Origin of the sequence: Alloalcanivorax venustensis ISO4 (assembly GCF_015356855.1) — a bacterium.
Taxonomy (GTDB): domain Bacteria; phylum Pseudomonadota; class Gammaproteobacteria; order Pseudomonadales; family Alcanivoracaceae; genus Alloalcanivorax; species Alloalcanivorax venustensis.
Window position 1 is genome coordinate 56131 of the sequence record NZ_ARXR01000004.1, and the last position, 112291, is coordinate 168421.

The following is a 112291-nucleotide window of genomic DNA, read 5'->3' on the forward strand; positions in this document are numbered from 1 at the left end:
CGGCGGCTCGCCTTCGATGGCGTCCACCGCGTGGTCGGTGAGGCTGTAGATGTCGGCCTGCTCGGCGAAGCGGGCCGCCTTTTCCCACCAGGCGGGCCGGTCCAGGGCCAGCAATTCCCGCGCGGCGGCGGCCAGCGACTCCGGGGTGGGATCGTCGAGCACCCGGCCCAGGTCCGCGTCGCGGATGTAGTCGGCGTAGCCGCAGGCGCGGGTGGTCAGCACCGGCAGGCCGGCGATGGCCGCTTCCAGCAGCACGGTGCCGGTGTTCTCGGCGTAGGCCGGGTGCACCAGCAGGTCCGCCGCCCACAGCCAGGCCGGCACGTCGTCGCGGCCGCCCATGAAGTGCACCCGCCCTTCCAGGCCCAGGCGCCGCGCCTGGCGCTGGTAAGGCGCCGCCTTGTCCTCGCCGACCACGAACAGGCGGGCGTCGCCGGGCAGCCCGGCCAGGGCCTGCAGGGCCCGGTCCAGGCCCTTGGTGCGAAAACCGGAGCCCACGAACAGCAGCATCGGCGTCACTTCGCTGATGCCCAGTTCGGCGCGCAGAACGGTGCGGCGGTGCAGATGGTCGGCGGGCTGAACGCGGTCCCGCCGGATGCCCGGCGGCAGCGACACGAAGCGGGCGTCCGGGGTGCCGTAGTGGTGCTGGTAAAGCGCCTTCTGCGGCGGCGAGATGGAGAGCACCCCGGTGGTGGCGTCCGCCCCGAACACGGCGGCTTCCATGGCCAGCTTGCTGCGGTAGCGCGGCAGTAATGTCTTCAGGCCCTGGTAGCGGTCCGCCAGACAGCCGTCGGCGGCGTAGTACCAGTCCAGCCCCGGCATCTTGTTGAACCCCACCACCCGGTCGAAACCGTCCAGCAGCGCGGTCACGCGGCGCGCGAAATCCGCGTCGCTGGCGTGGTTGCTGCGGGCGGCGGACGGCAGCGTGCGCACTTCCAGGCCTTCGACGGGGGCCGGGTCGCCGTGCCAGGCGCGGGTGAACACCGTCACTTGATGACCGCGCTCCAACGCCTTGGTGGCGATCGCCACCATGTCCCGTTGCAGGCCGCCGTAGGGAAAGTATTCGAACAGCAGGAACGCCAGCTTCATCGGCCGCCCCCCGTGGCCGGCACCCGGTCGGCGGCTCCGTCCGCTGTGACTTCCATCAACGCCTGCCAGACGCGGTGCGGCTTGAGGCTGCTGAAACAGGGCGGGTTCACCCCCTGGCCCAGGTTGCCTTGATAGGTGCACTTTTCCTGCACGCAGGGGGCGCAGGGAAACTCGGCCGCCAGGGAGCGGGCGCGCGGCCCCCAGACGCCGGTCAGGCGCGGGTCGGTGGGGCCGTACAGCGCCACGCCCGGCAGCCCGGCGGCGGCGGCCAGGTGGGCCAGGCCGGTGTCGACGGCGACGAAGCCGTCCCAGGCCAGCATCCGGTCGGTGAGCGTGGACAGGGACAGGCGCGGCAGCACCTCGACGCCGGCCAGCCCTTGCGCGATGCGCTCGGCGCGGGCGCGCTCGGTGTCGTTGCCCCACGGCAGCCACACCCGCTGGCCGGCGCCGGCGGCCCGTTCCGCCAGGGCGCGCCAATAGGCTTCCGGGTAGTGTTTGGTGGGCCAGGTGGTGCCGTGGCAGAACACCAGCTCGGCGCCGGGCCCGGCCAGCGGGCGCGGCGCGCGGGTGCGGCGCAGGCCGTAATCGGGGGCGCTGTCCGGGGCGGTGTAGCCGAGGGCGGCGGCGAACAGTTGCCGCACCCGGGTCACCGCATGGCCGTCGCGGGGCACCGGCAGCGGCCGGTCCAGCGCCAACGCCGACCAGGGCTCGCGGGCGGAGGCTTTATCCAGGCCGAACTTGGGGCCCCGCGCCAGGCGGGTGATAAAGGCACTTTTGATCAGGCCCTGGGCGTCGATCACGGCGTCGTACTCCCGTTCGCGCAGGGCGTTCTTGAAGGTGGCCCACTCGCCGCTGCGCCGGGCGCGCCACGGGTGCCGGCGCCAGCGACGCAGGGCGCAGGGCAGCACCCGCTCCACCGCCGGGTGGCGGCCGGCCAGGTCGGCGAAGCCCTCTTCCACCACCCAGTCCAGTCGCAGGCCGGGGATCGCCCGCGCCGCGTCGGTGATCGCCGGCAGGCTGTGGATCACATCGCCCATGGAGGAGGTTTTGATCAGCAGAACACGCATACCGCCCGTCCGTCGTGGTTCATCGCGGCACGCCCGGCAACCTTGCCAGGGCCTGAATCACCCGGTCCGGCTCCAGTTGGCGAAGACAATTGAGGTGGCCCAGCGGGCATTCGCGCTGGAAACAGGGGCTGCATTCCAGCCCCAGCCGCTCAATCGCCACCGCTTCGCCCAGCGGCGGCGTAAAGCCGGGTGAAGTGGAACCGTACACCGCCACCAGCGGCCGGCCCAGGGCGGCGGCGATGTGCATCAGCCCGGAATCGTTGCTGACCACCGCGTCGGTGACCGACAGCAGGTCCACCGCCTGCTCCAGGCTGGTGGCGCCGGCCAGGATCGCCGCCTCGCCGCGCTGGGCCTCGGGCAGCGCTTCAACAATCTGCTCGGCCACCGGCCGGTCCTTGCCGGAGCCGAACAGCCACACCCGGCCGCCCTGCCCGATCCAGTGGCGGGCCACGGCGGCGTAGTGGTATTCCGGCCAGCGTTTGGACGGGCCGAATTCGGCGCCGGGGCACAGCCCCAGCACCGGGCGGTCGTCGGCGAGCCGCTGGTCGGCGCGGGCGGCGGCCACGGCGTCACTGTCCACGCGCAGCCGGGGCGGCTGAATCGTTTCCAGGGGCGGCGGCGGCGCGTCCGCGTCCAGGGCCAGCGCCACGAAGCGCTGCACCATCAGCGGATAACGCTCTTTGTCCAGCTTGCGCACGTCGTTGAGCAGGCCGTAGCGCATTTCGCCACGCCAGCCGGTGCGCACCGGAACGCCGGCCCAGAACGGGATCAGGGCGGACTTGAGGGAATTGGGGAGCACGAAGGCGCGGTCGTAGCCGCCGCGCAGGGCACGGCCTTCGGCGCGCCGCTGGCGCAGCTTCAGTTCGCCGTGGCCGAACGGCAGATCCAGTGCCTGGCGCACTTCCGGCATGCGCGACAGCAGCGGCCGGCACCAGGCCGGCGCCAGCACATCAATGTCGCAGGGCCGCTGCCGCTGCAGTTCGGCGAACAGCGTCTGGGCCATGACCATGTCGCCGACCCAGGACGGGCCGACGACCAGGATGCGTGGGCGCCGCGGTTCAGACACTCAGGAAACGTGGGTCAGCCATTCCTGGTGGCGGTCGTGCTTGTCGCGCACCAGATCGAAATAGACGGTCTGCAGCTCTTCGGTGATCGGCCCGCGCTTGCCTTCACCGATGATGCGGCCGTCCAGTTCGCGGATCGGCGTCACTTCCGCGGCGGTGCCGGTGAAGAAGGCCTCGTCGGCGATGTAGAACTCATCGCGGGTGAGGCGCTTCTCGCGCACCGTGTAGCCGTGTTCCTCGGCCAGCTGGATGATGGTCTTGCGGGTGATGCCGTCCAGGCAGGAGGTCAGCTCCGGGGTGTACAGCACCTTGTCGCGGATCAGGAACACGTTTTCGCCGGAACCTTCCGCCACATAGCCTTCGTTATCCAGCAGCAGCGCTTCGTCGGCGCCGCCGGACAGGGCTTCGTTCAGGGCCAGCATGGAGTTGATGTAATTGCCGTTGGCCTTGGCCTTGCACATGGTGATGTTGACGTGGTGCCGGGTGTAGCTGGAGGTGCGCACCTTGATGCCCAGCTCCAGGGCTTCCGGGCTCATGTAGGCGGGCCATTCCCAGGCGGCGACCATGACGTGCACTTTCAGGTTGTGCGCGCGCAGGCCCATGCCTTCGCTGCCGTAGAACACCATCGGCCGCAGGTAGGCGTGCGGCAGTTTGTTCTCGCGCACCGCGTCGATCTGCGCCTGGTTGATCTGCTCCTTGGTGTAAGGAATCTTCATGTTCAGGATGTGGGCGCTGTTGAACAACCGGTCGGTGTGTTCCTTGAGCCGGAAAATGGCCGGGCCCCGCGCGGTCTCGTAGGCCCGCACGCCTTCGAACACGCCCATGCCGTAGTGCAGGGTGTGGGTCAGCACATGGGTCTTGGCTTCGCGCCAAGGCACCATTTCATTGTCCAGCCAGATAAAACCGTCTCGTTGAGCCATCGACATGGCGGTCACACTCCCAATCCACAGGTAGAGCTGTTATTTCGAAAGATCGAACCAGTGTTGCCAGATCGTCCGCACGCCGTCCCGCAATTCGCGGAACTCACCGTCGCCGACGATGGACTTTTCCTTGCGCAGTGACGCGCGATGGGCCGCGGACCGGTAGGCCAGGTAGGCTTCCCGAAGCAGGCCGGCATCCTGGGCCGGCATCAATTCCAGAGCGGCGAGGGTTTCAAGCAGCCGCACATTGTCGGTGAAACGGGTCAGTTCACCGTGGCGGGAGGCCCATCGTAGAACCCCGTATTGGACCATAAATTCGATATCGACGATACCACCCGGATCCTGCTTGAGATGGAAGCAGCCGGGCTGGTTGGAGGCCAGGTGATCGACCATCTTGTCGCGCATGGCGAGCACGTCCACGCGCAGGGCCTCCTGGTCCCGCTCTCGGCACAGCACCTCGTCGCGGATCGCCTCGAAACGCTGGCGGGCACGGTTGCAGCCGGCCACCACCCGGGCGCGCACCAGCGCCTGATGCTCCCAGGTCCAGGCGTCCTGCAGCTGGTATTTGCGGAACGCCTCCATGGACGACACCAGCAGCCCGGCGCTGCCGCTGGGCCGCAGCCGGGTGTCCACTTCATAGAGCTGGCCGCTCATGGTGCGGGTGGAAAGAATGTGCACGATGCGCTGGCCCAGGCGGGCGTAGAACTGCTCGTTGGAGACCGGCTTGTCGCCGTCGGTGCTGCCGCCGCTGGCGGCGTCGTGCAGGAACACCAGATCCAGGTCGGAGTTGTGGCCCAGCTCGATGCCGCCGAGCTTGCCGTAGCCCACCACCACGAAGTCCGGGCTGCACGGCTGGCCGTCGTCGCGCAGCGGGCGCCCGTGGCGCTCCACCATGGGTTCCCAGGCCAGCATCACCACCTGGTTGAGAATGCTTTCCGCCAGCCAGGTCAGGTAGTCGCTGACCTTCATCAGCGGCAGCACCTCGGTGACTTCGGAGGCCGCCACGCGCAGCAGGTGGGCCTGCTTGAAGTTACGCAGCACCTCCATCTGCTGTTCCAGGTCGTCCTCGGCCACGCGCAGCAGTTGCTGGCGCAGCTCGTCGTCCAATTGCGAGCGGGCCGGCGGTGAATACAGGGTGCTGACGTCGAGCAGCTCGTCGAGCAGCACCGGGTGGCGGGCCAGGCGCTCGGCGATCCAGGGGCTGGCGCCGGACAGTTTCACCAGCTGCGTCAGCGCGCCCGGGTTCTCCACCAGCAGGGCGATATAGGCACTGCGACGCAGCACCGATTCCACGAACGAGATCAGCCGCGCGGCGGTGACCGCGCCGTGGCCCTGATAGCCGAGCGCTTCCAGCAACAGCGGCATCAGCTTGTCGAGCCGGTCGCGGCCGATGCGCTGCATGTTCTCGACGCTGCGGGAATGGCGCAGATTCTCCAACTGATCCAACACCTCGCCGGCCTGCTGGACGCCGATCGCCTCCAGGTGGGCCACCGCGGCGTCACGGTCCACGTCGCCCCGCCACAGGTCGAGCAACTCCTGGTCGCCCTCGGACACTTCCGCCTCCTGCTGGGGGTCGGCGATCACCTGGCTGAAGTGGTAGCGCACCTGCTCCCGGTGGCGGCGCAGCGCCCGTTCGAACGGCGCGCGGGCGGAGAAATCCATGGCGAAGGTGAGGCGCTGCCAGCCCAGTTCGTCGTCGGGCAGGCGCTGGGTCTGGCGGTCGTTGACCGCCTGCAGGCGGTGCTCCACATCGCGCAGAAAGACATAGGCGTCGGCCAGTTCGGCGACCACGTCCTCGGGCAGCATGCCCTCCTCCACCAGCATCGGCAGCACTTTCATCAGGTTCGGGTCGCGCAGGCTGGGCAGCTGGCCGCCGCGGATCAGCTGGAACGCCTGGACGATGAACTCCACTTCGCGGATGCCGCCGGCGCCCAGTTTGACGTCCGCCTGCATGCCCTTGCGGTTCACCTCACGCTCGATCAGGCCCTTCATTTCGCGCAGCGATTCGAACGCGCCGTAATCGATATAGCGGCGGTAGACGAAAGGGTTGAGCCGCTCGATCAGGCGCGCGCCGGCGTCCAGGTCGCCGGCCACCGGGCGCATCTTGATCAGCGCGTAGCGCTCCCATTCGCGGCCCTGGTTTTCGTAGTAGCTTTCCATGGCGTCGAAGCCCACCGCCAGGGCGCCGCTCTTACCCCAGGGGCGCAGACGCATGTCGACCCGGAATACGAAACCGTCGCCGGTGGTCTGGTCGAGGGCCTTGATCAGCTGCTGGCCCAGGCGCAGGAAAAACTGGTGGTGGGTGAGGTTGCGGCGCTCGCCTTCGATCTCCCCTTCGTCTTCGTAGGCGAAGATCAGGTCGATGTCCGAGGACAGGTTCAGCTCGCGGGCGCCCAGCTTGCCCATCGCCAGCACCACCAGCTTGACCGGCCGGCCCTGCTCGTCGCGGGGCGTGCCGTTGCGCTCGCAGGCCCACTGGTAGAGCTTTTCCAGGGCGGTGGCGATCAGGGTGTCGGCGAGCAACGACAGGTCCGCCACGGTGGCGTGGTAGTCCGCCAGCCCGGTGAGGTCCCGCCAGATCAGGCGCACCATATGGCGGTGGCGAAGGCGGCGCAGCGTGGCCTTGAGGGCGTCCTCGTCGTCACAGGCCATCACCGCCTGGCTGATCTCCTCGCCCAGCCGCCCGGGCTCGAGACGCGCCTTGAGCGCGCAGCCGGCCAGCCAGTCCCCCAGGTCCGCGTCGCGAATGAATTGCTCCGCCACGTAATCGGAGCCCGCCCAGACACGGGGCAGGTCTTTGAGAAGGGCGTCGGGGAGAACATGGCCCACTTCCTGGAACCGCTGCCAGTGCCGGGTCACCAACACGGAGAGTTCGTCGGGCAGGCCGGAATAGTCCGGATCAGTCATGGCCGGTATTGTCCACGGGCAAAGCGGAAAACGCCAATGTTAACGCAGTGCGCCACTCGCCGCCCCCTAGAGCAGGACGTCCTGGGAGGGGGTGACGCGCAGCACCTCTTCGATGGTGGTCAGACCCTTGGCCACTTTCTGGGCGCCGCTGATGCGCAGCGGCTTCATGCCGCCCTTGATGGCCTGCCGGGTGATCGCCTCGAGATCCGCGTTGCGCCCCACCATGCCCTTCAGGGTGCCGTGCAGCGGCATGGTCTCGTAGACGCCCATACGGCCCAGGTAGCCGGTGCCGCGACACTCCAGGCAGCCCACCGGCTGGCAGACGGTGTCCGGCACGCTCATCTTGAAGGGGCGCACCAGCTCCTGCCAGGCCGCCTCGTCGGGGCGGGTCTCGGTCTTGCAGTGCGGGCACAGGGTGCGCACCAGGCGCTGGGCCATGACGCCGATCACGGTGGCGGAGATCAAATAGGACGGCACGCCCAGATCCGCCAGCCGGGTGATCGACGAGGGGGCGTCGTTGGTGTGCAGGGTGGAGAGCACCAGGTGACCAGTGAGCGCCGCCTGAATCGCCATGTCCGCGGTGGCCAGGTCGCGGATCTCACCGATCATGATGATGTCCGGGTCCTGGCGCAGCATCGCCTTGACGCCCTGGGAGAAGCCCACCTCGATGTTGGACTGCACCTGCATCTGGTTGAAGCTGGGCTCCACCATTTCGATCGGATCCTCGATGGTGCAGACGTTCACTTCGCTGGTGGCCAGCTGCTTGAGGGTGGAATAGAGCGTGGTGGTCTTGCCCGAGCCGGTGGGGCCGGTGACGAACACGATGCCGTGGGTGTGGGCGGTCATCGCCTGCCAGTGCTGGTAGTCCTCCTTACTGAAGCCGAGCTGCGAGAAGCTGCGCACCAGCACGTCCGGGTCGAACACCCGCATCACCATTTTTTCGCCGAAGGCGGTGGGCAGCGTGGAAATCCGCAGCTCCACTTCGTCGCCGTCCGGGGACTTGGTCTTCAGGCGGCCGTCCTGGGGTTTGCGCTTCTCGGCCACGTTCAGCCGCGAGAGAATCTTCAGCCGGCTGGTGACCGCCGCCATGATGGTGGCCGGCAGCTCATAGACGTCGTGCAACACGCCGTCGATGCGGAAGCGCATCTTGCCCAGGTCCCGGCGCGGCTCCAGGTGGATGTCACTGGCGCGCTGGGAAAACGCGTACTGCAGGATCCAGTCGACGATATTGACGATGTGCTGGTCGTCCGCGTCCGGGTGGCCCTTGCCCACTTCCAGCAGCTGCTCGAAGTTGGTGATGCCGGAGAGCTCCTGGCCGCCGGCGCGGGCGGCGCCGGCGATCGAGCGGCTCAGGTTGTAGAACTCGATGCGGTAGCGGCGCAGTTGCTCCGGGTTGGCGAACACCACTTCCAGGGAGCGGTCGCCCAGCACCTGCTTGAGATGCTCCTGCCAGTCCGGCTTGAAGGGCTGGTCGCAGGCCACCACCACCCGGTCGCGGTGGCTCTCCACGGCGACGATGCCGTGCCGTTCGGCGAACGCGTAGCTCATCACCCGGGTGATCTGGTCCACGTCCACCTTGAGCGGGTCGATGTGGTACAGGGTCAGGCCGCTTTTCGCCGCCAGCCAGTCGCTGAGGAATTCCATATCCATGATGCGCTGGCCGTGGGCGCGGTCCACCAGGCGGTACTTGGCCACCACCTGCAACGGGTGCCAGTTGAGTTCCTTGTTTTCCCTGGGCGTGGTGGAAATAACGTTGAACTCTTCCCGGGTCACGCGCTGCTCGTCGAGCAATTCGCGCATTACCCAGCGAACGTCCACTTCCTGGCCGCGCAGATGCGCGGGAACGGCGCTGGCATTCACGGTGGTGCTCCCCCGTCTTTTGATTGTCTGTATCCGTTTGCCGATTACTGTAGACCGAGCCGGCACTTGCCGCCATCCCCGTTCCGGAGGAACCTGAACCAGGCCCGCCCAGGCGGGCTCCGGGCGGGGCGTTGGAATTGACGGAAGCTTCCCTCTATACTCGCGCCCCATCATTATGACCGTTCCGTTACAGGGTAGTCCCATGTCCTTCGGAAGCTCGATCGCCGGCCTGTTCGGCCGCTCACCGATCAAACCGCTGCAACAGCACTACGACACCGTGCACGAATGCGCACTGGGCCTGGGCGAGTTCTTCGCCGGGGTCAGCAGTAACGACTGGGAAAAGGCCAAGGCCGCCCGTCAGCGCATCGCCGACCTGGAAAACCAGGCGGACACCCTGAAAAAAGAATTCCGCCTCAATCTGCCGAAAAGCCTGTTCCTGCCGGTGTCCCGCACCGACCTGCTGGAGCTGGTGAGCGTCCAGGACAAGGTGGCCAACAAGGCCAAGGACATCGCCGGCCTGATGCTGGGCCGGCAAATGACCATTCCGCAGCCCATCGCCGAGGCCATGAACGTCTATCTGCAAGGCGCCATCGAGACCTCGGCCCAGGCCCAGAAAGCGATCAACGAACTCGACGAACTGGTGGAAACCGGCTTCAGCGGCCGCGAGATCCAGCTGGTCGAGGAGCTGATCGAGGACCTGGACCGGCTGGAACGGGCCAACGACGAGCAGCAGATTCAGATCCGTTCGCAGCTGTTCAAGCTGGAATCCGAGCTGCCGCCGGTGGACGTGATCTTCCTGTACAAAATCATCGAGTGGATCGGCGATCTGGCCGACCGCGCCCAAAAAGTGGGCGGCCGCCTGCAACTACTGCTGGCCCGCTAAAGCCTGACCCAAGCACCCTGACCAGAGGTTCGCTATGGAGTGGATGCTCGAACACAGCATGCTGATGCTGATCATCGCCGGCGCGGTCGGCTTTCTTATGGCGTGGGGCGTGGGCGCCAACGACGTGGCCAACGCCATGGGCACCTCGGTGGGGGCGGGCGCCCTCACCGTCGGACAGGCGGTGATGATCGCCATCGTCTTCGAGTTCGCCGGCGCCTATCTGGCCGGCGGCGAGGTGACCGCCACGGTGCGCAAGGGCATCGTCGACGCCAGCGTCTTCAGCGAGACACCGCACTATCTGGTCTACGGCATGCTGTCGGCGCTGCTGGCGGCGGGCATCTGGCTGGTGGTGGCGTCCTGGTTCGGCTGGCCGGTGTCCACCACCCACTCCATCGTCGGCGCCATCGTCGGCTTCGCCGCCGTCGGCGTGGGCATGGACTCGGTGCACTGGGACAAGGTCGGCTCCATCGTCGCCAGCTGGGTGACCTCGCCGCTGCTGGCCGGCTTCATCTCCTTCTTTCTGATCAAGAGCGTGCAGCGCCTGGTGCTCAACCAGGACGACCCCTTCCAGCGCGCCAAAAAAGTGGTGCCCTTCTATATGTTCATGGTCGGTTACGTGATGACCGCCGTGACCCTGGTCAAGGGCCTCAAGCACATCGGTCTGGACATCAGCTTCGCCGCCAGCCTGGGCTGGGCGTTGATCGGCGGCCTGATCGTGGCGGTGATCGGCGCCAGCATTCTCAGCCGCATCCAGCCTGACCCGGAAGCCGACAAGGACTTCCGCTTCCACTCCGTGGAGCGCATCTTCGCGGTGCTGATGATCTTCACCGCCTGCGCCATGGCCTTCGCCCACGGCTCCAACGACGTGGCCAACGCGGTGGGCCCGCTGGCCGCCATCAACAGTGTGATCGCCAGCGGCGGCCAGATCGGCGAAGAAGCCGCCATGCCCAGCTGGATCCTGCTGGTGGGCGCCATGGGCATTGTGTTCGGCCTGGCGATTCTCGGTGCCCGGGTGATGGCCACCGTGGGCACCAAGATCACCGCCCTGACCCCCAGCCGCGGCTTCGCCGCCGAGCTGGGCGCCGCCACCACCGTGGTGCTGGCCTCCGGCACCGGCCTGCCGATCTCCACCACCCACACCCTGGTGGGCGCGGTGCTCGGCGTCGGCATGGCGCGCGGCATCGGCTCGCTGAACCTGCGCACCGTGGGCACCATCTTTACCTCCTGGGTGGTGACACTGCCGGCCGGCGCCCTGCTTTCGATTCTGTTCTTCTTTTTCTTCAAGGGTCTGTTCGGGGCCTGAACAGCCTCAAGCTACAAGCCTCAAGCCGCAAGAAACCCCGAGTGGCTTGCAGCTTGTAGCCTGTAGCTTGCAGCCTCCCTGGCGAGGGCAGCCCTACGCTGACTATACTGCCGCCATGTCCACCGATATCGAGAATCCCGTGCCCAGCACCCCCAGCGCCAGCGACCAGGTCAACTGGTTCCGTAATTCGTCGCCGTACATCAACGCCCATCGCGGCCGCACCTTCGTGGTGCTGCTCGGCGGCGAGGTGCTGGACACGCCGCGCCTGCCCACCCTGGTGCACGACCTGGCGCTGCTCAACGCCCTGGGCGTGAAACTGGTGCTGGTGCACGGCGCCCGGCCGCAGATCAGCCAGCGGCTGGAAGCCGCCGGCCTGGAAAGCCGCTTCGAGCACCACACCCGCATCACCGACAGCAACGCCCTGGAGGCGGTGATGGCGGCGGTGGGCGCCCTGCGCTTGAAGCTGGAAGGCCTGTTCTCCATGGGGCTGGCCAACTCGCCGATGCACAACGCCGCGATCCAGCTGATCAGCGGCAACTTCGTGATCGCCAAACCGGTGGGCGTGCGCAACGGCTTTGACTACCAGCACACCGGCGAGGTGCGGCGCATCGAAGTGGACGCCATCCGCCAGCAGATGGACGCCGGCAATGTAGTGCTGCTGTCGCCGCTGGGCAGCTCGCCCACCGGCGAGCTGTTCAACCTGAACGCCGAGGACGTGGCCTCCACCGCCGCCATCGCCCTGGGCGCCGACAAGATGATCGTGCTCGGCGACGGCATCCGCGTCGAGGACAGCGAACAGCGCCTGCTGCGCGAGCTGTCGCCCCAGGAAGCCGGCCGGCTGCTGGGCGAGGAACGCTTCACCGACAGCGCCGTGGAACGCCAGCTCACCGCCGCCTACCACGCCGCCAGCAACGGCGTGGCGCGGGCCCACCTGCTCGACGCCAGCGAAGACGGCGCCCTGCTCAAGGAGCTGTTCACCCGCGACGGCTGCGGCACCATGGTCACCCGGGAAACCTACGAAACCCTGCGCGGCGCCCGCATCGACGACGTCGGCGGCATCCTCGAGCTGCTCGAACCCCTGGAGCAGAACGGCGTTCTGGTGCGCCGCTCACGGGAACTGCTGGAAAACGAAATCCAGCGTTTCGTGATCATCGAACGGGACGGCATGGTGATCGCCTGCGCGGCGCTCTACCCGTTCGCCGCCGACCACACCGGCGAGCTGGCCTGCGTGGCCGTGCACCCGCACTACCGCAACAGCGAGCGCGGCCTGCAGATGCTGCGCTACCTGGAACGGCGCGCCCGGGAGCAGGGCCTGAAAACCCTGTTCGTGCTCACCACCCACACCGCCCACTGGTTCCGCGAGCAGGGTTTCGACCCGGCCGGCGTGGAAGCCCTGCCCGAGCAACGGCAGCAGCTCTACAACTGGCAGCGCAATTCCAAGGTGTTCGTGAAGCGTCTCTAGCAGATAGCGCACGCATATCGGCCTTTAGCCCGGGGTGCGCTACAATCCTCGCTTTCCGATCCGAAAGCGAAGAGACCACCATGCCCCAGTACCGCTCCCGCACCACCACCCACGGCCGCAACATGGCCGGCGCCCGGGCGCTTTGGCGCGCCACCGGCATGAAGGACGATGACTTCGGCAAGCCGATCATCGCCATCGCCAACTCCTTCACCCAGTTCGTGCCCGGGCACGTGCATCTGAAGGACATGGGCCAGCTGGTGGCCGGGGAAGTGGAAAAGGCCGGCGGCATCGCCAAGGAATTCAACACCATCGCGGTGGACGACGGCATCGCCATGGGCCACGACGGCATGCTCTATTCGCTGCCCAGCCGCGACATCATCGCCGACTCGGTGGAGTACATGGTCAACGCCCACTGCGCCGACGCGCTGGTGTGCATTTCCAACTGCGACAAGATCACCCCTGGGATGCTGATGGCCGCCATGCGCCTGAATATCCCGGTGATCTTCGTCTCCGGCGGCCCCATGGAAGCGGGCAAGACCAAGCTGGGCGAGCATAAGCTGGATCTGGTGGACGCCATGGTGATGGCCGCCGACGACAAGGTGGACGACGCCACCGTGGCCGAGGTGGAACGCTCCGCCTGCCCCACCTGCGGCTCCTGCTCCGGCATGTTCACCGCCAACTCGATGAACTGCCTGACCGAGGCGCTGGGCCTGTCGCTGCCCGGCAACGGCTCGCTGCTGGCCACCCACGCCGACCGCCGCGAGCTGTTCCTGGAAGCCGGCCGCCGCATCGTCGATCTGGCCAAGCTCTATTACGAGCAGGACATGGAGAGCGTGCTGCCGCGCAACATCGCCTCTTACAAGGCGTTCGAGAACGCCATGAGCCTGGACATCGCCATGGGCGGCTCCACCAACACTGTGCTGCACCTGCTGGCGGCGGCCCAGGAAGGCGGCGTGGACTTCACCATGGAGCACATCGATCGGCTCAGCCGCAAGGTGCCGTGCCTGTGCAAGGTGGCGCCGGCCACCCAGAAATACCATATGGAAGACGTGCACCGCGCCGGCGGCGTGATGGGCATTCTCGGCGAACTGGACCGGGCCGGCCTGCTGCACCGCGACCTGCCCATGGTGCATTCCGCCACCGTGGCCGAGGCGCTGGAACACTATGACGTAATGCGGACCGGCGACGCCGGGGTGAAGAAGATGTTCACCGCCGGGCCGGCGGGCATCCCCACCCAGACCGCGTTCAGCCAGGACACCCGCTGGGAAAGCCTGGACACCGACCGCGCCGAGGGCTGCATCCGCGATCTGGAGCACGCCTACAGCCGCGACGGCGGCCTGGCGGTGCTGTACGGCAACATCGCCGAGCGCGGCTGCATCGTCAAAACCGCCGGCGTGGACGATTCCATCCTCACCTTCAGCGGCCGGGCGCGGGTGTTCGAGTCACAGGATTCGGCGGTGCGCGCCATCCTCGGTGACGAAATCGTCGCCGGCGACGTGGTGGTGATCCGCTACGAGGGTCCGAAAGGCGGCCCGGGCATGCAGGAAATGCTCTACCCCACCAGCTACCTGAAATCCAAGGGTCTGGGCAAAAGCTGCGCGTTGCTCACCGACGGCCGCTTCTCCGGCGGCACCTCCGGGCTGTCCATCGGCCACGCCTCTCCGGAAGCCGCCGAGCAGGGCGCCATCGGCCTGGTCCGCGAGGGCGATATGATTGACATCGACATCCCCAACCGCACCATCCAGTTGCGCGTGGACGGCGCCGAGCTGGCCCAGCGCCGGGAAAAAATGGACGCCAGCGGCAAGCTCGCCTGGCGCCCCCGCGAGATGCGCCAACGCAAGGTGTCCACGGCCCTGAAGGCCTACGCCGCCCTGACCACCAGCGCCGACCGCGGCGCGGTGCGCGATCTCAGCCAGATCGGCGAGTAAACCCAGATACAGCGACCACAGGGAAGGAACCGCCATGAGCCGCCTACAGCGCAAATTGATGCCGGTCGCGGCCGGCCTGATCACCGGCGCCGGCACCCAACGCTGGCGCCACCGGCTGGCGGAGTGGCGGCGGCGCCTGCGCGGCCGCCCCCACGAGGCGACCTTTTACTTCCGCATCGACGACCCCTACTCCTGGCTGCTGGCCCAGGTGCTGCCGCGCTTCGCCGAGCACTTCGGCGTGCGCGTCACCCCCCGGGTGATGCTCTACCTGGACCGCTCCATGTACCCGGAGCCGGACATGCTGCGCGAGCTGGCGCCCCGGGACGCCGCCGCCCTGGCCGGGCTGCACGATCTGAGCTTCCCGGCGGACTGGCGCATCCCCGACCGGGAGACCGCCCTGGCGGCCACCCGCTGCCTGCTCAAACACGAACACGACGAGCGCTTCTGGAGCCTGGCCCACGCGCTGTCCGACGCGCTCTGGCGCGGCGACCAGGAGGACCTGCAACGGCTGGTAAAAGACCACGGCCAGCAGCCCGAGGACCAGGCCCAGCTGGCCCTGGAAGCGCGCCGCGACCAGTTCCTCAAGGACGGCCACTACCTCACCGGCACCCTGCACTACGGCGGCGAGTGGTACTGGAGCCTGGAGCGCCTGGACCACCTGGCCCGCCGCCTGGAGACCCTGGGCCAGGGCGGCGGGCCCTGGCCGCTGGATTACGGTCGCGCCAAACAGGCGCTGCTGCCCGGCGCCCCGGCGGCCCCGGCCGACGACGGTGAAACGCGGCCGGAGCTGGAGATGTTCTTCTCGTTCCGCAGCCCCTACTCCTATATCGCCCTGCCCCGCGCCTACGCTCTGGCCGACCACTACGGCCTGACGCTGCGGCTGCGCCCGGTGCTGCCGATGGTGATGCGCGGGCTGAGCGTGCCGCGCGCCAAGCGCTTCTACATCCTCACCGACGCCGCCCGCGAGGCGCGTCTGCACGAAGTGCCATTCGGCCGCGCCTGCGACCCGCTGGGCAAGGGCGTGGAGCGTTGCATGGCACTGTGGCCGTTCGCGGAGAAAGAGGGCCGTCTGCGCGAATGGCTGCTGCACGCCGGCGAAGGCATCTGGAGCCAGGGCGTGGACGCGGCCAGCGACGCCGGCCTGCGCAAGCTGGTCACGGCGGCGGGCATGAACTGGAACCGGGCGCGGCGCTGGCTGGACGACGATCAGTGGCAGCGCGACGCCGAGGCCAACCGGGAAGCCATGGTGGCCGCCGGCAGCTGGGGCGTGCCCAGCTTCCGCGTCAACGGCCGCCTGGTGTGGGGCCAGGACCGCTTTGCCCTGATTGAACAGACATTACAATCCGGTCATTGATCGCGGCCCGGAATATAGCGACTGTAGGCGCGGGCAAAGCCCGCACCCACAAACAAAGAAGAGGCGGATAACAATGACGTTAGCGTATTGGTGTGTTCTGGCGGCGATTCTGCTGCCCTATGCCTTCACCGGCTTCGCCAAGTTCCAGGGCGGCTTCGGTCTCAACGAGAACAAGAACCCCCGTGAGTTTCTGGAAAAACTGAGCGGCGCCCGCAAGCGCGCCCACTGGGCGCAGCAGAACAGCTTCGAGATTCTGCCCGGCTTCGCCGCGGCGGTGATCATCGCGCACCTGGCCGGCACCGCGCCGCAGGCCACCATCGACGGCATCGCGCTGGCGTTCGTGCTGAGCCGTGTGCTGTTCGGCATCTGCTACATCGGCGACTGGGCCAGCGCCCGCTCCCTGGTGTGGTTCTTCGGCATGGGCTGCATCGTCGCCCTGTTCGTGGGCGTGGCCGGCTGAGCCGACCCCCGCTTATGACCTTCCGCGTGGGGATCAACCGCCGTCATGTCTTGAACTGCGCGCCGGATGTCCCCATCCTCACCGCGGCCCGTGAAGCGGGCTTCGGTTTTCCACACGCCTGCCGCAACGGCGTCTGCCTGCGCTGCCAGGGCCGCCTGACGGCCGGGGCGGTACGCCACGGCGGCAGCGGCGACATCATCCACGCCCACGAACCCGGTGCCGACCGGGTGCTATACTGCGTGGCCATTCCGATCAGCGATTGCGAGATCGACGTGCCAGAAACGACCGCACCGGGCGAACTGCCCGTGCACCAAGTGCAATGCCAGATTATCGAGCGCGAGCCGCTCAACCACGACGTGACCCGCGTATGGCTGCGCCTGCCCGCCGGTAAGGCAATACGCTGGCACGCCGGCCAGTACCTGACGCTGGTGCTGCCCCACGGCGAGTATCCGTTCTCCATCGCCAACCCGCCCGGCGGCCGGGATCTGGAGTTGCACGTCCGCCACGGCGACGACAACAGCGCCGCCCACGCCATCATGGCGGACCTGAACGACCGGGCCACGGTGACCGTGAGCCTGCCCGGCGGCCGCCGCTTTATCGACCGGGCCCTGGACCGGCCGCTGTGGTTCATCTGCGGCTCCACCGGGTTCGCGCCGGTGAAGGCGATGATCGAGCGGCTGATCGAGCTGGACTATCCGCACCCGGTGCGCCTGTTCTGGGGCGCCCGCGTGGAGGAAGATCTCTACCTGCCGGACCTGCCCGCGCAGTGGCGCCGCCAACTGGCGGACTTCCACGCGGTCACCGCGCTGTCGGACATGAGCCGCCCTGGCCACGCCCAGGGGCTGGTCCACGAAGCCGCCCTGGAAGCCCTGGCCGAGCCGCTGGCGCCGCTGTTCTATGTGGGCGGCTCCCCGGCCATGGCCTGGTCGGTCTTCGACGACCTGGTAGCCGAAGGCGTACCGGCCAAAAACATCCACTCCGACGTCTTCGACTACGCCCCGCGTTAGGACAGCTGCAAGCGGCAAGCAGGCCGTGCCGTCGGGCCGTGCCATGAGCTGCGATACAGGATGCAGGATTCAGGATACAGCGCGTAGTTGGGCTGAGAGTGCGGACAGACTGTTGCCCCGCGCTTATTGCGTATTGACAACAATATCCATGCTAATGCGCAATCCTCTCCGCCCACTCCGGATCCGCCCCTGTATCCTGAATCCTGCACCCTGTATCGGGCGGCTAGAGCCGCCCTCTCGCCCCGCCGCCGGCACGGCCTGCTTGCAGCTTGAGGCGTGTAGCTTGCGGCTGATCCCCCCCGGTCGGCACAATGAGCCATCGTTCCTCGACGGTTACCCCATGGAAGAAGCCCGCCGACAGTCGTCCGACACCCTGGTGCCGTGCCCGCAGTGCGACCTGATCCTGTCGGTGGCGCCGCCGGCGCCGGGGGAATGGGTACGCTGCCCGCGCTGCCGCCACCCGCTGGCGCGGCACACCGTCAACGACCAGACCAGCCCGGCCCTGGCCGCCAGCGCCCTGATCCTGCTGGCCGTGGCGCTGGCGTTCCCCTATATCCGTTTCGAGAAGAACGGCGTCAGTGATCAGATGGGCTTGCTGGACGCCGCCACCCAGCTGGCCGCGTTTCATCACCCGGCCCTGGCGGTGGTGGTGTTCGCCACCATCGTGGTGGTGCCGGCCTGTTTTCTGGTGGCGCTGCTGTGGGTGCACGCCAGCCTGGCGCGCGCCACGCCGCTGGCCGGCACGGCGATGCTGGTGCGCGCGCTGCCGCGCTGGCGCCCCTGGATGATGGCCGATGTGTTCGCCATCGCCGCCCTGGTCAGCCTGATCAAGATCGCCGGCATGGCCCAGGTGACCCTGAAACCGGGCTTCTGGGCGTTCTCCGGCTTCGCGCTGGCGCTGCTGGTGACCGTGCAGCGTTTGCATCCGCTGGCGCTGTGGGTGCGCCTTACCGGGCCGCCGCAGGCGCCGCCGGGCACCCGGCCCGGCCTCACCGCCGGCGAACAGGGGCTGATCGGCTGCGAGCAGTGCGGCCAGCTGCAACCGGTCGACGGCCACAGCCATTGCCGGCGCTGCGGCGGCGCCCTGCACCCGCGCCGGCCGGCCAGCCTGCAACGCACCTGGGCGCTGCTGATCGCCGCCACCCTGTGCTGCTTCCCGGCGCACCTGTATCCGATCATGACCACCACCAGCCTGGGCAACACCCAGCCGGCCACGATCATTTCCGGGGTGCTGCAATTCCTCTCCCACGGCGACTGGCCGATCGCCTTGATCATCTTCTCCGCCAGCGTTCTGGTACCCTTTGGCAAGATCATGGCGCTCGCCTGGCTGTGCCTGGCGGTGCGCCGCGAGGCTCCCGTGGACATGCACGCGCAGATGCGCCTTTACAGAATCACTGAATGGGTGGGCCGCTGGTCGATGATCGACGTGTTCGTGGTCGCCATCGTGGTGGCCCTGGTGCGCCTGGGTAACCTGATGTCGATTACCCCGGGCCCCGGCGGCGTCGCCTTCGCCGCCGTGGTGGTGCTGACCATGCTGGCCGCGTTCAGTTTCGACCCGAGGCTGCTGTGGGACCGCCAGCCGCCCAGTGACGCGCCGTCCGACCCGGCGCGACCCGCAACCCCGACCCTGGCAGAACGATGACCTCCAAGCCTTCCCGCGCCATCGCCGAAACCTTGCCCCGCCTGTCACCGGTGTGGCTGATCCCGCTGGCCGCCCTGTTGATCGGCCTATGGCTGGCGTTCGACCACCTGTCCGGACAGGGCCCCACCATTACCCTGAAGATGGAGGACGCGGAAGGCATCGAAGCCGGCAAAACCGCGATCAAGACCCGCAGCGTGCAGGTGGGCACGGTGGAGTCCGTGTCCCTCTCCGAAGACCTGCGGCACACCCTGGTCACCGCCCGCATGCAGGACGGCAGCGACCGCATGCTCAACGAGGACACCCGCTTCTGGGTGGTCAAACCGCGCATCGGCCGCGAAGGCATCAGCGGGCTGGGCACGGTGTTGTCCGGCGCTTACATCGAGCTGCTGCCCGGCGACAGCGAGGAGAAGAAACGCCGCTTCACCGTGGAAGACCAGCCGCCGGTCACCGAGGCCGGCGCCGAAGGGCTCTACCTGACCCTGTTCAGCGAACCCGGCAACAGCGTCACCACCGGCGACCCCATCACCTTCCGCAGCCTGACCGTGGGCCGGGTGGTGGAAACCGAATTCCTGGCCGACGAAAAGCGCATCCGCCACCGCATTTTCGTCGAGCAGCCCTACGACGTGCTGGTCACCGACACCACCCGTTTCTGGAGCGTGTCCGGGGTCGGCTTCCAGCTCGACACCCAGGGCTTCCGGGTCAACCTGCAGTCGCTGGAGACCCTGCTCGGCGGCGGCGTCTCCTTCGGCGTGCCCGACGACACCATGCCCGCCGGCACGCCGGTGGAAGACGGCCGCGAGTACACCCTCTACCCGGACCAGGAAGCGGCCCGGCGCGGCCTGTTCGACCAGTACCTGGAGTACGTGCTGCTGGTGGAGGACACCGTGCGCGGCCTGCGCCGGGGCGCGCCGGTGGAGTACCGGGGCGTACGGGTGGGCACCGTGGAACAGGTGCCCTGGCGGTTCACCGCGGAACAACCGGATTCGCTCAACCGCTTCTCCATTCCGGTGCTGATCCGCATCGAACCGCAGCGCATCGCCGGCGACGGCGACGTGCTGCTGGACGACTGGCGCCGGCGCATGGAGCGCATGTTCCAGCGCGGTATGCGCGCCAGCCTGAAATCCGGCAACCTGCTCACCGGCGCCCTGTTCGTGGACGTGCAGGTGCACCAGGATGCCCCGGATTATCGCGACGAACGCTTCGAGAACGTACCCGTCTTCCCCACCGTATCCGGCGGGCTGGCGCAGATCGAAGGGCAGATCGCCCAGCTTCTGGAGACCCTCAACGGCCTGCCGCTGCAGGACATCGCCGAAGGCCTGGACCGCAACCTGGCGGCCTCGGAAGGCGCCCTGCGGGAAATCGCCGCCACCGCCGACCGGCTCGAAAAACTGCTCGGCGGACCGGACATGCAGCGCCTGCCCGGCCGCCTCAACGACACGCTGTCCACCCTGGAAGACACCCTGGACGGCCTGTCCGCCGGCGGCGACGGCCGCCAGATCGGCGACACCCTGCAGCGCCTGGAAAAAGTACTGCGCGACGTGGAGCCGGTGCTGCGCACCCTGCGCCAGCAACCCAATGCTCTGATCTTCCAACACGATCCGCCGGCGGATCCCGTGCCCAAGGCCCAGCCCCATGACTAACCGCTTACCGCTTCCCCTCGCCGCGCTGCTGCTGGCCATCAGCGCCCTGCTCGGCGCCTGCGCCAGCGGCGGCCCGGCCAGCGAACACAGCTACCTGCTGCCCGCCGCCGGCGAGCCCGCCGCCAGCGACCGGCTCCCCCGGGTACGGGTGGACGTGGCCGGCTACCTGGACCAGGCCGGCGTGGTGGTGGAAACCGCGCCCACCTCGGTGCACGCCGCCCGCCGGCACCTCTGGGCGGAACCCCTGCCCAGCCAGCTCGCCCGCGCCCTGCGCCACCACCTGGCCGCCGCCGGCGCGCCCGAGCAGGGCCGCCTCAGCGTCAGCGTAACCCGCTTCCAGGGCACCGCCGACGGCAACGCTCGCGTCAGCGGCCAGTGGCACTACCGGGCCGAGCCCTCGGAGCAGCAGGAAGATCTGCAGCGAAGCGGCCGCTTCGACCTCACCCGCCCCCTCAGCCGGGACGGCTACCCGGAGCTCGTCACCCGCCTCGACGCCGCCTGGCGGGCGGTCGCCCAGCAGATCGCCGCCGCACTCCGGTAGCTAAATTTGTAGGAGCGGGCCCCGCCCGCGAAAGGGTGGCGCTAGCCACCCGGCAGGATTCCAGAGACCCTTCTCTGGAAGCTCGCGCCCTCCATCCGGGGTCGCGTGTCTGTGTTCTGCCCTTCCGGGAACGCTGTGAATACGTCCCTGTACGCTCCCTGTCGAACTTCCTGTTCTCCAGGGTCCCGGGTTATCGCTGGCGCCGAACCTTTCTATAGAATGGGGTTTTGTGGGAGCTTGCCTTGCAAGCGAAAGGCCGGCAAAGCCGGCCGGCGGGATTCCAGAGACGCTGTTTGTGCCGCCGTTAGCAATCTCTCTGGCATCCTGCCGGGAGCTTCGCTCCCTTTCGCGGGCCGGGCCCGCTCCCACAAACCCAGCTTCGTAGAATGGTCCGGGCGGCTTTTGTGACCCGGGGCGGTTCCGCAGCAAAGTGAGCGGGGCAATGGTGGTGCCTGGAGGGAGCTGTTTGGCCAGGGAGGGCCAAGCTAACAGCGGCCATGGATAGCTTGAGCGGTCCCGGAAGGCACCACCATTGCACCGCGTCTCGGATACGGAGCACCGGACACCTCAAGAACCAGGTCTCTGGAATCCTGCCGGCCGGCTTTGCCGGCCTTTCGCGGGCTGGGCCCGCTCCCACAAGCCCACCAACCCGGTCAGGGCAGTGGGAGATCGGGGAGCTGGCCGTCGAGTTCGGCGACGCGGCGTTCCAGGACCTTGGCGGCTTTGACCTGATCGCCCAGCGCCAGGTAGAGCCGCGACAGCTCCGCCAGGGCGGTGGCGCTCTGGCTGGAATTGGCCGCCGCCTCGAAGAAGTTCTGCGCCTTGCCCCACAGCCGCGCCTTGAGCGCCACCCGCCCGGCGGTGACCAGCACCGCCGCGTTGCCGGGGCGGTCCACCAGCCACTTTTCCAGGTTCTGCAGCAGTTCGTCCGGGGAGACGTCGTCGATGGCTTCCAACACCGGCGGCAGGCGGTCGTCCCAGTCCCGCTCCAGCTGCTCCTTGACCAGCGACAGGGCGCGGCTGCCTTCACCGAGCTGCGCCAGGAAGCCGGCGTAACGGGCCACCATGGCCGGATCCTGCTTGAGCGCGCTGGGCACCTGCTTCCACAGGTCGCGCAGCTCCCGGGCGCGGCTGTCGCCGTCGTTGAAGCCCGGCTTCTGCGCCAGTTGCTGCACCCGGGCCAGCCAGGCGCGGCGCTCGCGGCGGGCCGCGTAGGCGTCGCCGAGGGCGCGGCGCAGACGCGGCGCCAGGGCGCACAGCGCCGGCCAGTCGCGCTCGCGTTCCAGCACGTCGGCGTATAGCGCCAGAATACGTTTGTTGCCGGGCGCCTTTTCCACCAGACCTTTCAGCTCCCGGTGGGCGGCGGCCGGGCGGCCGTCGTCGAGGGCAAAGCGGGCCCGCATCAGGCCACTGAAGCTGTCGCCCCGGCGGCTCTTGGCGGCGTTTTGCAGGTACTCTTCCAGGGCCTCGCCGTCGCCGCGCTGGCGGGCGCATTCCGCCGCCAGCAACCAGGCCACCAGGGGCCAGTCCCCGTCGCGCCCGGCGGCGGTGAGCAGCCGTTCGGCCTTATCCAGTTCGCCGTCCATCAGCAGAATAAAGCCGCTTTTCAGGCGGCGGCGGGCCACGCCGCGGCGGAAACGCCGGGTGGCGCGCACCGGCTCCGCCAGGTTCCAGGCCAGGTTGCCCAGCAGGGTCAGAATAATCAGAGCCACCGCGCCCAGGATCAGCGCCAGCAGCGCGAAGCCGAGCGTGGACTCCAGACGCCATTGGTCGCGGATCACCAGCAGGTAGCCGGAATCGGCGGCCATCCAGCGGCCCAGGAAGGTGGCCGCCAGCAGTACGACGACAATCAGCAGCAGCGCTTTTTTCATCGGCCGGCCTCCCCGGCCGCGCCGTCACCGCCGCTTTTCAGCAGGTCGCGCTTGAGGCCGCGCACCGCGTCCAGGCCGGCGCCGATTTCCGGCAACGCCTGCTCCACCTGCTGGCCGCCCAGTTCCTCCAGGGCGGCGCGCATCTGGCGCACCCGGCCCTGATCTTCCTGGAACCACTGGTTGAGCATGGCGGCGGCGTTATCCAGCGCCTGCCGGTAGGCCTGCACGCGCCGCTGCATCAGCGCCAGCTGCGCCTGCTGCAGGCTGGCGTCCAGGGTCAGGCGCACGGTGGACGCCTGGGTTTCGGTGAGCGGCAGCGGCACCTCGCCTTCGTGGCGGCGCACCGTCACCGGCAGATGGTTGAGCAGCCGCTGCCACCAGCCGGCGTCCTGCTCGGTGTCCTCGGCGGGCGGCGCCTGGCGCTCCGGCACCGCCAGCTCCGGGATCAGCGCCTGCAGCGCGCCGAGGCGCAGCACCATGGCCTCGACGTCCACCTGGCGGGCGCCGTTGAGTTTTTCGATGTCCACCGCCAGCGCCTTGCGGGCCGGCAGCGCCTGGGGGTCGTCGAGACGCGCCAGGGTCTGGTCGGCGGCCTGCAGCAGGCGGCGTGCGGCCTCGGCGTCGCCGGTGAGCATCAGGCGCTGGCCGGCCAGCGCGGCCAGGGATTCCGCTTCGTTGATCAGCCACAGACGCTGCCCGCCCTGGCGCACATCGGCCAGGGCCTCCCGGTCGCGGGCGCGGGCCGCTTCGATGCGGTCCTGGGATTCGCGTATTTCCTGAAGCGCCCGGTCGCGGCGCTGGGATTCCCGGTTCAGTTCACTGCGCAGGTCGCTGATCTCGCCCTGGCTGGCCCGGCGGTCCTGCTCCAGCACCCGCCATTGTTGCCAGCCCCACCAGCCGGCGGCGGCCAGAGCGGCGAGGACAATAAGCACGATAAGCAGCGGCCAGAGGCTCAAGCCCTGCTGGCGGTGAAAAGCGCGGTGCGTCATGGGGTCTCCCTTTTGTTGTTGCCGCCGGCGGCGGACGATCCCGGTCGTTCCCTAGAAAAGCTGGTGGCGGAATGGGTAAACGATAAAGAGACCGACCGGCGCCGTCCAACCTCTTATGGTCACACGTTCGCGCCGGAAGGCCCCGTCAAGACGGCGGCACGGCCGCCAGCATGTCGCTGTCATGGGCGCTGGCGGCCACCTCCAGCGGCCCCGGATGCTGCTCGGCCACGGCGGCGGCCACCCGCTCGCCGGCGGCGATCACCGTGGCACCGGCGGGCACCAGCGCGGCCATCGCCCGCCAGCCCTCGACGCTGGTGATCATCACCGTATCGGCGCCTTCGGGCCAGTGGCGGCCGGGGGCGGGCAGGCGCCGGTAGAACGGCACCACGTCCACGCCGGCGCCTTTTTCCCGCAGCCGCGCCGCCAGCCAGTCGCGGCCGCTGTCGCCCCGGCAGATCAGAATACGTTTTTCCGCCACCGAGGCCAGGCAGGGCAACGCCAGCACCGCCTCGGAATTAAAGCCGCTGCGCGGGTATTCCGGAGTCAGCCCGGCGTCGCGGATCACCGCGGCGGTGGACTCCCCCACCGCCAGCCAGTGCACCCCCACCGGCCACTGCGGCCAGAGGTCGGCGAAGGCGTTCAGGGCATGGTGAGCGGCGTTGGCGCTGACGAAAAACACCGCGTGGTAGAGGTCCAGATCGAACAGCAGCCGGCGGTGGGCGTCGGCCAGCGGCAGCGGCTCGATGGCCAGCGCCGGCACCGCCCAGGCCCGATGGCCGGCGTCCACCAGCCGCGCCGCCAGGGGCTCGCCCTGGCCGGCGGGCCGGGTTACCACCACGGCACGGCTCATGCCCGGTCGTACAGCTCGCGCAGGATCCGGTCGGCGCCCTGCTCCAGCAGCGATTCGGCGATGCCGATGCCCAGCTCCCGGGCGTCGGCGCGCGGGGCCCGGGCCTCGGCGCGCAGCACCGTGGTGCCGTCCTCACTGGCCACCAGGCCGCGCAGCCACAGCCGGCCGTCATCCTCGAGCAGCGCGAAGCCGGCGATCGGCACCTGGCAGCCGCCTTCCAGGCGGCGGTTCATGGCCCGCTCGGCGGTGACCCGGTCCCAGGTCAGGGCGTCGCTGAGCGGCGCCAGCAGGGCCCGGGTGTCGGCGTCGTCCGCGCGGCACTCAATGCCCACGGCGCCCTGGCCCACCGCCGGCAGGGATTCCTCCGGCGGCATGTCGTAACGGATGCGCTCGTGCATTTCCAGACGCTTGAGGCCGGCGGAGGCGAGAATTATGGCGTCGAACTCACCGGCGTCCAGCTTGCCGAGGCGGGTCTGCACGTTGCCGCGCAGGCTGGACACTTTCAGGTCCGGCCGGTTGGCCATCGCCTGGGACTGGCGGCGCAGGCTGGAGGTGCCCAGCCGGGCGCCCTCGGGCAGGCCCATCAGGCTGTCGTAGTGGTTGGAGACAAAGGCGTCGCGGGGGTCTTCGCGCTCGCAGATCACCGGCAGCGCCATGCCCTCGGGCAGCTCCATGGGCACGTCCTTCATGGAGTGCACGGCGATGTCCGCGCGCCCGTCCATCATCGCCTCTTCCAGCTCCTTGACGAACAGCCCCTTGCCGCCGATTTTCGCCAGCGGCGTATCCAGAATCTTGTCGCCCTGGGTCTTGATCCGCACCAGCTCCACGCGCAACCCCGGATGCAGCGCCTCAAGCCGTTTCTGAACGTACTCGGCCTGCCAGATGGCCAGCGGGCTGGAACGGGTGGCGATGCGCAAAATCTCGCGAGACATGGAAGCTCCTGGGCGGGGAATAGATGGAGCGTAGTGTAACGGAAAGAGCCGGGCGGCGCCGAACACAGCGGCGCCAGTTAAGAGTTAATAGTTAACAGTGAATAGTTAATAGCGAAAACACCGGTAGAGGTGTTGGGGAGCAGCGGCGGGCGCCGTGGCGGCGTCGCGGGCACCCACCGAGCAGCCAGCAAGGCGCCCCCTCGCGAACTATTAACTATTCACTGTTAACTCTTAACTGTTTTTCATCCGCGTTTGACGAGGGCGCGGCGGAGGCCGGGCATGTGGCGGCGGCTGACGTTGAGCGGTTCGTCGACGCCGCGCAGGCGGACTTCGAAGCGGCCCTGGCTGGAGCATTCCAGGCTTTCGATGAAATGCAGCGAGGCCAGGGTGCTGCGGTGGATGCGCACGAACAGGTCGCCGAATTCGTCTTCCAGGGCCTTGAGCGGTTCGTCGATCAGCACGTAGCCGCCGGCATGGTGCACCGCCACGTATTTCTGGTCGGCCTGGAAGTAGCGCACTTCCTCCACCGGCACCAGCTCCAGGCCGCGGTGGGTGCGGGCGCTGAGGTGGCGGCGGCGGCCGCTCTGGTTGGCGGCCATCTTGTGGCTGAGTTCGGCGATCTGCACCCGGTTGAGGGCGCGGGCCTTATCCAGCGCGCGCTTGAGGTCCTGGGCGCCCACCGGCTTGAGCAGATAATCCACCGCGTGCACACGGAAGGCCTGCAGGGCGTGTTCTTCGTAGGCGGTGCAGAAGATCACCGCCGGCGGGTTCTCCATCTTGTCCAGGTGGGCGGCGGCTTCCAGGCCGTCCATGTCGGGCATGCGAATGTCCATCAGCACCACGTCCGGGCGCAGCCGCCCGGCGCTCTCCACCGCTTCGCGGCCGCTGGCGGCTTCCGCGCTGACTTCCATGTTGGCCATCTCCACCAGACGTTTCAGGCGCATTCGGGCCAGGGCCTCGTCGTCGCAGACCAGGACCTTCATTTTCGCGATGTCGTCCATGGGTTCCCCTTCTTCTTATTCACCCGGTTCTTTTATTGGAGCGGGTAGCTGATTTCAATCTCGTAGTGTTGTTGTTGCGAACGGGCCGACACCGACACGCTGGGGCCGTGCAGGGCCTCCAGCCGGTGGCGGATGTTGTCCAGCGCCATGCGGTTGCCCTGGTGCTCGCTGGCGCCCTCCTGCTTGGGGTTGCCGACGCGCAGCACCACCCGGCCCTGTTCGATGGCGGCGGCGATGCGCACCACCCCGCCGCCGGTGAGCGGCTGGATGCCATGATAGATGGCATTTTCCAGCAGCGGTTGCAACGTCAAAAGCGGCAAGGCCACGGATTCGGGCTCCAGTTCAATGCGCCATTCCACGCCCAGACGCTCGCCCAGGCGCAGCTGCTCGATGCGGATATAGCGCTCGCACAGGGCCAGTTCCTCGGCCAGGGTGACCTCGCTGCCACTGTCCTTGAGGCTGGCGCGGAACAGGGAGGACAGATCTTCCACCGCCTGCTCGGCGGCGTCCGGGTCGATGCGGATCAGGGTGGCGATGATGTTCATGGAGTTGAACAGGAAATGCGGTCGGATGCGCGACTGCAGCGCTTGGATACGGGACTTCAGCTCCGCCCGGTCCTTGACCCGCAGCTGCTCCTGCACATAGAAGTAGCGCATCACCAGCCCGGAGATGATCGCCGCGATCAGCACGTTGGCGAGAATATCCCAGTGCCACAACGGCGGCATGGCGGCGGCGGACACCCAGGACATCAGCGCCCGCGCCAGCAGGCTGAACACCAGGGTGTCGAAGGCCACAAGGGCCACCACCGACAACGCCGCCCAGGCCTGCGGCAAACGGTTGAGCCGGCCGCGCAGCTGGCACACCAGCGCCGCCGAGGTGAGCGCGATCCACTGAATAAACAGCGACGTCAGCGCCAGCCGCTCGAACCCGAACGGCTCGAAGTAGCCGGCCACCAGGCTGATCACGATGGCCATCAATTCCGACGCCACCACCACCACCAGCACGGCGCGGGTGGTACACAGGTCGGGCAGAAAGACGTTGTTTTGCGGTTCGGACATGGGCGCTCTTGTTGTCGGAAGGGGCTCGACGCTTTCGGGTACGATACCACCGTCCGGCGATGCTATACTGCGCGCCCTGTCAATTCCCGTATTCCCGCAAGCCGGACGTGAGCAGCAAGATGAGCGACAACCAGCAAAACCAACTCTGGGGCGGCCGCTTCAGCGAGTCCACCGACGCCTTCGTGCAGGCGTTCACCGCCAGCGTCGGCTTTGACCGCCGCATGTACCGCCAGGACATCCAGGGCTCCCAGGCCCACGCCACCATGCTCGCGGAAGCCGGCGTGCTCACCGGCGAGGAGCGCGACGCCATCATCCAGGGCCTGGATGAGATCCGCGCCGAGATCGAGGCCGGTGAATTCGAATGGTCGGTGGCGCTGGAAGACGTGCACATGAACATCGAGGCGCGCCTCACCGACAAGATCGGCATCACCGGCAAGAAGCTGCACACCGGCCGCTCCCGCAACGACCAGGTGGCCACCGACATCCGTCTGTGGCTGCGCGACGAGATCGACCTGATCGACGGCGAAATGGAGCGGCTGATGACCGGCCTGCTGGACCAGGCGGAGCGCGAGGCGGCCACCATCATGCCCGGCTTCACCCACCTGCAGACCGCCCAGCCGGTGACCTTCGGCCACCATCTGCTGGCCTGGTTCGAGATGCTCAAGCGCGACCGGGAACGGCTCGCCGACTGCCGCAAGCGGGTCAACCGCATGCCGCTGGGCGCCGCGGCGCTGGCCGGCACCACCTACCCGATCATCCGCGAGCGCACCCGCGGGCTGCTGGGCTTCGACGAGGTCTGCGAAAACTCCCTGGACGCGGTCAGCGACCGGGATTTCGCGATTGAATTCTGCGCCCTGGCGGCGCTGTGCGTGACCCACCTGTCGCGCATCAGCGAGGAACTGGTGCTGTGGACCAGCGCCCAGTTCAACTTCATCGACCTGCCCGACCGCTTCTGCACCGGCAGCTCGATCATGCCGCAGAAGAAAAACCCGGACGTGCCGGAGCTGGTGCGCGGCAAGACCGGCCGCCTCAACGGCCACCTGATCGCCCTGCTCACCCTGATGAAGAGCCAGCCGCTGGCCTACAACAAGGACAACCAGGAAGACAAGGAACCGCTGTTCGACGCGGTGGACACCCTGGCCGGCTGCCTGCGCGCCTTCGCCGATATGATTCCGGCCATCGAGCCCAACCGGGAAGTGATGCGCGAAGCAGCCCGCCGCGGCTTCGCCACCGCCACCGATCTGGCCGATTATTTGGTGCGCAAGGGCGTGGCCTTCCGCGACGCCCACGAGATCGTCGGCAAGGCGGTGGCGCTGGGCCTTGAGAAAAAGAAGGACCTGAGCGACATGAGCCTGGCCGAGCTGCGCCAGTTCAGCTATCAGATCGACGACGACGTGTTCGAGGTGCTGACCCTGGAAGGCTCGGTGAGCGCCCGCGATCACATCGGCGGCACCGCCCCGGACCAGGTGCGCGCCGCCGTCAAACGCGGCCGCGACGCGCTGCGCTGAGCGCGGCCTGGGCGTGGCCGCCGCATCGTGTCACCGTGTAGAAGCGGCTATACTGCACGCCATTGCACCCATGACGCCGGAGTAGATCGCATGCGCGCGGTTTTTCTGTTGATAGTGATGACGGCCCTGCTCGCCGGCTGCGGCCAGAAAGGCCCGCTCTACAAGGCGGAAGACCGCCCCGAGTCGGCCCAGCCGCTGGGCGGCGACCGCCTGGACGGCGACACCGAAAACGACGACTCATCCAAGGACGACGACCAGGAATGACCATGGATCCCTTCTCCTACCGCGACGGCGAACTGTTCGCCGAAGAGCTGCCCGTGGCCCAGCTGGCGGAACGCTTCGGCACGCCGCTGTACCTGTATTCCCGGGACGCCCTGGAGACCCATTACCACGCCTTCGATGACGCCTTCGGCGAGCATCCGCACCGGGTCTGCTACGCGGTCAAGGCGAACAGCAACTTGGCAGTGCTGCAGGTGCTGGCCCAGGCCGGCGCCGGCTTCGATATCGTCTCCGGCGGCGAGCTGGAGCGGGTGCTGCGCGCCGGCGGCGAGCCGCGCAACATCGTCTTTTCCGGGGTCGGCAAAACCGCCGGGGAAATGGCCGATGCGCTGAAAGTGGGCATCCACTGTTTCAACGTGGAGTCCGCCGCCGAGCTGGAACTGCTCAACCTGGTGGCCGGCGAGCTGGACCGGGTGGCGCCGATCGCGATCCGCGTGAACCCGGACGTGGACGCCCAGACCCACCCCTATATTTCCACCGGCCTGAAAGAGAACAAATTCGGCGTCGACATTCAGAAAGCGCCGGCGCTCTACCAGCGCGCCGCCGAGCTGCCGCACATCAAGGTGCTGGGCATCGACTGCCACATCGGCAGCCAGCTGACCCGCCTGGCGCCGTTCGAGGACGCCCTGGAGCGGGTGCTGAAACTGCTCGGCGACCTGCAGGCCCTGGGCATCGAGATTCACCATCTGGATCTGGGCGGCGGCCTGGGCGTCACCTACCAGGACGAGGCCCCGCCGGCCCGCTCCGACTACGTGCAGGCGCTGCTCAAGCACATCCCCGGCGACCTGCCGGTGCACATCGAGCCGGGCCGCTCGATCGCCGCCAACGCCGGTCTGTTCATCACCCAGGTGCTGTTCCTCAAGCCCACCGAGCACCGCAACTTCGCGGTGGTGGACGGCGCCATGAACGATCTGATCCGCCCCAGCCTGTATTCCGCCTGGCAGGAGATCGTGCCGGTGACCCCCCACGACGCCGACTGCCGCGACTGGGACATCGTCGGCCCGGTGTGCGAAACCGGCGACTTCCTGGGCAAGGACCGGGCACTGGCGCTGGAGGCCGGCGACTACCTGGCGGTGCGCTCCGCCGGCGCCTACGGCTTCGTGATGGCGAGCAACTACAACAGCCGCAACCGGCCCGCGGAAGTGATGGTGGACGGCGACCAGGCGTTCCTGGTGCGCGCCCGCGAAACCGTGGACGAGCAGCTGCGGCTGGAAACCCTGCTGCCCTGAGCCGTTAGCGGGCGGCGTGCTCCAGCAGCACGCCGGCATCGCTCTCCAACCGATAACCCCCGCCACCCTGGCTCAGCTTGCCGTGCAGGAACGGCAACGCTTCCTCCATTTGCCCGGCCAGGGTCCAGGGCGGATTGAGCACCACCAGCCCGGAGCCGGTCATGCCCCGGGCGGCGCCGTCATTGAGCACATTCAATTCCACCCGCAGGTGCTTGTCCGCCAGCCCCATCAGGCCGCGCGCCAGATAATCCGCCCGGCGCCGCTGCAGCATCGGGTACCAGACCACGAAACAACCGGTGTTGAACCGTTTCACCGCCTCGCGCACGCCGGCCACGGTGGCGCGGTCGTCGCCGCTCAGCTCATAGGACGGGTCCACCAGCACCAGGCCGCGCTTGTGCGCCGCCGGCAGCAGCGCCTTGACCCCCGCCCAGGCGTCCTGCTTGTAGACCCGCACCCGGCGGTCGCCGCGAAAATGGGCCTCCAGCAGGGCCGCGTCGGTGCTGTGCAGCTCGGTGACCTGCAGCCGGTCCTGGTCGCGCAGCAGCGCCGCGCTGATCGCCGGCGAGCCCGGGTAATGGCTGAGCCCGCCGGGCCGGCTGAAGCGGCCGACCAGATTCAGATAGCGGTTGATCGCCGGCAGGCCGGTGCTGGCGCCGTACAGACGCGCGATGCCCTCCTGGTATTCGCCGGTCTTCTGCATGTGCTCGGACGCCACCTCATAGACCCCGGCACCACCGTGGGTGTCGTGCACCACGAACGGCTTGTCCTTGAGCAGCAGATGGTCGAGCACCGACACCTGCACCAGGTGCTTGAGCACATCGGCGAAATTACCGGCGTGGTAGCTGTGACGATAGGAAAGCATGAGGCATCCGAAAGATTGGGGGCTGTATTGTAGCGTCTCCTTCACCGCTGTTCCTAACCGGCCCGCGGCCTTACAATGACGCTTTCCCGTAACCCGACTCCGGACGCCGCCATGCGACTGCGCTTTACCAAAATGCACGGCCTGGGCAACGACTTTCTGGTACTCAACGGCTGCGACCAGCCGCTGCCCGAGGACGGCCCGCCGCTGTCGGTGGCGGAGCTGCGCCGCCTGGGTGACCGGCACTTCGGGGTCGGCTTCGACCAGATGCTGGTGGTGCAACCGCCGCGCCACGAGGGCGTGGATTTCCGCTACCGGATCTTCAATGCCGACGGCTCGGAAGTGAGCCAGTGCGGCAACGGCGCGCGCTGCTTCGCGCGCTTCGTGCGCGACGAAGGGCTCACCGACAAGCACCGCATCCGGGTGGAAACCGCCGCCGGCGAGATGACCCTGAACGTCACCGACGACGGCCTGGTCACCGTGGACATGGGCGCGCCGCTGTGGGCGCCGGAAGCGATCCCGTTCCTCGCCAAACAGGAAGCGGACACCTACGTGCTGGTGTCGGGCAACAACGCCTACGAGATCTCGGCGGTGGGCCTGGGCAACCCGCATCTGGTGATGCTCACCGAGAACGTGGACAACGCCCCGGTGGCCACCCTGGGCCCGGAGCTGGAACACCACGAGCAGTTCCCCGAGCGGGTCAACGTGGGCTTCATGCAGATCGTCAGCCGCCGCGAGATCCGCCTGCGGGTGTTCGAGCGCGGCGCCGGCGAGACCCTGGCCTGCGGCTCCGGCGCCTGCGCCGCGGTGGTGTGCGGCCAGCGCCGCGGTCTGCTCGACGACACCGTCACCGTGCATCTGGCCGGCGGCGACCTGCAGGTCCACTACAACGGCAGCGGCGGCATCCGGATGACAGGCCCCGCCAGCCGTGTCTATGATGGCGAAATCGACGTAGCGGGCCCGCCCTCGGACCAGGGCCCCACCACGGAGCCTTCGGCATGACCGACGACACCAAGCTGAGCGCCGACAAGGTGGCCGCCTTTCTGCGCCAGAACCCGGAATTCTTCCAGCAGCGCTCCGACCTGCTGGAACTGATGCGCCTGCCGGACCCGCGCGGCCCGGCGGTTTCGCTGCTGGAGCGCCAGGCGGCGATCCTGCGCGAGCGCAACCAGGAGCTGCGTGAGCGGCTCAACGGCCTGATCGACGTGGCCCGGGAAAACGACCAGCTGTTCGAGCACACCCGCCGCCTGACCCTGGCGCTGCTGGAAGCGCGCAGCACCGACAAGCTGCTGCGCCAGCTGCTGCGCAGCCTGGAAGAGGAATTCCGCTGCGACACCGTGGCGCTGCTGCTGCACGACCGGGAAGCCAAGCTGCTCGGCGAAGTGCGCAAACAGGTGCGCTTCGTCGACCCGGACGACCTGCCGCAGCCGCTGGCGCCGCTGCTGCGTACCGGCAAGGCGGTGTGCGGCGTGCTGCGCGGCGAGGAGCTGAAAGCACTGTTTCAGGACCAGGCCGAGCAGGTGCGCTCCGCCGCCGTGGTGCCGCTGGAGCACAACGGCCGGCTCGGCATTCTCGCCATCGGCAGCCGCGACGCCATGCATTTCCGCAGCTCCATGGGCACCCTGTTCATCACCCATATCGGTCAGGTGCTCAGCCGCCGGCTGGTGGACGTCAGCCGGCCGGCCTCGCCGCGCCAGGCGCAACGTGCCTGAGCGCGGCGACGACACCCTCACCGCCTTCGTGCGCCACCTGGCCAGCGAACGGCGGCTGTCCCCGCATACCGTCAAACACTACCGGCGCGACCTGGAACGGGCGGCGCCCCATCTGCCGCCCTGGACCCAAGTCACGGTGCACGACGTGCGCGCCCTGGTGGCGCGGTTGCACCGCCAGGGTCTGGGCGGGCGCAGCCTGCAGCGTCTGCTCTCCACCCTGCGCACCTTCTATACCTGGATGAATCGCGAAGGGCTGGCCCGGGACAACCCGGCGCTGGACGTGCGCGCGCCGAAAAGCGGCCGGCGCCTGCCCAAGGCCCTGGACGCGGACCAGACCCGCCAGCTGCTCGACGCGGAAGGCGGCGAAGGCCCCCTGGGGCTGCGCGACCAGGCAATGCTGGAACTGCTGTACGCCTGCGGCCTGCGCCTGGCGGAGCTGATCAGCCTCAACCTGGACAGCATCGACCTGGCCGGCGCCCAGCTGGTGGTCACCGGCAAGGGCAACAAGACCCGCTGGCTGCCGGTGGGCACCTCGGCGCTGAACGCGGTGCGCGCCTGGCTGAAAGCCCGCCCCCTGTTCACCGCCGACGCCGACGAGCCGGCCCTGTTCCTGAGCCGGCGCGGGCGGCGCATCAGCCCCTCCAGCGTGCAGCAGCGGCTGCGCCGGGCGGCGCTGGCCCGGGGCCTGGACGACAACCTGCATCCGCACAAGCTGCGCCACTCTTTCGCCACCCATGTGCTGGAGTCCTCCGGCGACCTGCGCGCGGTGCAGGAGCTGCTCGGCCACGCCAACCTGAGCACCACCCAGGTCTATACCCACCTGGATTTCCAGCACCTGGCCAGGATCTACGACGGCGCCCACCCCCGTGCCCAGCGGCGCGAGGAAGACGACTGACCCGCAACCCCTTATTATTGAGCCCATGACCGGACTGAAACTGATCACCTTCGACCTGGACAACACCCTGTGGCCGGTGGACGAGGTGATACGGCAGGCGGAAAAGACCTGCAGCGACTGGATCGCCGAGCACCACCCCTCGGCCGCCGCCGCGCTCACCGCGGAGCGGGTGCGCACGGTGCGCGACGAGCTGGTGCGCGCGCATCCGGATTACCTCAACAACCTGACCCGCCTGCGCCGCGACGCCATGGCCCGGGCCTTCATCGACGCCGGTTTCAAGGAAAAGGAAGCGCGCCACATCGCCGCCGACGCCTTTCAGGTGTTCCACGACGCCCGCAACCGGGTGACGTTCTTTCCCGGCGCCCTGGAGGTGCTGGAAACCCTGGCGGACAGCTACACCCTGGGGGCGCTCAGCAACGGCAACGCCGACCTCAAGCGGATCGGCATCCGCGAGCTGTTCGGCTTCCACCACTCCGCCGAGAGCATCGGCCGGCGCAAGCCGGACCCGGACATGTTCCAGGCCGCCCTGCAGAGCGCCGGCGTGCGGCCCGAGCAGGCGTTGCACGTGGGCGACCACCCGGTGGAAGACGTGGACGCGGCCCGCCAGCACGGCTTCCACGCGGTGTGGGCCAACCTGATCGACCTGCGCTGGCCCGGCGACCTGGACAAACCCGAGCACCATATTCACCATCTGCGCGAACTGACCGACCTGCTGCCCCTGTTCGATGACTGACGCCAACAACTGAAGCCGAGACCCATGACCGATACCCGCGGCCAACTGAAGACCCTGCTAGACGACATGCAGAGCGAACTGCAAACCCTGGGACTGTGGGAAGGCCACCCCCCGGAACCGGAAGCGTTCGAAAGCAGCACGCCGTTCTTCGCCGACCGCATGGATTTCAGCCAGTGGCTGCAGTGGGTGTTCATCGCCCGCTTCCGCGCCCTGCTCGCCGAGCAGCATCCGCTACCGGCGCAGTGCGACGTGGCCCCCATGGCCGAGGAAGCCCTCAAGGAGTTCCCCCAGGACACCGATAACCTGGTGGCCCTGCTGGCCGAGTTCGACGACCACTTCTAAGCCATCCGCTGACCAGGGGCGCCTTCGCGGATCAGGCTGTCGGCGAGCAGCGCCAGCCAGGCGTCTTCGTCGTCGCCGGCGGACAGGGTCCACAGCCAGCGGCCCTGGGCGTCGAGCCCTTCCAGGGCGGTGACCACGCGGCCGGGCCCGGGCCGGCGCAGCCGCCAGACACTGGCCACCCGGCCCATATCCAGCGACACCAGCACACCGTTGTGGGCCAGATGGCAGTGGCCCTTCTGCCAGCGCGGCGGCGACCAGGGCGCGCTCAGACACAGGCGCACGCCGTTGTTGCCGGTGCATACGGTGAAGGCGCGCCGGCGCTGGCCGGCCAGCGCCAGCAGCGCCGGCACCGTTTCCATGCGCACCGGGCAGGCGAACTTATCGCGCACCGCCTGGTAAAGCACCTGGCGGCGGTCGCCGAGGCCGGCCATCAGGTCGCGGAAGCCGTCGTCATCCAGTTGCGACCACTGCCGCTCCAGCTCGGCCACCGCCGGCGAGGCGGCCCGACGGTCGCGGCGCGGCGGCGGCGCGCCCAGCTGGCGCTGGTCCGGATGCAGCATCGCGCAGACCAGTTCCTCGAACGCCAGCCCGCCGGTTTCCGGCGCCACCGCCATCTGCTGCACCGGTGCTCTGTAGCGGTCGAAGAACAGCAGGCTGCGCGCCGGCAGGTCGGCCACCGGCGCCAGCACCGCCATCACCGAATGCCACAGGGGCAGGTTCAACTGCTGGCTGAGCCGGCACTGCTCGCCGCGGGATTCCAGGCAGGCCTCCTCGTCCAGCAGGGTGGGATAGCGCATCGACTGGGACACCCGCGCCCCGTCGGCGAAGGTGGTGACCACCAGCGCGCCGAGCCGGTAGAGCCCCTTGAGGATGGCCAGCGGCTCGTCCTGCAGACGCAGCACCCGGTCGCCAAGGGCGGCGCGGCAGTGATGAAAAGTGGTGGAAACGTCGTTGGCGGACGCCAGAGTGGTGACCGTCACAGCGGACCTCCTGGGGTAACAGGGTGTGGGCAGCTGGCGTCGGCTGGCGTTCCACAGTCAGGGAGAACGGGGGAGCCTTCTGCTATTTGGTGAGGATCAACCGGTTGTTGGCGGTGCGGCGCAGCAAATAGCGTTCGCCGCCGTGCTCGATCCACAGCTTGCCGTCACGGTTGAGCAGCGCCACGCTGGTCGCCACGCTGTCGTCACTGATGGCGATGCTGCGGCCTTGCTTGGCCACGGTGGGGGCGCTCGCTTGGCGGGGGGCAACGGTTCCTTGAGTCATGACGCTTCTCCTTGAGTTTCGTGGCTCGAAAGAATATGAGAATGATTATCATTAATTAATCCGATACCGTCAAGCACCCTGGCACGGTGAGCAAACAATTTTTAACAGCGGGCGACTCAAAGGCCCCGCTTTGGCGACCGGCGGCTATGGAGCTTGTCGCTCCAAGCGCCTAGACTGGCCCTATGAATACAGCTATCGCCTCAAAAGCCATCGAAACGCCCCAGGAAAAGCTGGCGGCGATCCTCGACAGCCATCAGCCGCGCAGTCTGCTGACCGTCAGTCTCAACCCCGTGCCCGTCGCCCAACACTGGTGCGACGATCACGATTGCGAGTTGATCAGCATTCAGGAGCTGGACCCGTTCAAACAGTTGGAAGCCGTGCGCCGGGTGGATATGGCGGTGGTCGCCGACCAGCTTGAATACATGAACCAGAAGGACGGCGAAGCCCTGCTCGGCCTGCTGCGCAACCTGCACACCGATTCCATGGTGGCGGTGTACCAGCCGCGCCTGGCGCCGGAAAAACTGCGCTGGCCGCACAACGGTTTCCTGGCTCTGGGCTGCCGCGAGGAAGGTCACTTCGCCCAGGACGGCCGCGAGCTGGATATCTACAGCTACGATCTGGACGACTATAATTTCCGCCGCCAATGGAATAACCCGCGCTTCTGGGCCAACCCGGAGCACTGGGGAAAATACTGGTGGTAAGCCGCTCTTGATCCTTCAGCGCCTCAAAGAATCACTCTATTTCTGGCGCCGCCATCTGGCGGCGCTGTTCGTTATCAGCGCGCCCTTCGCGCTGATCGGCGAGGCGTTTCAATGGCTGGTGGGGCCGGTGATCGTCAACGACGCCGGCGGCCAGGTGGTGGGCTTCAACGCGGCCAGCATGCTGTTTCTGATGATGCTGCGGCCGCTCGCCGAGGGCGCGCTGATCTTTCAGTTGTCGATCATTCAGCGCGGTGACGGCCAGGGCCCCTGGCACAGTATTCTTGCCGCCTTTCTGCGCTTTCCCTATCTGCTGGGCACCTACTTCCTGATGGCCCTGGCGGTGTCGGTGGGCTGGATGCTGCTGTTCTTCCCGGCGTTCTGGATCTACGCCCGGCTGTGCTTCGCGCCATTCCGGGTGATGCTGCGCGGTGACACACCCCTCAACGCCCTGCGCACCGCCTTTACCCGCAGCGGGCCCTGCCAATGGCACCTGCTGGCGGCGATCCTGCTGGCCGGCACCCTGGTGTTCGCCGTGGCCGGCTTCACCAACAGCCTGTTGGTGGGTGTGCTCGGCGACCATCCCGGTGTGCTGCTGGTGGCCAGCCTGGTGGTGAGCCTGGCCGCCACCCTGGTCAACGTGGTGGCGTTTCGCTTCTGGACCCTGCACGACCAGGACTGACCAGCCGCCAGGCCCGAAACCCTTCCTCACTGCCCAACGCCTCGGCCGCCCGGCGCAGCCGCTCGCGGGTGATGTCGGCGATGGTCGGCCAGCGCGGCTCGCCGGTGGCGTCGCCGCGCTGCACCAGCAGGAAGCGGCGGCCGCCGCCGTCGGCGAGATTCTCGGCGAGCACCGCATGGCCGGTGCTGCCGCTGCCGGCGAAAAAATCCAGCACCAGATCACCGGGACCGGTGGCCAGCCGCAACAGAAAGCGCAGCAAGGCGGTGGGTTTCGGGTAGGTGAACGGCACCCGGGCGCCGAACAACGCCTGCAGTTCCCGGGTGCCGCTGCGCGCGGTGCCGAAGGCGGCGCCGTCCAGCCAGGTGGTGGCCACCTCGCCGTAGGGCTGCTTTTCCTTCAGGAACACCTTGAGCTGCGGCCGGGCGCGCCCGCTCCGACCGAACAGAATGCGGCCGTCGGCCTGCAGCTCGGCGAAGCGCTCCGGCCCGGTCCGCCAGCACCGTCCGGGCGGCGGCTGGAACACCTCGCCGGTGAGCGGATTGGTGATCGGATAGGTCAGCGCCGGACGCACGTTGGGGGCGTCGAACGGATCCGCCTTCCAGGGCCCGCGCGGGTCGTTATCCGGATTGTGGTAGCGCCCCGCCCGCACCGCCACCGGGTAGGCGGCGAAGCCCGGCAGGGAACGCCACAGCGCCTCGTTGGCGGCGGTGAGCCGGCGCTGGGCCTGACGCCGCCGCCGTGCGTAGGCGACCACGTATTCGTGCTGCACGCAGAGGTCGGTGTCGTTCTGGCGCGAGGTGCGCGACTGCCAGGCGAACATGGCGACGAAATTGGCGGCGCCGAAGATTTCGTCGAGCACCAGCCGCAGGGTGTGCACCTCGTGGTCGTCGATGCTGACGAACAGCACCCCGTCGTCGCGCAGCAGCTCCCGGGCCAGCACCAGGCGCGGATAGATCATGTTCAGCCAGGGCCCGTGCCGGCGCCCTTCGTCGTCGGCGGCGCCGGGGCCGTCACCGCGACGGGCGCGGAAATTATCCTCGTACAGGAAGTCGCCGCCGGTGTTGTAGGGCGGGTCGATGTAGATCATCTTCACCCGCTTCAGATAGCGTTTTCGCAAACGCTTGAGCACCGGCAGGTTGTCGCCCTCGATCACGCCGTGGGGCATCCGGGCGGCCTCCAGGCTCGCTTCCGGGCAGGGTTTGAGCACCGCCGCCGCCGGGCTTCGCAGCGCCGCCAGCATCGCCGCTTTGCCCGGCCAGCTGAGCTGGTAGGCCTCCACGGCCCCCGCATCCCAGCGGCCGGTCTCTTCGGGGTCCCGCAATGCCAGCGTTTCCATGGCATCCCGCCGTTGTTGCTCGTCCATTCCCTATTCATGCCCTTGCAGAACCCCTCTGCGCAAAGTATAAACATAGGGATTAGCGCATAAGCAATGGATATATATTGCTTATGCGCAAACCGCAAAGTATAAAAACCCGCAAGCGCAGAGGGAATTGCAATGATGGATGTAGGCAGCATTCTTAGAGAGCAGCGCCGGAACCGTAACGAAACGCTGCAAGTGGTAGCGGCCCGTGCCCACACCGACGCCGGCAACCTGTCGCGTATCGAACGCAACAAGCAGCAACTGACCGTGGTGCAGCTGGTGCGGCTTTGCGACGCCCTGGGGCTGCCGCTGGACGAATTCGCCCGGCGGCTGGACGCGGTGCGGATCAAACCGCGCCGGGTTCGCGACCCCGGCGGTCAGTACGAAACCGCCCGGCGGCGCCTGGCCCTGGGCCTGCCGGTGCTGACCGGCGGTCGCCGGCAAGCCTGACGCCGGCGGGCCGCCGGCCCGGCGTTTCGACAACGCCACAACGGCATTACGACTTGCGCCGATTCAACCTCAACGCCCCGCTATTTGCTAATACGCAATACCGGTAATTTGCGCTATTGCAATTAACACATTGAGGAGGCAAGAGCGCATTCCGAATACTGGGCGGCATGGATATCGGCGGCATTCTCAAAGCAAGGCGCGTGCGCAGGGACGAAACCCTCGAGGACGTGGCGTTTCGGGCGGGCACCGACGCGGGCAATCTGTCGCGCATCGAACGCAACCGGCAGGATGTGTCGGTGCAGCGTCTCGGGCGTCTTTGCGATGCCCTGGAGATGTCGCTCACCGAACTGTTCGAGGAACTGGAAGGCAAGGCCAAGACGCCGCATCTGCGCGATCCGGCCAGCGCCTTCGACAAGGACACCCGCCAACTGATCGAGCTGTCCGACAAACTCAACACTAACGGGCGCCGTCTACTGGTGGACCTGGCCGCCCGCCTCGCCGAGACCAAAGGGCTCTACTGAACCCGCCCCCTAAGCCCGGTCGTAAACGATAAACGAGTAATCGTAGGGGTTGGGGCCTTCCGCCGCGTAATCCTCCCGCGCCACCTCGCGCCATTCGCCGGCGTCGAAATCCGGGAAGCGGGTGTCGCCGTCCACGTCCGCGTGCACCTGGGTGAGATAGAGACGGTCCGCGCGCGGCAGCGCCAGCCGGTAGATCTGGGCGCCGCCGATCACCACCACTTCGTCGTGCCCTTCCACCACCACCAGATGCCCGGCCAGTTCCAGAGCCTGGTCCAGATCCGCCACCACCTTGGCGCCCGGCGCCGAATAGTCCGGCTGGCGGGTAATCACGATGTTGGTGCGCCCGGGCAGCGGCCCCTTGAGGGACTCCCAGGTATTGCGCCCCATGATGATCGGCTTGCCGAACGTGACCTTCTTGAAGTACTTCAGGTCGTTGGGCAGGTACCAGGGCAAGGCGTTGTTGCGCCCGATCACATTGTTGGCGGCCTTGGCGGCCATCATCGCCAGACGAAACGTCATGGTGGTTCCTTATTGCACGGCGGCGGAGGTTACACCGCGATCGGCGCCTTGATGCCGGGATGCGGGTCGTAGCCCTCGAGGGTGAAGTCCTCGAACCGGAACGTATAGAGATCACGGACCGCCGGATTCAGGGTCATGGTCGGCAGAGGGCGCGGCGCGCGGGCCAGCTGTTTGTCCGCCTGTTCCACATGGTTGCTGTAAAGGTGGGCGTCGCCCAGGGTGTGCACGAACTCGCCCGGTTGCAGATCGCAGACCTGGGCGATCATCAGGGTCAGCAGCGCGTAGGAGGCGATATTGAACGGCACGCCCAGGAAGATATCGCCGCTGCGCTGGTAGAGCTGGCAGCTCAGCTTGCCGTCGGCCACGTAGAACTGGAACAGGCAATGGCACGGCGGCAGCGCCTGGCGGCCGTTGGCCGCGTTCTGCTGCGGCGACAGGCGCGGGTCCGGCAGCACCGCCGGGTTCCAGGCGCTCACCACCAGCCGGCGGGAATCCGGGTTGCGGCGGATCTCCGCCACCACCTCGTCGATCTGGTCGATCACGCCGCCGTCCACGGTGGGCCAGCAGCGCCACTGCTCGCCGTAGACCGGGCCCAGATCACCGTCCGGGGTGGCCCATTCGTCCCAGATGCTGACGCCGTTTTCCTTCAGATAGCGGATGTTGGTGTCGCCGGCCAGAAACCAGAGCAGCTCATGGATGATCGATTTCAGGTGCACCTTCTTGGTGGTCACCAGGGGAAAGCCCTCGGCCAGGTCGAACCGCATCTGGTGGCCGAACAACGAATAGGTGCCGGTGCCGGTGCGGTCGCCCTTATAGGTGCCTTCGTGCCGGGCCCGGTGCAGCAGTTCCAGATATTGCTTCATGGCGTCAGCCTCTCTTCAGCGGACGGTCGTCGTGCTTGTAGGCCCAGGCGATCATGGCGGCGCCGATCACGATCATCGGAATGCTCAGCAGCATGCCCATGGTCAGCCAGCCGCCGGCCAGATAACCCAGGTGCGCGTCGGGCTCGCGGAAGAACTCCACGAAGGTCCGCGACAGGCCATAGCCGACCCCGAACAGGCCGGTCACCGCCCCGGCCGGGCGCGGCCGCGCCGAGTACAGCCACAGCACCAGGAACAGCACGATGCCTTCCAGGAAGAATTCATAGAGTTGCGAGGGATGGCGCGCCACGCCCATGGGATCGGACGGAAACACCATGGCCCAGGGCGCGTCCGAGGGCCGGCCCCACAGTTCGCCGTTGATGAAATTACCGAAGCGACCAGCGCCCAGGCCGATGGGCACCACCGGCACGGCGAAATCCGCCACCGAGAAGTAGCGCTTGCCGAATTTACGGGCCAGCAGCCAGAACGCGAACAGCACGCCCAGGGCGCCGCCGTGGAAGCTCATGCCGCCGGTCCAGATGGCGAACAGCCAGAGCGGGTCGTCCAGGAACTTGCCGAAGTTATAGAACAGCACATAGCCGACCCGGCCACCCAGGATCACGCCCAGCGCCACATAGAACACCAGGTCGCTGACCTGGTCGCGGGTCCAGCCGCTGTCCGGCCGCCCGGCGCGCCAGATCAGCAGGCACCAGCCGCCGACGAAGCCGATCAGGTACATCAGGCCGTACCAGTGAACCTGCAAGGGACCCAGCGCTATCGCCACCGGGTCGATCTGGGGAAACTCCATGCGAATACTCCGTCAGCGCAGCCCCGGAACGGGCCGCGTCAGTTCAGTATCAATTCCACGCCGATCACGATCAGCACGGCGGCGAAAATGCGCCTCAGGGTCGCCGAAGGCAAGCGGTGGCTGAGCCGCGCGCCCACCCGCGCCATGGGAAAACTGGTGACCACGATGGCCAGGGCCGCGGGCAGGTACACATAACCCAGACTCCAGGGCGGCAATTCGGTTCGCCCCCAGCCGGTGGCCACGAAGCCGGCGCTGCCGGCCAGCGCGATGGGCAGGCCGCAGGCAGCGGAGATCGCCACCGCGTTCTGCATCGGCAGCCGGCACCAGGACAGAAAGGGTACCGTGAGTGAGCCGCCGCCGATACCGAACAGGCTGGAGATGCCGCCGATCACCGAGCCCACCCCGGCCAGGCCGACGCCGCCGGGCACCCGCTCGGGCAGGCCGTCCCCGGCGCTCACCGCGCGCCGCCGGCTGAGCAGCATTTGCGCCGCGATCAGCACCGCGAACACGCCGAACAGGCGGGTCAGCGCGGCGCCGGACAGCCGGTCGGCGACCACCGCGCCGAGCAAGGCGCCCACCACGATGCCCCCCGCCAGCCGCCAGGCCAGCGGCCAGCGCACGAAACCGGCCACATGGTGGGCGCGCACCGAACTGCCGGCGGTGACGATGATGGTGGCCAACGAGGTACCCACCGCCATCTGCGCCACCACCGCGTCATCGAACCCCATCGCGTGGAACAGATAGATCAGCGGCGGCACGATCACCACGCCCCCGCCCAGGCCCAGGGCACCACCCAGCAAACCGGCGAACACGCCGATCAGGGCGCAGATCAACACAAGCGTCATTCATGTCCCCTGCTGGAAATGGCGGTTATGCTAGCAGCCCCGTTTTGTTATGTCCCAGGGAACCGGTTACCCATGTGCATTGTGCTATTCGACTGGCGGCCCGGCGCGGCCACGCCGCTCTCCGTGGCCGCCAACCGCGACGAGTTCCACGCCCGCCCCACCGAGGCGGCGCGCTGGCGCGGCGACGTCTTCTGCGGCCTGGATATCCGCGCCGGCGGCACCTGGCTGGGCATCCACCGCGACGGCCGCTTCGCGGTGATCACCAATTTCCGCGAGCCGATCGCCGAACCGGGCGGCGGCGAACGCTCCCGGGGGCTGCTGCCCCAGGCCTTTCTGGAAAGCCGCGACACCCCGGAAGCCTTTTGCGCCGCCCTGGCCGATGAACAGCACCACTATGCCGGGTTTAATTTACTGGTCGGTGACCGCCGCACGCTCTGGTATCTGAGCAACCGGGGCGCCGCGCCCCGGCCGGTGGACCCCGGCCTGCACGGCCTCTCCAACGGCCTGCTCGACGAGCCCTGGCCCAAGGTGGCGCGCGGCAAGGCCAACCTGGACCGCGCCCTGGGCCGGGAAGCCGGTCTCGAAGGGTTGTTGGACGTGGTCAACGACCGCCACCAGCCGGCGGACTCGGAACTGCCCGACACCGGCGTCAGCCGGGAACTGGAACGCCTGGTGGCGCCGGTGTTCATCCAATCCGACCAATACGGCACCCGCGCCAGCTCGGCGGTGCAGCTGCACCAAGACGGCCACATCGAAATGGCCGAACAGAACTGGCGCCCCGACGGCCAACCCGACGGCCCGGTCCGCTACAGCCAGGCGCTCTAAGACCCATGAGCGTCTCTGGTATCCCGCCGGGTGGCTAAAAGCCACCCTTTCGCGGGCAAGGCCCGCTCCCACAAATCTTGCTTCGTAGCGCCGCTTTGCGGCTGGCCGCCAAGGAGGTTCGGGCTACAGAGCACCAACCCGCTCGAGCTCAGCCGCTTTTGCGGTGACGGATCAGCTCGCCGAGGCCGGCCTTGGTGAGCTGCAGGTCCACGTAGGAGGCGATCACCTCGCCGTTGTCCATCGCCAGCACCTCGTTGAGCAGGCGGCGCAGGAAGCCCATGTTGACCTGGCGCACGGCGGCTTTGACGCGCAGCAGGTTGGAGGCGTTCATCGACAGGGCGTCGTAGCCCATCGCCATAATCAGCAACGCCGAGGCCGGGTCGCCGGCCATCTCGCCGCACACCGACACCGGCTTGCCTTCCTCGTGGGCCTGCTCCACCACGTGCAGCAGCGCGTGCAGCACCGCCGGGTGGAAGGAGTTGTACAGGTCGGAGACCTGGCGGTTGTTACGGTCCACCGCCAGCAGATACTGGGTCAGGTCGTTGGTGCCCACGGACAGGAAATCGACCCGCTGGGCCAGCGCCCGGGCCTGGTACACCGAGGCGGGCACCTCGATCATCACGCCCACCGGCGGCATCGCCACGTCCACGCCCTCTTCGCGGACTTCCAGCCAGGCCCGGTGAATCAGGTGCTGCGCTTCCTCGGCCTCGAACACACTGGTGATCATCGGCAGCATGATGCGCAGGTTGTCGAAGCCCTCCGAGGCCTTGAGCATGGCGCGCACCTGGACGATGAAAATCTCCGGGTGGTCCAGGGTCACGCGGATACCGCGCCAGCCCAGGAAGGGGTTTTCCTCTTCGATGGGGAAATAGCTGAGCGCCTTGTCGCCGCCGATGTCCAGGGTGCGCATGGTCACCGAATGGGGCGCGAACGGAGACAGCTGCTCGCGGTAAATCAGCCGCTGCTCCTCTTCCGACGGGAAGCGGTCGCGCACCATGAACGGAATTTCCGTGCGGTACAGCCCCACCCCTTCGGCGCCGCGCTCGATGGAGCGGTTGATGTCGGTCATCAGGCCGGTGTTCACCTGCAGACAGATGCGTTGGCCGTCCTCGGTCTGCGCCGGCAGGTCGCGCAGTTTTTCCAGGCCCGCCAGCAGATGTTTCTCTTCGGCGATGATGTCCTGGAACTGTTCCTTCAGTTCGGCGGTGGCGTTGGCGATCACCCGGCCGCGGAAGCCGTCGATGATCAGCTCCTTGCCGTCGAGCTTCTTCAGCGGCAGGTTCTGGCAGCCCACCACCGTGGGAATGCCCATGGCGCGGGCGACGATGGCCATGTGCGAGTTGCGCGAGCCGCGCGTGGTGACAATGCCGGCGAGGCGCTCCTGGGGCATCTCCATCAGCATCGGCGCGGAGATGTCCTCGCCCATCAGGATGCAGGCGTCCGGAAACTCGATCTGCCGCCGGTTGCGGCTCTGCAGCTGGCCCAGCACCCGGCGGCCCAGGTCGCGCACGTCGGCGGCCCGCTCCCGCAGATAGGGGTCATCCATCATCTCGAAGTTATGCACATGGGCGTCCACCACCATGCGCAGGGCGCCCTGGGCCCAGTGCCCCTCGCGGATCTTCGCGACCACCTCGGCGGGCAGGGCGTGGCGGTCGAGCATGCGCAGGTAGACGTCGAACAGCGCCTGTTCCTCGGCGCCCAGGCTCTTCTTGGCGCGCTCGGCCAGATCGCGGATTTCCTGGCGCACCCGCACCAGGGCCTCGTCGAGCAGGGCGATCTCCGCGTTGACGTCCTCCACTTCCCGGTCCGGCACCGAGGACAGGTCGGTTTCCGGGAACAGCAGCACCGCCTGGCCGATGGCCGCGCCGGAGGCGCCGGACTGGCCGTCATAGATGGTGGGCAGTTTCTCGTGGGCGTCGAGCTGTTCGAACAGCGCGCCGGAGGCGTGGGCGTGGGCGATCACCGCCGACAGCTGCGCCGAGATGGTGACCAGGAAGGCTTCCTCGCTCTGGTCGAAACGGCGCGCGTCGCGCTGCTGCACCACCAGGATGCCGAGCACGTCACCGTGGTGCATCACCGGCACGCCGAGGAAGGCGTGGAAGGGGTCCTCGCCGGTTTCCGCCAGGTAGTGGAATTTCGGGTGCGAGAAGGCGTCTTCCAGGTTGATGGGCTCCTCGCGCAGGCCCACCTGCCCCACCAGACCCTCGGAAAGCCCCAGGCTGACCCGGCCTATCGCCTCGCGCTTGAGGCCCTCGGAGGCCATCAGCACGTAACGCTCTTCGCTGTTGTTGCGAAGGTAGATGGAACACACCTCGGTGCCCATGGCATCGCGCACGCGCTTGGCCATCAAATCCAGAGCGGACGGGATGTCAGGCGCGTTGTTCACTTCCTGCACGATGCGGCGCAGGGTATCGAGCATGCGGATTCCTCTTAGGCTTCTAGTGCTTCTGCAAGGCACGCAAGGCCGGTGCCAGCTCGCGCAGGGCCCGGGCGTACACCCCGCGCTTAAAGTGCACCACTTTGCGAATCGGGTACCAGTAGTTCACCCAGCGCCAGTCCTGGAACTCCGGCACCGGTGAGCGGGCCAGGTCGATGGCCGCTTCGCCCGCCTCCAGACGCAGCAGATACCACTTCTGCCGCTGGCCGATGCAGGTGGGGCGGTTGCGCGGCGGACGCAGAAAGCGGCGCGGCAGGCGGTAGGTCAGCCAGCCTTCGGTGGTGGCGAGAATGCGCACATGCTCGCGCAACAGGCCGGTTTCCTCTTCCAGCTCCCGGAACAGGGTCTCTTCCGGGCTTTCACCGGGCATCATGCCGCCCTGGGGAAACTGCCAGGCATCGCGGTTGCCCACCCGGCGACCCCAGAACACCCGGCCGTCCGGGCCGGCGATCACAATGCCGACGTTCAGCCGGTATCCTTTGTCGTCAATAATGCCTGTCATTGTCTTCAATCCCGTGGAAACGACGAGAGCCCGCCGTCCCCCAATTACTGCCATTAAACCTTGCCGGGCCCGGGGCAATCAATCGGCACCCTGAATCAGGCGGATCGCCGGCACCGGTTCACGGTGCGCCCATCGCCTCTGCTAAGCTAGCGACCCTGACAGGGGAGGGCCCATGACACTGGCTATTTTCGACTTGGACAACACTTTGATCGCCGGAGATTCCGACCATCTCTGGGGGGAATTCCTGATCGACCAGGGTATCGTTGATGCTGATGGCTTCAAAGCCGCCAATGACGGTTTCTTCCAGGACTATCAGGACGGCCGGCTGGACATCTTCGCGTACCAGGAATTCGTGCTCGGCGTGCTCAAGGGGCGGCCGCTGGAAGAACTCGACCGCCTGCGCCAGCGCTACATGGACACGGTGATCGACAGCATCTGGCTGCCCGCCGCCGAGCAGCTGATCGCCGACCACCGCGAGCGCGGCCACACCCTGATGATCATCACCGCCACCAATGACTTCATCACCGCGCCCATCGCCGCCCGCCTGGGCGTGCCGTGGCTGATCGCCACCCAGGCGGCCACCGACGCCGACGGCCTCTACACCGGCCGCGTCAAAGGCATCCCCAGTTATCAGTACGGCAAGGTGGAGCGGCTCTCCGAATGGCTCGTCGAACACCAGGAAACGCTCGACGGCAGCTACTTCTACAGCGATTCCCACAACGATCTGCCCTTGCTGCGCAAGGTGGACCACCCGGTGGCCGTGGACCCGGACCCGACCCTGGAACGCCACGCCCGGGAACTGGGCTGGCCGATCCTGTCGCTGAGGGCGCCGTCGTGATCCGCCGTTTCCGCCTCGCCGCCGTCCTGATCGCCACCACCGCGGTCGCCCTGCCCGGCTGCGACCGGCCGCCCGAAGAGGACACCGCCGCGCGCCCGCCGGCGCCGACGCAAAACGCCGACCAGCCCCTCGAACTGACCACCGACAGCGGCGCCCCCCTGGAAAGCCGGCGCGGCGAGTGGCGCGACGCGCTGCGTGCCCTGCTGGCGGCGCCGGACGCGGACACGCTGGCCACCGCCGACCGCCGCTGGCGCGACCTGTACGACGCCTTCAACCGCCACTACCTGAGCCTGGCCGCGCAGGCCTGCGCCGGCGACCGCCAGGCGCCGCTGCAGCGCCTGGACGCCTGGCCGCTCTACCCGGCCTATGTGGACGCCCTGCCCGCCTGGCCGGACTCCGGCATCGTCAACGACCCGGCCCTGGAGCTCAGCGCCGCCAGCCTGCGCCGCCAGCAAGGCGCCACCGCCGACGGCGAAGTGGCCCTGGGGTTCCAGCCGATCCGCTTGCTGATCGCCGGCGCCAAAGGCGCGCCCCGCCAGGCCAAGGACCTGCGCGCGGAAGGGGATGAGCCGGCGGCGGCCCTGCGCGAACGGCGCCGCACCTACCTGAAACTGGCCGCCGACCAGCTGCAGGCGGACCTCAACGCCCTCGATCGGGACGACGGCCTCAGCCTGACATCGCTGCGGTGCGCCCTGGAAACCCTGGACGACCGCCTCGCCGCGCTCCAGACCCACCGCCAGGCCACCGCGCCCGAGGAAGGCCTGTACATTCCCTCAGTGAGCGTGGAGATCCTCGAGGAAACCCAGCCGAAGGCGGCCCTGACACAACTGAGCGCCGACGCCAACCGCGACGCCCGCGCCGCCCTGGAAAGCGGCTACCCCGGCTTCCAAACGGCCCTCGACCAGGCTGTGGAAGAAGACAGCTGGGCCCCGCTCGGTGAATGGCTGCACGCCCACGGGGACTAGGTTGGGCTGTGGCCCACCCCACAAACAAAAAAAGCGCGGCCGTAGCCGCGCTGGTCCGCCTTCCTTGGCGGGAGTCTTCGTCCTGAAGCAGGATCGGGTCCGGGCTTAGAAGTTGTAGCGCCCGAACACACCGATGTTGTCGGAATCGTCGGTGAAGGCCACCCGGGCGCCCACGTCCCAGGCGCGGTTCAGATTGACCAGGCCCTGGCCGTAGACACCGAAGTTACCGTCATAGATATCTTCGTAGAGCACGCCGCCGGACAGCTCCAGCACCTCGGTGGTCTGATGACGCAGGCCGCCGCTCACCGCGTAGCCCCACTCTTCGTCATTGAAGTCGTTGTCGTCACGGATCACGTCGGCGGTACCGACCAGATCCAGGCCGCGCTGCAGCGGAGTGTGGAAGCCGGCGCCCACGTACAGGCGGTTGCCGTCCACGTCGTCGCTGCCCGGGCTGTCGTAGTCGCCGTCGTAGAAGCTGGCGCCGCCGCGCAGGAACAGATGCTCGTCCAGGGCGAAGGAGCCTTCACCGCTGAGCACGTCCACATCCGGGCCGTTGTCGTAATCCCAGTTGTCATAACCGAACTGACCGTAGGTGTACGAGAAGCCGTTGTCGCGAACCGGCGTGGTCTGCTGGCTCTGGGCCTGGGCGTTGATGCTGGCCAGGGAAGCCGCGGCGATCGCGGATGCCATCAGGGTCTTCTTCAACATTTCCATGTCCTCGCTTTCAAATGGTCGATCAGGATGAGCGCCATCATCCACCTGCCCGCGACCCTCTACCAGTACCGGCCTCGCGCTTTATGACCCTTTTATAAAAGTTTTCATTTTCACGCTTTTTTGTCGTTTTTCAGGCGCACCGCAACGCCTTGCTTGACCTTGGGGTTGCCCCAAGGTTTAACACTGGTCACTGATCGTTGTTCCCGTTGATCAATACGGAAGCCACCACCATGCGCACGCATCACTTGCCGATTCAGGGCGCCACCTGCCAGGGCTGCGCCAAAAAAATCCGGACCGCCCTCGGGGCGGTGCCCGGCGCCGACGAGATCCAGGTGGATCTCGATGAACAGACGGTCACCGTGCGCGGCGACGCCCGGCCCGAGGCACTGACCCGCGCCCTGGCGGAGAGCGGTTACGGCGTGAAACCGGCGCCCGAGCCGGAGCCGGAGCCGGAGCCGGAGCCCGAATCCGAAGGCAGCGACAGTGCCCGGTCCGGCGGCGACATCCAGCTTGCGATCACCGGCGCCACCTGCGCCTCCTGCGTTCGCAGCATCGAAACCGCCCTGGGCGGCGTGGCCGGCGTCCGCGAGGCGAGCATGAACCTGGCCGACCACAGCGCCCGGGTAAGCGGCCGGGCGGCGCCGCGGGATCTTATCCGCGCGGTGGAGAGCGCCGGCTACGGCGCCAGCGTGATCGACGACCCGCGCCGCGCCGACCAGGAACGGGAGGAGCGCAAGCAGGCCCACTACCGGCAGCTGCTGCGCCACACCGGTTACGGCCTGGGCGTGGGCGCGCCCCTGATGCTGTGGGGCCTGCTCGGCGGCAGCATGACGGTGCAACCGGGCACCTGGAGCCAGGCGGCCTGGCTGGCGGTGGGCGTGATCACCCTGGCGGTGCTGGCGGTGCCCGGACGGCCGTTCTTCGTCGGCGCCTGGAAAGCCCTGCGCCACCACAACGCCAACATGGACACGCTGATCGCGCTGGGCACCGGCACCGCCTGGCTGTACTCCATGGTGGTGGTGCTGGCGCCGGGGCTGGTGCCGGAAGCGGCCCGCCATGTCTATTTCGAAGCCAGCGCCATGATCATCGGCCTGATCAGCCTGGGCCTGGCCCTGGAAGTGCGCGCCCGGGGCAAGACCAGCGCCGCCGTCAAACGCCTGCTCGACCTGCGTGCCAAAACCGCCCGCGTGCTGCGTGACGGCGGCGAACAGGACATCCCGGTGGAACAGGTGGTGGCCGGCGACCGCGTGCGGGTGCGCCCGGGCGAGAAAATCGCCGTGGACGGCGAAGTGGAAGAAGGCAGCAGCCGGCTGGACGAATCCATGCTCACCGGCGAGCCGATGCCGGTGGCCAAGGGCCCCGGCGACAGCGTCGCCGCCGGCACCCTGAACGAGGGCGGCACGCTGATCTATCGGGCCACCCGGGTGGGCGCGGACACTGCCCTGGCGCGGATCATCGAGCTGGTGAAAAAAGCCCAGGGCACCAAGCCGCCGATCGGGCGCCTGGCGGACCAGGTGTCCGCGGTGTTCGTGCCCACCATCATGCTGATCGCGGTGGCCGCCGCTCTGGCCTGGTTCAATCTGGGGCCGCAGCCGCCGTTCTCGCACATGATGGTGGCGGCCACCACGGTGCTGATCATCGCCTGCCCCTGCGCCCTGGGCCTGGCCACGCCCATGTCGGTGATGGTGGGCGTGGGCAAGGCCGCCGAGTACGGCATCCTGATCCGCCAGGGCGAAGCGCTGCAGACCGCCGCCGACCTGGACACCGTGGTGCTGGACAAGACCGGCACCATCACCGAGGGCCGCCCGGCGCTGACCCGGGTGCTGGCCGCCGACGGCGACACCGAGGAGGAAGTGCTGACACTGGCCGCCAGCCTGGAAGCCGGCTCGGAACACCCGCTGGCCCGGGCGATTATGACCGCCGCCGAGGAACGCGGCCTGTCACCGCGGTCGGTCAGCGACTTCCAGGCGCTTAACGGCAAGGGCGTCAGCGCCCGGCTCGACGGCGCCACCCTGCGGCTGGGCAACCGCCGCTGGCTGGAGCAGGAAGGGGTCACCCTGGCGCTGCAGGACCAGGCCGCCGCGCTCAGCGAGGACGCCGCCACGCCGCTGTTCCTGGCCCGCGACGACCGGGTGATCGGCGTGCTGGGCGTCGCCGACCGCATCAAGGACGACGCCGCCGACGCCATTCGCCGGCTGCGTGAGCGCGGCCTGCGGGTGATCATGATCACCGGCGATATCCAGGCCAGCGCCGACGCCATCGCCCGCCAGGCCGGCGTCGACGAGGTGCTCGCCGAGGTGCTGCCGGAGGACAAGGCCCGCGAAGTGAAGCGGCTGCAGCAGGACGGCGCCAAGGTGGCAATGGTCGGCGACGGCATCAACGACGCCCCGGCGCTGGCCCAGGCCGACGTGGGCTTCGCCATCGGCACCGGCACCGACGTGGCCATCGAGTCCGCCGCCGTCACGCTGATGAGCGGCTCGCTGCACGGCGTCGCCGACGCCATGGCGATCTCCCGGGCGACGCTGGGCAACATCAAGCAGAACCTGTTCGGCGCCTTCGTCTACAACAGCCTGGGCGTGCCGGTGGCCGCCGGTCTGCTCTACCCGTTCACCGGCTGGCTGCTCAGCCCGGTGATCGCCGGCGCCGCCATGTCGCTGAGCTCGGTGACCGTGGTCAGCAACGCCAACCGGCTGCGCTTCTTCAAACCCAACAAAGCGGACCGCCGCACGGCCGAGGGGAGGCACGACTCATGAGCTGGTTGATCAATCTCTCCGGCCTGGCGCTGATGGCGCTGATCGTCTGGTGGTTCTGGCTGGCCGGCGCCGGCAAGGCACGGCGCGCCACTCACGGCGCGGTGGATATTATCGTCGACGACGGGGTCTATGAGCCGGCGGTGATCGAGAGCAACGCCGGCGAACCGCTGTCGCTGCGCTTCGAGCGACGCGACGCCAGCCCCTGCGCCGAACAGGTAGTGTTCCACGGCCTCGACGTCAGCGAGTATTTACCGGTGGGGGAAACCACCACGGTAACGCTGACGCCGGAACAACCGGGCACCTACCGTTTTACCTGCCAGATGAATATGTACCAGGGCAAACTGATCGTTCACTGACACGAGGATAGCACCATGAAGCGTTTACTGACCGCCGCCGGCCTGCTGGTGGCCAGTTCCCTGGCCGTGGCCGAGGCCCCCGAAGCCGGCACCCTGGAGGTGTATAAATCACCGACCTGCGGCTGCTGCGAAAAATGGGCGGACCACATGCGCGACAACGGGTTCGACGTGGTCACCCACGACGTGCAGAACCTGCAGCCGATCAAGGAAAAAGCACAGCTGCGTCCGGGGCTCGGCTCCTGCCACACCGCCTTTATCGACGGCTACGCCATCGAGGGCCATGTGCCGGCGGAAGACGTGCGCCGCCTGCTGGAGCAGAAACCCGATGCCCACGGGCTGACGGTGCCGGCCATGCCGGTGGGGTCGCCCGGGATGGAGATGGGCGACCGGCAGGACGATTACCAGGTGCTGCTGTATGGCGAGGACGGCGTTAAGGTGTTTGCCGAGCATCCTTGAGGGTTCGGGTCTGATGGTGGGCTCCGTAGCCCGGCGCCGGGAGCGGAGCCCTTGTGCGAGCGGGCCCCGCCCGCGAAAGGCAAGCGGAGCTTGCCGGCGGGATACCAGAGACCTGTCTTATTCCTCCTGATCCGTGGTGCGGCTGCGCAGGTATTCGACCAGCGCCGCGCGGCCCTGGGCGTCATCGCCCTGGTCCAGGTTCTCGGGGAAGTAGAAGGGATGCGGGGCCTGCTCGCCCCGGGCCGGGTCGAGCAGGCGGTCGAGGCCGTCCCGGGCGTCGCTGCCGCGCACCGAGCCGTCGTGCAGGAAGCGGGCCTTGCCGTCCAGGGCCAGCAGCAGCGGCTGGGCGAAGCCGCGCCGGCCGCCGCGCAGGGTGGCGTCGAGGGCGACCACGGAGTCGTCGTAGGCCGGCGCGGGGCCGCCGCGGGCGTCCTGGACGTCGCTGAAGTCGCTCACCGTGGACCGTTCGAACAGCACCAGCAGCTCGTCGTTGTAGGCCGGGTAGAGGGTTTCGATGGGGACCACCTCGGCGGAGACCGGTTGGTTGGGGTCGGCGGTGTGGCAGGCCACGCAGCCGGCGCCGCCGTCTTCCCGGCCGGTGGTGAACAGGGCGCGGCCGGCGGCCACCTGGTCGGCGTCCAGATCGTCGGGGGCGGCCGGCGCCGGCAGTTGGTCGGTGTAGGCGCGCAGGTCATCCAGTTTCCGCTGGGCGACGCGGCGGCCCACCGTGCCGGCCGGGGCGCCCACCGGCAGGTCGGTGCGCTCCACCTCGACGAACGGAATCACATCGGTGGCGGCCATGCCCTCCGGGATCACCCCGGTGTCGCGCAGCACCGCTTCGTAGCGCCGGGCGATCTCGTCGCCCAGGCGACCGGCGACCACGTTCAGGAAGGCACGCCCGGATTCGGTGAGCAGGCTGGTGGGTTCCATGGCGACGGTGTAATCCTGATTGTTGAAGTCGTCGACCTTCTCGAAGATGCCGGCGTGGCTGCCCGGCGCCGCCAGGTCGGTGCGGAAGAACGGCGGCGTGATGGAGGCGTTGCCGAGGCCGTCCGGGGTGCCGTCGAACGAGGTGCGCGGGTAGTAGCGCCGGGTCTCGCCGTCCTGCTGGTAGGTGCCGGTAAGGTACTCGCGGGCGGCGGCGGTGGCCTCCTCGACGGTGCCGTCGGCGGGGATGCCGGCGAAGTCGCCGCGCCCGACGGTGACGCCGTCATAGGGCTCCGGCTCCGGCCCGGAGGGCAGCAGGCCGTCGAGCAGGCCGCCCTGGTCGTCGTCGCCGCCGGCGTCCGGCTGGTCCAGGCGCAGCTGCAGCAACGGCAGGTAGGCGAGCGGGTTATTGGCGGTGGCGAACAGCGCGCCCACATCCAGGTCGCGGGCGATGACGCCGTCCACCGGCTGGCCGGCGGAGCCGGCGCCGGCCACGCCCGGGGCGAGCACGTCGCCCTCGGTGCTGGCGTGGCAAAGCGCGCAGCTCACCCCGAGCCGGTCGCCGGCGGCCAGGTTGAGGCCGCCGCCGGTGAAGCCGTCGCTGCTGCCCAAAGGCTTGCGTTCGCCGTCGGCGCGGAACGGCACCAGCCCGATCACGGCGCCCTGGTTGAGCCAGGCGTTGAGGCGGGTCGGCTCCGCCAGCACCGTATCGGCCGGGTCCGCGCCGGCCTCGATGCGGGCGGCGGCGTTGCGCAGCGCCTCGGCCTGTTGCGGCTCGAGCGCGGCGGTGTTGATGTTCAGCCCCATTTCCAGGGCCTGCAGCGGCGTCATACCGCTGTCTTCGATGCCCTGGGGCAAGCGCATGGCGGTGGTCCAGAAACCCTGGTTGCCGAATGTCTCGAAGCGGAATATCTCGCGGCCACGGTCCACCGCGGTGGGGGCGGCGTCGCGTTGCTGCGGCGCGGCGGCGGTGCTCTCACCACCGCCGCCACCGTCACCGCCACAGGCGGTCAACGCGAGCAAGGTGCACAGCGCCATCGCGGCGCCGCGCCCGGTGTGCATGGAAATAGCTGACATTGTTGTTCTCCCGATACCTGCTTTTAAGCACAGCAAAAATCCGCCCGGGCGGATAAATAACCACAAAGTCTGGGAGAGTAACCAGAAAGGCGGGAGAGCGGCCACAGCGCCGGCGCCAGGTTTGCAATAAAGGGAAAAACGACACCTAAGTTTACCTGACGCGTACAAAAGGCATCATCACCCGACCCCAGGATCTGACGAGGACCCCATGCTTGCTGTAAACGACTGGCTGCTGTTGATCGGCGTGTGCGCCCTGGGCGCGATGACACCGGGCGCCAGCCTGGCGGTGGTGACCCGCCACACACTGCGCGGCTCGGCCCGCGCCGGCGTCAGCGCCGGTCTTGCCCATGCCGCCGGCATCGGCGTGTACGCCGCCGCCACGGTGGCGGGGCTGGCGGTGGTGTTGCGCGGTTTCCCACAGCTGGAAATCGCCATCCGGCTGGCGGGTTCATTGTTTTTGTTGTGGCTGGCACTGGGCAGCTGGCGCGCCGCCGCGCGTCCGGCGCCGGAGCCGGATGCGCAGGCCGGCGCCAACGCGGTGCGCGACGGCTTTCTGATCGCCTTCCTGAACCCCAAGGTGGCGCTGTTCTTCCTGGCGCTGTTCAGCCAGTTCGTAAGCGCGGAGATGGCCATGGCCGCGCGGGTTCAGGTGGCCGCCACGGCGGTGGTGATCGACGCCGCCTGGTACAGTCTGGTGGCGCTGTTGCTGGCGCGCGGGCCAATGCTCGCGGCCCTGCGCCGGCACCACGACAAGGTGGAACGCGCCACCGCGGTGGTGCTGGTGCTGGTCGCGGCGGCGGTCTGGCTTTAAGGCCGGCTCGCTGTTGTTCCGTTAAAAACGGAACAGCAGCCGCGCGAACCAGCTTTTCAGGTAAGCGGTTTCCGGAATCGCCGGATGCACCGGGTGGTCCGGCCCCTGCCCTTCGAAGCCGATCACCTGCAGTGAACGGTCGATGTGCCGGGCGGAGGAACGCACCACGTCGAGCAGTTTGTCCGCCGGCAGGTGCATGGAGCAGGACGCGGAAATCAGATAGCCGCCCGGCTTCACCAGCCGCACCGCCAGTTCGTTGATGGCGTGGTAGCCGGCCAGGCCGCTCTTGAAATCCTTGCGCCGTTTGATAAAAGCGGGCGGATCCAGAATCACCAGATCGAACTTTTCGCCGTCGGCGAGCAGTTGCTTCATGGCGGTGGTGGCGTCGCCTTCCAGGGTGTGCAGCTGCTCCGCCACGCCGTTCATTTCCGCGTTGCGGTGCATGTATTCCAGCGCCAGTGACGAGCTGTCGATGCCGGTCACCTCGGCGGCGCCGGCCATGGCCGCCTGCACGCCCCAGCCGCCGCAGTAGGCGAACACATCCAGCACCCGGGCGCCTTTGGCCAGCGGCGCCATCCGCGCCCGGGCACTACGGTGATCGAAGAACCAGCCGGTCTTTTGCCCTTCGCGCAGCGGCGCCTGGAAACGGCCACCGTTCTCGTGCAGTTCCACGCTTTCCGGCACCTCGCCCTTGAGGGCACGGGTGTAGAGCGGCAGGTCTTCCAGTTCGCGGACGCCGGCCTCGTTCTTGACCACGATATTGGCCGGCGACAGGACCGCGTCCAGGGCCGCCGCCACGGTGTCCAGATGGGCCTCCATGCCGGCGGTGCCCGCCTGCATCACCAGGGTGTCCTGGTAGCGGTCCACCACCAGGCCGGGCAGGCCGTCCGCCTCGCCGTGCACCAGCCGGTAGCCGGGCTGCGGATAGAGCGTCTCGCGCAACGCCAGCGCCTGCTCGATGCGCTTCTTGAAGAAGCTGCGCGACGGTTCCTGTTTCACGTCACGGCTGTACAGGCGGGCGGCGATCAGTGAATTGGGGCTCATAAAGGCCCGACCGAGCGCCTTGCCGCGGCTGTCTTCCACCACGCAGGCGGTGCCGGCGGGCAGGCTTTTGAGCGGGCTGTGGGCGGTGTCCACTTCGTTGGCGTAGATCCATTCATGGCCGGCCTTGAGGCGGCGTTCCTCGTTTTTCTTGAGGCGCAGGGTAGGAGTGTCGTCGGTCATGGGTGGCTCACTCGCGCAAAAGCGGCAGTTTATCACGGCACCGGCCGCCGTGAGTGCAATGACCGAGGATGAAGCCCCCGACATACCCTTTGGTATGCGCGCGGCGCGCAGCTGGGCTACACTCGACCGGGTAACTCGGGTAAAGCCGCTTGCCCTTCCTGGCCGGGCGGCGGGAGATAATAACGAAGCGCTCAGCGCCCTTGAGGATCACCATGCGTTTTTTCCAGCAGCGTCCCCCCTTTGTCCTGATGGTCGCCACCGGCGCCATGTGCACCGTGGTGGTATTGGTGTTCGCGCGCCTGTGCTACGGCCTGGTGCTGCCGGCCATGCGCGACGGCCTGGGGCTGAGCTATGCCCAGGCCGCCAACCTGAGCACCGCCACCGCGCTGGGCTATCTGCTGCTGGTGATGGTGGCCGGGGTGTTCGCCGCCCGTTTCGGCGGCAAGCAGTCGGTGCTGCTGGGGCTGGTGCTGGTGACGCTGGGCTTTATCGGTCTCAGCCAGGCCAGCGACTACCGGGTGCTGCTGGCGCTGATGGTGATGCTCGGCATGGGCACCGCCTTCGGCTACACACCGTTGATTTCGCTGCTCGCCAACACCTACCCGAAGCGGCGCGGCTCGGTGATCGGCTTCACCAACAGCGGCGTGGGCGCCGGCATGCTGCTGGCCGGCGCGCTGGTGCCGGCGCTCACCCAGGCGGACACCAGCGACGGCTGGCGCCATGTGTGGCTGAGCTTCGCCGCCGGCGGCGCCCTGGTGACCACCCTGGTGCTGCTGTTTCTGCGCAACCCGGAGCGGCCCATGGCCGCCAGCACCGACGCCGCCACCGGTGTCGGCGGCCCCGGCGAACCGATCTTCCGTAACCCCCATGTGGTCACCGTGGGGCTGGTGTACGGCGTGCTCGGGCTCACCTACATCGTGCAGGTCACCTTTATGTACAGCTTCGCGCTGGACGGCGGCCTGACGGCGCTGAGCGCCGGGCACCTGGTGTCGCTGATGGGGATTCTGTCGATCTTCGCCGGGCCGTTCTGGGGCTGGCTGGCGGACCGGCTGGGCTACTCCAACGGCCTGGTGCTGTCCATGTCGCTGTCGCTGCTGGCCACCGCCCTGCCGGTGATCTGGCCGCAGCCCTGGGCGTTCGCCGCCCACTTCGTGATTCTGGGGCTGTGCGTGGCGGGCCTGTTCACCTCCATTCTGGCGGCGTCCACGGAAACCGTGCCGCCCCATCAGGCGCCGGTGGCGGTGAGCTTCGTCACCCTGTTCTACGCCACCGGCCAGTTCCTGGGGCCGGCGCTGGCCGGCCTGGTGGTGGAGTGGAGCGAAGGCTTCCGGGTGGCCTTCGCCGGCAGCTGCCTGGTGATGGTGGGCGGCGTCTACTTGTGCTGGCGCACCCGCCGCCACCAGGGCTACCGGGCGGTGCCGGCCAGCGCCTGCGCCGCCGGCGAATAAGTCTCCGGTTCGCGGCCGTTTTCCCAGTCCAGCAGCCAGGCCTTGCGCCCCACGCCACCGGCATAACCGGTCAGTGAACCGTTGGCGCCCACCACCCGGTGGCAGGGCACCAGCAACGACCAAGGGTTTCGTCCCACCGCGGCGCCCACCGCGCGCACCGCCGCCGGGCGCCCGAGACGGGCCGCCAGGGTGCCGTAGGTCCAGGTCTCGCCGGCGGGGATACGGCGCAGCTCCGCCCACACCGCCTGTTGAAAGGCGGTGCCCCGCCGCGCCAGCGGCAGGTCGAAGCCGGCGCGCCCCTGGTCCTCGAAGTAACCGCGCAGCTGCTCCGCGGCGCGGGCCAGCAAGGGGTTGTCCGGACGGTGGGTCCAGGCGGCCGGGTCCGGGTGGTATTTCTGGCCCTCGAACCAGACCCCCAGCAACGCCCGTTCGTCGGCGGCCACCAGCATGGCCCCCAGGGGGCCGGGAATCGCTACATAGTCCGTCATCATCACTCTCCTTTCTCTTCGCCTTTCTCCAGGCTTTGCCAAAGGTGCATCACCGCGTAGGCCCGCCAGGGGCGCCAGGCCTCCGCCCGTTCGCGGGCGCGCGCCGGGGAGGTCTCGCCGAGGGCCTTGAGCACGCCGTAGTCGGCGGCGGGGAAGGCGTCCGGCCAGCCCAGGGCGCGCATCGCCAGATACTGGGCGGTCCAGTCGCCGATGCCGGGCAGCGCCTGCAGGCGCGCCAGGGTGTCTTCCACCGCCGCCCCCGGCGCCAGCACCAGATCGCCGTCGGCGCAGGCCCGGGCGAGCACCTGTATCGCCTTCACCCGGGTGCGGATAATGCCCAGTTCACCGAGGGTGTCGGCACTGCTCTCCGCCACCCGTTCAGCGTCCGGAAAGGTATGGGTGAGGCCGGCGAAGGGGGTCGCCAGCGGCTCGCCGAGCGCGGCGGCCACCCGGCCGGCCAGGGTGCAGGCGGCACGCACCGTGATCTGCTGGCCGAGCACCGCGCGCACCGCCGCCTCGAAACCGTCGAACGCGCCGGGCACGCGCAGGCCCGGATGCGCCTCGGCGAGTTCGCCGAGCCGGACGCTCACTTCCTGCGGTTGGCAGCCGAGATCGAACAGCCGCTGCAGCCGCCCCAACACCTCCGGCACCGCCCTGGCCAGCGACGCGGACAGGGTCACCGCCAGCAGCGGCCGGCCCGGCACCGGCCGCACCGCCAGCCAGCCGCGCAGCGCCTGGCCCTGGCGCGACAACGCCACGGTACGGCGGGAGACGCCGTCGTCCACCGCTTCGACGCCGGCGATGGCGCGCTGGCCGAGAAACGCGAGCAGACGGAGCCAGTCCAGGGGTGGGCGGTAGGCAAGCTGAAAATCCAGGCTGTCCTGGTGACGGCTGGTCGGCAGGCGCCGCAGTTGCGAGGGCTGCAGCCGGTAGCGCTGGCGGAACAGCGCATTAAAGCGGCGCACGCTGCCGAACCCGGCGGCCAGCGCCACTTCGGTGACCGGCAGGCCGGTGTCGGTGAGCAGCCGCTTGGCCAGCAGCAGGCGCTGGGTTTGGGCGTAGGCCACCGGCGAAACGCCGAACTCATCACCGAAGGTACGCCGCAGGTGGCGGTCGCTGACGCCCAGCTCCGCCGCCAGGGCGCCGAGGTGGTTGTCGGTGAGGCCGCCTTCGTCGATGCGCGCCGCCACCGCCCGCGCCAGCCGGCGGCGGGCGTCGACGCTGGCGTGGCCGGGCGCCAGCTCGGGGCGGCAGCGCAGGCAGGGGCGATAGCCGCCGGCTTCGGCGGCGGCGGCGCTGGGGAAAAAGCGGCAATTGTCCCGCCGCGGTACGCGAGCCGGGCACACCGGCCGGCAGTACACCCCGGTGGTCACCACGGCGACGAAGAACTGCCCGTCGAAACGGGCGTCGCGGGCGGTCAGCGCCTGATAACAGACATCGTCATTGATCCACATGGGGCCATCATAGACGGTGCGGGGGCGCTCGACTCGCCGTTTTCGGACCTGGCTGTGGGAGCTTGCTTGTGGGAGCGGGCCCTGCCCGCGAAAGGCCGGCTTGCCGGCCGGCAGGATGCCAGAGACGCCGATTGTGCGGCTGTTAGACAGGGCTCTGGAATCCTGCCGGGAGCTTCGCTCCCTTTCGCTTGCAAGCAAGCTCCCACAATCCCGGGCCGCTCTGTCAGGAGGGAGCCACCCCATAGCCTTTCAGGAAGACGCGCACCACCTCGCGGACGTGCGCCTTGGCGTCCTGCTCGGTAGGCGCTTCGCCGCAGCCGATCACCAGCTGCATGTGGCGGCAGCTCTGCAGCATGCCGAAGAACAGCTCCGCGGCGGCGGCGGGATCGCCCAGCCGCACCAGACCGCGTTCGCGGGCCCGGGTGAGCAGGCGCTCCATTTCGTTGAGGGTGCGCTGCGGTCCCGCCTCGAAAAACAGCCGGGCCATCTCGGTGTCCTGGCCGGCCAGACTCGCCATCAGTCGCTCCAGGGCGATGGCCTCTTCGCTGTTGATCAGAGTGACAAAGGCGTGACCGATGCGCTCCAGGACCACGGTCAGGTCGTCGCCGGCCTCCAGGGAAAAGATCGGGAAGGGCATCATCCCTTCGCACTTGGCTTCCACGGCGGCGGCGAACAGCGTCGCCTTGTCGGAAAAGTGGCTGTAGACGGTGAGCTTGGAGACACCGGCCTCGGTGGCCACCGCGTCCATGCTGGTGCCGGCGAACCCCTGGGCGATGAACAGCGCCTTGGCGGCATCGAGAATCGCCTCGCGCTTGGCCGGGTCCTTGGGCCGTCCACGCAGAGCCGTCTGGGAGTCGTTATCAGGCATGCTTCTCCAAACCTTCGGCCAAACAAATAGTGGCCCCAAGAGATAGTGGACCAAAGAGTTCAATAAACTTACTATACCGGCGAGTATAGCATTGCCCGGGGGCGGTCGGCGCCCTTTTTACGTCATTCCACAAACCATGCTCTGGGGGTTTCCGGCATGTCGCGTTATCCACTGCTCGCTCTACTGCCGTTGGCCTTGGTGATGGCCGCCTGTTCCCCGGCGGAGCCCGAAAGCGACACCAGCCCGCGTCCGGCCCTGGTGGTCCAGCCGGGTACCGGCGACGCCCTGCGCGATATTTACCCCGGCGAGGTGCGCGCCCGTTACGAGCCGGAGCTGGCGTTCCGCATCGGCGGCAAGATCAGCCGCCGCATGGTGACCGTGGGCGACCGGGTGGAAGCCGGCCAGCCGCTGGCGGAGCTGAACGCCGAGGACGTGCGGCTGGAACTGGACGCGGCCCGCGCCCGGCTGGCCTCGGCCCGCTCGGACCAGCGGCTGGCGCGCAGCGAGCTGGAGCGCTACCGCACCCTGCTCGACCGGCAGGTGATCAGCCAGTCCCAGTTCGACTCCGTGGAGAGCCGCGCCGAGGCCAGCGACGCCCAGCTGGAGCAGGCCCGCGCGCAGCTCAAGGTGGCCAGCAACCAGGCCGATTACGCGGTGCTGGAAGCGCCGGAAACCGGCGTCATCGCGCAACGTCTGGCGGAGGCCGGTCAGGTGGTGGCCGCCGGCCAGGCGGTGTTCGTGCTGGCGGTGGACGGCGACCGGGAAGTGGTCATCGATCTGCCGGAGCAGGATGTGAAGCGGTTCCAGGTGGGCGACGAGGTGGCCATCGAACTGTGGTCGCGCCCCGGCGAACCCTTCCCGGGACGCATCCGCGAGCTGGCGCCGGCGGCGGACCCGAGCTCGCGAACCTTCGAGGCCCGCGTCGCCTTCGACAACGACACCGCGGACGCCGAGCTGGGCCAGAGCGCGCGGGTGCTGGTGGACCACGCCAACGGCGGCGCCGATGTGCTCACGGTGCCGCTGGCGGCGGTCACCGCCGACCAGGGCGAGAGTTTCGTGTGGGTGGTGAACCCGGATGACGCCACGCTGGTGAAAACCCCGGTGCGCACCGGCGCCTACCGGGAAGACCGGGTGCCGGTGCTGGAGGGCCTGTCGGCGGACGACTGGGTGGTGGCCGCCGGCACCCAGGTGCTGCGCGAAGGGCAGAAGGTGCGCCCGGTGGACCGGCAGAACCGTCAGGTCAGCCTGGGTGACGGTCAGGACGGTGGCCAGGAAGGTGGAGAGTAGCGATGCGCTTCAACCTTTCCGAATGGGCCCTGAGAAATCGCGCCCTGGTGCTCTACGCGATGATCCTGCTGGGCGCCCTGGGCGCCCTCTCCTATTCGCAGCTGGGCCAGAGCGAAGACCCGCCCTTCACCTTCAAGGTGATGGTGGTGAACACCGTCTGGCCGGGCGCCAGCGCCGAGGAGGTGAGCCGCCAGGTCACCGAGCGCATCGAGAAGAAGCTGATGGAGACCGGCGACTACGACCGCATCACCTCGTTCTCCCGGCCCGGCCAGTCGCAGGTGCTGTTCGTGGCCCGCGACGACATGCACTCCTCGGAAATCCCCGACCTCTGGTACCAGGTGCGCAAGAAGGTCGGCGACATCAAGCACACCCTGCCCCCGGACGCCCAGGGGCCGTTCTTCAATGACGAGTTCGGCACCACCTTCGGCAACATCTACGCGCTCACCGGGCCCGGTTTCGACTACGCGCTGATGAAGGATTACGCCGAGCGCCTGCAGCTCGCCCTGCAGCGCGTGGAGGATGCCGGCAAGGTGGAGCTGGTGGGCGTCCAGGACGAGAAAATCTGGGTGGAGCTGTCCAACACCAAGCTGGCGTCCCTGGGCATTCCCATGGGCGCGGTGCAGCAGGCACTGCAATCGCAGAACGCGGTGGCCCAGGCGGGCTTCTTCGAAACCCCCAGCGACCGGGTCCGCCTGCGGGTGTCCGGCCAGTTCCGGTCGGTGGAGGAGATCCGCCGTTTCCCCATCGACGTGAACGGCCGCACCCTGCGCCTGGGCGACATCGCCGAGGTGTTCCGCGGCTTCAGCGACCCGGCCGAACCGCGCATGCGCTTTCTGGGCGAAAACGCCATCGGCCTGGCGGTGTCGATGAAGGACGGCGGCGACATTCTCGCCCTGGGTGAAAACCTGGACGCCGAGTTCAAGCGCCTGCAGGACACGCTGCCGGCGGGCCTGACGCTGAGCAAGGTGTCCGACCAACCGGCGGCGGTGGAGGCCGGCGTCGGCGAATTCGTGCAGGTGCTGATCGAAGCGCTGGTGATCGTGCTGCTGGTGAGCTTCTTCTCGCTGGGCGCGCGCACCGGCCTGGTGGTGGCGCTGTCGATTCCGCTGGTGCTGGCGATGACCTTCGCGCTGATGCACTACTTCGACATCGGCCTGCACAAGATCTCCCTGGGCGCGCTGGTGCTGGCGCTGGGCCTGATGGTGGACGACGCCATCATCGCCGTGGAGATGATGGCGATCAAAATGGAGCAGGGCTTCAGCCGCTTGAAGGCGGCCGGCTTCGCCTGGACCAGCACTGCCTTCCCGATGCTCACCGGCACGCTGATCACCGCCGCCGGCTTTCTGCCCATCGCCACCGCCGAGTCCGGCACCGGCGAATACACCCGTTCGATTTTCCAGGTGGTGACGCTGTCGTTGCTGGTGTCCTGGATCACCGCCGTGGTGTTCGTGCCCTACCTGGGCGACAAGCTGCTGCCGGAGCTGGCCCGCCGCGACGCCGACGGCAAGGTGCACGACCCCTATCAGAAACCCTTCTACCAGCGGTTCCGGCGGCTGGTGCTGTGGTGCGTGCGCTACCGCAAAACCGTGATCACCCTGACCCTGCTGATCTTCGTGGGCTCGCTGGCGCTGTTCCGGCTGGTGCCGCAGCAGTTCTTCCCGCCCTCGGCGCGGCTGGAGCTGATGGTGGATCTGAAGCTGCACGAGGGCGCCTCCCTGGAGGCCACCCAGGCGCAGGCGGAACGGCTGGAGAAACTGCTCGACGACAACCCGGACATCGACCACTACGTGGCCTATGTGGGCGCCGGCTCGCCGCGTTTCTATCTGCCGCTGGATCAGCAGTTGCCGGCGGCCAGCTTCGCCCAGTTCGTGGTGCTCACCGACAGCATCGAACAGCGCGAGGAAATCCGCGCCTGGTTGATCGACACCATGCGCGAACAGTTCCCCACCCTGCGCAGCCGGGTGTCGCGGCTGGAAAACGGCCCGCCGGTGGGCTACCCGATTCAGTTCCGCGTCTCCGGCGAGCACATTCCCAAGGTCCGTGAGCTGGCCCGCGACGTGGCCGCCGTGGTGCGCGACAACCCGGCGGTGACCAACGTGCATCTGGACTGGGAAGAGCCCAGCAAGGTGGTGCGCCTGAACGTGGACCAGGACCGCGCCCGTGCCCTGGGCGTGAATACCGCCGACCTGTCCCGGGCGCTGCAGAGCTCCCTGTCCGGCGTGGCGGTGAGCCAGTACCGCGAAGACAACGAGCTGATCGACGTGGAGGTGCGCGGCGACGCCCGTGAGCGCGAAGCCCTGGGCCAGTTGGGGAACCTGGCGGTGCAGACCGAGACCGGCCGCAGCGTGCCGCTCAATCAGGTGGCGACCCTGGAGTACGGCTTCGAGGAAGGCATCATTTGGCACCGCAACCGGCTGCCCACGGTCACCGTGCGCGCCGACATCTACGGCGACGAGCAGCCGGCCACCCTGGTCGGTCAGTTGCAGCCCAAGCTGCAGAGCGTGCGCGAGGCGCTGCCGCCGGGCTATCTGCTGGAGGTGGGCGGCACCGTGGAGGAATCCGCCCGCGGCCAGAGCTCGGTGAACGCCGGCCTGCCGCTGTTCGTGCTGGTGGTGATTACTTTGCTGATGCTGCAGCTGCGCCGCTTCTCGCTGACCACCATGGTGTTCCTCACCGCGCCGCTGGGGCTGATCGGCGTGACCCTGTTCCTGCTGCTGTTCGGCGAGCCGTTCGGCTTCGTGGCGATGCTCGGCACCATCGCGCTGACCGGCATGATCATGCGCAACTCGGTGATCCTGGTGGATCAGATCGAGCAGGACATCAGCCAGGGCCGCAGCCAGTGGGACGCGATCATCGAGTCCACGGTGCGCCGTTTCCGGCCCATCGCGCTGACCGCGCTGACCGCGGTGCTGGCGATGATTCCGCTGTCACGCAGCGACTTCTTCGGCCCCATGGCGGTGGCGATCATGGGCGGGCTGATCGTGGCCACCGCCCTGACCCTGCTGTTCCTGCCGGCGCTGTACGCCGCCTGGTTCCGGGTCAAGGAGACCCACAACGACGAGCCGGTTACTCAGTGAACCGGACGCCGTCGAGCACCGTCTGCAGCGTTTCCAGGGCCTCGGTCTGGCGGTCCGCCGCCTCGCCCTGGCCGCCGCTGCCGCGGGCGATCAGATCGATGGCGTAGCAGGACTCGGTGTAGGTGGCGCGGTAGCTGCGGATGGTGGTGTATTGGTCGCCATCGGTGCGCGTCACGTCGAAGCGAGTGAACGCCACATCGTCGATGGTCTGCGTCTGCTTGCTCTCCTGGTCGACGCCCTCGGGCAGGTCCTTGCAGTGGGTGAGCGCCTTGGTGTTGCGGCTGGCGCCGAGCTGAAAGCGCGCGTCCACCTCACCGGGTACTTTCAGAGTCAGCAGGCGCCGGCCCTCCCGGCCGTCGGCGAAGGCGTGCCATTGCGCCGCGTCCCCGGCCTCGCCGTCTTCAGTGGACACCTGTTGCAGGGATTCCGGGTAGTCCACCGCAATGCGGAATCGGGTGTCGGTGAAGGTGGCGGCGTCCTCACCGGTGGCGGCGGCATCCGGCTGCTGGGCGGACTCATAACCGCCACCGGCCTCTTCCTCACTGCCGTCGGCGGGGCCGCCGGTTTGCTCGGCGCCGGTCTCTTCGCCGGGCCGGGATTCTTCAATGGGCGGATGCGGAACCGTCTCTTCGTCGTCCGCCGCCTTTTTGGCGTCGTCCTCGTCCGGCGGCTGGCAGCCGGCCAGGAATAACGTGCCGGTGAGCGCACCGGTGGCCAGTAAAACGGTGAAATTACGCATGGTATTGCTCCTTTTCGGGTATCGGCTGCCGTCCTTGGGCAACCACGACTAACGCTTTTCATCCTACGCCCCGCCACGCCGGACAACGCCCCCGCTTAACACTGTTTAACAGCGGCGGCGCCGTTCACGTTAAACTCGTGGCCTGGAAGGGAGGCGAAGCGTGGAACTGGAACTGTCGCTATTACTGATACTGGGTGGGGTCGCCCTGCTGGCGGGCTTTATCGATACCCTGGCCGGCGGCGGAGGCCTGCTGACCCTGCCGGCGCTGTTGCTGGCCGGACTGAACCCGGTAAACGCGCTCGCCACCAACAAGCTGCAGGGCACCTTCGGCTCCGGCATGGCCACCTTCATGCTGCTGCGCCGGCGCCGCTTCGCCGAAACGCTGGCGGGGCTGAGGCGTCCGTTCCTGTGGTCGCTGGGGGGCAGCGCCTTGGGCACGGTGCTGGTGCAGCTCACCGACAGCGACGCCCTGCAGGTGCTGGTGCCGGTGGTACTGGCGGTGATCGCGCTGTATTTCCTGTTCAGCCCCGGCGCCGGCAGCGTGACCCGGGCACCGCGCCTGTCCGCGCGCCTGTACGAGCGCACCGTGGTGCCGGTGATCGGCTTCTACGACGGCTTCTTCGGGCCGGGCACCGGTTCGTTTTTCTCGCTCACCGGCGTGGCCCTGCGCGGCCAGGATCTGATCACCGCCACCGCCCAGGCCAAGGCGCTGAACTTCGCCAGCAACATCGCCTCGCTGACGCTGTTCGTGGTCGGCGGCAAGGTGCTGTGGGTCACCGGCGCGGTGATGATCGTCGGCCAGATGGCCGGCGCCTGGCTGGGTTCCCACGCGGTGCTGCGCGGCGGCGCCCGTTTGATCCGGCCGTTGATCGTGCTCGTCTGCCTGGCCATGCTGCTTCGCTATCTGTTCGGCTGAACGCCGGTCGCTTGATTCCTGACCCACGGGTCATACACTGATTACGCCATAATACCAACGAGCTCGGGACCTTCTTCATGGGTGACACATCCAGGCGTGATTACCGTCGGCCGGACGGCGAGACCCTTTACTGGCCGATGGGCCCCTTCAAACTCCGTCTTCCCTTCCTGCATTACCGTTTCGAATGGCCCGATTATTTCCAGGGTCTGCTGATGTGCGCGGTGGATCTGGCCGCCATCCCGCTGATGACCGAACTGCTGGGCATGCCGTTCGAAGCGGCGCTGGCGGTGGTGCTGCTGAACGGCTTTCTGTACCTGTTGCACCACCTGCTGGGCGACCCGGTGGTGCCCGGCTGGATCACCCCGGCGATCCCTCTTTTGATGGCCTACTGCGCCAGTTTTCCGGAGGGCGAGGCGCGGGTGCATGCGCTGATCGCGTTCCAATTGTTACTGGGTGTGTTCTGTATCGGGCTGGGCGCCACCGGGTTATCGAGGCGGGTGGTGAGCCTGGTGCCACCGGCGATCAAGGCGGGCATTATCATGGGCGCCGGCATCGCCGCGGTGATTTCGGTGTTCGAGGTGGGCGGCCGCTTCGAGAGCTTCCCGTGGACCATTTCCATCGCCATCGGCATCGCTTTCTACCTGATTTTCTCCAAGCACTTCGCGGTGCTGAAAACCCGCAACGCCTTCTGGGGCACCCTGGGCAAGCTGGGTATTTTCCCGATCATCGCCCTGGCCATCGTGCTGGCGCCGCTGTTCAGCGAAGCGCCCTGGCCGACCATTGAATGGGGCTTCACCACGCCGGACTTCGCCACCCTGTGGAGCGAGTACACCGTGTTTGGCCTGGGCCTGCCGTCGCCGGAAATGTTCCTGCAGGCGATCCCCACCATGCTGGCCGCCTACATCGTGCTGTTCGGCGACGTGCTGCAGGGCAAGGCGCTGCTCAAGGAAGCGGACGCCAGCCGCCAGGACGAGGACGTGGACTACAACCCGGACCGCGCCCACATGATCTTCGGCGGCCGCAACGCCACCATGAGCATCATCGGCCCGGACGTGGCCATGTGCGGCCCGCTGTGGGCGGCCATGCACGTGGTGATCGTGGAACGCTTCAAGGAAGGCCGCAAAGCCATGGACTCGATCTTCGGCGGCGCCGGCTCGTTCCGCTGGGGCACCAACACCGGTCTGCTGCTGATGCCCATTGTCAGCCTGGTGGAACCGATCCTGGGCGTGGCCCTGGCGCTGACGTTGCTGATCCAGGGCTACGTGAGCGTGCGCATCGGCATTCTTGAAGCGCGCAGCCAGCGCGACCTGGGCATCGCCGGGGTGGTCGCCGCGGTGCTTGCCACCAAGGGCGCCACCTGGGCGTTCGCCGTGGGCGTGGCGCTGTGCATCCTGATTTACGGTCGCCGCTTCTTCAGCGGCGAGAACGACCAGACCTTTACCAAGGACAACGACGAGGAAACGCAATGAAAACCCGTGCCGCAGTACTGCGTGAGATGGGCGCCCAGCGCCCGTTCAAGGACTCCCAGCCGCTGAAAATCGAAGAGGTGGAACTGGACGCCCCGGGCCACGGCGAGATTCTGGTGCGGGTGCGCGCCGCCGGCCTGTGCCACTCCGACCTGTCGGTGATCGACGGCAACCGGCCCCGGCCGCTGCCCATGGCGCTGGGCCACGAAGCCGCCGGCGAGGTGGTGGAAGTGGGCGCCGGCGTCGCCGATCTGGAAGTGGGCGACCATGTGGTGTTCTCGTTCGTGCCCAGCTGCGGCACCTGCGACTACTGCCTGGGGGGCCGCGCGGCGCTGTGCGCCCCCGGCGCCAAGGCCAACAACGACGGCGTGCTGCTGGGCGGCGACCGCCGCCTGCACCAGGGCGACGCCACCATCAACCACCACCTGGGTGTGTCCGGCTTCGCCGAACACGCAGTGACCTCGCGCCGTTCCGCGGTGAAGATTCCCAAGGACCTGCCGTTCGAGATCGCCGCGGTGTTCGGCTGCGCGGTGCTTACCGGCATGGGCGCGGTGGTACACACCGCCGGGCTGCGCGCCGGCCAGTCGGTGCTGGTGGTGGGCCTGGGCGGCGTCGGCCTGTCCGCGGTGCTGGGCGCGGTGGCCGCCGGCGCCCGCCAGGTGATCGCCGCCGACATCGCCGAGGACAAGCTGGAGCTGGCCAAGGCCATGGGCGCCACCCATGTGGTCAATTCCAAGGACGCGGACGCGGTGCAGCAGGTCAAGGACATCAGCGGCGGCGGCGTGGACATCGCCGCCGAGTTCGCCGGTGTCGGCCCGGCGCTGGAATTCGCCTTCGCCGCCACCGGCAAGGGCGGCAGCACGGTGACCGCCGGCCTGCCCCACCCGGACACCCGCCTGGCGGTGAGCCCGGTGCAGATGGTGGCCGAGGAACGCCGCTTCCTGGGTTCCTACCTGGGCGGCCATGTGCCGGCGCTGGATATTCCCGAGTACATCGCGCTGTACCAGGCCGGCCGCCTGCCGGTGGACAAGCTGCTCACCCACCGCATGAAGCTGGAAGACATTAACGAAGGCTTCGACCGGCTGGCCGACGGCGACGCCATCCGCCAGGTGATTCTGTTCGATTGATGGCGACCCCGAGGCTGCGGCAGGTGTGCCTGGTGGCGCCGGCACTGGCGGCGCCGGAGCGGGCGCTGGCCGCCGTGCTCGGCACGGCGCCCTGCCACCGGGACCCGCATTTGGCCCGCTACGGTCTGGAGAACGTGATCTTCCGGCTCGGCGACCGCTTTATCGAAATCGTCGCGCCGACCGAGGACGGCACCGCCGCCGGCCGTTTTCTGGAACGCAGCGGCGGCCGGGGCGGCTATATGGCGATCTTCGATTGCGAGGATCCGGAGCGCCGCGCCCGGGACGCGGAAGCGCTGGGGGTGCCGGTGGTGAACCGCCTGCGGGTGGACGCCTACCTGGGCGTGCAGTTGCACCCCAAAGCCTGCCGGGCGGCGATGATCGAGTTCAACCGCACCGAAGGCGGGGCGGCCCTGGACGGGCCTTACTGGCCGGCCGGGCCGGACTGGCAGGCGGCGCCGCAAGCGGAGCCGCCCTGCCGTCTGGACGCCGTCGTTCTGGACAGCCCCACGCCCGGCGATCTGGCCGCCCACTGGGGAAGCCTGCTCGGTATAACGGTGGCGGACGATCACCGCGCCGATGCCGGCGGCGTGGCGCTGCGGTTCCAGCCCGGTCGGAAGGAGTGCCTGAGTGCGCTGTCACTGCGTAGCGCCGACCCGGACCTTCTGCTGGCACGGGCCGGAGCCGAGGGGCTGGCGGTGGATCGGGGCGGCTTTGAACTGGCCGGCGTGCGCTGGCAGCTCGAGCAAGGGTAACACCCGCGACTAGCCCAGCTTCTTGAGCATGGCGCCCATCATTTCGTGGATCTTATTGACCGCTTTCAGCGGTCGCACCATCACTTTGAAGTCGTCGATGCGGCCGTCTTCGTCGCAGTGGATCATATCGATGCCGTTGAGCTGGATGCCGTCCAGCACGGTGGTGAATTCCAGCACCGCGTTGCGGCCGTCGAGGATTTCCCGCTCATAGCGGAAATGCTCATTGTTGAGCGTGTGCAGGGCGGCGGTGAGGTACATTTTGGTGATCGCCTTACCTTCCTGCGGGGTGTGCACCACCGGCGAGTGGAACACCACGTTGTCGGCGAGGATATCGTTGAGCGCCTCGGCGTCCTTGGTGTCCACCAGCCGGTGCCAGCGTTCGATGGTCTGCTCGATCATGTCGGGCCCTGAATGTTGTTGTTGGAGAGCCCAACATAGCCCGGCGGGGAAGCCGGGCGCCATGGTGGTTTGCGTCGAGAATCAGGCGGCGCCGATGCTCTCGGCTTTCACTTCGAAGTAGTCGTACAGGCTGTCCAGGGCGGCGCGCAGGGTGGCGCCCTGCAGGCTGAGGCGGGCCATCAGCTCTTCCAGGGCGTCCTCGGCGTTGATGTTGTCGATGTTCTCCTGGATCAGGTCCAGCGGCTTGAGCCGCTTGATGGCCAGGTCCTGCTGCAGGTCGAATTCCATTTCGTCGTTCCAGCACAGGTTCACCTTCACCGCCGCCAGCTGTTCCAGGTGGGCGAGGATTTCCTCGCGGCTCAGGTCCAGGGCGGTGATGCGCACGCTGGCGCCGTCGCCGTCCTTGAACTCGCAGCGGTCGCCGATGGTGAACCCCTCCGGCAGCGACGCCGGGTCGCGCAGCCATTCGCCGAAGGCGGCGGTGGTGGCGCTGGCCGCGGTGGGCCGGGTCACCGGCAGGGAGTCCACCGCCTTGCGCAGGGCGGCGACGATCTGCTCGGCGCGGCTGTCCGAGGCGCTGTCCACCAGGATGCGGCGGCGCTCCAGGTCGATCAGCACGCCGGTGCGGCGCGAGCGAGTGAAGGCGCGCGGCAGCAGCTCGAAGGTGATCTGGTCCTTCAGCTCGGCGCGCTCACGGCGGCCCACCGGGCGGCCTTCCTGCTCGCGGATCTGTTCCACCTTTTCGTCCAGTTCTTCCTTGATCACCGGCCCGGGCAGCAGGCGGGCGATCTCCTGGTGCACGCAGTAGAGGAAGCCGTCCGCCACCACCACCATGCGGTCTTCGCCCTTGAGCGGCGGCACGAAACCTTCACTGCTCAGGCTCTGGCGGCCGCAGGGCGGGCAGCGGTGCTGCTCGAGGCGCTCCTCCAGTTCCGCCGCCGACCAGGGGAAGGGCTCCGCGCCCAGGAAAACGGTGAGGTTCTTGATCCACATAGATAAGGGGTATCCGGAAACGTAGGGTTGGCAAAGGGCGCTCACATTAGCCCAGGGCCACAGCGCTCTCAAGGGCACGGTTGGGTCAAGCGAACTTATTCAGTTTCCGGCCACGAACACGTTTCCTTCACGACGTCGCGACTGCCGGTCCTTGAAGGTACCCAGTTGAAGCGAATTTATTTGACATGGCACGGGGATATCGCAAACCTCGGTAGCCGAAAACAACAACCGCCAAGCCTCGGGAGAGAAAACATGCTAGGCCAAATGATGAACCAACCGCTGTTGATCAGCGCACAGATCGCCCACGCCGCCCGCTACCACGCCGATGGAGAGATCGTCTCCGTGGAGACCACCGGCGGCCTCCACCGCACCAACTGGGGCGAAGTGGAACGGCGGTCCCGCCAGCTGGGTTCGGCGCTGCTGGGCCTGGGCCTGAAACAGAGCGACCGGGTCGCCACCCTGGCCTGGAACAACTACCGCCACCTGGAAGCCTATTTCGGTGTGTCCGGTGCCGGCCTGGTGTGCCACACCATCAACCCGCGCCTGTTCCCGGAACAGTTGGTGTATATCCTCAACCACGCCCAGGACCGCGTCCTGCTCATCGACAAGACCTTCCTGCCGCTGATCGCGGCGATCAAGGACAAGCTGGAACACCTGGAGCACGTGGTGCTGCTGAGCGGCGAAGACGCCGAAGCCGCCGAGAAAGTGCCCGGCATCAAGTTCTACGACGACCTGGTGGATTCCGGCAACGCCGATTTCCAATGGCCGGAATTCGATGAGAACACCGCCTCCAGCCTGTGCTACACCTCCGGCACCACCGGCAACCCGAAAGGCGCCCTCTACTCGCACCGCTCCACGGTGCTGCACTCCATGGCCGTGGCGCTGCCGGACAGCCTGGATCTTTCCGCCCGGGATTGCCTGATGCCGGTGGTGCCGATGTTCCATGTGAACGCCTGGGGCATCCCCTACGCCGCCGCCATGGTGGGCAGCAAGATGGTGCTGCCCGGCCCGGGTCTGGACGGCGACAGCCTGAAGAACCTGATCAACAGCGAAAACGTGACCTGCGCCGCCGGCGTACCGACGCTGTGGCAGGGTCTGATCGGCGCGCTCAAGAAAGCCAACGAGAAGGTGCCCAGCCTGACCCGCACCGTGATCGGCGGCTCCGCCTGCCCGCCGTCCATGATCGCCACCTTCCGTGACGACTACGGCGTGGACACGCTGCACGCCTGGGGCATGACCGAAATGAGCCCGGTGGGCTCGGTGAGCACCCTGCTGCACAAGCACACCCAGCTGTCCGAGGAAGAGCAGGCCGCGATTCGCGCCAAACAGGGCCGCCCGCCGTTCGGCGTGGACCTGCGCATCGCCGACGCCGACGGCAACGAGCTGCCCATGGACGGCGAAACCCAGGGTGACCTGTACGCCAAGGGCCACTGGGTGATCAGCGCCTACTTCAACGTGGACGCCGAGCCGCCGCACGTGGACGGCTGGTTCCCCACCGGCGACATCGCCACCCTGGATGAGAACGGCATCGTCACCATCAAGGACCGCTCCAAGGACGTGATCAAGTCCGGCGGCGAGTGGATCAGCTCCGTGGAGCTGGAGAACATCGCCGTGGGCATGCCGGAACTGGCCGACGCCGCGGTGATCGCCGCCACCCACAAGAAGTGGGACGAGCGCCCGCTGCTGATCGCCGTGAAGGCGGAAGGTCAGGACCCGTCCGAAAAGGACATCCTGGCCGGCTACGAGGGCAAGATCGCCTCCTGGCAGCTGCCCGACGCGGTGGTGTTCGTGGACGAACTGCCGCGCAACGCCACCGGCAAGGTGCTCAAGAACAAGCTCCGCGATCAGTACGGCGACTACCTGATCAAAGAGTAATCCGCGGCGTTAAGCCCGTTACGCCGCGCCCCCTGGGGCGCGGCGTCTTCCTTACCTTCTCCGTTTACCCTTCCCCGTTCACCTGAAGCTCTCTGACCGGCCGCACTTCGATACTGCCGACCCGGGCCGGGGGAATGTTCTCAGCGATGCGGATGGCCTCGTTCAAATCGCGGGCGTCGACCAGGTAAAAGCCGGTGAGCTGTTCCTTGGTCTCCGCGAAGGGACCGTCGGTGACCGACGTCTTGCCGTCACGCACCCGCACCGTAACCGCGCTGCGGACCGGCTCCAGGGGTTCGCCGCCGAGCATGTGGCCGCTTTCCGCCAGCGAGTCCGCGTAGGCCTGGCATTCGTCGTCCTCGGGACTGTCGGGCAGGCTGTGCAGCGAGGCTTCCTCGGCGTACACCAGACACAGGTATTTCATCGGTACTCTCCTTGGCCTTATCGGCCTTATTGATGGGTGGATTATCCCTGGTCGTTCAGCGGGCGGCGGATTCAACATCCAGCGCCGCCAGCCGCTTTTCCAGGAAGGCGCGCTGGGCGCCCTGCTGGCACAGCGCCAGCGCCTCGCGGTAGCCAGCGCGGGCCTCTTCGATGTGGCCGGCACGGCGACAAAGGTCCGCCCGCGCGGCCCGGGCCAGGTAGTAGCCGTCCAGGCCGCCGTCGGCGAGCAGTCCGTCGATCAGCGCCAGCCCGGCCTCGGGGCCGTCGCGCATGGCCACCGCCACCGCCCGGTTGAGCGCCACCACCGGCGACGGCGCGGCGCGCAGCAGCACGTCGTAGAGCCCCACGATCTGTTCCCAGTCGGTGTCCTCGGGACGGGCCGCCTCGGCGTGCACGGCGGCGATCGCCGCCTGCAGGCTGTAGGGCCCGAAGCGACGCGAACGCAGCGCCTGCTCCACCAGTTTCTCGCCCTCGGCGATCAAGACCCGGTCCCACAGCGTCCGGTCCTGGTCGTCCAGCAGCACCGGGTCGCCGGCGGCGTCGGTGCGCGCCGCCCGGCGCGCCTCGGTGAGCAGCATCAGCGCCAGCAGGCCGGCCACTTCCGGCTCCGGCAGCAAGGACAGCAGCAGACGGCCCAGCCGCAGGGCCTCGCTGGACAGATCGGCGCGGGTCGGCGCGTCACCGGACGACGGGAAGTAGCCTTCGTTGAACACCAGGTAGATCACCTGAAGCACGCTGTCGAGCCGCTCCGCCAGCTCGCTTTTCTCAGGCACCCGGTAGGGGATGCCGGCGTCACGGATCTTGGCCTTGGCACGCACGATGCGCTGGGCCACGGTGGGCGTGGGCGTGAGGAAGGCGCTGGCGATCTCCTCGGTGGTGAGATCGCAGACTTCGCGCAGTGTCAGCGCCACCCGCGCCTGCTCCGACAGCGCCGGGTGGCAGCAGGTGAAGATCAAACGCAACCGGTCGTCCTCGACGCTCAGGTCCAGGTCCGGCATTTCGGTGGCCTGCTCGAAGCGCAGCGCCAGCTCTTCCAGGGAGGCGTCGAAGCGGGCGCGGCGGCGCAGCCGGTCGATGGCTTTAAAGCGCCCGGCACTGATCAGCCAGGCGCGCGGGTTGTCGGGCAGCCCGTCCACCGGCCATTGGGTGACCGCCGCCGCGAACGCGTCCTGCAACGCCTCCTCGGCCAGGTCGAAATCGCCCAGCAGGCGGATCAGCGTGGCCAGCACGCGGCGCGATTCCTCCCGGTACAGGGCTTCGATATGACGGCTAATCGACAAACGCTTCCCTCCCTTGAGCGTCCCCCTGGCGACTCCAGGGCGCCGGCTCGCTGAGCGGGCGCACCTCCACGCAGCCCAGCCGCACCAGCGGCAGGCCGGCGGCCAGCCGCAACGCCTGGTCCAGGTCGCGGGCGCGCAGCAGCACCACCAGCGCCAGTTGCCGGTCCCCGGGAACGGCGGCGCCGTCGCGCAACCGCAGGCCGCCGTCGCGGTGGCGCAGGGTGGTCGCCAACCGCGCTGACGGCAACCACTGGCCCCACTGATAGTGCTGCTCGGTGATCAGGGCTTGCCGGTAGTCGCAGGTCTTCGCCAGCAGAGTATCCCGCTCGGCGCGCGGCAGTGACGCCAACCGGTTCTCATCCACGTACACCAGGCAAATATAATCCATCTCGATTCTCCGGGAGCAAACGCCATTGGGCATCGATACTCCACAGTCGAACCGGCGGACGGCGTTTCGACAGCGCCGGGATCACTCCGCCTCGCCCACCTCCCGGCGCAGTTGCTGGAAGAAATCCGGTTGCGCCCAGGCACGAAAATCGCCCCGCTGGTAAGCCAGCGCGTTCTTATAGTAAGCGAGCGCGTTGATCCGGTTGGGCTCGCCGCAGTCGCGGGTTTTCACCACCCGGCCCGGCGCGCCCATGACAATGGCGTTGTCGGGAATCTCGGTGCCCTCTTTCAGAAAAGTATGACCGGCGATGATGCAGTTATCGCCGATCACGCAGCCGTCCATGATGGTGCTGTTGATACCCACCAGGCAGTTGTCGCCGATGGTGCAGCCGTGCAGCGTCACATGGTGGGTGATCGAGCAGTAATCGCCGATGCGCGTGCCGGTGTGGTTGCCGATGTGCACCATGACGAAATCCTGCAGGTTGGTGTAGCGGCCGATGCGGATGTCATAGAGCTCGGCGCGCAGCGCGGCGTTGATCCACACCGAGGCGCCTTCCGCCAGTTCGATGTCGCCGTACAGCCAGGCGGACTCATGGATATAGGCGGCCTGGTCGGTGCGCGCCTGGAGGTCGATGTAGCCCACTTCTCTCTCCCGAGTTTTTATTGTTCCGGGAGTATGGCAAACGGGTGCTACGGCGGGTAGGTTTGTGGGAGCTTGCCTGCAAGCGAAAGGGCGCGGAGCGCCCGGCAGGATTCCAGAGACCTTGAAAAGAGGAACAACAACGCCTCTGGTATCCTGCCGGGTGGCTAAGGCCACCCTTTCGCGGGCCGGGCCCGCTCCCACAAACGCGGTCAGAACATCAGGTCGGGCAGATAGGTCGCGATCTCCGGGAAGATCATGATCAGCGCCAGGCCGACGATCTCCACCAGCACGAACGGGATCACCGACACATAGATGTCCTTCATGGTGATACTCGGCGGCACCACGCCCTTCAGATAGAACAGGTTAAACCCGAAGGGTGGCGTCATGTAGCCGATCTCCATGTTGATCACGAACAGGATGCCGAACCACACCGGATCGAAGCCCATGGACTGCACGATGGGCAGGAACACCGGCAGCGTGATCAGCATGATGCCGACCGGGTCCAGCACCATGGCCAGGAAGAACACGATCACCATCATGGTGATGATGACGGCCCAGGGGCCACCCGGGATGCCGGTGATCATGCCTTCGATCAGCTCCTGCGCGCCCATGCTCTGGTAGGCGGCACTGAACGCGTGGGCGGCGAACAGAATCCACATGATCATACCGGTGAGCTTGAAGGTGCGGATCGAGGCGTCGCGCATCAGTTCCCAGGAGAACTTGCGGTACACCAGCGCCGACACCAGCGCGCCGAATACGCCCACGGCGGCCGCTTCGGTGGGCGTGGTGACGCCGGCGATGATCGAGCCCAGGGTCACCACCACGATGATGATGGGCAGGATCACGGCGCGCAGGGCGAGCATTTTTTCCCGCCAGGAGGCGCGCTCGTCCTTGGGCAGGGCCGGGGCCAGATGCGGCTGGAAGTAGCAGCGCACGATGATGTAGATGCAGGTCAGCACCATCAGCAGGATGCCCGGCAGCACGCCGGCGGCGAACATCTGCCCCACGGACACGCCGGTGATCAGCGAATAGAGGATCATCAGGATGCTGGGCGGAATCAGAATGCCCCAGCCGCCGCCGGTGTTGATGCAGCCGAGCACCATGCGCTTGTCGTAGCCGCGCTCGAGCATGGACGGCAGCGCGATGGTGCCCATGGCCACCACGGCGGCGCCGGAGATGCCGCACATGGCGGCGAAGATGGCGCAGATACCCAGGGTGCCGATGGCCAGGCCGCCGCGCAGGCCGCCCCACCACAGGTACATCATGCGGTAGAGGTCCTTGGCCACGCCGGTGCGTTCCAGCACCATGGCCATGAACACGAACAGCGGTATCGCCACCAGGGTGAAGTTGCCCATGGTGCTCCATATCTGCGAAGCGACCATGTAGAAGGCGTCCGGGCCCCAGGTGAAATACAGGAAGATCACCGAGACGCCGCCCAGCACGAAGGCCAGCGGCAGGCCGAGCACCAGGAAGAACAGCAGCGAGCCGAAGAACAGCAGGGTAATCATTTCGATGCTCATCGGTGCTGCTCCTTCACATCGGCTTCGATGTTGTCGGCGACACCTTCACCGTCGTCGAGACCGTCTTTCAATACGTCGGCGTACCGCGGGTTGATGGCCACGGCGATGTCACGCAGCAGCTTCACGGTGCCCTGCAGCAACACCAGCGTCACCGCCAGCGGGATAAAGGCCTTGACCGGCCATACCGGCGGGTTCCAGGCGGAATAGGTGGTTTCCTGGCCCTGGAAGGATTCCCAGGCCATGGACGTACCGAAATACAAAAACGCGAGAATAAAAATGTAGAACACCACGGAGGTGAACACATCGATCACCGCCTGAACGCGCGGCGAAAAATGGGAATACAACAGGTCCACGTTGACGTGACCCCGGTGCGCCATCACATAACCGCCCGCCATGATCGAATAGATGGCGAACAGGAACTGGGCGAACTCGGTGGTCCAGACCGTGGGGGCGTCAAACAGGTAACGGCAAATGACCTCGAACAGAAGCAAAGCAGTCATGGCGAAGATCAGATGGGCGATCCAGCGGCCAAGAAAGTCGTTCAGGCGGGTCACCCCGTTTATCAGCGTCTGCAGGAAGGACATGATTCCTCCGCGGGGGGCTCAATAGTCGGACAATAAAAGGGGGAGCCGCATGGCTCCCCCGGGGCGCTCTCGGGTGTTACAGGTAGCCGAGATCGGACAGGAAGCCTTTCAGCTTCTCAACCACTTCGGCGGCCTTGTCGCTACGCTTGGCTTCCTCGTCCCACATTTTCTGGGCGGTTTTAGCCAGCTTGTCTTGCACGTCCTGGGGCATGGTGTTGATCTGCACGTCCTGCTCGGCCATTACCTTGGCCAGCGTGATGCGCTCTTTGTAGAGGTATTCGCTGGTGCGAATCCAGAACTGTTCGTTGAGCGAATCCTTGACGATCTTGGCCATGCCTTCGGGCAGCTTGTCCAGCGCCTTCTGGCTAACGATGAAGGCGTCGGTACCGGCGATGTTCAGAGCCGGCTGTACGTGGTACTTGGCCACTTCGTAGAGACCCATGCTGGCGGCACCCTGGGCGGCGCCCCAGTGCGCACCGTCAACCACGCCGCTGGACAGCGCCTGATACAGCTCGCCGCCCGGGATGTAGGTGCCCGCCGCGCCGGCTTCACTGAGGAACTTCTGCAGCGCGCCGGAAGAACGGATCTTCAGGGAAGTGAAATCATCCCAGCTTTCGATCGGCTTCTTCACCACCATTTCGGTGGGGTACACCTTATCGGTGGAGTAGTAGACGTTGTGCTTGGCCGCTTCCTCACGAAGCATGTCTTCAAAGCCCATGTTCTTGTGGAAGTAAGCCGCTTCCCAGACGTTGCGGAACGCGAACGGCAGGCCCGAGGCGATACCGGCCAGGCTCATTTTGTCCTGGGCATACGCCGGGGAGATGGTGCCCATCTGAATCACGCCACGGCTGACCGCGTTAAAGGTCTCCTGGGCCTTGAACAGAGCGCCGGCTTCGTAAAGCTCGAGCTCCAGTTTGCCGTCGGTGCGCTCCTCGAGCACGCGCTTGATGCGCTTGAGGCTGTCCTCGTAGGAGCTGCTGGAACCGGGCCAGTGCGACTGCACTTTCCAGGTGATGGTGTCCTCCGCGGCCTGGGCCAGGGGAGAGAAGACCGTGGCTGTCGCGAAAGCCAGAGCCGAACCGCCGATCATCAATTGCTTGCGGAATACGCTGAGCAGAGTCATGGAAAACTCCTGTTGTTGTTGTGCTGCTTATCTCACAAATTCCGCATGGTTATTTCGCATAGCGGAATAGCGAGGGCGTAAAATGAAACCAGGATCTGAAATGTAGCACAGCTTTCCGCCGCACCACACCCTCAATTTGTCGCAAGGTATATTCAGTGTCACCCCTTCACGCCGGCGCCGCCAGCGGTGCCTGCGGCAGCGGCTCGACCAGGCTCTCCAGGGCGGCGGCGAACGCCAGCACCGTGCGGTCCTCCAGATAGGGCCCGATCACCTGCACCGCCAGGGGCCGGCCATCCTCGGTGAGGCCGATGGGCACCGTGGCGGCGGGCAGATAGACGGCACCCGCCAGCCCCACCCACACCAGGATATCCATATAGGGCTGCTCCACCCCGTTCACGGTGAGGGTGCGCTGGTCCGGCCCCGGCGTGTGGCGATGGCTGAACGGCAGGATCTGCACCACCGGGCACAGCATCACGTCGAAGTCCTGGAAGAAGCGCGCCCAGGCGGCGCGCATCACGCTGCGCTGCTCATGACTGCGCTGCCAGTCGGCGTGGGACTGGGTGGCGCCCCTGGCGAACAGGGTGCGGTAGCTTTGATCGTCCGCCGGCGCCTGGCCGGCGGCCTCGCGCAGCTGGTCGTAGAGACCGCTGGGCAAGCCTTCGCCCATGGTGCCGGTGAGCAGCCGGTAGTAGATATCGTGGGCCTCGCCCAGGGTCACGCCGTCGGGGCGGGCGCCGGCGTCCACCGAGGCGCCCAGCTCCGCCAGCCGGGCGCTCAGGCCTTCCAGAGCGTCGACGATGGGCCGGTCCACCGGGCAGCGCGGGTCGTCCAGCCAGGTGGCGACGCGGAAGTCCTTCAGCGCCCGGTGGCGGGCCGGCGGCAACTCCAGGCGCCAGGCGGTGGCCTCCTCTTCGTCCGGGGCGGCGAGAATAGTGAGCGCTTGCTCGAGCTCCGCCACGTGCCGGGCCAGCGGGCCGGCCACGGACAAATCACGGCGCGCCAGGGCGCCGGGCGGGCCCGGCACATGGCCGCGGGTGGAGATCAGGCCGAAGCTCGGCTTCAGGCCGCAGACGCCGCAAAACGCCGCCGGGGTGCGGATCGAACCGCCGATGTCGCTGCCCAGCTCCAGGGGCGTGAAGCCGGCGGCCAGCGCCGCCGCCGCGCCACCGGAAGAACCGCCCGGCGTCAGGTCCGGGTTCCAGGGGTTGCGGGTGGTGCCGTAGATGTCGTTGTAGGTCTGCAGGTCCGAGGCGTAGGCGGGCACATTGGTCTTGCCGAAAATCACCGCGCCGGCGTCCAGCAGCCGCTGCACCGCCACGCTGGTGCGCTCCGAGACATGATCGCGCAGCGCCTCGATGCCGGCGGTGGTGGGCCAGCCGGCGATTTCGTAGGTCTCCTTGACGGTCATCGGCACGCCGTGCAGCGCGCCCCAGTCCTCGCCCCGGGCCAGGGCGCGGTCCGCCTCGCGGGCGCGCTCACGGGCCTGCTCGAAGCGGCGCACCACCACCGCGTTCAGGGCGCCGTCAAGGCGCTCGATACGGTCTATAAAATGCTCCAGGGCGGCCTCGGCGGTGACTTCGCCGTCCTTGATGCGCCGGGCCAGAGCCGAGGCGCCGATACGGTGTAATTCCATGTGCTCTCCCTTTGGGTACGCAGCGCACCACTATCATTATTTTGGAATGTGATTTCGTTTTTAGCAGAGTCGGCGAAGGGCGGCAATCGCTGGCGAAGCGCTCCAGCACCGTGACAGAATCCGCTTCCAATCGTGCACCCGCAATCGGCGGAGCACCATGCTTCCCGTCACAGCCGGCAAGGAGATCCCTATGAAATACCTGCACACCATGGTGCGCGTCAGCGACCTGGACGTGTCGTTGCGCTTCTATTGCGAAGGGCTGGGGCTGCAAGAGAACCGCCGCAAGGAGGTGCCCGGCGGGCGTTTCACGCTGGTGTTCCTGGCCGCCCCGGAGACCCCGGACGCGGAGCTGGAACTGACCTGGAACTGGGACCCGGAGGAGGACATGGGCTCGGCGCGCAACTTCGGCCATCTGGCGTTCCGCGTCGACGACATCTACGCCCTGTGCGAGCACCTGCAAGGCATGGGCTACACCATCAACCGGCCGCCCCGGGACGGCCACATGGCGTTCGTGCGCTCGCCGGATCTGATCTCCGTGGAGCTGCTGCAGAAAGGCGACGCCCTGCCCCCGCGTGAACCCTGGGCGTCGATGGAAAACACCGGCACCTGGTAGCCGGCGCCGCCGGTTACTGCGGTGTCGCCTCGCCGACCACCCAGGCGGCCATTTTTTCCACGGCGGTGACACAGCGGCCGCAATGGCGACGCAGAAAGGCGTCGTCCAGGGGGCGATCGCGGGCTTCCCGCGCGGCGGCGGCCAGCGCCTGCTCGCCGTCGAAGTCGACGAACGCCAGCCGCAGGGTCAGCTCCTCCGCCGGCCGCCCGAAGGCTTCGCCGGGCAGCGTCGCCACGCCGGTCTCTTCCAGCAGCCGCTCGCACAGCGTGCCGCTGTCGCGGATGCCACGGCCGGCCAGCCGCGCCGCCAGCGGCGAGAAGTCGGGAAACAGATAAAACGCGCCGTCGGGCATCTCCAGCTCCACCCCGGCGTCACGCAGGGCGGCCACATGATGCCCGGCGAGCGCCGCCAGAATGCGGCGCGACTGGAACAGGTAGTCCTCCAGCTCGGTGCCGCCCTGGAAGGCGGTGATCGCCGCGTGCTGAATCGGCGCCGCCACCGAGGTGTAGGTTTCGCTGGCCACCGTGGCCATGGCCTGGCGCAACCAGTGCAGGTTGTCCGGAAAGGCGAAGGTGCCCAGCCGCCAGCCACCGGCGCCGCACCATTTGCTCAGCCCGCTGCTGACGATGGTGCCCTCCGGGTAGTAGCGGGAGATGGACTGGTGCGCGCCGCTATAATCCAGCTCGCCGTAGATCTCGTCGCTGAGCAGAATCAGACGGTGGCGCCGGGCCACCTCGGCCAGCGCGCGCAGCTCCTGTTCGTCGAAGCCGTAGCCGTGGGGGTTGGCCGGCGAATTGAGGATCACCAGACGCGGCCGGCCCGGATCCCGGGCGCACAGATTTTCCAGGGCTTCGGCGGTGGGCTTCCAGCGGTTGGCGCGGGTGGTCGGCAGCCAGTGTACCTGGCGCCCGATGATGCGCGCCTGCGGCGCGTAGGACACCCAGCTGGGCGTGGGGATCACCAGGTCGCCGTAATAGACCAGCTGCAGGATGAACATCAGCTCCTTGGAACCGGGGCCGATCATGATGTTGTCCGGGGAAAACGACACGCCCTGCCAGCGCTGCCAGTAGCCGGCCACGGCCCGGCGCAGGGCCGGCAGCCCCAGCACCGGCAGGTAATCCTTGGCGGCGGCGTGCTCGCGCAGGGCGCCGACCACGGAGGCCGGCACCGGAAACGGCGACTGCCCCAGCCCGAGCTTGAACACCGGGCGCCCCTGGGCAAGCAGTTCGTTACTGAGTTCGTTGATGGCGAGGGTGGCGGACACCCCCAGGCCACGGACATTGAGGTTGAGGTTAACGCTGGGGTGGAACTCCGCGGTCATCGTCGGGGCCTTCTGGCTGAAGAAACACAAACCCCGACGATACCGCCTTTAGGCGCGGATGAAACCGCTTAGATATAGAAATCCAGATCTTCCTGGTGCTTGAGCAGATCGCGAAGCTGGTAAGGGTCGTCGCCGTGGAAATACACCAGGCCCCAGTGGGTGCCGAAGGCGGTGCGTTTGGTGACGGTTTCTTCCAGTGGCGCGGTGAGCTCGTGGAAATCGAAGTACGGGTGCTCCAGAGTTTCTTCCGGAATTTCCAGTTGGCTGACCACGCGGCGGCGCGGGTACACGCCGAAACAACCGGCGTGCCCTTTGGCGTCGACCACTTCTTTGGGGAAGAAATCGACAATTTCCTGCTCGGTGGTTTTCGGGTCGAACACCAGCACCATGGCCTGGTAGGCGTTGAAGCCGTAAACCTTTTCCAGCAGCTCGAACACCTTGAAGCCCGGCGGGCGATAGGCCACTTCGCCGAAGTACATGGTGCCGTCGCTGGTGACGAAGTATTCCGGGTGGATAAAGCCGGATTTCAGATCGAAGGTTTTGATCAGCTTTTCGATTTCCTGTTCGATGCGCGGGCGCCAGCTTTCCAGATCCGGGGTGGCGGGCACGAACACGGAATAACCCAGCGTCACGTACTCGGAAATATTCAGAAAGCGGATCTTGCCGTCGTGGATCCAGGCTTCCACGGCGAATTCCCAGCCGTCCAGGTGGCTTTCCATCAACACCGGGAATTCTTCGTCCGGGATGGTATCCACTTCGTCCGGTGTGCGGATCACGCGGTGGCCGAGACAGCCGGCCTTGTCGAACGCTTTCAGGTGAATCGGATCGTTCGGGTCGCCGTCCAGCTTGAGCAGCGTCTGATTCACCCGCTTGAGAAAGCGGATCACGTCTTCACGGTCGTGGGCCTCTTCGAAAATGCCCACGCGAATGCCACCCAGTTGCGCGCGCCGTTTCATCAAGGCTTTGTCGCGGAACAAGACCGACTGGCCGTACAGCCGCGGGTTGTCCATCAGCACCGAGTTGATCGCCCCGGACCATTCCACCGTCTCCTCGAACAACGGGATCGCCACGTCGACGCCTTCCGCCTGAAGCTTTTCAGCGATTTCCATGGAGCGGTCGTTGAGCCGTTCGAAATCCCAGCTCATGAAGGGAATGTCGTGCTCTTCGGCGAACGCGCGGGCCCAGTCCGGCGCCACCACCACAAACCGGCGGTCGAACTTTTCCAGTGCTTCGATGGCGTTCAGGCTCCAGCCCAGCAGGGCCACGTAACCTTTTTGCGGATCTTTCTTGGCCGTCATGATCATCTCCTTGTTTCGGGCCGACCGTAGAGAGGGGGCGCGGCATGCCACCGCGGGGTTCGGCGTGGCGTCCTTGCACACCGGGTCGCTGACCCTTTTTACAGGGTAGCAGAACGCAGCGCTTGCCGCGTCAAGGGTTCCGGGTTCATCTTGGGGTATAGTGTCACGCGGGCCGCCCTACCGGCGGCAAACGAGCCCGACCCGGGGATATCATGAGCACCAGCGATACGCAGCACGACGACGCCACACCGGACCTGGCGGGACGCTTCGACCAGGCCCTGGAACAGGTGAGCCAGGCCAGCCGTTTCGCCAAGGCACTGCACACCGGCAAGGTCCTTCAACTGGCCGGCCGCCTGTTGTGCCAGCCCGAGGGCGCCGAGCAGCTGTATCAGCGCGCCACGGCGATCGAACATTCGGGCCTATTTTCCGGCACCGACTGGGCCAACCCAGAGATTCTGCAGGCGGACATCACCGTTCAGACCCTGCGGCTGGGTGCGCCGGACGACATCACCCTGGAAGCCCTCAGTGAATTGCGCCTGCTGGCGGTGGCCCAGGGCGAGCTGCCCCACGACGCGCTGTCCGCGGAACAGGCGCACCACTACCTGGCCCAGGTGCTGGCGCTGAACCTGGATCTGCTGTTCGAAACCGGCGGCGAAGCGATCCGCGTGCGCCAGGGCCGCATGGCGGTGGCGGTACGCGGCGTGCTGCAGTTGCTGGTGTCGCGCATCGGCTACGACAACATCATCGACCGGCTGATCGAGGAGATCTGGCGGATTCTGGCCCAGCGGCCGGTACGGGTGGACCACCTCAAGGCGATGATCACGCAGATCGCCGCCTGCCTGTACAACCCGGCGATCACGGTGTCCAACAGCCGCGGCGCGGACCGTTTGGTGAGTGCCCTGTTCGGGCCCACCCAGGCCTCCGTGGAGGACCCGGGCCTGGAGGTGTACGCCGAGCGGTTGGCGGGCATGGACAGCCAGGCACTGCAGCAGGAGGCCAACGGCTTCGCCCGCGCGATGCACGACACCGGCCTGGTGTCGGCGTACCAGCCGGTGTTCCTGCGCTTCGCCGTGTCCCAATCCACCGACCTGGTGAGCGCCGCCCTGGGCCTGAGCGCCACCGGCCGCGACGCCCTGCTCTGCTACCAGGATCTGGTCTATGCGCTGATCGACGCCTCGGTGTTTCCGGAAACCGCCCAGGCCGCCTACGGGCTGGCGCTGATGCTGGAGCGCGGCGTGCTGTTCGCGCCGCCGGTGGCGCCGGCGCTGTGGCGGCAGCTGGGCCAGACCCTGAGCGCCAACGCCGACGCCGCCATCGTCCAGGCACTGAGCGACATCCGACCGGCCAAGGTGCAGCTGATCGCCGGCGTGCTCGGCGTGCTCGGCCTGCCGCTGGGCGTCGGCCAGGGCAACAACCCCACCTGCCAGTCGGCGCGGGCGATTTCCATGTGGGCCTACAACGACCCGGACTACCTGCTGCAGATGATCGTCTGGGCCACCCGCGACGACGACCTGGTGATGCACTTCGAGGGCCAGCGTCTGTCCTCCAAGGAGCTGGCGCTGACCACGCCCGCGATCGCACCGCTGGACGTGGACGCGGTGTCGGCGGTGCTGGTGCCCCACCTGGACCGCATCTATCACGCCATGGGCGCGCTGTGCGCGGACCGGGGCGACGACCCGCACCGCTGGATCAATCCGGAATTCCACGGCTGGTGGGTGGGCCGCGGGTTCAAGCTGGCGGTGGACCTGCCCACCGGCAAGCTGAGCCACTACGACGATTTCGTGCGTTACTTCTACGCCTGCTACCACCCGCTGCACAACGGCAACCAGCCGTTGATCTATCCGCAGCCGGTGGGCCTGGCGGTGACCGACAGCGCCGCCCGTTTCGTCGGTTGGCACGCCATCACCATCCAGCGGGTGACGCTGGATCAGGACGAAGTGATGCGGGTGTACTTCTACAACCCCAACAACGACTCCGGGCAGGACCTGGGCAACGGGGTGAAGGTGTCCACCGAAGGACGCGGCGAGCGCTTCGGCGAATCGTCCCTGCCGGTGGCGGAGTTCGTGTCACGCCTGTACATCTTCCACTACGATCCGCTTGAGCACATCGACCCCGCCGGCGTGCCGGCGGAGGACGTGGCGGAAGTGGAAGCGCTGGCGCGGGGCAGCTGGGCGCTGGAGCGCTAGTCTTCCCGGAAGGCGTCGCGGTGGAACCCGGCGGCCTCTTCCACTTCGTTGATGCCCGGCGCCCAGGGATCCTGCGGGTCGGCGCCGGCCATCACTTCCAGGGAGGCATGCACGCCGCGGGCCAGGGATTCGGTGTGGTAGCCGCCCTCCAGCACCATCGCCAGCCGGCCGCCGCAATGGCGGTCGGCGATCTCCCGCACGATGCCGGTCATTGAGGCGAAGCCCTCGTAGCTGACGTTCATGGCCAGATCAAAGCGGTGCGCGTCGAAGCCGGCGGACACCAGCACCAGGTCCGGCCGGAAAGCGTCCGCCGCCGGCACCAGAATATCCCGGAACGCCTTGAGCATGGCCATGTCGCCGGTACCGCCGGGCAGCGGCACGTTCACCGTGTAGCCCTCGCCCAGACCGCCGCCCACTTCGGACAACGAGCCGGAGCCGGGGTAGAACGGCGCCGCGCGGTGGGTATCGAAAAACAGAACGTCCGGGTCGGCCCAGAAAATTTCCTGGGTGCCGTTGCCGTGGTGCGCATCCCAATCCACGATCAGCACGCGCCGGCAGCCGAGGGCCGCCTGGGCATGGGCCGCCGCCACCGCCACGTTGTTGAAGAGACAGAAGCCGCGGGCGCGCACGGATTCAGCATGATGGCCCGGTGGCCGGACCAGGGCGAAGGCCCCGGCGGCACGGCCCGCGACCACCGCCTCCACCGCCGCCACGGCGGTGCCGGCGGCCACCTCCGCGGCCTCCACACTGCCCGGCGACACCGCCGTGGTGTCCATGTCCAGCCAGGCGTTTTCGCCGCGCATGGCGTAAATGCCGTCCAGGTAAGAGGTGGTGTGCACCCGGGCCAGTTCCGCCCGGGTGGCCACGCGCCCGGCTTCCAGACGGACGCCCGGCACCGGCTCACGCTCGAGCAGATCGAGCACGGCGGTGAGCCGGCCCGGGTGTTCCGGGTAGCTCCACTTGGCGCCCAGCCCGGAAAGAATTTCCCGCACCCGGCGGTCCAGCCGCCCCGGCAGGAAGGCGGCGTCCGGGTCGGGCCGGTGATCCAGCATGCGCGGATCCTGGAACAGTATCACTTCACGGTCACCGATCATGGCGCCCCCGTCCGAGAAAACCTTCTTTCCTTATACAGGTTCCCGGCGGGACGACAAGAGCCCGCGATTGATCCACAGCGCCAGCCCCAGGGCCGGCACGGTCAACGCCAGGCTGAGCGCGAACATGGCGCCGTGACCCAGCGGCATGGCGCCGCCGCCGGGCACGGCGAACGCCAGCCCGCCGACGATCAGCATTAACCGGATCGGCCATTGCAGGAGCCGCTGCGTGGACAAGCTGCCGATGCCCACCAGATAGCCCTGAATGGCGCTGGCGATCAGCACCACACCGACCAGGGCCTGCGCCAGTACCAGCGCGATTTCCTGCCAGCCGCCTTGCAGAATCAGCGCCGGGTTCAGCACGAACAGGAACGGCACGAAATAAATCACACTGCCCAGACGCATGGCGTTAAGGCCGGTTTCCATCGGCTTGGAGCCGGCCACCGTGGCCGCCGCGAAAGCGCCCAACGCCACCGGCGGCGTGATGTAACTGAGCATGCCCCAGTAGAGAATGAACAGGTGCACGGCCAGCGGATTCATACCCCCGCCCTGAATCAATGCCGGCGCCAGCGCCACCGCGAGGAAAATATAGGCGGCGGTCACGGTCATGCCGATACCGAGAATAAAGCTGGTCACCGCGCCCATCAGCAACAATACCAGCGGGTTGCCGCCGGCGATGTAGATCAGGTCGTTGGCGATGGTGCCCGACAGCCCGGTGACCGACAGCGCGCCCACCAACAAGCCGACGCCGGCCAGAATGGTAATCAACTCGGCAAACAGCTTGCCGGCGCTGGAGAAGAAGTCGGTGACGTCGCGCCAGCCCCAACGCTGATACGGCAGAATCTGGTTGATCACCAGCAGCAGCGCGGTGGCGTAGAACGGCGCGATCGCTTCACGGCGCAGCCAGAACAGCATCCAGATCAGCAACACGAACACGAAAATAAAGTACCAGCCTTCCTTGAGCGTCTGCTTGAGTGACGGCAGTTCCTCTTCGGGCAGGCCCTTGAGTTCATGTTTCGCGGCGTAGGCGTCGATCTGCACGAACAGACCGAGATAGAACAAAAGCGACGGCACCACCGCCGCCAGCGCGATGGTGCTGTAGGGCGTATTCAGGAAGCTGGCCATGACAAAGGCGGTGGCGCCCATCACCGGCGGCATCAGGACCCCGCCGGTGGAAGCGCATGCCTCCACGCCGGCGGCGTAGGAGCGGCCGATACCGACCCGGCGCATGGCGGGAATAGTGAGCACCCCGGTGGTCAGCACGTTGGTGATCACGCTGCCGCTCATGGAGCCCATCAGGCCGCTGGAGAAGATCGATACCTTGGCGGGCCCGCCGCGCACATGGCCGAGCAACGCGAACGCCAGGTTGATAAAGAACTTCCCGCCGCCGGTTTTTTGCAAGGCCACGCCGAACAGCAGAAAGCCGATCACCAGATTGGCGAACGCCTGCAACGGAATGCCGAACACGCTCTCACGGCTCATGGCGTGGTAAATGGCGGTCTGGCTCGGTGAGGACGGAAAGCCCTGAATCGGCCCCGGCATGATGTCGGCGACCATCGGGTAGCAGCCGGCCACGCCGACAATCAACGCCAGCGGCCAGCCGCCGGCCCGGCGCACCGCCTCCACCGTCAGCCCCCACAATACGAAACTCATCACCGTGGCGGTTTGCGGCGCGGCGTATTCCCAGCCGTTGTCGAGAATGCGCTCGGCGTTATACACAAAGTAGCCGCAGGTCCCCACGGCCAGCAAAAACAGCAGCACGTCGTACCAGGCCACCCGTCGGCGGTCGCCACCGGAAAACGCGGGCCACATGATGAACACCAGCGGCACCATCAGCGCCACCACGGTGTAGAGAAACTGGCTCTCCACCGCGGTGACCAGACTGAAATAGCCCAGGTTAAGAACGTAATCGAGGGTCAGAACGGTGAGAACCAGGGTCGCCAGGCGCGGCAGCCAGGGCCAGAGGCCCTGTAAGTCGCGCACGCCCGACACCTGCTTCGCCGTTGGCTCACCCGTATGATGAGAATCCACGGCAGAACTCCTTGAAGCGGGACAGACTTAGCGGAACACCGGGTTCATGCCCTCGGCTTCCAGCGCCTCGGCGCGGGCCTTCATCCAACCCTCGCGGAACGCCTCATCGTCCTCCGGCGCGTCGCTGGTGTAGGCCTTCCAGGTGTTTTGCAGCACCTGCTGGCGTTTCACCAGACGGTCCTGGTGGGCCTGCATCTCATCGGTCCAGTGGCCGATTTCCTTGTAGTAGGCCACCACTTCATCGTGGAACGGGATTACCCACTGCATGTTCTGCTTTTCCAGGGCGTAGCCGGAGTTGCCAGGCGCCGCATCCTTGTATTTGTCGTGATCCTCGATCAGCACTTTAATAAGACCGCCCGCCAGACCGCTTTGCTGATCCGCGTTGGCGACCAGAATCGGATAGGGGTAGCTGGCGCCCACCCAGGGGTTGTCCTTGCCATAATCGCCGGCGGCGGCGGTGACTTGATGGGGCTGGAAATAGGGTGCCACGGCCTGCAAACGCTTCCAGCCCTCCTTGTTCTCGGGATCGAGCCGCGGCCAGACAATACCACGCGGGCTGGCGGCCAGTTGTTGCGCCGGCGGCGCCACCGACATGGTGAATCCGGTGTCGCTCTGGCCGGCGATCACGCCGTCGAACGCGCGCCCGTAACCGGGGAATTCAACCCGCTCCACGTCGTCCCAGGTGAGCCCGCCGAACGCCAGAAACGCCTCGGTGCCCAGGTTGAGGGCATCGTCACCGCGAATGTAGGAGACTTTCTTGCCCTTGAGGTCCGCCGGTGTTTCCACTTCGATGTCACCGGCCACGGCGACGCCGAGACCGAAGCTGGCGATTGAGGTGGCGATCACCCGGATCGGCTGCGGCCCCCATTGGCGGTCAGCGAACATCAGCACGCCTTCCGAACCGTAATAACTGGCGATACCACAGGCACACAGCGGCACCCGGCCGGTGCGCAGCGGCGTCATACGGGATACATCGTTTTCGCCGGGGAGAATACGCACCGACACGTCGTATTCGTTTTGCAGAAGATTGCCCACCGACACCATCTGGGTGTAGCCGGCGGAGCCGGTGCCGTAGGCGGTCATGGCGATGGTGCCGGGCAGCTTCACATTGTCCGCCGCCTGGGTCAGGCCGGCCAACACCAGGGCGGCCAGACAGAGTGCGCCTCGCTGGAAAAGGGTCATGGTTGCTCTCCGTTTACGCATTGTTGTTGTGATAGCTATTCCGCATAGCGAAACAGGCGTCCAATAACGTTCTCGGTTAGAGCCTATACCCGGGAGAGAGGAGGGGAAAGTGACCGCGTCGACAATCCTGGCGGAGAGCGCGCCGCTCGAGTGCGGGGCAAAGGCTGGGCACTAAACAGCGGGCATAAAAAAAGCGGGGCCCGAAGGCCCCGCTTTTCCTGCCCGGCGCGGTTAGGCGCGGGCGGCTTTCAACATCGCTTTATACGGCGACGATGTTCTCTGCCTGAGGACCTTTCTGGCCCTGAGTTACAGTGAACTCAACGCGCTGGCCTTCGGCCAGGGTTTTGAAGCCTGAGCCCTGGATAGCGCTGAAGTGTGCGAACACGTCAGGGCCGTTTTCCTGCTCGATAAAACCAAAACCTTTAGCTTCGTTGAACCACTTAACGGTACCGGTGGTAGTGGACATAATAGTCTCCTGATCATTCAGAAAGTAATGGAAGCCCGCTGGGGGCCGATTGTGCTGGAAGTCTTACGGTTACTTATGAAGGTCAGGACGAACGCTAACTGGTAGGGCATCGAACAGGGATTCATAAATACGTGCATACTTTCAAGCTGTGACCAAGGATACACGCCTTCCGGCCCCTGTCAAAACTATTTCGCTCCGCCCGGCATGCCGGGCCCGGTCACTCCCGGACCCAGGCCAGCGCGGCGCTCTTTTCCTCCAGGGGAAACGCCTTTACTTCCACCGAGGGCATCAGCCGGTCGGTCACGGACGCAATTTTGTGCACCCAGGAGCGGTCCGAAACCACCGCCTCCCGCTCGAAGCGCCGCCAATTGCCGAGGCCGAACTTCATGTCCTTGAACAGGGCTTCCAGCCCGATGCCGCCCAGGGACACCAACTCCACATAGAGACGAATCTTGTCGTGCCGGGTCAGCCGGTCCTCTATCTCCGCCAGCACCCGGTCGAAGGTCTCGTTGTCCACCTTGCCGTCGATACGCAGCCCGACGATGTGGTCTTCCTGAAGCTCGATCAATTCCATCATGACACCACTCCTTTTGTGTCTTGCCTTACCCGTTTAGATGCGGCGGCTCTAAAGCTTTCTCAAGAGGGGCCGATAAGATTTGATAACCCCTCCTTTAAACTTTTTATTTCCCCTTATAGGTCAACGGGTTAGGCCTGTTTCTTGCAACCTCCGCCTGGCCCCCGGGCGCTCTGTGTCAATGCATCAAAAGGAGCAGGACATGCAAGACAACACCATCCTGAAGCTGGCCTACGACATCTCCCAAATGACCCGCGACAAGGTCGGCGCCATTGAGTCGATCATGACCACCACCAAGATTTTGGCACTCAATGCGCGCATCGAAGCCGGCCGCGCCGGCACCGCCGGTGCCGCCTTCGGCGTGGTCGCCGAGGAAATCGGCAATGTCTCCGAGCAGATCAATCATATCGCCGCGGATTTCCGCGACGCGGTGGAAGCCCACACCAGCGAGATCGAGGAAGCCGGCGGCCGGATGCTGATCGATTTTCGCGGCCAGCGTTTCACCGACCTGTCGTTGAACGCCATTGAGATCATCGACCGCAACCTGTTCGAGCGCTCCTGCGACGTGCGCTGGTGGGCGACCGACAGCGCTCTGGTCAGCGCCGCCGCCAACCCCGGCGACGTCCCGGGGCTGGAGCACGCCAGCCAAAGGCTGGCGACCATCCTGCGTTCCTATGTGGTGTATCTGGACTTATGGGTTACCGACGACCGCGGCCGGGTGATCGCCAACGGCCGGCCGGATCGCTACCCCGGCGCGGTGGGCCTGGACGTATCGCGCAGCGCCTGGTTTCAGCAGGCCATGCGCACCGCCAGCGGTGACGAGTTCGCGGTCACCGATATCGCCCGCAACCCGGCGCTGGACGACGCGGCGGTGGCCACCTATGCCACGGCGATCCGTGACGGCGGCCAGGAGAACGGTGACGCCATCGGCGTGCTGGGCATCTTTTTCGACTGGACGCCGCAAGCCGGCGACGTGGTCAACGGCGTCGGGCTCAGCGACGAGGAACGCGGCGCCTGCCGGGTCATGCTGCTGGACGCCCAGCATCGCGTTATCGCCGACGCCAGCGGCAAGGGCGAGCTGGGCGACCATTACCCGCTGAACACCCGGGCGCCGGACGGCGGCACCCTGGAGCGGGGCTACTACGTGGACGGCGACCGCCTGGTGGCCTTCGCCCTGACCCCCGGTTACGAAACCTACCGGGGGCTGGGCTGGTACGGCGTCATCGAATGCGACCTGACGCGGCGGGCGGAGTAAGCAAAGGCATCTGGAAAAAGCACCGGACCGGTTGCACACTGGCGAAGACCAAGGACACAACCTTCGAAGGAGTCGTACCATGCCGTTCACCGCCACCGACCCGATCAAGATCATCTTCGCGATTCTGCTGCCGCCCGTGGGCGTGTTTCTGGAAGTGGGCTTCAAGGGCCATTTCTGGCTGAACATCCTGCTGACCCTGCTCGGCTACATTCCGGGCATCATCCACGCGCTCTACGTGATCTTTAAGCACTGAGGCCGGCCGGCGGCGTCACAGCGCCGCCAGCCAGCGGGCCACCGCCTGGCCGATCTCCACCGGGGAATCTTCCTGAAGAAAGTGGCTGCCCGTGACGGTGACTTCGGTCTGGTTCGGCCAGCTTCGACAGAATTCCCGCTGGCGCCCGATCAGAATCGAGCCCGGCTCGGCGTTCACGAACAGCTTGGGGATCGGGCTGGCCGCCAGCCAGCGACCGTAGTTTTCCACCAGCCGGATCATCTCCGGGGGCTCGCCTTCCATGGGAATCTCACGCGGCCAGTTGAGCGTCGGCTGTCGGTCTTCTTCGAGTTCGAAGGGGCGGCGGTAGTGGGCCATCTCCACATCGGTGAGGCCACGAAGCACGGAACCGGGCAGCACCGCTTCCACGAACATATTGCGCTTGAGAATCAGGTCCTCCCCTTTTTCGGATCGGAACCCCTGAAAAATACCCCGGGCGGCTTCGGGCCAGTCGTCCCAGGTCATCGGCATGACAATGGCTTCCATATAGGCAATCGCCTTGACCGCGTCCGGGTGCTGGCTGGCCCAATGAAAGCCCAGGCCGCTGCCCCAGTCGTGCACCACCAGGGTGACGTCGCGGTCCAGGCCCAGCGCCGCCAGCAACCCGTCCAGATAGTGGTAGGCGGTCAAAAAACCGTAGCGGCCGGGGCCGTCGCTGACCGGCAGTTTCTCGGAATCGCCCTGGCCGATCAGGTCCGGGGCGATCACCCGGCCGCTGCCCACCAACTCCGGAATCACGTTGCGCCACAGGTACGAGGAGGTGGGGTTACCGTGCAACAGCACGATCGGGTCGCCCTCGCCCTGGTCCACATAGGCGATGCGCTTGCCGTCGACGTCCTGGAAGTGCTTCTGATAGGGCATCTGGTCCGAAATCATGGCGACCGTCTCCTGAAGGTGAGTGGGCCCCAGCTTAACGAACGGGCAAGAATTTAACAGTATCCCGCTAGCCCCCGGCCCGGCCCACTGTTTAGGGTAAGCGGAGCCCAACAAGGAAGGAGTGACCCATGAAGACCCTCACATTCGAAAACGGCGACGCCATGCCGATACTCGGCCTGGGCACCTGGAAGTCCGCCCCCGGCGACGTGTACAGCGCGGTCAAGGAAGCCCTGAACCAGGGTTACCGGCATATTGACTGCGCCCGCATTTACGGCAACGAGGCGGAGGTGGGTCAGGCCCTGGCGGAATCCTTCGCCGCCGGCACCGTCAGCCGCGAAGATCTGTGGATCACCTCGAAATTGTGGAACAGCGCCCACGCCCCCGAAGACGTGCAGCCGGCCCTGGAAAAAACCCTCGACGACCTGCAGCTCGACTACCTGGATCTCTATCTGATGCACTGGCCGGTGGCACTGACCCCGGGCATCAGCTTCCCGAAATCCGGCGCCGACATTCTGGCCCCCGAGGACATGCCGGTGGCCGACACCTGGCGCGCCATGGAGCAACTGGTGGACGACAATCTGACCCGCCAGATCGGCGTGTCCAACTTCAGCGTGCGCAAGCTCACCGCGCTGCTGGAAACCGCCCGCCACCGGCCGGCGATGAACCAGGTGGAGCTGCACCCGTATTTGCAGCAAGCACCGTTGGTGCGCTTTTGCCATGACAACGACATTCAGGTCACCGCCTATTCGCCGCTGGGTTCGTCCGACCGCCCGGACAACTTCAAGGCCGAGGACGAGCCGGTCCTGTTGGAAGACCCGGTGATCAAAACCATCGCCGAGCGGCACGACGCCAGCCCGGCCCAGGTGCTGATCAGCTGGGCGCTGCACCGCGATACCGCGGTGATTCCCAAATCCGTGAACCCGGAACGCCTGGGACAGAACCTGGCCGCCGCCGACCTGAAGCTCAGCGACGACGACCTCAACGAGATCGCTGACCTGGACCGACACCGCCGTTATGTGGACGGTGCCTTCTGGGCCCAGGACGGCAGCCCCTACACCCTGGCGACGCTCTGGGACGAATAACCACCCCACCGATACCGCGTGGTGCCGCCGGCATCGCGCGGCCCGCGCCTTTACCGTTTTTTACCGCCCCCGCCACCTGGATCACTTACCCGCCCGCACCCGGCATGCAATCATTGGCATCCATAACAACAGCGCGCCACGGACCGCCCGCGCGACCCGGCCAACCATGGACACCCAGATGCCGCCAAACAGCTCTCCCCAAGTGGACCCGGACGACAAGCCCAAGGCCAACTTCGAGTCGGTGAATGTACGCTCCGCCATGCTCACCGGCATTTTCCTGCTGCTGGTGATGTACACCCTGTACGCCGCCGCCACCCTGTTCATGCCGTTGATGGTGGCGTTTCTGACCAGCCTGATCTTCACCCCGGTGGTGCGCGCCCTGCGGGTGCTGAAAATCCCGCCGCCGGTGAGCGCGGCGGTGGTGGTGATGGGCGTGCTCGGGCTGGGCTTCGGGGCACTGTACGGGCTTTCGGAACCGGCCATGGAATGGCTGCAAAAGGCGCCCCGCGATCTGCGCCAGCTGGAACAGGAATTCCACCAGTTCAGCGAACCCATGCAGCAGCTCAAGCTGGCCAACGCCCAGATCGAGGACATCACCCCCGGGGACGACAACCAGCAGAAAGCCGAGGCTCCCGGTTGGAGCCCGGTGAAGTGGATTCTCTCCGGCACCTGGTCAGCGCTGTACGGCATCACCCTGAGCGTGATTCTGCTGTATTTCATGCTGGCGTCCGGCGACACTTTTTTACGCAAACTGGTGCGGGTGATTCCCCAGTTCGAACACAAGAGAGCGGCGGTGGAAACCGTGCGCCAGATTCAGACCAGCGTGTCGCTGTATCTGGGCACCATCACCATCATCAACACCTGCCTGGGCGCCGGCGCCGCGTTGATTCTCTATCTGCTGGATATGCCTAACCCGATCCTCTTCGGGGTGATGGTGGGCATGCTGAATTTCGCCCCCTATATCGGGCCGATCGTCAGCGGCGTGATCCTGCTGTTTATCAGCAGCCTGAATTTCGACGGCCTCACCCAGGTATTGCTGCCGCCGTTTCTGGTGATGGTCCTGAACGTGCTGGAGGGCCAGTTCATCACCCCGACGGTGGCCGGTCACCGCCTGGCGCTGAGCCCGGTGGCGGTGTTCCTGTCGATCCTGCTGTGGGGCTGGATGTGGGGCGTGGTCGGCATCCTGATCGCGGTGCCGCTGCTGGTGTGCATCAAGCTGGTGTGCGACAGCGTGTCGTCGCTGCGGTTGTTGTCCGAATTCCTCGGCCGTTAAACCTCGCGGCGTTTAAAGATCCACGGCATCGGCCCGGTTGCTCAGATAATGACGGGCCGCGCCCAGGAAATGCAGGGCGATCAGGGCGGGAATCACATAAAGGCCGGACACCACGTGCACCAGCTCGGCCGGCTCGTGAATCACCGCCAGGGATTCCAGCGGCAGATAAACGGTGAACCAGCCGAACACATCCACGCCTTCCCCTTCGGTGAACAGATACAGCGGCCCCGTGATCACCTGCGCCACCAACGCCACCAGCAACAGGCGGTGCACCGCCCAGGCCAGCCAGCGCTCCGGGGCGGTGCTGGCGGTGTTGGCCTTGAAGCCTTCATAGAGCCGATAGGCCACGCGCCAGATCACCACCAGGAAGACGAAAAAACCCAGCCCGATATGCAGGCTCATCAGGTAGCCCTCGGTGGCCTCGTCCGGCGCGCCACCGGCGGCGAAGCCCAGCACCAACATCACCGTGACCAGCAAAGCCGTGACCCAGTGATTCAGTTTGGACAGGCCTGAGTAATGCGGGGGTTGCTTCATGGGTGGCGCTCCTGGGCGGTTAACGAAGTTGGCTGTCTTTACTGCCGCGCCGGTTGTAGCCCTCGGAACGGGCTTCGTCGCGCTCACCCTGGCACAGCGTGCAAAGCCGCACACCGGGCAGCGCCGCGCGGCGGGCCTCGGGGATCGGCGCCTCGCACTCTTCGCAGTGCGTCAGGCTGTCGCCGGCGGGCAGACGGCTGCGGGCATGCTGCACCGCCGAGTCCACGGTGCTGTCGATCTGATCCTGAACGGCCCCTTCCGGGGCCCAGCCGGTCGCCATGGCGTCCTCCTGATGGCCTTTCATCCTAATGTAACGCCAATCAGCCGCCGGCGTACAAGGGCATCGCCAGAGTGGCCTGCAGCACCCGGCCCACCGGGCCGTCCTCGTCGTACAAGGTGGTATCCACCAGGCCGGTGCCGTTGTCCTGCATGCGGGCGCGGGCGTCGAGCCCCAGCCAGTCGCCGCGCGGGTCGCGGTGCAGGTACAGACTGAGATCCGAATTGATGCTGCCGACATCCGGGGCCAGCCGCAGCTGAGCGATGCCGTTGCCGAAATCGGACAAGGTGGCCGCGCGCACCAGCGGCGAGCAGGGCTCACCGGCGACCACCGGCACCGGCAGCGACATCCACACCCGGCCCTGGCCCTGCCCACCGACCCCGTCGAGCACGCAGATGCGGGCGGTGGTGTGCAGCCCCCGGGGCGTCCAGCCGCCGCCCTTGCCGTCGCCGCCCACCTCGGCCAGGGTCATCACCGGGCGGTCGCCGCGCGGTTCCAGGCCGCCGGTTTCAAACCGGCCGAAGTCGGGCACCTCGGCGCCGGCCTGCTCCAGGAACAGGCCGCTGGCCCGGCACACCTCGACGCCGTCGGCGAGCAGCGACGCCTGCAGCACCCGCAGGCGCCGCCCGGCGCGCACCACCGCCAGCTCCGCCGTCAGCGGCGCCGCCGGCACCGGTCTCAACAGATCCACCGTGAGGCGGCTGAGCCGCAGCCCGGTGTCCGCGGTGGCCTGCTCCATCAACAGCGCTAGCAGCCCGGTGGGCGAGCCGCCGTGCAGATGGCTGGGGCTCCAGGGTCCGCCGGCGCTGGCGGTGGGTACGTAGGTCTCGCCCTGGCGGACAAACAATGACTGATCCACTTCCGATACTCCCCTTTCTGGTCCCGATGCAAACGCCCAAGCCTAACCCAGACGGCGCCCTGGCGGGGAACGAAACACTGGGTGCGGCGAGCGCCGTGCGCTACAGTAGCGCCCGCGCCAAACGCCCCAGACCATGGATTCGCTGCCTATGTCCGCCACATCCCAGCCGCCGAGCCGTCCCAACATCGTGATCATGGTGGCGGGCGGTATTCTGGTGGCGCTGGTGGCGATCGTGTTCGCGCGGCTCGCCTACGGCCTGATTCTGCCGCCGATGCGCGACGATCTGGGATTGAGCTACCGGCAGGCCGGCACCCTGGGCACCGTCACCGCGCTGGGCTATCTGCTGTTCGTATTGCTGGGCGGCATCGCCGCCAGCCGCTGGGGCGCGCGCAACGCGGTGGCCACCGGCCTGCTGATTCTCACCGTCGGCTTCGCCGGCCTGGCGCTGGCCAGCGCCTACCCGGTGGTCGTCGGCCTGATGGCGCTGCTGGGGCTGGGCACCGCCTTCTGCTTCGCGCCCATGGTGTCGCTGCTGGCCACCTGGTATCCGGAAAAGCGCGGCATGGTAATCGGCTGCATGGCCGGCGGCGTGGGCGCCGGCATCTTCGTCACCGGGCTGCTGGTGCCCTGGCTGTCCGACCAGTTCGGTGAGCACGGCTGGCGCCTGGCCTGGGGCCTGTTCGCCGCCCTGGCGGCGGTGGCGGTGGCGCTGGTCCTGGCGGCGGTGCGCGACCCGGCGCCGGTGGCCCACGACCATCCGGACCGCCCGGCGCCGGCGGACAAATGGCGCATCTACCGCAACCCGCGCGTGATCATCATGGCGGCGATCTACGGCATCATCGGCATGGTCTACATCATTCAGGCGATCTTCATGGTCAGCTACGTGGTGGAGTCCGGCTTCGACGAAGCCACCGCCGGCTGGCTGATGGCCATGTCCGGCCTGCTGTCGGTGGCCGCCGGCCCGCTATGGGGCTCGCTGTCCGACGTGTGGGGCCGGGGCAACGCCCTGACCCTGGCGATGGCGGTGGTCACCGTGGCCATGGGGCTGCCGCTGATCGACCAGAGCCTGGCCATGTTCTTCGCCCATTTCCTGCTCATGGGCTGCGCGGTGAACGGCGTGTTCACCATGGTCCAGGCCGCCAGCACCGACCAGGTGGCGCCGCGCCATATCCCCATCGCCTTCAGCTACGTGACGGTGTTCTTCGCCGGCGGCCAGTTCCTGGGCCCGGCCATCGCCGGCTGGCTGATCGAAGCCACCGGCGGCTTCCGCCTGGCGGTGGCCTTCACCTGCCTGGCGCTGCTGGTGGGCCTCTACCTGGCGCAGAAGATCCGCCGCTTCCCCGCCGGTCTGGCGGTGGACTGACCGCCTTCGGTAACCGTTCGGTTCGACTTTTGTTACCGACCGCCACCGGCGCCGCCGGCATCACCGGATTGTCATCATCGGCGGCCAGCCTGTCCGCCGTTATCGACTCCGGACCGGCTTATGAACTCCGTAACCCTGACCCGACGCAAACTGATCCAGGCCATGTTCTACGGCGCCGGCGCCGCGATGATCACCGCCTGCGGCGGCGGTTCCTCGTCCTCGGGTAGCCCGGCGGGCACCCCGTCACCGACCCCCAGCCCGTCGGAGCCGGAGCCGCCCGCTCCCGAGCCGCCGGTACCGCCGGCCACCATGCTGCCCCTGGAAGCGGGGCCGCTGGCCGGTATCGGCGAGCTGGTGGAAAGCGACGTGGACGGCATTCTGATTCCCGAGGGGTTCTCGATCCGCCGCGTGGCCCGGCACCTGGAAGATCCGATCTCCGGTCTGCCCAACCTCACCGGCTTGCTGCGCGACAACTGGCACATTTTCCCGGACGGCGGCGCGGTGTTCCCGGTGCGGGAGGACGGCGGCTGGGTCTATGTCTCCAACAGTGAAATCGCCCCCGGCGGCGGCGTGGGCGCGTTGCGGTTCGACCGCGACGGCACCGTCATCGACGCCTACCGCATCCTGCGCAACACCCGCCGCAACTGCGCCGGCGGCGCCACGCCCTGGGGCACCTGGTTGTCCTGCGAGGAGACCACCGACGGCCAGGTCTATGAGTGCCACCCGCTGGGGCCCGCGTCCCTGGCGCGGGCGCATCCGGCGCTGGGTATTTTCAACCACGAAGCCGCCGTGGCGGACTGGGACACCCGCACCCTCTACCTGTCCGAGGACGACGGCAACGGCCGTCTGTACCGCTTCCGGTCCGCCGGCGTGGTCACCTCGATCACCGGGGAACCGGGCCTGGACCTGGATAACGGCGTGCTGGAGGTGTTGGAGGTGGACGGCTTCGCCAACGGCGCCTACCAGGAAGACCTGGACCAGGCCCGCCGCCTGCACAAGGTGCGCTGGGTGCCGGTGCAGGACCCGCACCGCGCCCAGGAAACGGTGCGCGCCGAGATCGAGGCGGCCACCGGCCAGGGCGCCCCGGGCACCCGCTTCAAAGGCGGCGAAGGCCTGTGGGTGCAGACCCTGCCGGAGGGCCAGCGGCCCGACATCGCGGGCAGCGCCAACCCGCTACGCGCGGTGGTGTTCCTGGCCTGCAAAGGCGACAACCGGGTCTACGCCCTGGACATCGACAACGACCAGATCGAAGTGGTGTTCGACAACGAACAGCTGATCGGCAGCGGCGAAGCGCCGTTCAATGACGTGGACAATATCGTCGTCGGCCCGGCCGGCGATGTGGTGGTGGCGGAAGACGGCGACCTGATGCGTCTGATGGTGATGGTGCCCAACCAGCCCGCCAGAATCCTGCTGCAAATCCCCGGCGGCGGCAGCGAACTCACCGGCCCCGCCTTCACCCCGGACGGCTCGCGGCTCTACTTCAGTTCCCAGCGCGGCCCCTCCGCGCTGCTGCTGCCCACCGGCGCCACCTACGAGCTGACCATCCCGGAAGCCTTCCGCCGCGCCTGACCCGCGCCCCCTGCCCCGTCCGCCCCGCCGCGCCCTTTCCAGGGCGCCGGTCGGGCGGCTACATGCCGCCATTATCATCGCCGGCCGTTCCTGATTAGAATGTGCGGCTTCCCGGCGCCAGGGCGCGTCGGGCCCTCTATTCTCCATGGATGTCCAACCAGGGCGCGGCGATGAGCAACGGCAGGCCCAACAGCGTGAACAACACCGGCCCGCTGCGGCGGCAGCTGGCGGGCCTGGGCGTGCGCGCGGCCGGCGCGCCGCTGCCGTGCTTCGGCGAACGGCTGGCGCGGCTGTTCGACCTGTCCGACACCGTGGCGCTGGACGCCGCCAACGTGGCGTCCCGGGACGGCTATTTCGGCGCCGACGGCAAAGCCGCCGAGCGGCTGCGCGCGGAGCTGGAGAAACTGCGCCAAAGCCAGCGGGACGCCATCGAAGCCAGCGTCACCGCCGAGCGCATCGGCACCCGCAACGGCCTGCCGGCGCCGGAAGCCGGCCCGAGCCCGGCCGAGCCGCCGGATTTCGAGCCCTACCGGCGCTTCTATCAGAGCAAGCAGCGGCAGATGGCCGCCGCCGTGCCGCCGCTGCGGCTGAAAGCCCGTGGCGCCCTCACCGACCACGGCCCGGCCCTGGCGCGGCTGGCGCGCATCGACGCGGTGCTCGACAACACCCTTACCGGCTACGCCCGCAAGGGCTTCGGCGCCGTGCCCGGGGTGCTGGAAAAGCGCTTCCTGGCGCTCTGGCCGGACCGCCAGCACAGCCTGCTCAGCGATGCGCCCGGCGACGATCCCCAGGACTGGATGACGGAAGGCGCCTGGCTGCACCGCTTCTGCCAGGAGATGAAATCCCTGTTGCTGGCCGAACTGGACGCCCGCCTGGAGCCGGTGCAGGGCTTGCTCATGGCGCTGGAAAGCGCGCACAACCACCCACAAGGACCTCAATGACACGCTTTTTATTCGCACTGGTATGTCTGCTCGGCGCGGCCACCGTGGCCTGGGTGGGCATCGGCTTTCTCGGCACCAACCTGGTGGCCCTCACCGCCACCCTGCTGATCGCCTTCGTGTACGCCTTCGGCTTCCTGGAGCTGCGCCGCTTCCGCGCCGACAGCGCGCAGCTGGCCCGGCAACTGGAGACCCCGCCCGGCGACGGCGACGCCCTGGAGCGCTGGCTGGCCGAGCTGCCCGCCGCCCTGCGCGGCGCCGTGCGCCGGCGCGTGGACGGGGAAAGCACGCCGCTGCCCGGCCCCATGCTGACACCCTACCTGTCCGGCCTGCTGGTGATGCTGGGCCTGCTGGGTACCTTTATCGGCATGATCGTCACCCTGCAGGGCGCGGTCAGCGCCCTGGAAGGCGGCAACAACCTGGCCGCCGTACAGAGCGCCCTGGCGGCGCCCATCGCCGGGCTCAGCCTGGCCTTCGGCACCTCCATCGCCGGTGTCGCCGCCTCCGCCATGCTGGGGCTGGGCGCCACGCTCAGCCGCCGCGAGCGCACGCTCGTCGGCCGCGACCTGGACGCCGTGCTGCGCCGGGATCTGCGCGCGTTTTCCCTGAAACATCAGCAGCAGGAGGCGTTCCGCGCCCTGCAGTCTCAGTCCGACGCCTTCCCCGCCGTGGTGGATAGCCTGCAGGCGCTGACCCAGCGCCTGGAACAGATGGGCGACCAGCTCAACAGCGCGCTCACCGACAATCAAAAGCAGTTCCACGAGCAGACTGCCGAGCACTACCGCCAACTGGCGGCGTCCGTCGGCGACAGCCTGAGCACCAGCCTGGCGGACAGCAGCCGGCTGGCGGCGGAAAGCGTCCGCCCGGTGATCGCCGAGGCTCTGGAACGCCTCAACGACCAGGCGGCGCAGAGCCACCAGCGCCTCAACACGCTCACCGAAAGCCAGCTGAGCCGGATCGCCGAGCGCTTCGACACCACCACCGAGCAAGCGGCGCGCCACTGGCGCGAGGGCCTGGCCGAACATCAACAGACCGCGCAAAGCCTCACCGACAAGGTGGCCGCCGCCCTACAGGAACACAACGACCGCTTCCAGGCCCACGGCGACGCCCTGCTGACGCAGATCCGCGACGATCAGCAGCAGGCCCGGACCGACAACCAGCAACGCCTGACCGCCATCACCGAGCGCTTCCAAGAGGCCGGCGACGCCACCGCCGAAGGCTGGCGCCAGGGCCTCGAGCAGCAACAGCAAACACTGGCGCGACTGGTCAGCGACCTCGGCGACACCCTGAGTGGCCACACGGAGCGCTTCCAGCACACCGCCGACGGCCTGGTGGAAGGGCAGCGGCAAGGCCTGGACACCCTGCTCGCCCGCACCGGCGAGCAGCTCAGCGCCCTGCGGGATCAGGAGGCGGCGCGCGGCGACGCGGCCACGCAGCGCCTGGCCGACCTGGAAGCCACCGTCACCCGCCACCTCACCGAGCTGGGCACCGCCCTGGAGGCACCGATGACGCGGCTGATCGAAACCGCCTCGGAGACGCCCAAGGCGGCCGCCGACGTGATCAGCCGCCTGCGCGAGGAAATGGCGCAAAGCAGCGAACGGGACAACGAACTGCTGGAGGAACGCCGCCGCATCATGGGCGAGCTGGACGCCCTGCTCACCGCCCAGCAGCAGGCGGCCGGCGTGCAGCGCGACGCGGTGGAAACGCTGATCCGCGACGCCGGCGGCGTGCTCAAGGAGGTCAGCGATACCTTCGCCGGCCAGGTGGACGCGCAGACCGACCGCCTGGACGAGGCCGCCGCCGACATCACCGGCGGGGCCCACGAGGTGGCCAGCCTGGGCGACGCCTTCGGCACCGCGGTGAACCTGTTCAGCGAGTCCAACGGCAAGCTGCTGGATAACCTGAAACGCATCGAGACGTCCCTGGAGCAGTCCGCCGCGCGCAGCGACGAGCAGCTCGCCTACTACGTGGAGCAGGCCCGCGAGGTGATCGACCTGAGCCTGAGTTCGCAAAAGGAAGTGATCGACGCCCTGGCCGCCCTCAAAGCCAACGAGGCGCGCTGATGGACGAGCTTCACGACGGCCAGGACGGCGCTCAGTCCACCCCGGTGTGGGCGATCTTCTCGGACCTGATGGCGGCGCTGGTGGGTATCTTCGTGCTGCTGCTGGTGTGGGTGATCGGCATTCAGCTGGAACTGAGCCAGTCGCTGGAGCAGGAACGCGCCAAACTGCAGGCCGAGCAGCAACGACGCCAGGCGTTGGAAGAGGCGCTCGCCGACCCGCTCGCCAGCGGCCGCATTTCGTTCCAGAACGGCCGCATCGGTATTAACGGCAGCGTGCTGTTCGCGCTCAACGCGGACCGCCTGCAGCCGGAGGGCCGCGCGCTGCTGGAGAGCCTGGTGGAACCGCTGCAAACCTACCTGGCGCAACACGACGAGCTGCTGATGGTGAGCGGCTTCACCGACGACCTGCCGATCCAGCAGGGCAACCCGCGCTACGCGGACAACTGGGGCCTGTCCGCCCAGCGCGCGCTCACGGTCACCCGCACCCTGATCGATCAGGGGCTGCCGGAGGCGCGCATTTTCGCCGCCGCCTTCGGCGACAATCAGCCGGTGACCCCCAACGTGGACGACGCCGCCCGCGCCAAAAACCGGCGCGTGGAGATCACCACCGTGCCGCGCGCCGACGCCACCGCCGGCGAGCCGGAGCAGACCGGGCAACGCGATGAGTGAGGTGCTGACGCAACTGGAAGCCCTGCGCCAAAAAGGCGCCCACCACCGCGACCCGGTGCGCTTCGCCTATCTGGAAAGCTTTGCCACGCGCCTGGCCGAAAGCCGGCGCGCGCCGTCGCAAAAGCATCAGGAAAAACTGGAAAAGGCACTCGCGGACTACCGGGCCCGCGCGGACGCCGACGACGACAAGCAGGGCGATCGCCCCGCGCCGCCACCCTCTCCGCTGGCGGCCTTGCTGACCCGGCTGCGTGGCGACGGCGAAGCACCCGTCGAGTTGAAAGCCCTGGCGCCGATCCGCGAAGCCCAGGCCCGACAGCAGTTGGCCGCGCGCATCCAGCACGCCATCACCCAGGTCCCCGGCGACGCGGGCCCGCTCAACGCCCACCGCCAGGTGGCCCGCGCGCTGGCCGCGCTGCAGGACATCTCACCGCAATATCTGGAGCACCTGGTCACCTACCTGGACGACCTGATGGTGTTGGAGAAAATCCCCGCCACAAAACGATCTTCGTAAGCACGGGTTTTTGGCAAGTCATTTGGAGCGGGACCCGCTGCGAAAGGGACCACCTTGTGCGAGCGGGCCCAGCCCGCGAAAGGCAAGCAATGCTTGCCGGCAGGATCCCAGAGACGCCGTTTATGGCGCTGTTAAAAAGCCTCTGGAATCCAGCGGGGCAACCTTGGCCGGGAGCTTCGCTCCCTTTCGCGGGCGGGGCCCGCTCCCACAAAGGCCGCCACCACAAGGGCCCGCTCACACCAGTGCCGCGGCTATGAGTCTTCCAGCTTGTCCTGGGTGCGCAGCTGGAAGTCGCTGGCGTCGTGGCGCTCGCGCAGCTGTTCGCCGGGCTCGCCCCAGGCGCGGTTGACCATGCGGCCGCGCTGCACGGCGGGGCGCTCGGCGATCTCCGCTTCCCAGCGCAGCACGTTCTTGTAGGTGTGCGCTTCCAGGAATTCGGCGGCCTCGTACACCTTGTTGGTGACCAGGGCGCCGTACCAGGGCCAGACCGCCATGTCGGCGATGGTGTAGTCGTCGCCGGACAGGAAGCGGTTGTCCGCCAGGCGGCGGTCGAGCACGTCCAGCTGGCGCTTCACTTCCATGGTGTAGCGGTTGATCGGGTATTCGTATTTCTCCGGCGCGTAGGCGTAGAAGTGGCCGAAGCCGCCGCCCAGGAACGGCACCGCGCCCATCTGCCAGAACAGCCAGTTCAGGCATTCGGTGCGCTTGGCCGGATCAGTGGGCAGGAAGGCGCCGAACTTTTCCGCCAGGTAGAGCAGGATGGCGCCGGACTCGAACACGCGCACCGACGGGTCCTGGCTTTGATCCACCAGGGCCGGAATCTTGGAGTTGGGGTTGATGTCCACGAACCCGCTGCCGAACTGCTCGCCCTCGGTGATGCGGATCAACCAGGCGTCGTACTCCGCGCCTTGGAAGCCCTTTTCCAGTAGCTCTTCCAGCAGCACCGTCACCTTGACGCCGTTGGGCGTGGCCAGGGAATACAGCTGCAGAGGATGCTTGCCCACCGGCAGGTCTTTGTCATGGGTGGGGCCGGCGATGGGCCGGTTGATGCTGGCGAATTTGCCGCCGCTTTCCGCGTCCCATTTCCAGACTTTCGGAGGCGTGTAGGTGTCGTCGCTCATAACTACTCTCTCGATCAGACAAACGAAGTAATACCCGGGTTTAGGGGCAAAGAATGACAAGATAACGCTCAAGACGGCGGCAAGATAGCCGCGTGATGCCCCATAACCCGCCGATCCTTGCCCGATCCTGGCGTCGCTCGAAGCGCGCCGCCGGCCGCTTTCTTCCGCCCCTGAAACAACTGTGCTAACGTCCGAGCGACCTTCCCGGACCGACCTGATTGTGGAGAAGACGCTTGCCGGCGGAACCTGAACACAACGATAAAACCGCCCTCGACAGCGAGCAGCAACTGGTGGAAGCCACGGTGGACGGCGTGCAGGACAGCGCGCTCACCGAGACGCGCCGCAACCAGATCTGCGACGCGGCCCTGTCCTTGTTTCTGGAAAAGGGCTTCGACGCCACCACCATCCGCGACATCTGCGCGCGCTCCGGCGTCAACCAGGCGAGCATCTACGATTACATCGCCAACAAAAACGACATCCTGCGCCGGCTGCTCAACAAACTGTGGTTCGCCCAGGACGTGCCGACCCTGGCGGAACGTCTGGAGCGCGACCCGGACGTGCCGTTCGAGGATCAGGTAGCGGCGTTCTTCCAGGACGTCTGGACCAAGAAGCGCCAGGGCACCCTGCTGATCTACCGCTCCATCCCTCACCTCCGCGACGAAGACCGCAAGACCATGCGCGCCCGCGACGAGACGGTGCTCAGTGCCTTAGCCGACCAGCTGCGCGAACGCACCGGTCTGCCCGAGGACGACCCGCGCGCCGAAGTGGTGGCCAACATGATCGTCTTCCTGGCCGCGTTCGCGCCCATGCGCGACTGGCTGAACCGCGACATCGACGACACCGTGATCCTCAAGACGGTGGCCGCGGCGGTCCGCGCCATGGTCGACCAGCTGGGCGAAAAGCCCAATTAATTCAGACGCTTGCCCGTCGAAATAGCATTCCATTATTCCTGATTCCGGTGTGACCCACCGGTCAACGGCGCTTGACTTGCCGCCACCATCCGCCTTAGCTTGATTCCTGACAAGTGTCAGCCAGCCCACGGCGCTCGCCGTGCATAAGGAGAACAATTGACGCCCGAAGACGCCCAGGCGCATATCGCCGCCAGCGATCCCCGCTTCGCGCTCACCGAGGCGGTGATCGGCGGAGTCCGCTATCCGGTATTCGCCAACGCCCCGGCACACCTGCGCGTGCTGCTGGAAGACGCCGCCCCCGCCTATGGGGACCGCGACGCCCTGGTCTACCAGGACGAACGCTGGAGCCACGCCGAGCTGTGCCGGGAGGTGCGGCGCGTCGCTAACGCCCTGGCCGACGACCTGGGCGTGCGCCAGGGCGACCCGGTGGCGATCGCCATGCGCAACTACCCGGAGCTGCCGATCCTGATTCTGGCGGTGGCCGCGCTGGGCGCGGTGGCGGTGCCGATGAACGCCTGGTGGTCGGAGCAGGAGCTGGCCTACGGCCTGACGGACTGCGGCGCCCGGGTGGTGTTCGCCGACGGCCCGCGCCACCAGCGCATCGAGAGGCTGGCCGCCGACAACGGCCTGGCGCTGATCGCGGTGCGTGACGCCGAAGCCCTGCCCGGCCGGCCGCGCTATGAACAACTGCGCGACGGCGGCCGCGACGACCGCTGGCCGGATGTGACCATCGCCCCGGACGACGACTTCGCCGTGCTGTACTCCTCCGGCTCCACCGGCAACCCCAAGGGCGTGGTGCTCACCCATCGCGGCGCGATCTCGGCGGTGTACTCCTGGATCATGGCGCGGCTGATGGCGCCGCTGGTGGCGGACCCGCCGCCGCCCCTGCCGGAGCCGGACAAGGTGCAGCCGCCGTCGTTTCTGGTGGTGACGCCGCTGTTCCATGTCACCGCCTTGCAGTCGAATTTCCTGCAGGGCCTGGCCAGCGGCGCCACCCTGACCCTGATGTACAAGTGGGACCCGGAAGAGGCGGTGCGTCTGATCAAGCGCGAGCGCATCACCCGCTTCACCGGCGTGCCCACCCAGTCCGCCGAATTGATGGATACCGCCCGCGCCCTGGGCGAAAGCCTGGACACCCTGGAAGCGATCGGCGGTGGCGGCGCCAAGCGGCCCGCCGCCCAGGTGGGCCAGCTCGCCGAAGCCTTCCCCGCCGCCGCCATCGCCTCCGGCTGGGGCATGACCGAAACCAACGCCCTGGGCATTCTGATCGGCGGGCCGGACTATGTGGCTCATCCGGAAGCCGCCGGCCGGCCGACCCCGCCGCTGCAGGAAATGCGCATCGTCGACGGCGACGGCAAGGAAGTGGCCACCGGCGAAATCGGCGAGCTGACCGTGAAAAGCGCCGCCAATATGCGCTGCTATCTGAACCAGCCCGAGGCCACCGCCGACACCGTCCGCGACGGCTGGCTGTACACCGGCGACCTGGCGCGCATCGACGAGGAAGGCCTGATCTACATCGTCGACCGCAAGAAGAGCATCATCATCCGCGGCGGCGAGAACATCGCCTGCCTGGAAGTGGAAGGCGCCCTGCACCGCCACCCGGACGTGGCCGAAGCCGGCGTGTTCCCGATTCCCGACGAGCGCCTGGGCGAGATCGTCGGCGCTGGCGTGCAGCTCAAGCCCGGCGCCCGCGTGGACGAGGCCGGGCTGCAAGCCTTCCTGGCGGACCACCTGGCCGCGTTCAAGATTCCCGACCGCCTCTGGCTGCGCAGCGACCCGCTGCCCCGGGGCGGCACCGACAAAACCGACCGCCGCGCTTTGCGCGCACAATGCCTGGCCGCCGACACCGAGGCGGGCGCCCCCATCAACGAGGAGTAAACACCCATGGGTAACGATACCGATCTCAACAACCTGGCCATGTCCGAAGACGCGCGCCCGCTGCTGGACGCCCTGGCCAAGCACATCCGCGAGAACGTGGACCCGATCACCGAGGAATTCCACCGTCTGGGCGAAGGCCGCGCCGAGCGGTTCAGCTACGCGCCCGGCCAGCTGGAGCTGCTGGAAACCGCCAAGAACAAGGCCCGCGAAGCCGGCCTGTGGAACTTCTTCCTGCCCAACGCGGAAACCGGCGAAGGCCTGTCCAACCTGGACTACGCCTACATCGCCTTCGAGCTGGGCAAGAACCCGCTGGCGTCCCAGACCCTGAACTGCTCCGCGCCGGACACCGGCAACATGGAAGTGCTGGAGCGCGTCGGCACCCCCGAGCAGAAAGAGAAGTGGCTGAAGCCGCTGCTGGCCGGCGAGATCCGTTCCTGCTTCGGCATGACCGAACCCCAGGTGGCCTCCTCCGACGCCCGCAACATTGAAACCAGCGCCGTGCTGGACGGCGACGACTGGGTGATCAACGGCGAGAAATACTATATCTCCGGCGCCGGCGACCCGCGCTGCAAGATCATGATCTGCATGGTCAAGACCAGCCCGGACGCGCCCACCTTCCGCCAGCAGTCGCAGATTCTGGTGCCCATGGACGCCCCCGGCGTGCACGTGCTCGGCCCGATGCGCGTGTTCGGCCACGACCACGCGCCCCACGGCCACATGCACATCAAGCTGGATAACGTGCGCGTGCCGAAAGAGAACATCCTGTGGGGCGAAGGCCGCGGCTTCGAGATTTCCCAGCTGCGCCTGGGCCCGGGCCGTATCCACCACTGCATGCGCTCCATCGGCTCCGCCGAGAAAGCCCTGGACCTGATTCTCGAGCGCGGCCTGAACCGGGAAGCGTTCGGCAAGGAAATCATCAACCTGGGCAAGAACATGGAAATCGTGTCCCGCGCCCGCATCGAAATCGAAGCCATGCGCATGGTGGTACTGAAAGCCGCCAAGGCGATGGACGTGATGGGCAACAAGGAAGCGCGCATCTGGGTGTCCATGGCGAAAGCGATGGTGCCGGAGAAGTGCTGCCAGATCATCGACCAGGCGATCCAGATCCACGGCGCCACCGGTGTCAGCCAGTGGTCGCCGCTGTCCGAGATGTACATGCAGCAGCGCACCCTGCGCCTGGCCGATGGCCCGGACGAAGTGCACCACAACGTGGTCGCCCGCAACGAAGTGAACCGCTACAACCAGACCGGAGCATAACGCCATGGTGGAGACCAAGCTGTTCGATCTGACCGGCAAGGTGGCGCTGATGACCGGCGCCTCCAAGGGCATGGGCAAAGCGATGGCCCACGCCCTGGCCGCGCATGGTGCCACCGTGGTGATCTCCGCGCGCACCCAGGAAACGCTCGATGAGACCGCCGCCGAGATCAACCAGGCGGTGGGCGCCGAGCGCGTGCACGGGGTGGCCGCCAACGCCGGCCGCAAACAGGAACTGGAGACGCTGGTGGAGAAAACCCACCAGCTCGCCGGGCCGGTGGACATTCTGGTCGGCAACGCCGGCGTCAATGTGCACTACGGGCCGATCTCCGAGATTCCCGACGACGCCTACGAAAAAACCATGCAGGTGAACGTGCAGGCCAACCTGTGGCTGGCGCGCCTGGTGGCGCCGGATATGATCGAGAAAGGCAACGGCTCGATGATGTTCACCGCCAGCGTCGGCGCCTTTAAACCGTCCGACACCCTGGGCGTGTACGGCACCTCCAAGCTGGCGCTGATCGGCCTGGTGCGCAACCTGGCGCTGGAGTACGGCCCCCAGGGCATCCGCGCCAACGCCATCTGCCCGGGCCTGGTGCGCACCGATTTCGCCAAGGCGCTGTGGGACAACCCGGAAGCGGTGAAGCGCGCCAACTCGCAGATTCCGCTGCGCCGCCTGGGCGAAGCGGACGACTTCGAAGGCCTGGCCGTGTTCCTCGGCTCCGACGCCAGCCGCTACATGACCGGCCAGGCGCTGACCGTCTGCGGCGGCTCCTTTATGTGGAGCTGATGTAAGGAGAAGGTTTATGGAACTCAAAAATAAAATTGTGGTGGTCACCGGCGCGGCCGGCGGCATTGGTCGCGCGCTGGCGCAGGTTTTCGCCAAGGCCGGCGCCAAGAAGATTATTTGCGTGGATCTGGACGGTGATGGCGCGGAAGCCACCGCCAAGATGGTCGACGGCATTGGCCGCAAGGTGGATGTCTCCAACGAGAACGACATCAAGGCGCTGATCGACGACACCGAGAACGACGTGGGCCCGATTGATCTGTTCTGCT

General features: G+C 67.4%; 105 protein-coding genes (2 of these 105 running past the window's edge). 54 read left to right on the plus strand and 51 right to left on the minus strand.

From position 1 onward, the window contains the following. From ISO4_RS03435 to ISO4_RS03460, 6 genes are all read right to left on the minus strand, one after another. A protein-coding gene (locus tag ISO4_RS03435) for a glycosyltransferase family 4 protein (protein WP_194855165.1) crosses the window boundary here: on the minus strand, positions 1 to 1086 show its 5' portion. Its footprint begins 15 nt before the window's first position; 1086 of the gene's 1101 nt are visible here — the first part of the coding sequence; its start codon is at positions 1084 to 1086; its stop codon lies off the left edge, out of view. Further along, positions 1083 to 2153 (minus strand): lipopolysaccharide heptosyltransferase I, encoded by a 1071-nt coding sequence (waaC, locus tag ISO4_RS03440; protein WP_194855166.1) that lies wholly within the window; start codon positions 2151 to 2153, stop codon positions 1083 to 1085. Before waaC ends, ISO4_RS03435 begins: the two co-directional genes overlap by 4 nt. Before the next feature lie 19 nt (positions 2154 to 2172). Continuing rightward, on the minus strand, positions 2173 to 3219 hold the full coding sequence (gene waaF, locus ISO4_RS03445) for a lipopolysaccharide heptosyltransferase II (protein ID WP_142950019.1): 1047 nt from the start codon (positions 3217 to 3219) through the stop codon (positions 2173 to 2175). Further along, entirely contained in the window at positions 3220 to 4143 is a 924-nt protein-coding gene (locus ISO4_RS03450) for a branched-chain amino acid transaminase (RefSeq protein ID WP_142950018.1), read from the minus strand. A gap of 33 nt (positions 4144 to 4176) precedes the next feature. After that, positions 4177 to 7044, minus strand: a complete 2868-nt coding sequence (gene glnE / locus ISO4_RS03455; RefSeq protein ID WP_194855167.1) for a bifunctional [glutamate--ammonia ligase]-adenylyl-L-tyrosine phosphorylase/[glutamate--ammonia-ligase] adenylyltransferase — start codon at positions 7042 to 7044, stop codon at positions 4177 to 4179. A gap of 66 nt (positions 7045 to 7110) precedes the next feature. Beyond that, positions 7111 to 8844 carry a GspE/PulE family protein gene (locus ISO4_RS03460; protein WP_194855265.1) on the minus strand — a complete coding sequence of 578 codons (1734 nt, stop codon included), beginning with the start codon at positions 8842 to 8844 and terminating at the stop codon, positions 7111 to 7113. A 262-nt stretch (positions 8845 to 9106) separates the two neighbouring features. Between ISO4_RS03460 and ISO4_RS03465 the strand changes: the two genes are divergently transcribed. The 10 genes from ISO4_RS03465 to ISO4_RS03510 all read left to right on the plus strand — a co-directional run bounded on the left by ISO4_RS03465 (position 9107) and on the right by ISO4_RS03510 (position 21124). Further along, positions 9107 to 9787, plus strand: coding sequence for a TIGR00153 family protein (locus tag ISO4_RS03465; protein WP_142950016.1), 681 nt, complete (start codon positions 9107 to 9109; stop codon positions 9785 to 9787). 34 nt (positions 9788 to 9821) lie between these two features. Continuing rightward, the gene (locus tag ISO4_RS03470) at positions 9822 to 11090 is read left to right on the plus strand and encodes an inorganic phosphate transporter (RefSeq protein ID WP_142950015.1); all 1269 of its coding nucleotides are present in this window, start codon (positions 9822 to 9824) and stop codon (positions 11088 to 11090) included. Positions 11091 to 11205: 115 nt separating this feature from the next. Beyond that, entirely contained in the window at positions 11206 to 12552 is a 1347-nt protein-coding gene (argA, locus tag ISO4_RS03475; protein WP_194855168.1) for an amino-acid N-acetyltransferase, read from the plus strand. 80 nt (positions 12553 to 12632) lie between these two features. Then, positions 12633 to 14480 carry a dihydroxy-acid dehydratase gene (ilvD, locus tag ISO4_RS03480; RefSeq protein WP_194855169.1) on the plus strand — a complete coding sequence of 616 codons (1848 nt, stop codon included), beginning with the start codon at positions 12633 to 12635 and terminating at the stop codon, positions 14478 to 14480. 34 nt (positions 14481 to 14514) lie between these two features. Beyond that, positions 14515 to 15834: a DsbA family protein gene (locus ISO4_RS03485; RefSeq protein ID WP_228547894.1), complete on the plus strand. Its 1320-nt coding sequence runs from the start codon at positions 14515 to 14517 to the stop codon at positions 15832 to 15834. A 73-nt stretch (positions 15835 to 15907) separates the two neighbouring features. Continuing rightward, positions 15908 to 16294 (plus strand): MAPEG family protein, encoded by a 387-nt coding sequence (locus ISO4_RS03490; protein ID WP_194855170.1) that lies wholly within the window; start codon positions 15908 to 15910, stop codon positions 16292 to 16294. A gap of 14 nt (positions 16295 to 16308) precedes the next feature. Further along, the gene (locus ISO4_RS03495) at positions 16309 to 17301 is read left to right on the plus strand and encodes a 2Fe-2S iron-sulfur cluster-binding protein (RefSeq protein WP_194855171.1); all 993 of its coding nucleotides are present in this window, start codon (positions 16309 to 16311) and stop codon (positions 17299 to 17301) included. A 340-nt stretch (positions 17302 to 17641) separates the two neighbouring features. Then, positions 17642 to 18943: a paraquat-inducible protein A gene (locus ISO4_RS03500; RefSeq protein WP_194855172.1), complete on the plus strand. Its 1302-nt coding sequence runs from the start codon at positions 17642 to 17644 to the stop codon at positions 18941 to 18943. Then, positions 18940 to 20583 carry an intermembrane transport protein PqiB gene (gene pqiB, locus ISO4_RS03505; RefSeq protein ID WP_194855173.1) on the plus strand — a complete coding sequence of 548 codons (1644 nt, stop codon included), beginning with the start codon at positions 18940 to 18942 and terminating at the stop codon, positions 20581 to 20583. The genes ISO4_RS03500 and pqiB overlap by 4 nt, the downstream gene beginning before the upstream one ends. After that, complete coding sequence (locus ISO4_RS03510) at positions 20576 to 21124, plus strand: PqiC family protein (RefSeq protein WP_194855174.1); 549 nt, start codon at positions 20576 to 20578, stop codon at positions 21122 to 21124. The genes pqiB and ISO4_RS03510 overlap by 8 nt, the downstream gene beginning before the upstream one ends. Positions 21125 to 21777: 653 nt before the next feature. Here the strand turns inward: ISO4_RS03510 and ISO4_RS03515 are convergent. From ISO4_RS03515 to ISO4_RS03540, 6 genes are all read right to left on the minus strand, one after another. Further along, a complete protein-coding gene (locus ISO4_RS03515; protein ID WP_194855175.1) occupies positions 21778 to 22995 on the minus strand; it encodes a heme biosynthesis HemY N-terminal domain-containing protein in 1218 nt (405 codons plus the stop codon). Continuing rightward, positions 22992 to 23984, minus strand: a complete 993-nt coding sequence (locus ISO4_RS03520) for a uroporphyrinogen-III C-methyltransferase (protein WP_142949146.1) — start codon at positions 23982 to 23984, stop codon at positions 22992 to 22994. The genes ISO4_RS03515 and ISO4_RS03520 overlap by 4 nt, the downstream gene beginning before the upstream one ends. Before the next feature lie 145 nt (positions 23985 to 24129). Next, entirely contained in the window at positions 24130 to 24834 is a 705-nt protein-coding gene (locus ISO4_RS03525) for a uroporphyrinogen-III synthase (protein ID WP_194855176.1), read from the minus strand. Further along, on the minus strand, positions 24831 to 25766 hold the full coding sequence (gene hemC / locus ISO4_RS03530) for a hydroxymethylbilane synthase (RefSeq protein ID WP_194855177.1): 936 nt from the start codon (positions 25764 to 25766) through the stop codon (positions 24831 to 24833). The genes ISO4_RS03525 and hemC overlap by 4 nt, the downstream gene beginning before the upstream one ends. 242 nt (positions 25767 to 26008) lie before the next feature. Beyond that, positions 26009 to 26767, minus strand: coding sequence for a LytR/AlgR family response regulator transcription factor (locus ISO4_RS03535; RefSeq protein ID WP_431195157.1), 759 nt, complete (start codon positions 26765 to 26767; stop codon positions 26009 to 26011). 32 nt (positions 26768 to 26799) lie between these two features. Then, complete coding sequence (locus ISO4_RS03540) at positions 26800 to 27825, minus strand: sensor histidine kinase (protein ID WP_194855178.1); 1026 nt, start codon at positions 27823 to 27825, stop codon at positions 26800 to 26802. Between the two features lie 119 nt (positions 27826 to 27944). On the opposite strand from ISO4_RS03540, the gene argH reads away from it, so the two are divergent. The 3 genes from argH to lysA all read left to right on the plus strand — a co-directional run bounded on the left by argH (position 27945) and on the right by lysA (position 30841). Beyond that, positions 27945 to 29333, plus strand: a complete 1389-nt coding sequence (argH, locus tag ISO4_RS03545) for an argininosuccinate lyase (RefSeq protein WP_194855179.1) — start codon at positions 27945 to 27947, stop codon at positions 29331 to 29333. 90 nt (positions 29334 to 29423) lie between these two features. Further along, positions 29424 to 29597, plus strand: a complete 174-nt coding sequence (gene lptM / locus ISO4_RS03550) for an LPS translocon maturation chaperone LptM (RefSeq protein ID WP_142949150.1) — start codon at positions 29424 to 29426, stop codon at positions 29595 to 29597. Positions 29598 to 29599: 2 nt separating this feature from the next. After that, complete coding sequence (lysA, locus tag ISO4_RS03555; protein WP_194855180.1) at positions 29600 to 30841, plus strand: diaminopimelate decarboxylase; 1242 nt, start codon at positions 29600 to 29602, stop codon at positions 30839 to 30841. Positions 30842 to 30845: 4 nt separating this feature from the next. Here lysA and ISO4_RS03560 read toward each other — a convergent pair whose 3' ends face one another. After that, positions 30846 to 31703: a 23S rRNA (adenine(2030)-N(6))-methyltransferase RlmJ gene (locus ISO4_RS03560; RefSeq protein WP_194855181.1), complete on the minus strand. Its 858-nt coding sequence runs from the start codon at positions 31701 to 31703 to the stop codon at positions 30846 to 30848. Positions 31704 to 31814: 111 nt separating this feature from the next. Here ISO4_RS03560 and dapF point away from each other — a divergent pair, with 111 nt between their 5' ends. Genes dapF through ISO4_RS03585 form a run of 5 tightly spaced genes read left to right on the plus strand, consistent with a single transcriptional unit; the run spans position 31815 to position 35382 of the window. Beyond that, the gene (gene dapF, locus ISO4_RS03565) at positions 31815 to 32702 is read left to right on the plus strand and encodes a diaminopimelate epimerase (RefSeq protein ID WP_194855182.1); all 888 of its coding nucleotides are present in this window, start codon (positions 31815 to 31817) and stop codon (positions 32700 to 32702) included. Further along, a complete protein-coding gene (locus ISO4_RS03570) occupies positions 32699 to 33412 on the plus strand; it encodes a DUF484 family protein (RefSeq protein ID WP_194855183.1) in 714 nt (237 codons plus the stop codon). Before dapF ends, ISO4_RS03570 begins: the two co-directional genes overlap by 4 nt. Then, positions 33405 to 34307, plus strand: coding sequence for a tyrosine recombinase XerC (gene xerC / locus ISO4_RS03575; RefSeq protein WP_194855184.1), 903 nt, complete (start codon positions 33405 to 33407; stop codon positions 34305 to 34307). Before ISO4_RS03570 ends, xerC begins: the two co-directional genes overlap by 8 nt. Before the next feature lie 25 nt (positions 34308 to 34332). Beyond that, positions 34333 to 35040, plus strand: a complete 708-nt coding sequence (locus ISO4_RS03580) for an HAD family hydrolase (protein WP_194855185.1) — start codon at positions 34333 to 34335, stop codon at positions 35038 to 35040. 24 nt (positions 35041 to 35064) lie between these two features. Continuing rightward, positions 35065 to 35382, plus strand: coding sequence for a YqcC family protein (locus ISO4_RS03585; RefSeq protein WP_194855186.1), 318 nt, complete (start codon positions 35065 to 35067; stop codon positions 35380 to 35382). Here ISO4_RS03585 and ISO4_RS03590 read toward each other — a convergent pair. After that, a complete protein-coding gene (locus ISO4_RS03590; RefSeq protein ID WP_323745330.1) occupies positions 35379 to 36362 on the minus strand; it encodes a ChuX/HutX family heme-like substrate-binding protein in 984 nt (327 codons plus the stop codon). The two genes, ISO4_RS03585 and ISO4_RS03590, sit on opposite strands and share 4 nt — an antisense overlap. Before the next feature lie 82 nt (positions 36363 to 36444). After that, positions 36445 to 36645: a hemin uptake protein HemP gene (locus tag ISO4_RS03595; protein ID WP_142949158.1), complete on the minus strand. Its 201-nt coding sequence runs from the start codon at positions 36643 to 36645 to the stop codon at positions 36445 to 36447. 182 nt (positions 36646 to 36827) lie between these two features. Here ISO4_RS03595 and ISO4_RS03600 point away from each other — a divergent pair, with 182 nt between their 5' ends. Continuing rightward, the gene (locus tag ISO4_RS03600; protein WP_142949159.1) at positions 36828 to 37346 is read left to right on the plus strand and encodes a DUF6231 family protein; all 519 of its coding nucleotides are present in this window, start codon (positions 36828 to 36830) and stop codon (positions 37344 to 37346) included. A gap of 7 nt (positions 37347 to 37353) precedes the next feature. Beyond that, complete coding sequence (locus tag ISO4_RS03605; RefSeq protein WP_194855187.1) at positions 37354 to 38025, plus strand: hypothetical protein; 672 nt, start codon at positions 37354 to 37356, stop codon at positions 38023 to 38025. On the opposite strand, the gene ISO4_RS03610 is transcribed toward ISO4_RS03605, so the two are convergent. Next, the gene (locus ISO4_RS03610; protein WP_194855188.1) at positions 37979 to 39388 is read right to left on the minus strand and encodes a site-specific DNA-methyltransferase; all 1410 of its coding nucleotides are present in this window, start codon (positions 39386 to 39388) and stop codon (positions 37979 to 37981) included. The genes ISO4_RS03605 and ISO4_RS03610 overlap by 47 nt on opposite strands. Before the next feature lie 132 nt (positions 39389 to 39520). Between ISO4_RS03610 and ISO4_RS03615 the strand changes: the two genes are divergently transcribed. Together ISO4_RS03615 and ISO4_RS03620 are read left to right on the plus strand one after the other, a co-directional pair. Further along, complete coding sequence (locus ISO4_RS03615) at positions 39521 to 39835, plus strand: helix-turn-helix domain-containing protein (RefSeq protein WP_194855189.1); 315 nt, start codon at positions 39521 to 39523, stop codon at positions 39833 to 39835. Between the two features lie 200 nt (positions 39836 to 40035). Beyond that, positions 40036 to 40356: a helix-turn-helix domain-containing protein gene (locus ISO4_RS03620; RefSeq protein WP_370184805.1), complete on the plus strand. Its 321-nt coding sequence runs from the start codon at positions 40036 to 40038 to the stop codon at positions 40354 to 40356. A 9-nt stretch (positions 40357 to 40365) separates the two neighbouring features. Here ISO4_RS03620 and ISO4_RS03625 read toward each other — a convergent pair whose 3' ends face one another. Genes ISO4_RS03625 through ISO4_RS03640 form a run of 4 tightly spaced genes read right to left on the minus strand, consistent with a single transcriptional unit; the run spans position 40366 to position 43388 of the window. Further along, positions 40366 to 40875 (minus strand): dihydrofolate reductase, encoded by a 510-nt coding sequence (locus ISO4_RS03625; protein WP_194855190.1) that lies wholly within the window; start codon positions 40873 to 40875, stop codon positions 40366 to 40368. A 29-nt stretch (positions 40876 to 40904) separates the two neighbouring features. Further along, entirely contained in the window at positions 40905 to 41738 is an 834-nt protein-coding gene (locus ISO4_RS03630) for a thymidylate synthase (RefSeq protein WP_194855191.1), read from the minus strand. Between the two features lie 4 nt (positions 41739 to 41742). After that, positions 41743 to 42543 (minus strand): prolipoprotein diacylglyceryl transferase, encoded by an 801-nt coding sequence (lgt, locus tag ISO4_RS03635; RefSeq protein WP_142949166.1) that lies wholly within the window; start codon positions 42541 to 42543, stop codon positions 41743 to 41745. A 38-nt stretch (positions 42544 to 42581) separates the two neighbouring features. Further along, entirely contained in the window at positions 42582 to 43388 is an 807-nt protein-coding gene (locus ISO4_RS03640) for a sulfite exporter TauE/SafE family protein (protein ID WP_142949167.1), read from the minus strand. Positions 43389 to 43460: 72 nt separating this feature from the next. Here ISO4_RS03640 and ISO4_RS03645 point away from each other — a divergent pair, with 72 nt between their 5' ends. Then, the gene (locus ISO4_RS03645; protein ID WP_194855192.1) at positions 43461 to 44213 is read left to right on the plus strand and encodes an NRDE family protein; all 753 of its coding nucleotides are present in this window, start codon (positions 43461 to 43463) and stop codon (positions 44211 to 44213) included. Between the two features lie 148 nt (positions 44214 to 44361). Here ISO4_RS03645 and ptsP read toward each other — a convergent pair whose 3' ends face one another. Together ptsP and ISO4_RS03655 are read right to left on the minus strand one after the other, a co-directional pair. Beyond that, positions 44362 to 46632, minus strand: coding sequence for a phosphoenolpyruvate--protein phosphotransferase (ptsP, locus tag ISO4_RS03650; protein ID WP_194855193.1), 2271 nt, complete (start codon positions 46630 to 46632; stop codon positions 44362 to 44364). 19 nt (positions 46633 to 46651) lie between these two features. Further along, a complete protein-coding gene (locus ISO4_RS03655; protein ID WP_067612855.1) occupies positions 46652 to 47152 on the minus strand; it encodes an RNA pyrophosphohydrolase in 501 nt (166 codons plus the stop codon). Positions 47153 to 47324: 172 nt separating this feature from the next. Here ISO4_RS03655 and ISO4_RS03660 point away from each other — a divergent pair, with 172 nt between their 5' ends. After that, positions 47325 to 47990 (plus strand): histidinol-phosphatase, encoded by a 666-nt coding sequence (locus tag ISO4_RS03660; protein ID WP_194855194.1) that lies wholly within the window; start codon positions 47325 to 47327, stop codon positions 47988 to 47990. Then, entirely contained in the window at positions 47987 to 48955 is a 969-nt protein-coding gene (locus ISO4_RS03665; RefSeq protein WP_194855195.1) for an imelysin family protein, read from the plus strand. The genes ISO4_RS03660 and ISO4_RS03665 overlap by 4 nt, the downstream gene beginning before the upstream one ends. Before the next feature lie 105 nt (positions 48956 to 49060). On the opposite strand, the gene ISO4_RS03670 is transcribed toward ISO4_RS03665, so the two are convergent. After that, positions 49061 to 49663: an outer membrane beta-barrel protein gene (locus tag ISO4_RS03670; protein WP_194855196.1), complete on the minus strand. Its 603-nt coding sequence runs from the start codon at positions 49661 to 49663 to the stop codon at positions 49061 to 49063. A 236-nt stretch (positions 49664 to 49899) separates the two neighbouring features. On the opposite strand from ISO4_RS03670, the gene ISO4_RS03675 reads away from it, so the two are divergent. The 3 genes from ISO4_RS03675 to ISO4_RS03685 are packed head-to-tail and all read left to right on the plus strand — an operon-like array spanning position 49900 to position 53234. Then, the gene (locus ISO4_RS03675; RefSeq protein WP_194855197.1) at positions 49900 to 52422 is read left to right on the plus strand and encodes a heavy metal translocating P-type ATPase; all 2523 of its coding nucleotides are present in this window, start codon (positions 49900 to 49902) and stop codon (positions 52420 to 52422) included. Further along, complete coding sequence (locus ISO4_RS03680) at positions 52419 to 52778, plus strand: cupredoxin domain-containing protein (RefSeq protein ID WP_194855198.1); 360 nt, start codon at positions 52419 to 52421, stop codon at positions 52776 to 52778. The genes ISO4_RS03675 and ISO4_RS03680 overlap by 4 nt, the downstream gene beginning before the upstream one ends. A gap of 15 nt (positions 52779 to 52793) precedes the next feature. Next, positions 52794 to 53234, plus strand: coding sequence for a DUF411 domain-containing protein (locus ISO4_RS03685; RefSeq protein WP_194855199.1), 441 nt, complete (start codon positions 52794 to 52796; stop codon positions 53232 to 53234). A gap of 117 nt (positions 53235 to 53351) precedes the next feature. Here ISO4_RS03685 and ISO4_RS03690 read toward each other — a convergent pair whose 3' ends face one another. Continuing rightward, positions 53352 to 55238: a hypothetical protein gene (locus ISO4_RS03690; RefSeq protein ID WP_194855200.1), complete on the minus strand. Its 1887-nt coding sequence runs from the start codon at positions 55236 to 55238 to the stop codon at positions 53352 to 53354. A gap of 208 nt (positions 55239 to 55446) precedes the next feature. On the opposite strand from ISO4_RS03690, the gene ISO4_RS03695 reads away from it, so the two are divergent. After that, complete coding sequence (locus ISO4_RS03695; protein ID WP_194855201.1) at positions 55447 to 56049, plus strand: LysE family translocator; 603 nt, start codon at positions 55447 to 55449, stop codon at positions 56047 to 56049. Positions 56050 to 56070: 21 nt separating this feature from the next. Here the strand turns inward: ISO4_RS03695 and ISO4_RS03700 are convergent, their stop codons facing one another. Then, positions 56071 to 57273, minus strand: coding sequence for a class I SAM-dependent rRNA methyltransferase (locus ISO4_RS03700; RefSeq protein ID WP_194855202.1), 1203 nt, complete (start codon positions 57271 to 57273; stop codon positions 56071 to 56073). A 212-nt stretch (positions 57274 to 57485) separates the two neighbouring features. Here ISO4_RS03700 and ISO4_RS03705 point away from each other — a divergent pair, with 212 nt between their 5' ends. Continuing rightward, on the plus strand, positions 57486 to 58721 hold the full coding sequence (locus ISO4_RS03705) for an MFS transporter (protein WP_194855203.1): 1236 nt from the start codon (positions 57486 to 57488) through the stop codon (positions 58719 to 58721). On the opposite strand, the gene ISO4_RS03710 is transcribed toward ISO4_RS03705, so the two are convergent. The 3 genes from ISO4_RS03710 to ISO4_RS03720 form a co-directional block, all read right to left on the minus strand. Continuing rightward, on the minus strand, positions 58679 to 59209 hold the full coding sequence (locus tag ISO4_RS03710; protein ID WP_194855204.1) for a methylated-DNA--[protein]-cysteine S-methyltransferase: 531 nt from the start codon (positions 59207 to 59209) through the stop codon (positions 58679 to 58681). The genes ISO4_RS03705 and ISO4_RS03710 overlap by 43 nt on opposite strands. 2 nt (positions 59210 to 59211) lie before the next feature. Then, positions 59212 to 60663, minus strand: coding sequence for a DNA-3-methyladenine glycosylase 2 (gene alkA / locus ISO4_RS03715; protein WP_194855205.1), 1452 nt, complete (start codon positions 60661 to 60663; stop codon positions 59212 to 59214). A 223-nt stretch (positions 60664 to 60886) separates the two neighbouring features. Beyond that, positions 60887 to 61531 (minus strand): TetR/AcrR family transcriptional regulator, encoded by a 645-nt coding sequence (locus ISO4_RS03720; RefSeq protein WP_067612465.1) that lies wholly within the window; start codon positions 61529 to 61531, stop codon positions 60887 to 60889. 156 nt (positions 61532 to 61687) lie between these two features. On the opposite strand from ISO4_RS03720, the gene ISO4_RS03725 reads away from it, so the two are divergent. Both ISO4_RS03725 and ISO4_RS03730 read left to right on the plus strand, forming a co-directional pair. Then, positions 61688 to 62818 carry an efflux RND transporter periplasmic adaptor subunit gene (locus ISO4_RS03725; RefSeq protein WP_194855206.1) on the plus strand — a complete coding sequence of 377 codons (1131 nt, stop codon included), beginning with the start codon at positions 61688 to 61690 and terminating at the stop codon, positions 62816 to 62818. A gap of 2 nt (positions 62819 to 62820) precedes the next feature. Further along, entirely contained in the window at positions 62821 to 65895 is a 3075-nt protein-coding gene (locus tag ISO4_RS03730; RefSeq protein ID WP_194855207.1) for an efflux RND transporter permease subunit, read from the plus strand. Here ISO4_RS03730 and ISO4_RS03735 read toward each other — a convergent pair. Further along, positions 65885 to 66634, minus strand: coding sequence for a hypothetical protein (locus tag ISO4_RS03735; RefSeq protein ID WP_194855208.1), 750 nt, complete (start codon positions 66632 to 66634; stop codon positions 65885 to 65887). The genes ISO4_RS03730 and ISO4_RS03735 overlap by 11 nt on opposite strands. 160 nt (positions 66635 to 66794) lie before the next feature. Between ISO4_RS03735 and ISO4_RS03740 the strand changes: the two genes are divergently transcribed. The 4 genes from ISO4_RS03740 to ISO4_RS03755 all read left to right on the plus strand — a co-directional run bounded on the left by ISO4_RS03740 (position 66795) and on the right by ISO4_RS03755 (position 70895). Beyond that, positions 66795 to 67550: a TSUP family transporter gene (locus ISO4_RS03740; RefSeq protein ID WP_194855209.1), complete on the plus strand. Its 756-nt coding sequence runs from the start codon at positions 66795 to 66797 to the stop codon at positions 67548 to 67550. A gap of 77 nt (positions 67551 to 67627) precedes the next feature. After that, on the plus strand, positions 67628 to 69019 hold the full coding sequence (locus tag ISO4_RS03745; protein ID WP_194855210.1) for a hypothetical protein: 1392 nt from the start codon (positions 67628 to 67630) through the stop codon (positions 69017 to 69019). After that, positions 69016 to 70143, plus strand: a complete 1128-nt coding sequence (locus ISO4_RS03750) for a zinc-dependent alcohol dehydrogenase family protein (protein ID WP_194855211.1) — start codon at positions 69016 to 69018, stop codon at positions 70141 to 70143. The genes ISO4_RS03745 and ISO4_RS03750 overlap by 4 nt, the downstream gene beginning before the upstream one ends. Beyond that, positions 70143 to 70895, plus strand: a complete 753-nt coding sequence (locus ISO4_RS03755) for a VOC family protein (RefSeq protein ID WP_194855212.1) — start codon at positions 70143 to 70145, stop codon at positions 70893 to 70895. Before ISO4_RS03750 ends, ISO4_RS03755 begins: the two co-directional genes overlap by 1 nt. A gap of 9 nt (positions 70896 to 70904) precedes the next feature. Here the strand turns inward: ISO4_RS03755 and ISO4_RS03760 are convergent, their stop codons facing one another. Further along, positions 70905 to 71294: a nuclear transport factor 2 family protein gene (locus tag ISO4_RS03760; protein ID WP_194855213.1), complete on the minus strand. Its 390-nt coding sequence runs from the start codon at positions 71292 to 71294 to the stop codon at positions 70905 to 70907. Between the two features lie 81 nt (positions 71295 to 71375). Continuing rightward, positions 71376 to 72287, minus strand: coding sequence for a recombination-associated protein RdgC (locus tag ISO4_RS03765; RefSeq protein WP_142949188.1), 912 nt, complete (start codon positions 72285 to 72287; stop codon positions 71376 to 71378). Between the two features lie 252 nt (positions 72288 to 72539). Between ISO4_RS03765 and ISO4_RS03770 the strand changes: the two genes are divergently transcribed. Beyond that, the gene (locus tag ISO4_RS03770) at positions 72540 to 74162 is read left to right on the plus strand and encodes a long-chain-fatty-acid--CoA ligase (protein WP_142949189.1); all 1623 of its coding nucleotides are present in this window, start codon (positions 72540 to 72542) and stop codon (positions 74160 to 74162) included. A 64-nt stretch (positions 74163 to 74226) separates the two neighbouring features. Here the strand turns inward: ISO4_RS03770 and ISO4_RS03775 are convergent, their stop codons facing one another. From ISO4_RS03775 to ISO4_RS03810, 8 genes are all read right to left on the minus strand, one after another. Further along, positions 74227 to 74583: a YciI family protein gene (locus ISO4_RS03775; protein ID WP_142949190.1), complete on the minus strand. Its 357-nt coding sequence runs from the start codon at positions 74581 to 74583 to the stop codon at positions 74227 to 74229. Positions 74584 to 74638: 55 nt separating this feature from the next. Next, positions 74639 to 75883, minus strand: coding sequence for an RNA polymerase sigma factor (locus ISO4_RS03780; protein ID WP_228547895.1), 1245 nt, complete (start codon positions 75881 to 75883; stop codon positions 74639 to 74641). Beyond that, the gene (locus ISO4_RS03785) at positions 75873 to 76271 is read right to left on the minus strand and encodes a YciI family protein (protein WP_194855214.1); all 399 of its coding nucleotides are present in this window, start codon (positions 76269 to 76271) and stop codon (positions 75873 to 75875) included. Before ISO4_RS03785 ends, ISO4_RS03780 begins: the two co-directional genes overlap by 11 nt. 81 nt (positions 76272 to 76352) lie before the next feature. Beyond that, entirely contained in the window at positions 76353 to 76913 is a 561-nt protein-coding gene (locus ISO4_RS03790) for a gamma carbonic anhydrase family protein (RefSeq protein ID WP_194855215.1), read from the minus strand. Between the two features lie 209 nt (positions 76914 to 77122). Continuing rightward, positions 77123 to 78433: a TRAP transporter large permease gene (locus ISO4_RS03795; RefSeq protein WP_067611650.1), complete on the minus strand. Its 1311-nt coding sequence runs from the start codon at positions 78431 to 78433 to the stop codon at positions 77123 to 77125. After that, positions 78430 to 79017 (minus strand): TRAP transporter small permease subunit, encoded by a 588-nt coding sequence (locus tag ISO4_RS03800; protein ID WP_194855216.1) that lies wholly within the window; start codon positions 79015 to 79017, stop codon positions 78430 to 78432. Before ISO4_RS03800 ends, ISO4_RS03795 begins: the two co-directional genes overlap by 4 nt. A gap of 76 nt (positions 79018 to 79093) precedes the next feature. Then, positions 79094 to 80140, minus strand: coding sequence for a TRAP transporter substrate-binding protein DctP (gene dctP / locus ISO4_RS03805; protein WP_194855217.1), 1047 nt, complete (start codon positions 80138 to 80140; stop codon positions 79094 to 79096). A gap of 166 nt (positions 80141 to 80306) precedes the next feature. Then, positions 80307 to 81773, minus strand: a complete 1467-nt coding sequence (locus ISO4_RS03810; protein ID WP_194855218.1) for an amidase — start codon at positions 81771 to 81773, stop codon at positions 80307 to 80309. Between the two features lie 190 nt (positions 81774 to 81963). Here ISO4_RS03810 and ISO4_RS03815 point away from each other — a divergent pair, with 190 nt between their 5' ends. After that, on the plus strand, positions 81964 to 82386 hold the full coding sequence (locus ISO4_RS03815) for a VOC family protein (RefSeq protein ID WP_194855219.1): 423 nt from the start codon (positions 81964 to 81966) through the stop codon (positions 82384 to 82386). A 13-nt stretch (positions 82387 to 82399) separates the two neighbouring features. On the opposite strand, the gene ISO4_RS03820 is transcribed toward ISO4_RS03815, so the two are convergent. Next, positions 82400 to 83707, minus strand: a complete 1308-nt coding sequence (locus ISO4_RS03820; RefSeq protein ID WP_194855220.1) for a pyridoxal phosphate-dependent aminotransferase — start codon at positions 83705 to 83707, stop codon at positions 82400 to 82402. Between the two features lie 68 nt (positions 83708 to 83775). Then, entirely contained in the window at positions 83776 to 85005 is a 1230-nt protein-coding gene (locus ISO4_RS03825) for an ATP-grasp domain-containing protein (RefSeq protein WP_194855221.1), read from the minus strand. Between the two features lie 212 nt (positions 85006 to 85217). Between ISO4_RS03825 and ISO4_RS03830 the strand changes: the two genes are divergently transcribed. Then, a complete protein-coding gene (locus tag ISO4_RS03830; RefSeq protein WP_194855222.1) occupies positions 85218 to 87191 on the plus strand; it encodes a hypothetical protein in 1974 nt (657 codons plus the stop codon). Here the strand turns inward: ISO4_RS03830 and ISO4_RS03835 are convergent. The 5 genes from ISO4_RS03835 to ISO4_RS03855 form a co-directional block, all read right to left on the minus strand. After that, positions 87188 to 88285 carry a histone deacetylase family protein gene (locus tag ISO4_RS03835; RefSeq protein WP_194855223.1) on the minus strand — a complete coding sequence of 366 codons (1098 nt, stop codon included), beginning with the start codon at positions 88283 to 88285 and terminating at the stop codon, positions 87188 to 87190. The two genes, ISO4_RS03830 and ISO4_RS03835, sit on opposite strands and share 4 nt — an antisense overlap. 30 nt (positions 88286 to 88315) lie before the next feature. Beyond that, positions 88316 to 90265 carry a TRAP transporter permease gene (locus ISO4_RS03840; protein ID WP_255442539.1) on the minus strand — a complete coding sequence of 650 codons (1950 nt, stop codon included), beginning with the start codon at positions 90263 to 90265 and terminating at the stop codon, positions 88316 to 88318. Positions 90266 to 90340: 75 nt separating this feature from the next. Further along, positions 90341 to 91495 (minus strand): TAXI family TRAP transporter solute-binding subunit, encoded by a 1155-nt coding sequence (locus tag ISO4_RS03845; RefSeq protein ID WP_228547896.1) that lies wholly within the window; start codon positions 91493 to 91495, stop codon positions 90341 to 90343. Positions 91496 to 91754: 259 nt separating this feature from the next. Further along, positions 91755 to 91961 carry a transcription antiterminator/RNA stability regulator CspE gene (gene cspE, locus ISO4_RS03850; RefSeq protein WP_067607036.1) on the minus strand — a complete coding sequence of 69 codons (207 nt, stop codon included), beginning with the start codon at positions 91959 to 91961 and terminating at the stop codon, positions 91755 to 91757. A gap of 217 nt (positions 91962 to 92178) precedes the next feature. Beyond that, a complete protein-coding gene (locus tag ISO4_RS03855; protein WP_067606640.1) occupies positions 92179 to 92538 on the minus strand; it encodes a SpoIIAA family protein in 360 nt (119 codons plus the stop codon). Between the two features lie 199 nt (positions 92539 to 92737). Between ISO4_RS03855 and ISO4_RS03860 the strand changes: the two genes are divergently transcribed. Together ISO4_RS03860 and ISO4_RS03865 are read left to right on the plus strand one after the other, a co-directional pair. Then, positions 92738 to 93790 (plus strand): PDC sensor domain-containing protein, encoded by a 1053-nt coding sequence (locus ISO4_RS03860; RefSeq protein ID WP_194855224.1) that lies wholly within the window; start codon positions 92738 to 92740, stop codon positions 93788 to 93790. Between the two features lie 79 nt (positions 93791 to 93869). Then, the gene (locus ISO4_RS03865) at positions 93870 to 94043 is read left to right on the plus strand and encodes a YqaE/Pmp3 family membrane protein (RefSeq protein WP_142949204.1); all 174 of its coding nucleotides are present in this window, start codon (positions 93870 to 93872) and stop codon (positions 94041 to 94043) included. A gap of 15 nt (positions 94044 to 94058) precedes the next feature. On the opposite strand, the gene ISO4_RS03870 is transcribed toward ISO4_RS03865, so the two are convergent. After that, positions 94059 to 94937, minus strand: a complete 879-nt coding sequence (locus ISO4_RS03870; RefSeq protein WP_194855225.1) for a haloalkane dehalogenase — start codon at positions 94935 to 94937, stop codon at positions 94059 to 94061. A gap of 128 nt (positions 94938 to 95065) precedes the next feature. On the opposite strand from ISO4_RS03870, the gene ISO4_RS03875 reads away from it, so the two are divergent. Together ISO4_RS03875 and ISO4_RS03880 are read left to right on the plus strand one after the other, a co-directional pair. After that, positions 95066 to 96019: an aldo/keto reductase gene (locus ISO4_RS03875; protein WP_067611580.1), complete on the plus strand. Its 954-nt coding sequence runs from the start codon at positions 95066 to 95068 to the stop codon at positions 96017 to 96019. 178 nt (positions 96020 to 96197) lie between these two features. Beyond that, entirely contained in the window at positions 96198 to 97292 is a 1095-nt protein-coding gene (locus ISO4_RS03880; protein WP_194855226.1) for an AI-2E family transporter, read from the plus strand. Between the two features lie 12 nt (positions 97293 to 97304). Here the strand turns inward: ISO4_RS03880 and ISO4_RS03885 are convergent, their stop codons facing one another. Genes ISO4_RS03885 through ISO4_RS03895 form a run of 3 tightly spaced genes read right to left on the minus strand, consistent with a single transcriptional unit; the run spans position 97305 to position 98962 of the window. Continuing rightward, complete coding sequence (locus tag ISO4_RS03885; protein WP_194855227.1) at positions 97305 to 97826, minus strand: cytochrome b; 522 nt, start codon at positions 97824 to 97826, stop codon at positions 97305 to 97307. A 19-nt stretch (positions 97827 to 97845) separates the two neighbouring features. Beyond that, complete coding sequence (locus ISO4_RS03890) at positions 97846 to 98106, minus strand: DksA/TraR family C4-type zinc finger protein (protein WP_067611586.1); 261 nt, start codon at positions 98104 to 98106, stop codon at positions 97846 to 97848. Positions 98107 to 98146: 40 nt separating this feature from the next. After that, entirely contained in the window at positions 98147 to 98962 is an 816-nt protein-coding gene (locus ISO4_RS03895; RefSeq protein WP_194855228.1) for a thioesterase family protein, read from the minus strand. A 148-nt stretch (positions 98963 to 99110) separates the two neighbouring features. Here ISO4_RS03895 and ISO4_RS03900 point away from each other — a divergent pair, with 148 nt between their 5' ends. The 6 genes from ISO4_RS03900 to ISO4_RS03925 all read left to right on the plus strand — a co-directional run bounded on the left by ISO4_RS03900 (position 99111) and on the right by ISO4_RS03925 (position 106074). Further along, positions 99111 to 100325 (plus strand): MFS transporter, encoded by a 1215-nt coding sequence (locus tag ISO4_RS03900; RefSeq protein WP_194855229.1) that lies wholly within the window; start codon positions 99111 to 99113, stop codon positions 100323 to 100325. Between the two features lie 120 nt (positions 100326 to 100445). Beyond that, on the plus strand, positions 100446 to 101894 hold the full coding sequence (locus ISO4_RS03905; protein ID WP_194855230.1) for an alkaline phosphatase PhoX: 1449 nt from the start codon (positions 100446 to 100448) through the stop codon (positions 101892 to 101894). A gap of 170 nt (positions 101895 to 102064) precedes the next feature. Further along, positions 102065 to 102835 carry a DUF3348 family protein gene (locus ISO4_RS03910; RefSeq protein ID WP_194855231.1) on the plus strand — a complete coding sequence of 257 codons (771 nt, stop codon included), beginning with the start codon at positions 102065 to 102067 and terminating at the stop codon, positions 102833 to 102835. Further along, positions 102832 to 104895 (plus strand): DUF802 domain-containing protein, encoded by a 2064-nt coding sequence (locus ISO4_RS03915; RefSeq protein ID WP_194855232.1) that lies wholly within the window; start codon positions 102832 to 102834, stop codon positions 104893 to 104895. Before ISO4_RS03910 ends, ISO4_RS03915 begins: the two co-directional genes overlap by 4 nt. Next, positions 104895 to 105563 carry an OmpA family protein gene (locus ISO4_RS03920; protein WP_194855233.1) on the plus strand — a complete coding sequence of 223 codons (669 nt, stop codon included), beginning with the start codon at positions 104895 to 104897 and terminating at the stop codon, positions 105561 to 105563. The genes ISO4_RS03915 and ISO4_RS03920 overlap by 1 nt, the downstream gene beginning before the upstream one ends. Further along, positions 105556 to 106074, plus strand: coding sequence for a DUF2894 domain-containing protein (locus ISO4_RS03925; protein WP_194855234.1), 519 nt, complete (start codon positions 105556 to 105558; stop codon positions 106072 to 106074). Before ISO4_RS03920 ends, ISO4_RS03925 begins: the two co-directional genes overlap by 8 nt. 251 nt (positions 106075 to 106325) lie before the next feature. On the opposite strand, the gene yghU is transcribed toward ISO4_RS03925, so the two are convergent. Continuing rightward, the gene (yghU, locus tag ISO4_RS03930) at positions 106326 to 107195 is read right to left on the minus strand and encodes a glutathione-dependent disulfide-bond oxidoreductase (RefSeq protein WP_194855235.1); all 870 of its coding nucleotides are present in this window, start codon (positions 107193 to 107195) and stop codon (positions 106326 to 106328) included. Positions 107196 to 107428: 233 nt separating this feature from the next. On the opposite strand from yghU, the gene ISO4_RS03935 reads away from it, so the two are divergent. The 5 genes from ISO4_RS03935 to ISO4_RS03955 all read left to right on the plus strand — a co-directional run. Next, entirely contained in the window at positions 107429 to 108106 is a 678-nt protein-coding gene (locus tag ISO4_RS03935) for a TetR/AcrR family transcriptional regulator (protein WP_194855236.1), read from the plus strand. 156 nt (positions 108107 to 108262) lie between these two features. Continuing rightward, positions 108263 to 109984 (plus strand): class I adenylate-forming enzyme family protein, encoded by a 1722-nt coding sequence (locus ISO4_RS03940; protein ID WP_194855237.1) that lies wholly within the window; start codon positions 108263 to 108265, stop codon positions 109982 to 109984. Between the two features lie 6 nt (positions 109985 to 109990). Then, positions 109991 to 111241 (plus strand): acyl-CoA dehydrogenase family protein, encoded by a 1251-nt coding sequence (locus tag ISO4_RS03945; RefSeq protein ID WP_194855238.1) that lies wholly within the window; start codon positions 109991 to 109993, stop codon positions 111239 to 111241. Between the two features lie 4 nt (positions 111242 to 111245). Further along, positions 111246 to 112025 carry an SDR family NAD(P)-dependent oxidoreductase gene (locus ISO4_RS03950; RefSeq protein WP_142949220.1) on the plus strand — a complete coding sequence of 260 codons (780 nt, stop codon included), beginning with the start codon at positions 111246 to 111248 and terminating at the stop codon, positions 112023 to 112025. 16 nt (positions 112026 to 112041) lie between these two features. Next, on the plus strand, positions 112042 to 112291 hold the 5' end (the start) of the coding sequence (locus ISO4_RS03955; RefSeq protein ID WP_194855239.1) for an SDR family oxidoreductase. 512 nt of this gene lie beyond the right edge of the window; the window shows 250 of its 762 coding nt (coding positions 1-250); its start codon is at positions 112042 to 112044; its stop codon lies beyond the right edge, outside the window.

Bases quoted from the DNA above. Each gene is read 5' to 3' on its own strand.
- ISO4_RS03860 (WP_194855224.1), top strand. From the start codon at position 92,738: ATGCAAGACAACACCATCCTGAAGCTGGCCTACGACATCTCCCAAATG.
- ISO4_RS03810 (WP_194855218.1), bottom strand. From the start codon at position 81,773: ATGGAATTACACCGTATCGGCGCCTCGGCTCTGGCCCGGCGCATCAAG.
- ISO4_RS03630 (WP_194855191.1), bottom strand. From the start codon at position 41,738: ATGAAGCAATATCTGGAACTGCTGCACCGGGCCCGGCACGAAGGCACC.
- argA (WP_194855168.1), top strand. From the start codon at position 11,206: ATGTCCACCGATATCGAGAATCCCGTGCCCAGCACCCCCAGCGCCAGC.
- ISO4_RS03815 (WP_194855219.1), top strand. From the start codon at position 81,964: ATGAAATACCTGCACACCATGGTGCGCGTCAGCGACCTGGACGTGTCG.
- lgt (WP_142949166.1), bottom strand. From the start codon at position 42,543: ATGGAGTTTCCCCAGATCGACCCGGTGGCGATAGCGCTGGGTCCCTTG.
- ISO4_RS03820 (WP_194855220.1), bottom strand. From the start codon at position 83,707: ATGACCGCGGAGTTCCACCCCAGCGTTAACCTCAACCTCAATGTCCGT.
- ISO4_RS03675 (WP_194855197.1), top strand. From the start codon at position 49,900: ATGCGCACGCATCACTTGCCGATTCAGGGCGCCACCTGCCAGGGCTGC.
- ISO4_RS03775 (WP_142949190.1), bottom strand. From the start codon at position 74,583: ATGAAATACCTGTGTCTGGTGTACGCCGAGGAAGCCTCGCTGCACAGC.
- ISO4_RS03855 (WP_067606640.1), bottom strand. From the start codon at position 92,538: ATGATGGAATTGATCGAGCTTCAGGAAGACCACATCGTCGGGCTGCGT.
- pqiB (WP_194855173.1), top strand. From the start codon at position 18,940: ATGACCTCCAAGCCTTCCCGCGCCATCGCCGAAACCTTGCCCCGCCTG.
- ISO4_RS03755 (WP_194855212.1), top strand. From the start codon at position 70,143: ATGGCGACCCCGAGGCTGCGGCAGGTGTGCCTGGTGGCGCCGGCACTG.
- lptM (WP_142949150.1), top strand. From the start codon at position 29,424: ATGCGCGCGGTTTTTCTGTTGATAGTGATGACGGCCCTGCTCGCCGGC.
- cspE (WP_067607036.1), bottom strand. From the start codon at position 91,961: ATGTCCACTACCACCGGTACCGTTAAGTGGTTCAACGAAGCTAAAGGT.
- ISO4_RS03865 (WP_142949204.1), top strand. From the start codon at position 93,870: ATGCCGTTCACCGCCACCGACCCGATCAAGATCATCTTCGCGATTCTG.
- yghU (WP_194855235.1), bottom strand. From the start codon at position 107,195: ATGAGCGACGACACCTACACGCCTCCGAAAGTCTGGAAATGGGACGCG.
- ISO4_RS03600 (WP_142949159.1), top strand. From the start codon at position 36,828: ATGAATACAGCTATCGCCTCAAAAGCCATCGAAACGCCCCAGGAAAAG.
- ISO4_RS03730 (WP_194855207.1), top strand. From the start codon at position 62,821: ATGCGCTTCAACCTTTCCGAATGGGCCCTGAGAAATCGCGCCCTGGTG.
- ISO4_RS03535 (WP_431195157.1), bottom strand. From the start codon at position 26,767: ATGGACGACATCGCGAAAATGAAGGTCCTGGTCTGCGACGACGAGGCC.
- ISO4_RS03470 (WP_142950015.1), top strand. From the start codon at position 9,822: ATGGAGTGGATGCTCGAACACAGCATGCTGATGCTGATCATCGCCGGC.
- ISO4_RS03880 (WP_194855226.1), top strand. From the start codon at position 96,198: ATGCCGCCAAACAGCTCTCCCCAAGTGGACCCGGACGACAAGCCCAAG.
- hemC (WP_194855177.1), bottom strand. From the start codon at position 25,766: ATGTCTCGCGAGATTTTGCGCATCGCCACCCGTTCCAGCCCGCTGGCC.
- ISO4_RS03490 (WP_194855170.1), top strand. From the start codon at position 15,908: ATGACGTTAGCGTATTGGTGTGTTCTGGCGGCGATTCTGCTGCCCTAT.
- ISO4_RS03450 (WP_142950018.1), bottom strand. From the start codon at position 4,143: ATGTCGATGGCTCAACGAGACGGTTTTATCTGGCTGGACAATGAAATG.
- ISO4_RS03525 (WP_194855176.1), bottom strand. From the start codon at position 24,834: ATGAGCCGTGCCGTGGTGGTAACCCGGCCCGCCGGCCAGGGCGAGCCC.
- ISO4_RS03625 (WP_194855190.1), bottom strand. From the start codon at position 40,875: ATGACGTTTCGTCTGGCGATGATGGCCGCCAAGGCCGCCAACAATGTG.
- alkA (WP_194855205.1), bottom strand. From the start codon at position 60,663: ATGTGGATCAATGACGATGTCTGTTATCAGGCGCTGACCGCCCGCGAC.
- ISO4_RS03745 (WP_194855210.1), top strand. From the start codon at position 67,628: ATGGGTGACACATCCAGGCGTGATTACCGTCGGCCGGACGGCGAGACC.
- ISO4_RS03680 (WP_194855198.1), top strand. From the start codon at position 52,419: ATGAGCTGGTTGATCAATCTCTCCGGCCTGGCGCTGATGGCGCTGATC.
- ISO4_RS03795 (WP_067611650.1), bottom strand. From the start codon at position 78,433: ATGAGCATCGAAATGATTACCCTGCTGTTCTTCGGCTCGCTGCTGTTC.
- ISO4_RS03905 (WP_194855230.1), top strand. From the start codon at position 100,446: ATGAACTCCGTAACCCTGACCCGACGCAAACTGATCCAGGCCATGTTC.
- ISO4_RS03945 (WP_194855238.1), top strand. From the start codon at position 109,991: ATGGGTAACGATACCGATCTCAACAACCTGGCCATGTCCGAAGACGCG.
- ISO4_RS03915 (WP_194855232.1), top strand. From the start codon at position 102,832: ATGACACGCTTTTTATTCGCACTGGTATGTCTGCTCGGCGCGGCCACC.
- ISO4_RS03595 (WP_142949158.1), bottom strand. From the start codon at position 36,645: ATGACTCAAGGAACCGTTGCCCCCCGCCAAGCGAGCGCCCCCACCGTG.
- ISO4_RS03610 (WP_194855188.1), bottom strand. From the start codon at position 39,388: ATGGACGAGCAACAACGGCGGGATGCCATGGAAACGCTGGCATTGCGG.
- ilvD (WP_194855169.1), top strand. From the start codon at position 12,633: ATGCCCCAGTACCGCTCCCGCACCACCACCCACGGCCGCAACATGGCC.
- ISO4_RS03770 (WP_142949189.1), top strand. From the start codon at position 72,540: ATGCTAGGCCAAATGATGAACCAACCGCTGTTGATCAGCGCACAGATC.
- ISO4_RS03710 (WP_194855204.1), bottom strand. From the start codon at position 59,209: ATGACGGACTATGTAGCGATTCCCGGCCCCCTGGGGGCCATGCTGGTG.
- ISO4_RS03485 (WP_228547894.1), top strand. From the start codon at position 14,515: ATGAGCCGCCTACAGCGCAAATTGATGCCGGTCGCGGCCGGCCTGATC.
- ISO4_RS03660 (WP_194855194.1), top strand. From the start codon at position 47,325: ATGACACTGGCTATTTTCGACTTGGACAACACTTTGATCGCCGGAGAT.
- ISO4_RS03685 (WP_194855199.1), top strand. From the start codon at position 52,794: ATGAAGCGTTTACTGACCGCCGCCGGCCTGCTGGTGGCCAGTTCCCTG.
- ISO4_RS03720 (WP_067612465.1), bottom strand. From the start codon at position 61,531: ATGCCTGATAACGACTCCCAGACGGCTCTGCGTGGACGGCCCAAGGAC.
- ISO4_RS03570 (WP_194855183.1), top strand. From the start codon at position 32,699: ATGACCGACGACACCAAGCTGAGCGCCGACAAGGTGGCCGCCTTTCTG.
- ISO4_RS03515 (WP_194855175.1), bottom strand. From the start codon at position 22,995: ATGAAAAAAGCGCTGCTGCTGATTGTCGTCGTACTGCTGGCGGCCACC.
- dctP (WP_194855217.1), bottom strand. From the start codon at position 80,140: ATGACTCTGCTCAGCGTATTCCGCAAGCAATTGATGATCGGCGGTTCG.
- ISO4_RS03900 (WP_194855229.1), top strand. From the start codon at position 99,111: ATGTCCGCCACATCCCAGCCGCCGAGCCGTCCCAACATCGTGATCATG.
- ISO4_RS03465 (WP_142950016.1), top strand. From the start codon at position 9,107: ATGTCCTTCGGAAGCTCGATCGCCGGCCTGTTCGGCCGCTCACCGATC.
- ISO4_RS03500 (WP_194855172.1), top strand. From the start codon at position 17,642: ATGGAAGAAGCCCGCCGACAGTCGTCCGACACCCTGGTGCCGTGCCCG.
- waaC (WP_194855166.1), bottom strand. From the start codon at position 2,153: ATGCGTGTTCTGCTGATCAAAACCTCCTCCATGGGCGATGTGATCCAC.
- ISO4_RS03700 (WP_194855202.1), bottom strand. From the start codon at position 57,273: ATGACCGACGACACTCCTACCCTGCGCCTCAAGAAAAACGAGGAACGC.
- dapF (WP_194855182.1), top strand. From the start codon at position 31,815: ATGCGACTGCGCTTTACCAAAATGCACGGCCTGGGCAACGACTTTCTG.
- ISO4_RS03875 (WP_067611580.1), top strand. From the start codon at position 95,066: ATGAAGACCCTCACATTCGAAAACGGCGACGCCATGCCGATACTCGGC.
- ISO4_RS03890 (WP_067611586.1), bottom strand. From the start codon at position 98,106: ATGGCGACCGGCTGGGCCCCGGAAGGGGCCGTTCAGGATCAGATCGAC.
- ISO4_RS03925 (WP_194855234.1), top strand. From the start codon at position 105,556: ATGAGTGAGGTGCTGACGCAACTGGAAGCCCTGCGCCAAAAAGGCGCC.
- ISO4_RS03735 (WP_194855208.1), bottom strand. From the start codon at position 66,634: ATGCGTAATTTCACCGTTTTACTGGCCACCGGTGCGCTCACCGGCACG.
- ISO4_RS03845 (WP_228547896.1), bottom strand. From the start codon at position 91,495: ATGACCCTTTTCCAGCGAGGCGCACTCTGTCTGGCCGCCCTGGTGTTG.
- ISO4_RS03785 (WP_194855214.1), bottom strand. From the start codon at position 76,271: ATGGATTATATTTGCCTGGTGTACGTGGATGAGAACCGGTTGGCGTCA.
- ISO4_RS03870 (WP_194855225.1), bottom strand. From the start codon at position 94,937: ATGATTTCGGACCAGATGCCCTATCAGAAGCACTTCCAGGACGTCGAC.
- ptsP (WP_194855193.1), bottom strand. From the start codon at position 46,632: ATGCTCGATACCCTGCGCCGCATCGTGCAGGAAGTGAACAACGCGCCT.
- ISO4_RS03560 (WP_194855181.1), bottom strand. From the start codon at position 31,703: ATGCTTTCCTATCGTCACAGCTACCACGCCGGTAATTTCGCCGATGTG.
- ISO4_RS03885 (WP_194855227.1), bottom strand. From the start codon at position 97,826: ATGAAGCAACCCCCGCATTACTCAGGCCTGTCCAAACTGAATCACTGG.
- ISO4_RS03765 (WP_142949188.1), bottom strand. From the start codon at position 72,287: ATGTGGATCAAGAACCTCACCGTTTTCCTGGGCGCGGAGCCCTTCCCC.
- ISO4_RS03950 (WP_142949220.1), top strand. From the start codon at position 111,246: ATGGTGGAGACCAAGCTGTTCGATCTGACCGGCAAGGTGGCGCTGATG.
- ISO4_RS03760 (WP_194855213.1), bottom strand. From the start codon at position 71,294: ATGATCGAGCAGACCATCGAACGCTGGCACCGGCTGGTGGACACCAAG.
- ISO4_RS03615 (WP_194855189.1), top strand. From the start codon at position 39,521: ATGATGGATGTAGGCAGCATTCTTAGAGAGCAGCGCCGGAACCGTAAC.
- ISO4_RS03460 (WP_194855265.1), bottom strand. From the start codon at position 8,844: ATGCGCGAATTGCTCGACGAGCAGCGCGTGACCCGGGAAGAGTTCAAC.
- ISO4_RS03520 (WP_142949146.1), bottom strand. From the start codon at position 23,984: ATGACGCACCGCGCTTTTCACCGCCAGCAGGGCTTGAGCCTCTGGCCG.
- ISO4_RS03540 (WP_194855178.1), bottom strand. From the start codon at position 27,825: ATGTCCGAACCGCAAAACAACGTCTTTCTGCCCGACCTGTGTACCACC.
- glnE (WP_194855167.1), bottom strand. From the start codon at position 7,044: ATGACTGATCCGGACTATTCCGGCCTGCCCGACGAACTCTCCGTGTTG.
- lysA (WP_194855180.1), top strand. From the start codon at position 29,600: ATGGATCCCTTCTCCTACCGCGACGGCGAACTGTTCGCCGAAGAGCTG.
- ISO4_RS03655 (WP_067612855.1), bottom strand. From the start codon at position 47,152: ATGACAGGCATTATTGACGACAAAGGATACCGGCTGAACGTCGGCATT.
- ISO4_RS03645 (WP_194855192.1), top strand. From the start codon at position 43,461: ATGTGCATTGTGCTATTCGACTGGCGGCCCGGCGCGGCCACGCCGCTC.
- ISO4_RS03705 (WP_194855203.1), top strand. From the start codon at position 57,486: ATGCGTTTTTTCCAGCAGCGTCCCCCCTTTGTCCTGATGGTCGCCACC.
- ISO4_RS03510 (WP_194855174.1), top strand. From the start codon at position 20,576: ATGACTAACCGCTTACCGCTTCCCCTCGCCGCGCTGCTGCTGGCCATC.
- ISO4_RS03495 (WP_194855171.1), top strand. From the start codon at position 16,309: ATGACCTTCCGCGTGGGGATCAACCGCCGTCATGTCTTGAACTGCGCG.
- ISO4_RS03825 (WP_194855221.1), bottom strand. From the start codon at position 85,005: ATGACGGCCAAGAAAGATCCGCAAAAAGGTTACGTGGCCCTGCTGGGC.
- ISO4_RS03800 (WP_194855216.1), bottom strand. From the start codon at position 79,017: ATGTCCTTCCTGCAGACGCTGATAAACGGGGTGACCCGCCTGAACGAC.
- ISO4_RS03835 (WP_194855223.1), bottom strand. From the start codon at position 88,285: ATGATCGGTGACCGTGAAGTGATACTGTTCCAGGATCCGCGCATGCTG.
- ISO4_RS03695 (WP_194855201.1), top strand. From the start codon at position 55,447: ATGCTTGCTGTAAACGACTGGCTGCTGTTGATCGGCGTGTGCGCCCTG.
- ISO4_RS03580 (WP_194855185.1), top strand. From the start codon at position 34,333: ATGACCGGACTGAAACTGATCACCTTCGACCTGGACAACACCCTGTGG.
- ISO4_RS03725 (WP_194855206.1), top strand. From the start codon at position 61,688: ATGTCGCGTTATCCACTGCTCGCTCTACTGCCGTTGGCCTTGGTGATG.
- ISO4_RS03690 (WP_194855200.1), bottom strand. From the start codon at position 55,238: ATGTCAGCTATTTCCATGCACACCGGGCGCGGCGCCGCGATGGCGCTG.
- ISO4_RS03750 (WP_194855211.1), top strand. From the start codon at position 69,016: ATGAAAACCCGTGCCGCAGTACTGCGTGAGATGGGCGCCCAGCGCCCG.
- argH (WP_194855179.1), top strand. From the start codon at position 27,945: ATGAGCGACAACCAGCAAAACCAACTCTGGGGCGGCCGCTTCAGCGAG.
- ISO4_RS03920 (WP_194855233.1), top strand. From the start codon at position 104,895: ATGGACGAGCTTCACGACGGCCAGGACGGCGCTCAGTCCACCCCGGTG.
- ISO4_RS03830 (WP_194855222.1), top strand. From the start codon at position 85,218: ATGAGCACCAGCGATACGCAGCACGACGACGCCACACCGGACCTGGCG.
- ISO4_RS03640 (WP_142949167.1), bottom strand. From the start codon at position 43,388: ATGACGCTTGTGTTGATCTGCGCCCTGATCGGCGTGTTCGCCGGTTTG.
- ISO4_RS03910 (WP_194855231.1), top strand. From the start codon at position 102,065: ATGAGCAACGGCAGGCCCAACAGCGTGAACAACACCGGCCCGCTGCGG.
- ISO4_RS03585 (WP_194855186.1), top strand. From the start codon at position 35,065: ATGACCGATACCCGCGGCCAACTGAAGACCCTGCTAGACGACATGCAG.
- ISO4_RS03670 (WP_194855196.1), bottom strand. From the start codon at position 49,663: ATGTTGAAGAAGACCCTGATGGCATCCGCGATCGCCGCGGCTTCCCTG.